Origin of the sequence: Paenochrobactrum sp. BZR 201-1, assembly GCF_044987585.2 — a bacterium.
Taxonomy (GTDB): domain Bacteria; phylum Pseudomonadota; class Alphaproteobacteria; order Rhizobiales; family Rhizobiaceae; genus Paenochrobactrum; species Paenochrobactrum pullorum.
This window is the reverse complement of sequence record NZ_JBJDRZ020000010.1, coordinates 1-115,343: the sequence shown is the minus strand read 5'-3', so window position 1 is coordinate 115,343 and position 115,343 is coordinate 1. Positions and strand designations below refer to the sequence as shown.

Genomic DNA, 115,343 nt, shown 5'->3' with positions numbered 1-115,343 from the left:
TGAAGCAGCCATAATATCGGCAGCGCGTTCCACATCCGCATCAGGGAAAATCAGCACCGGCGCATGGCCGCCAAGTTCCATCGTCGAGCGTTTCATATGGAGAGATGCTAATGAGGCCAGTTGCTTGCCAACCGGCACCGAACCGGTGAAACTGACTTTTGCGGTGATTGGCGAGGCAATCAGATAGCTGGAAATTTCGGATGGCACACCCCAGACCAGATTGAGACAGCCATCCGGCAGGCCTGCATCTTGCATGGCGCGCGCCAGTGCCACAACCGCACTTGGCGTTTCTTCAGGGCCTTTGAGAATAAGCGTACAGCCGGAACCAATCGCTGCCGCAATTTTGCGGATCGCCTGATTAGCCGGAAAGTTCCACGGGGTGAAGGCGACACAAACGCCGATCGGCTCACGCACAACAAGCTGACGCACATTTTCAGTTCTTGCCGGAATAACACGGCCATAAATGCGGCGGCCTTCTTCGGCATGCCAATCAAGCAAATCGGCACAAGCCATGATCTCGCCGCGCGCTTCCACAAACGGCTTGCCCTGATCGAGCGTCATGTTGCGGGCAATTTCATCCGCGCGTTCGCGGATCAGATCACCGGCACGGCGCATGATTTTGGAGCGTTCCATCGGCGAGCTTTTCTTCCAGCTACGAAATGCTTTTTGTGCAGCCTCCAAGGCCGCATCCAGATCATCGCGGGTGGCATGCGGCAAACGGGCCAGCACCTGCTCATCGGCAGGGTTGAAAACATCTTCACCCTTGCGGCCTCCTTCTTCACCAATCCATCGGCCATTGATCAGAAGTTGCAGTTTTTCAGAATACATTTTCATCTCCACTCAATTTCAAGAGCATTTCCATGCAAAAAATCAGATAAAGGCTTCGATCAAGAACGGGCCTTTGCGCGAGCAAGCATAAGAAAACAGATCGGCAAATTCTTCAGCTGTGGTCGCACGTGCACCTTCCACTCCCATGCCTTTGCCAAGGCTCACCCAATCCAGTGTCGGGTTGACCAAATCCAGCATATGGGTGGCATTGCGTCCGGCAACCCCTGCTCCGACATTTTTCAATTCATGATGCAAGATCGCATAACGCTGATTGGCAAAAATAACGGTGACAATATCCAGCTCTTCACGCGCATGCGACCACAGTGCTTGTAGCGTATACATACCGCTGCCATCAGCCTGCAAAGCCACCACTTTACGATCTGGGCAGGCAATCGCCGCACCGGTTGCCAATGGCAGGCCGATACCAATCGCTCCACCGGTCAATTGCAGAAAATCATGCGCCGCAGATGAATGGGTGAAATTGAAAAAATCACGCCCAGAACTAATGGATTCATCCACCACAATGGCATTTTCCGGCATCAACGCCCCAATCACGGTGGCGATTTTGTTGGAGTTCAAATGGCCGGTCGGCAAGATTGCGGTTTCACGTTTGTTGAGCGTCACCGGTGCATTTACCGGAATGCCTAACTCATCAGCCAGCCATTGCAGCGCATGGATCAGATCACACCCATTGCTGGCATATGGAATAACCGTTGCTTCCGGTTTCAAAAATGTGCTCGGCTTGCCCGGATAGGCAAAAAACGCCACCGGTTCTTTCGCACCGATCAAGATCATCTGCTCAACATCGGCCAGATCTGCAGTCGCATCTTCGGCTCGATATTTGACGCGGTCAATCGCCACACGCCCTGCACCGCGCTGCATACGACCGTTGGATTGTTGGGCGAGAATGCGCGCACCTGTACTTTCAGCAATGCGGCCTGCAATGGCTAACCCTTCTTCGCGCAGCGCCATGCCCGAAAGCAGCAACATTGTGCGCTTGCCGTTGCGAATTGCAGTTGCTGCTTCACGCACGGCTTCTTCGCCCACTTGTTGGGGGGAACGTTTTTGTCTTGGCGTGATCTTCGTATTTTGCACTTCATTCCAAGCCGTATCGGCTGGCAGAATAAGTGTTGCAATTTGTCCCGGCTTGCTACTCGCCGCTTCAATCGCATCGCTTGCATCATTAATCACATCATCGGCGGATTTGGTGGTGCGCAGCCATGCGGAAACAGGTTTGGCAATGCCTTCAATGTCGCTTGTCAGCGGTGCGTCATATTGCAAATGATAGGTGGCATGATCGCCGACAATATTGACCATCGGCGTAAAAGCACGCCGCGCATTGTGCAAATTCGCAATACCATTGCCAAGGCCGGAGCCTAAATGAAGCAGTGTTGCCGCCGGCTTATCGGCCATGCGGGCATAGCCGTCTGCCGCGCCGGTCACCACGCCTTCAAACAGGCCGAGAACACAGCGCATTTCCGGTTTACGGTCGAGAGCTGCCACAAAATGCATTTCCGATGTGCCCGGATTGGCAAAACAGACATCAATTTCATGCGCAAGCAATGTGTCGCAAAGGGCGTCAGCACCGTTCATTTTCATCTTATGTCCTAACTTACCAAGGCAGATATTTCTTCTGGTTTGATGACATGCCGCAATATTTTCGCGGCATGTCTGATTGTTAAAATCCGTACCAATTAAGGGATAAACATGAACACGATTTGCGGCACGAAAGTGGTGATCAATAGCGGGATCAGCATCAAGAGCACGAATGGCCAAACCCCGCGCACAATGGTCGCAAAGCTTTCTTTAAAGACACTCATCGCCACGAAAAGGTTCATACCAACCGGCGGGGTGATATAGCCGATTTCAAGGTTGACGGTGGTGATCACACCCACATGCACAGGATCAAAACCTTGTGCTTCCATCAATGGCAGCAACAATGGCGACAAGATCAGGATAGCCGAACCCACATCCATGAAACAACCTGCAATGAGCAAAATGATGTTCATGGTGATACCGGCGGAAACCGGATTGGTAATCCACTGGCTAAGCCACTCGACCAGCATTTTCGGAATGCCTTCATAGTCGAGAATGGTGTTGAAACTACCGGCAATCGCCAACAGCGGGAGCAAGGTTCCAAACAAGCGCACAGACTCGCCCAACATAGCGGAAAAGTCTTTCATAGTCAGATCACGATAGACCAGACCTTCAACCGCCAATGCGTATACGAGCGAAACAACAGCAGCTTCTGTTGCGGTGAAATAACCGGTATAAATACCGCCGAGCAACAAAATTGGCAGGAAAATTGCAGGACCGCCACGACGCAAGGCCGTCAGCAAACGTCCGAACGAGAACTTTCCGCGTGCTTTGATCGGCGCCACAATCACACAATAAACCACGAAGAAAATTGTCATCAACAGACCCGGTCCGATGCCGCCCATGAACAATTTTACAATCGAAGTATCGGTGATAATGCCATAAAGCATCATCGGAATGGATGGCGGAATGAGAATGCCCAATGTGCCGCCCGAACACAAAAGCCCCAAGGCCAGATATTTGGAATAGCCTTCACGCAGCAATGCCGGATACATGATCGAGCCGATAGCTGCGAGCGTCACGATGGACGAACCGGAAATCGCTGCAAAAACCGCACAAGCCAGAATGGTTGCAACCGCCAGACCACCACGAATATTGGCGGTCAGTTCAATCATAATATCGATGAGGCGCTGTGCAATCACACCGCGGCTCATAATATTACCGGCCAAAATAAACATCGGAATTGGCAACAACACGTCACGGTCGACGGTGAACCACAAATCCTGAATGAAGAATTCAACAGAGGAATTGCGCGCCACAAACTGGTGAACACACATCACCGCAAAGGCCAGCACCAGCACCATCGGCTGACGCAACACTACAAGTGCGAGACTGCCCGCTGTAATCAAAAATCCGGTCATATATCACCCCCACCATCTCGTGGACGCAGAGCCGGAGACACAACAAACATCAGGAATTTGATCGCTGCAAAACCAAAGGCAAAAATCAGCACGCTCTGGATAGTCCAGATATTGACGGGTAGCGTCATGTCGCGTTCGCCAATGGAATAGGTACTGTAGATGAAGAGATAACTTGCATAAGCAAGGCCGAAGCACAAAAGACAGGACAGAAAATCGGCCAAACGGGCAGTAAAAGCATCGAATTTTTCCGGCACCAATTTATCCAGCACTGTCGGGCGCAAATGGCCGCCATGCGAAACCACATAGGAAAAGCCCATGATACCGGCAACTGCCATGCAGTAAACGGCCACGCGCTGCGCACCAAAAACCCCTTGCCCCAGCACTTCGCGGCCGAAAATATCAACCACTAGCGCCACAGTGCCAAGGATAAAAAAGACGTAACAAACAATCGTCTCGATTTTGACAATCAGATTATACAAGCAACGCAATGCAGGAGAAACTGGCCTGCCCGCCTCGCTCATTGATGATAGATTTTCTGTTTTTTCCATCGCTCAATCTCAAATTTTTGCGGAAAAATATATTGACGTATATTGATCGCGGCTCACATTTTGCGTGGTTGTTGTCCGTAGTTACGGAATTTTTGCAAAACAGTAGTGATCTCTTCGTCGCTTAAAACCGGCGGTTCACCAAACGGCAGGCAAAGCAGATATTGCGTTGCCAGTTCTTCTACTGTCACTGCCAATGCCAAAGCACGGGCAATCGAAACATGCCCCGCCAGCACACCATGATGTGCCATCAAGCAGGCACGGCGGTCTTCCATCGCGATAAGAAGTTCATCTGCCAAGTCTTGCGTACCAAAAGTGGCATAGCCGGAGCAGCGGATATCTTTGCCGCCAGCTGCTGCAATCATATAATGAATGGCAGGAATAGATTTTCCCATCACCGACAAAGCGGAGGCATGGGTGGAATGGGTGTGAACCAGAGCATTGAGATCGGCGCGCGCTTGTAAAACGTCACGATGAAAACGCCATTCGCTGCTTGGCAGAATGTCTCCTTCAAAATTCCCCTCCCAGTCCAGCTGCACAATATGTTCAGGTTTTAGCTGATCATAAGGAATACCGGTGGGCGAAATCAGCAAACCATTGCCATTGCGCACACTGATATTGCCTGACGTTCCCCGATTGATGCCGAGCTTGTTCATATTGCAACAAGCATCAATCAGTTCTTGTCTGAGTGCTTTCTCCTCCGGCGAAAATGACATTTTCGCACCCCCTTTTGTGTCTGTGTTTGAAACGCGCTTAAACTCCCGTGGCACGCCTCAGCTGATGATTTCGCGTGGCAAAACAGCTGCATAGTCCTCAATATCCAGCCCTGCTTGCGCCAGCAATTCATCCGTATGTTCGGCAAATGATGGTGGTTTCATCCGGTAGCTTGCCGGTGTGCGTGACAGTTTCACCGGACTGCCCGTGCCGCGATAATCCTCAATATCAACGATCATACCGCGTGCATGCGTGTGCGGATCATTGACCACTTCATCAATGCTGCGCACCGCTCCGCATGGCACGCCTGATGTCACCAAAGTTTCGGCAATCACCGCGCATTCGTGGGAGCCAAGTGCTGCTTCCAGTTCCACTTTCAGCGCATCACGATTTTTATTACGCTCGGCATTGTTTGCAAAACGTGGGTCATCCGCCACATGCGCAATATTTAAAATTTTGCATAAGTTCACGAATTGGCGATTATTGCCGACAGCCAAAAACAAAGCGCCGGTTTTGGTGGCATAAGTGTCGTAAGGCGAAATATTGGGATGCGCATTGCCAGAAGGCTTTGCCACTTTACCATTGAGATAAAAATTCGGCAGATGCGGATGCAGCAATGAAACGCCGCAATCATAAAGAGCGGCTTCAACAAACTGCCCTTTGCCGCTTGTGTTACGCTCTTGCAGTGCCAGCAAAACGCCGATTGCAGCATTCAAGCCCGTCACCATATCCACCACCGGCAGACCAACACGCAAAGGTTCGCCGCCACGCTCGCCATTCACACTCATAATACCGCTGAGCGCCTGAATGGCCGCATCATAGCCCGGACGTCCGCCATAAGGGCCATCCGCTCCAAAGCCGGAAACACGGCAATGCACCAAACGCGGGAAGCGTTGAGTCAACATCTCCTGCCCGATGCCCCATTTTTCCAATGTGCCGGTTTTGAAATTTTCAACGAACACATCGGCGGTTTCAAGCATGTGCAGAAGCAGTTCGCGTCCCGCTTCTTGCGAAAAATCAACCGACATGCCTTTTTTGTTGCGGTTCAGCCCCAAAAAATAACTGGCTGCATCGCCCAAAAACGGAGGCCCCCAACCACGGGTTTCATCCCCCTGCGGTGGCTCGATTTTAATCACTTCCGCGCCATGATCGGCCAAAATTTGTGTGCAGTAAGGCGCACCCAAAACACGGCTGACATCAATCACACGCAAACCTGCCAACGCACCCTGCACCGGATTTTCATGTTGGCTTTGGCCTTGGCTTTGATTCTCCGAATTGGTCATTATGCCCCCTCACACTTCTTTAAAAAATCGCCGAACTGAAACTGCTACTGAAGATCAGCCGCCATCAGTTCTGCAAATTGCGGATAGGTTTCTGCCAGCTCCTCCAGCACCTCCCCGCGTAACAATTTCAAAGTCTCAGCATCCGGATCAGGCGTTGCGCCCAAATCATCGGCGATATCAAAGGTAAAACCGGTCGCGTCACGGATATCATCCAGTGTCTGCCCCGGATGAATGCTTTTCAGCACAAAGCGCGCTTTATCTTTGTCAAAATGAAACAAGGCACGGCTGGTCAACAGCGCATACGGCCCGCCATGACGCTCGACATTCGGTTCGGATGTTCCGGGCGCACTGATGAAATCCACTTTCTCTACCAGCACGCGCGGACTATGTTCCTCCCGAAACAAAATAACGCGCGGCACCTGAAAATAAAGAAAGCTGGAGCCGAAGGAACCTGGCCAGCGCACTTTGCTCTGCGGATAATCGCCCACACCCACCAGATTAATATTGCCTTGGCCGTCGATCTGTCCACCGCCTAAGAAAAACGCATCAATGCGCCCTTGTGCTGCACAATCAAACAGTTCCACACTACCATTGGTGAAGAAATTATGTTTGACAGAACCAAGGATGGAAATACGAACCGGCGCATTGCCAGCTGCCTTTTCACGCGCACGCAACAGCATTGATGCTGCCGCCGGAATTGGCGATGAAGCCCCCACCGCCACATGGCGCACGCCTTGCAGCAATCCGGCAATGGTAACAATCAGACGCTCACGTTCAGTTACAGGTTTCATGAACATGCCTCCTGCATCCAAGCCGCACTTGCTAGATATTCAGCAAAACCTTCTTGCGTTTGCGCAGCCTTGGCATATTTTGCGATTTCCTCACTGTCGGCAGGATATTCACCCCAGACACCATAAGGTGTGGCGCCACCGGCCACATGAGCAATAGCATCCACATAGAGCGACGGCAAAACGCCTGCTGCCATTACTTCATCATCGAGCAGATTATCGTCTGTGATTTTTTCAACCGTAATCAGCGTGTGTTTGGCTGCATAAGCCATCGTCGCCAATTCACGCCGCCGCCCAATCCAGACATTGCCGAATTTGTCAGCCAATGGCGCATGAAACAGCGCATATTCCGGCTGAATGGCAGGGATCAGCACAATCGGATCATCTTCGCCGAAAGGATTGTCGATTAACTTCCAATCAGCGCGATTATTGAACACATCAGAACCGATAAGGCCACGGATCGGCAAAAACGGCACGCCTTTTTGCGCGGCGATCAATCCGGCATGAATGGCCGGACATGTGGCATCCACCAGCCTGATCGAGCCCTGCTTGACCGCGCGGTTGAAACAGGGCGCACCGCCTGCTTCACCAAGGCTGACCGCACTGGTTTCCACACAAGCAACCAAACCTGCACCTACCAGCATATCCACCTGCATGCCGCCGGTCGGCACACAGATAAGATGCAAACCACCGATCTTTTGGCGGATGATCTCGGCAGTTCCCGCCATCGAAACACCGGCATAATCCACTGGCACCGCCAGCTTCGTGCCTGACGGGATACGCGCAATCAGTTCTGACAGTTCGAGACGCTCTGTCATAGTTTTATCCCTCATCCGCGCTGTAAAAATCGGCGAGATCAAAAGCTGAAAAAATACCGCGACTGGTAACAACACCCGACACTAAATGCGGCGGCGTCACGTCAAAAGCCGGATACCAGCCTTTGGCCAATGGTGAAGCGGTGCGCTGACCTAGGCAATGCAAGCTTTCCTGCGGGTCGCGATCTTCCATCGGCACATCGGCAGCCGTTTTGGCGGATTTATCCGGTGTCTGCACCATCGCAAAATAGGGCAGACCAAAATGATTGGCCGAAAGCGCATGTTGCAAAGTACCAACCTTGTTGATGACATGGCCGGACATCGAAACACGGTCGGCAGCTGTCATCAAACGGCTGATTTTGCCAAGGCTCATCGCATGAGCCCCCATATTATCGGTGATGACAGTCACCTCGATGCCCATTTCGGCCAGACTATGCGCGGTCAAACGAGCGCCTTGCAAATAGGGCCGCGTTTCCGAGCAATAGAACTGAAATTTCTTACCCATCCGCAGCGCTGCCGCAGCGGTTTCAACAATGGTGGATTCTGCCCAGCAATGGGTCAAAACTGCATCACCATCTTCAATCACTCGGCCACCATATTCGCCCAAATTGCGCGCAGTCTGACGTTTGGCCGCCCAAATTTCCTGCACCCGCGCTTCAAAAGCGCTTACGAACCGGTCGCCATCCAGCACCAATGCTTTTGCATCTTTCAAAAGCTGCGCAATGACATGGGCAATGTGATTGTTGGTGGCGCGGGTCGCAACCAAGCGCGCCCCGTCTTTTTGCATGGCGGCCAGACGCTCGTCAGCTGACTTCAATTTTGCAGCTTCACGCGCTGCCAATACCATACCAGCACTTGCTGCATAAAAAGGGCCGCCGCTCTGCGTCACCATTTCCTCAATGGCAACGGCAACATCTTCAACCGTCTTGCAGGTGACGAATGTTGTCTCAAAAGGAAAAACGCGCCGGTCAAGTATACGGACGCAATCCGGCTCAAGCAAAACGCTTTCGCGCATAATGGTAGGCATGGTGATCGTTTGCATAATTTCCTCCAAGCAGGCTCATATCTTTCCCGATATGTTATTTGCCTGCTTGAAAGATATTATCATATCAAAATTTAATAATTGCAATATCTAAATTTTTTTAAGTCGCTCATTGCTATTTGGCAGCCTCGTGACTGGAACGCCAGTCCTGCGCTTCTGCATATTTGACGCGCAAATAATCCATTAATTCAATAAACGCTTCTTCCGCAGCGCGAATATTGCGACTGTAAATTGCCATCAAAATACGCCGATGAAGCCCGCAAATAATCATACGGTCGCGGAATTTAAACATCACCATATTGGCAGGCGGAATCAGCACTTCCAGCAAACCTTGCAGGAAAAAACTATAGACACCATTGCCCGTGGCGGCCGCAATTGCCTGATGAAAACCAACATCGGCGGCGCAAAAATCCACATCGCTGATCGAGGCATCTTCTTGCTGAAGCAACAGTTTTTCCATATTGATCAGGTCTTCATCGGTGCGCCTTTGCACCGCATAAGATAAGCAGATAAGCCCTGTATCGTGGCGAAATTCGGCAATATCGACCAAGGAAAACGAGCCAAGACTGCTAAGCAGCATCATGATACCGACCATGTTTTCGCGTGCCTGCTCAAAGCTTGGACGATTGACAAAAGTGCCGCCCCCCGGCCCCCGCTTGGAGCGTACCAAATGCTGGGCAGCCAAACGTTTCAACACTTCACGGATGGTTGGCCCCGAAACACCATAATGTTCCGCCAGTTCCTCTTCCGTCAGCAAGCGTTCACCGATTTTGAGATCACCGTTCAAGATACTATCGCGGATGTCATCAGCGATCTGGCGCGTGATATTGCGCGGTGTTGTCGTATCCGCAGAATTTTCAACCGTCAGGTCGTTTTTTAAATCACTCATAGCTACCTTCTTCGTTCCCACCGGTGCAGCATGCCGTAATATATTTGATATAACAATAGATATTGACAGCGAATTTCTAAATTGTGATATGATAATTAGACGAATGCGTATATTAATTTGATCTGACGAATGGGAGACTAGTCAGATCAAACACATTTTGCTGCTGTTTGAGAAAACCATTTGGAGGAAACTCAAACACATAAGCAAAATATCTGACAGAACCTCTTCCGGAAACTGAGGCATTATGACGAACGCAGCCAATCAGCTATTGGCGAAAGCTTTTAATGAAGAGACGCTTAAAAGTTACATCGCATCGCAGCCGCATCTTCATCAAATATTTGGCAATGATTTAAGCGATGTGCGCGTTGATGAAATCGGCGACGGCAATTTGAATTTCGTTTTCTTTGTCACCAATAAAATGGCCGCTCTTGCCTTCAAACAAGCGCTGCCTTATTCGCGTATGTCAGGCGGCGCGCGCGCATTAACCTGCGAGCGGCTGGCTTTTGAAACTGCGGCTTTACGCGAATTTGCCCGCCTTGCGCCGGATTATATTCCGCATATCCATCATTTTGATACCGAACAATCTTTGATGGTAATGGAATTTTTATCGCCCCACATCATCATGCGCAAAGGCATGATTGATGGTGTTGAATATCCAAAATTTGCCGATCATATTTCCACCTATCTGGCCAAATGCCTCTATGGCACATCGGATTTTGCACTTGATCCGTCAAAAAAGCGCGAAATGGTGGCCTATTTCGCGCGTAATGTTGAACTGTGCGAAATCACAGAGCGCTTGATCTTCAACGAGCCGTTCACGGCATCCGAAAACAATCGCTGGACAAGCCCGGCTTTGGACGAAACCGTTCACGCTATCCAGAATAATCTGGCGCTGAAACTGCGTGTTGCGGATCTCAAATATAAGTTCCTCACTCGATCAGAAGCTTTGCTCCATGCCGATCTCCATTCCGGCTCCATCATGCTGACGGCTGATGAAACCAAAGTGATTGATCCGGAATTTGCCGTTTTCGGGCCAATGGGTTTTGATATCGGCATTCTGATCGGCAATTTACTGATCAATTATTATGCGCAGGAAGCGTATCAATCAACGGAAAATGACCGCGCCGCCTATCGTCTTGCAGTGCTAAAAATGATTGAAGATATCTGGACAGGATTTAGCCAAAAATTTACAGCCCTTTGGCATGAAGGCCGCACAGGTGGCGCTTATCAAGATGTCGGTTTTGCCCAACCAAATGGTGCAGCCACTGCCGCGCTCAATTCGGTGCTGCATGATTATCTCGACAATCTCTTGCAGGATAGCGTCGGCTATGCCGCAACCGAAATGATCCGCCGCACTATTGGCCGCGCCCATGTCATTGATGTTGATATGATTGAAGATGATGAAAAGCGTGCAGGCATCGAGAAGAAAATCCTGCAATTTGCCACTCAGGTTTTGCAAAGCCCGAAGAAATACGGCTCCATCACCGAATTTTTGGAACTGGCAAAACAGGGTAAATAAGCCGCTCATATCCAAAGTTTAGACGATAGCCTGCTGCATTGAAATTTTACGATCCAGCGGGCTTTTGCCATTTAAAAGCCAGTTTCATTTCACTCTCTCTTATAGATTGGTTTTTTAACCAAAGCATGTAATTGTCAGGTCAATTTATATCAGCCTTAAACCTGTAAGATTTGCACCCATGTCATCAGTTTCAGAAAATAGCTCCACGCTTTCACAGCCGGTTATTGTTGTACGCACCGGACAAGATCCGCAAAACCCGCATATCGGCACATTGTCCATTGGTGATTGGAGCGTGCAATGTGCCACCGGTCGCAATGGCTTGGCTCAGCCTGCTGATAAACGCGAGGGCGACGCCAAAACGCCAATTGGCCGCTATCCGCTGCGTTATGGTTTTTATGACCCGACAGTTTTCAGTGGTGCTTTTCGCAGCTTTGATTTCCCTTTTTTGCCTAAGCCTGAAAATTATCGCTGGAGCGAAGATCCTTCGAGCGAATTTTACAATCAGCTGGTATTTGAAACGGATGAAAGCCAGCCTTCACGCCGTGGCGAAAGGCTGTTTGATATGTTCATTCCAGTGGGCTGGAATGATGCCGTGCCGGTTAAAGGTGCAGGCTCTGCGATTTTTATCCATGCCGCACGCCCTGATTATAGCGGTACTGCCGGTTGTGTGGTTGTGGCACATGAACATCTGGAAGAACTCGCCCGCCGTTTAAAACCAGGCATGATGATCGATATTCAGCCAGCCAATTCAGCAAATAATGAGGCAGGCAACTAAATGCAAAGCAATCTCACATCTATTGAAACGGTCAGTTTTTACGGATTGCATAAAGGTCCGCGCCTGATTGTCACCGGTTCCGTGCATGGCAATGAACCCGCAGGGCCTTTGGCGATTGCACGTCTGATAGAAGAATTTCGCTCCGGCAAACGGCAATTGTTGCATGGTCAGGTGACTTTCGTGCCTGTCGTCAATGCGTTGGCGCGTCATAATAATACCCGCATCGGCGACCGTAATCTCAACCGCAACTTGGCCGAAAGCGCCATCCCGCAAGATAATGAAGACCGTGTCGCCAATGTCTTGTGCCCGCTTTTCCGTGGCGCAGATGTGCTGATTGATCTTCATTCATTCAATTCACAAGGCCATGCTTTTGCACTGATCGGCCCGCATGACAATGATGGTGAACTTGAGCCTTTCAAACATGCAAAGGCTGAAGAAAAGCTGGTCAAATCCTTCGGCCTGCCAATGGTGGCCTATGGCTGGCTTCCCGCCCATGAAAAGGCCTTGGAAATGAAACGCCAAGCAGGTGTATCCGAAGGCTTGGCCTCTTTGCATGGTGTTGGCACTACAGAATATATGCGTTTTTCCGGTGGCTATGCCATTACAGTTGAATGCGGCCAGCATCTTGATCCGCAAGGGCCGCAGGTCGGTTATGATTGTGTCGTTAATGGTATGATGACCCTTGGCATGATAGAAGACACGCAACCCAAAGTTCCCGCTCCGCGCACCTTGGAAATTTGTGATCCGATTTTAAGCCAGCATCCTGATGACCGTTTGGTGAAACATTTTACCGCCGGCGAAGCGGTGAAAGCTGGCGAGATTATCGGCAAGCGCGCCGATGGGCGCGATATTATCATGCCGTATGACGGCGCAATTATTTTCGCGTCACTTTCCGCCGATCCTCATGAGGAGCTTTGTTTCCTCTGCAAAGACAGCGATCGTTTAAAAGAATAATAATAAAAGGCAGCATCAAATGCTGCCTTTGTTGTTTTATGCGCTCAGCAATGTCAGCGTGAAAACCGCAAACAACACCAGATGCAAAAGCCCCTGAATGGCAGTGGTTTTCTGGCCCAGATAGGTGAAAGTGCTTAAAACTAGGGTCATAGCAAAAAGCACAGTTTCAGTGACTGAAATGCCGAAGGTGACGGTTTTTCCGGTCAGAAGACCAATTGCCAAAACTGCCGGAACTGTCAGACCGACTGTCGAAACAAAAGCCCCCAAACAGAGATTAACCGCGCGCTGCGTTTCATTGTTGAGCGCAGCTTTAATCGCGGTGATCGACTCCGGCGTGAAAACAATAATCGCAATCAACAAACCGCCAAGCGCAATCGGCGCCCCACTGGTTGCCACGCCATAATCAATGATGATTGCCAGATATTTGGACAGCAATACAATCGGCACCATGAAAGCCACTAGCTTGATAGCGTGGCCGATGTTTTTGCGCATATCAAGCGGCGCTTTTTCAGCCTGTTCTACTTGAGTGCTTTCAACGCGGGCTATCGACATCGCCCCTTTTGGCGGCTGTTGAAAATGCGTTTTATATTGCCCCATTTGAAAATATAAAAAGCTCGCATAAAGCAATATCGTCAAGCTCGCGATGACAACGGCCTGTATGGCAGAAAAACTGCCTGAATTTTGCGCCAATGTATTGGGCAGCAAAAACGCAATGCCAGCCAGCACAATAATCATCGAAAGATAAGACAGCGAGCCTTGGGCATTATATTCCTGCTCGCCATTGCGCAATGCGCCTGCAAGCAAACAAAGGCCGGTGACCAAATTCATGATGATCATCATCACCGCAAAAATCGAGTCACGCCCGATGGTAGGCGCCTCACCCGGCCCTAAAAGCACCGAGACAATCAAAATCACCTCGATAAAAACAATCGAAAGCGTCAAAATCAGCGTGCCGTAAGGCTCACCCAATCGTTGCGCCAATTCATCCGCTTCATGCACCACACCAAAAGATGCGGCCAAAATGGTGGCGAACAGAATTACAAAACCGATCAGCGCCGTTCCAAGGGGCATTTGTGCGCTCAGCCAATCAGTGCCAAACGCTAAAAACACGGCTACAATACACCAAATTGCGATGAGTTTGAAAGCAGTAACAAGTTGAGGAGAATGTGTTAGCCGGGACATTTTATACAACCACTTTTGGGGTCGTCCCCGCCTGAATTACACGTTTCGGGTCGTCCCGAATGCGGCTTCATAAAAAGCAGTGATCCATTATCTACCAGAGATAATGTTCAATAAACCGAGCAAGGCTCAAGCCTTTATATGCCTATATAGAAAAACGCCGCACATTTCAAACACGGTTTTCAACCATCTAGATGTCCAGCAATGAGCATTACAATTTCTCTTTTCCTTTATGATAAATCCCACTTATCAAGAACTAATAATTATAGATAATAATATTTGAGTCGCTCATTGTTTTGGCCTTGCATCCTAAGTGCTGTGTTTCTTTGAAATTAAAACCATATGAATTGGTGCTGAAATTTCATTTTTCATTTAAAATGGCATCAGCATTAATCAAACGATTACAGATACTTAAATAAATTATCTATAATATAATAAAATCTATAAAAATAATCTATATTTCTATTGCAATTTTAAATTTCACTCCATTATTATAGATAAATCGAATTACTTGGAGATTTTTAATAATGCAGGCAACAGCAAATTCACGGCTTCGGCCATCAAATATGGTCAAAAAAACGGCCCTCGTCATCTGTGGAGCGACGATTATTACAATCGGGGCAAAAATTCAGATCCCGTTTTGGCCGGTGCCTATGACTTTGCACACTTTGGCGGTTTTAACGTTGGCAGTTGCTGTTGGGCCGCGTTTGGGGCTGGCGGCAATGGCCACATATCTTGCAGCCGGCCTTGCCGGGCTGCCTGTTTTTTCCGGATCGCCGGAGAGGGGCATCGGCTTTGCCTATGCAATGGGGCCAACCGGCGGCTATCTGATTGGCTATTTATTGGCTAGCTGGCTCACGCCAACACTTGCCGCCAAAGGTAATCTCCTACGCACAAGCGCTGCCATGTTGAGCGGTCTGGCTGTGACCTATATCTGCGGCCTACTCTGGTTGACAGCATTTGTACCAGCCACCAATCTCCTTTCCATCGGCCTCACACCATTTTTGTTAGGTGATCTGCTTAAAGTGGCATTAGGTGTCGCGCTTCTTTATGGCTTTAAAAACCTCGCCAAGGTGACAAACCCATGATCCGCACCAATTGGACAATGGAAGAAGCGCGTGCCATTCATGCACTGCCCTTCCCCGATCTGATGCACCGCGCGCAAGTAACCCACCGTCAATATTTTGACCCTATCACCATTGAAACAGCAAGTCTGCTCTCGATCAAAACTGGTGGCTGTCCGGAAGATTGCGGTTATTGCTCGCAAAGTGTGCATCACGATACCGGTGTCAAAGCCACCAAGCTGATGGATGTCGATGATGTTTTAAAGGCGGCAAGACGCGCCAAAACATCCGGCGCGCAGCGTTTTTGCATGGGAGCTGCATGGCGAAGCCCCAAAAACCGAGACATGGACAAGCTTTGCGCCATGGTCAAAGGTGTGCGCGAGTTGGGCTTGGAAACCTGCATGACGCTTGGCATGTTATCGCCGGAGCAGGTTGCACAGCTTAAAAGCGCAGGGCTTGATTTCTATAACCATAATATTGATACCTCGCCCGACTATTACCGCGAAATTGCAACCACCCGAACCATGGAAGATCGCTTGCAGACCGTGGAACAGGTGCGCAAAGGCGGCATCAAAGTCTGTTGTGGCGGTATTCTGGGCATGGGTGAAAAGCTGGATGACCGCATCTCCATGCTTGTGACACTCGCCACACTGCCCGCCCATCCCGATAGTGTGCCGATCAATCTCTGGAACGAGATCGACAAAACACCGGTGCAAAAACGCGCGCAACCGGTGGAGCCATTCTCTCTGGTCAGAACCATTGCCTTGGCGCGGATTTTAATGCCGCAAAGCGTGGTGCGCCTATCGGCCGGTCGCACCGGCATGAGCGAAGAATTGCAGGTTTTATGCTTTTTAGCTGGGGCCAATTCCATCTTTGTGGGTGATGTTTTGCTTACAACCGGCAATCCCGCAGCATGGCAGGATCAATCCATGATTGACCGTTTAGGCATGCGTTTTGCACCCGCCAATGCAGCACTTTGTGCAGAAGCGGCTGAATAAACTTTTGCAATCGTGAAAGATTTGTCGCTTTCACGATTGCCCGTTTTTAGATCAAAGTTCTTGGCAATATTGCTCAATCAGCTTTCGCTTCTCAATGGCTGAAGCTTTGACCAATTCATGCAAGCTAAACGGAAAATCATCCGGAAAAACCAGCACTACATTTTCAAATGCCTGATCAAAATGGGCCATGATATAGTCAAACGCATCGCGCACAATGATTTTTGCAAGCCCTGCTTTAGCAATACTTTGCATAAAATGGCGCGGCTGGATTTCATGGCAGAGATAATGCTTATTTTGCCCCACCGACATTGCAAGTTTCATCTGTCGCCGTTCAATTTGCCTCTGCGCCAGATTGGGCAAGACTGTCAAAATATCGTAAAACGGCGTCATTTTAAAACCGCCGCCCGGCAGCATGAAAATGCTGAAATTTTTCGCATGCCCGTCGGTTGCGCCAATCATCCAGAACAGGATTTGCGCAATCATAAAACGCGTTTGATCGCGTTGCGGATTATCACTTGCTTTTAACAAATTGAGCACCTGCACAATGCCAGGCCCGCCATCGGCCTGATATTTAAGGCTCGGCGGGCAAGATAAAGCCTGACACATATCTTCTTGCGGCAAACGCAACAAGCGCTCCCCTCTTCTCACCTCCCCCGCCCTCTTGCTTGAGGCATTTTCCCGCCAAGCGCGATCAAAACGCTCAATCACCAAAGCTTTTGTGCTACCAAAGTGCTGCATTTCCACATTGGCAACCGGCAAGCCGAAAGCTTTAAACAAGCTCATGCAATAAAACTCATTCTCGACACTGTTGTTGAGATTGATGCCATTGGGCAAAGTGCCGATCTGCGTTTTGAAAATATGCGTCGTTGGCGTGGTGCCAAAGGGTTTAAGCCATTGATCCTGATAGCGCAAAAGTGCGGTTTTTTCCTGCGCACCTGCCACCGAAATGCGAAAATCACTGTCGCGCCCCAACCCCAAAGGTGCCAAAGCCAGATTTTTTAAAATCGCTTCGATTTGGCTGTCATCCACCACTTCGCCTTCAATATTGTGCTCAAGGCTGTGATCAGCATCATCATCCAGAAACTGCAAGGCTCCGACACAATCGCGGCCGATTGCTTGTAAAAGCCCATAAGCATCAGCACTGCGCGCGCCGGTTTTTTCAGCTACCAAACGGCGCAAATGCGGTGAATCCGGCAAAAGATTGTCAAAAACCGCACTCACCGCCTCGCCGCGATAAGCATCCTCGCGCAAAGGCAGCGAAAGCGATATCGGGAAACTATTTGGGCGATCAAGCCATGAAACATCATATTGAAACTCAATGGCATTGCTTGGAAATTTGCGTAAAAAACCAACCAGACGATTGTTCAAAAGCACCCGAAGCGGGCGATATTGCGCGCGCCGTGCCATTAAACGAGCCAGTCTTCCAGATCGCTAAGGCTTGTTTGGCTGCGGATGCCGATGCTCATATCGAGATCAAGTACCGCCAAAACGCTTAGCAAATTATCCAGCCGAATGGCGGGATTTCCGCTTTCAAGCAGCGAAATACTCGCCTGACGCAAACCTGTGCGCTCGCCAAGCTCTGCCTGACTGAGCCCCTGCTTTTTGCGGGCGCGGCGAATAAGGTTACCTATCTGTTCCGGACTGCGGGCTAATTGTTTCATCGGTTATTTATACGCTAAATGCGATATTCAAGCAATATACGTTTAAGCGTATAATTTCAAAATATACCAATTGCCGTATAATGTCGTTTTATACAATCTATCGTATAGAATGCTCTGGCTTCAGGCTATTTTCTGTATCCGTTTCCGGATCAAAAATCCAATTGAGCAAACCAGTTGTCACCGCAATCGCCACACCCGGCCAGATCATCAGCGTCGGATAATCAAAGATAAACATCCGGTATTCAAACAACATCGAACCCCAATCCGGCTTTGACGGATCAGCGCCAAGACCGATAAAAGCAAGCGAGGCATAAGCCACCACCGCCATACCTGCCTGACTGCCAACATAAGTAAGCATCACCGGCAGACTATTGGGCAAAATATGCCGGAATATCAGCCTTATCCGCCCTACTCCCAAGGCATGTGCTGCCTGCACAAAGGGCCGCCCCAAAATACGCCGTGTAAGTGTGTGCGCCAATAAAGCATGCGGGCCGACACCAGCAAACCCCAAGGCCAAGCTCGCACTTAATGGGGTTAGGCCAAAGATCGCCGCCGCTGTCAGCGCAATAATGAGTGTCGGGATAACAATCGACATTTCGCATAGCCGCAAAAGCGCATTGCCGCGCCAATCACCCAAAACCGCAGCGGTGGTGCCAAGCAACGCACCACCCGTAAAACCCACCAGCATGACGCAGACAATCACACTGCCGGTGCGCCAGCCACCCACCATAATGCGCGAAAACAAATCTCGCCCCAGATGATCAGTACCAAGCCAATGTGTCCATGACGATGAAGCATAACGATTGCCCAAATCCACCATATCCGGATCATAAGGCTGCCAGCAAAAGCCAAGCACAAAAAACAGGCTTAAAGCACCAAGCAGGCAGTAAGGGATAAGACGCGACACTCTCATGCGGCACGCGGATCCAAGCGGTTCAATAGAGTGAGAATAACCGCGTTGAGCACCATCATCCAAAGTGCCACCACCATCACATAGGCAACTAGCACCATATGATCGCGCGCCGAAATACTCTGCACCAAAAACTGGCTAATGCCCGGCAGGTTGAACAAAATTTCCATTGTCGCTGTGCTGCCGATCACCCAGCCCGCTTCTGAACGAACAGCGCTGAGCATCGCATAAAGGGCTGAGCGATGGCCGTGATGCCAACAGGCTTGGCGCATCGATAGCCCCTTGGCAAGCGCAGTGGTGAAATAAGCCTGTTCACGGGTATGAATCAAATCACGCCGGTAAACACGCGTCAGCACACCAAGCGAGTGCAGGCTGATAATGATAATTGGCAAAATATAGGCACTATTGTTACCAGAAAATGGACGCAGGATTTTAAAATAAACCCCGAAAAACCATAATAAAATAAGCGCAATCCAGAAGCCCGGCATTGTCTGCACGAAGATGGATAAAAAACGGCTGACGCGATCAACCGCGCCTTTTGGTTTAAGAGCAGCAAAAAAACCGAAAGGAATGGCCAATAAAATGGCTAGTGTCAGACCGCTTAGCCCCAGTGCCAATGACACGGGCAGGCGGCGCATAAACTCATCCAGAACCAGCTCACCGGTACGGAAAGAGCGGCCCCAATCACCACTGACAAAACCTTTCAGCCAAATCAGATAACGCTCAAACAGTGGCAGATCCAGCCCCCATTGGGAGCGCAATGCGGCGACTGTTTCATCAGTCGCCGTCAAGTTCCAAGCGCGAATGGCAATCATCACCGGATCGGCGGGCATAGATGCAATGATGTAAAATGCCAACAGTGAAATAACGAGCAGGCTCAAACTGCTACGCGTCACGCGGTGGATGATTGCCTTTATCATGATCCTGTTTTACTCGCCCATATCCGCGCGCAAAACATGATAATCCGAGCCCCATGGCTGGTAGTTTTCCAACCGCTTGGAAAGGCCAACCGTCCAAACCGGCGAAACGAGGAAAGAGGCCGGAACATCTTCAAAGAGTTTCTCCTGCGCCAAACGTGCTATGTCTACACGCTTTGCCATATCGGTCTCGTTGGCAAAACCATCAATGATGCTATCGAATTCGGCACTTGCGTAGCGGCTGAAATTAAGCGATGCACCAGAACGCAACATGGAATTAAGGAAAAAGGCCGGATCACCGGTTGGCGCGGTATGTTGTGCCCATAAGAAGACATCAAAATCGCCTTCAGCGCCATATTCATTGCCATTTTCAACGATTTTTGTTTCCACCTGCGCACCCATTGCCATCAGCGCTGATTTCATCACCGGTAACATGGTGACAAAATCGGCACGCTGCGAGTAGGTGGCAACCAGCAACAACAAAGGCTTGCCGTCTTTTTCACGCACACCGGACGCGGTTTTAACCCAGCTAGCGCTATCAAGAATTTTCTCGGCCTCAGCCAAATCAGTAAGGCGCGGCTCTTTCATCGCAAACGGGAAATAAGCCGCATAAGCTCCAGTGGCGATATTGCCGGCATTGATCGATTGAATAAGCTGTGTGCGGTCAAGCGCCAGATCAATGGCGCGACGCACCTGCACATCTTGCAGAGCAGGGCGACCTGTATTGAGGAAAGCAAAATACTGATAGCCGACATCAAAAGGTTTAAGGGTCAAATCCGTATTGTTTTTCAAACGCGGCACTATTTCAGACGGCAAACCAAAGGCCAAATCCAGCTCGCCGGATTCAAATGCCAGCGCCAAGCTTTGACTGTCGCCGAATTTCTGCAAGTGAACAGGTGAACGTTTTTCAGCGCCTTCAAAATGCGGATTGGCAATCAGATCAAGCGATGTGTCGGCCTTAAAATCACTAATCGCATAAGGGCCGGTATAAATCACCTCGCCTTTATCGTTGAGCTTATAAACAATCAGCGGCCATTCGGCAAATAATGCCTGAATGAGCGCCACCGGCTTTTCGGTTTTAACCATCAGGGTCAAATCATCCGGTGCTTCAAAAGCAATCAGACCACCGGTGGCATGTGCCGCTTTATTGAGTTTAAAAGTATTGTCGAAACCGGACGCAATCGCTTTCGATGTCACCGGCGTGCCATCAGAAAATAACCGGTCTTTTTTAAGCGTGATTTTCCAGTTCAGATCATCGATGCGCTCGGCTTTATCTGCCAATTCCGGCACCAATTCACCAGCCTGATTGACGGTGTACAAATTTTCACCCACACCATGACTTGCCAGCGCCCAGCCGTTGGAGCCTTTCGCCGGATCAAGACCATTGGTCATAAAGCTTTGACCAATGCGCAAAGTTTCGGCCGCGTAAGCAACAGTGCTGACCGCCGTAAGTGCCGACACCACCAATAGCGAAGACAGCCATTTTTTTAAAGTCAGACGCATATAGATCTCCATTGAGAATGCGATTGCAGGATCAAGTTGTTAAGAAAAATCAAAGTGCTTGTCATCATCCGCGCAAGCGTTGTTTTTTACCCGTAGCGCTATAGGCAAAATCATTAACCGGCAAACCTTGCAGCAAATGCTCGGATATGATGCGGTCAATCGCCTGTTCAGTGACGCCGCCATACCAAGTACCATCAGGAAAAACCTGCACCACCGGTGCCAAATTGCACGGCCCCAGACAACTGGTCTGCGCGCTCATCATGCCCTCGCCGACAATGCGCAATTTTTGCCGCTCTTGCTCATTGCGCAAATGGCACCATATCGCGTCAGCACCGGCCGCCTGACAAGCGCGTCCTTCGCAAACCAGCATACGATATTTTTGCGCCGGTATCAGCGAACCTTCATTAAATGGTTTTTCCATTGGGGGGAGGGGAACGGATTGCGCCGTCTCATGCAACAGGCCTTTCAAAAGTGCTGCCCAATACGGGCTTTTATCCAGCGTTGCTCCCAACTTGATTTCCGGCCACGGCAGGTCACTTTCCTGCTGCCAACGGCGCAGCATCTTGGTGATCCAAAGCTGAAAGCTAGGCTCCATCGGCAAGACAAGCGGCAGCACTAAAATCTGTTTGAAATTTTGGCGACTAAGTTCCAACAAAGCTTGTTTGAATGAAGGGCGGCCTTGCTCGCTAAAGGCATAGATAATGTGAGCCTGCGGATATTGCACGGCTGCAAGTTCAGCCAATCTTTGCATGTCCTGATGCGGGGCGGCGGCAAAGGCGGATTTAGCCAGCAAAATCACCGCCTCTTGCGCGACAGGCGCTGCAGGGGATTGATTGTCTTTAACACTGCACTGATCCATTTAATCTCCACCCCGAATGCAAATGAGGCGGACAGAAAATGCGCATATGGTTTGCTTGTACCCATTGGCGCATTCTTGCGGCACACCCCGACCACAGAATTCATCGCGTCAGGGCAGGTCTCCTGGCTCACGGGTCAATGCTTTCAAGCCGCCTTCCCGACAGTTTCCTGTCAGTGACATATTGGCTCTATGCTCGCCGTTCACAGTTGCGGGTCAGCTCCGGTCTCGCACCGGATTCCCTCTTAAGCTTCCGGCGTCAACCGGAAAACCATGACGGTGTGAAACTATAGAGAGACAGTTATAAGTCAAGCAAGAATGAAGTGTCTTTCAAACCATTCCCAGCTGGGAACTATCAATTGACGAAGCGCAAATTGAAGGGTGAATTTGAAAAGTTCCCAGCTGGGAACTGATCTGAAAATGGGCATTTGCACTTATGATCAGAATCGGCCATATTGAAGCTACGCTAAATTGTCGTATTTCGGAAAGTTTGCGTATTTTGAGGGTCGTTAACTGCTTGTTAACCATATCTGGTCTAGAGCAATATACGGTTTAAGGAGAAAATCGGTTGTCTCGTCATTTAAGCAGTTTGCATTTTATGAACACCTTTTCGAGCAAGCTCGACAAGGCGCTGAATAATTTATCCCTTGCACAATACCCGCCAAATGCTTTCCGCACTATGCGCAAATTCACCTCCACCGAAGTGGCGGGGCTCTTGGGTGTCACCGAAGCCTATATTCGTCAGGTCTCCTTAAAGGGGCAGGGGCCGGAACCTGAAACACTCGCCAATGGCCGCCGTCTTTATACACTGGAACAAGTGTTGGAGCTGCGGATGTATCTGGCCGAGAACGGTCGCAAAAAATGGATCAATCCGCGCCGCGTTGAAGGCGAGGAATGTCAGATCATTGCGGTCACCAATTTTAAGGGCGGATCTTCCAAAACATCAACCACCATTCATTTAGGCCATTGGCTGGCTTTGCGCGGCTATCGTGTCTTAGCCGTTGATATGGATCCGCAGGCGTCTCTGACCAGTCTGCATGGTGCTTTGCCCAATTTTGATTATCGCGATGGCGATACGCTTTATTCATCCATCCGCTTTGATGAGCCGATACCGACACAACAGATCGTGCGCAAAACCCATATTGCCGGTTTTGATGTCATCTGTGCCGGTCTGGAACTCACCGAGTTTGAAACATCAGTGGCGTTGGAAATGCGCAAAAGCGGCGGCACCGGTTTCTTGCTGCGCGTTTCGCAAGCGCTGGAACAAGTGGCGCATGATTATGATGTTATCCTGCTGGACTGTGCGCCTTCGCTCAACTTCCTCACTCTGTCATCACTGACAGCCGCAACCGGTGTTCTCATTCCAGTGCCGGCGCAAATGCTGGATGTCGATTCCACCGCCAAGTTTTTGGAGCTGGCTGCATCATACATGCAAATTCTTGATGAAGCTGGGGCAGGGGCGCAATGGGATTTTGCTAAATTCCTGATCACCAAATTTGAAGCCAATGATCATCCGCAAGCGAATATGCAGGCTTTGATGCGGCAGGTCTTTGGTGAGGATTTGCTGCTCAATGCTGTCGCCAAATCCACAGCCGTTTCAGATGCTCTGACTTGGAAGCAAAGTCTTTATGAAGTGCAGCGGTCGCGTTTCTCTGCACCTAAAACCTATGACCGCGCAATTGAATCGATCAATGCTGCCAATGCAGAAATTGAAAACCTCATTGTAACTGCATGGGGACGTGAATTATGAGCCGAAAAGATTCAAAAGGCATGTTTGCCGCCGTACTTGGCAAATTGGATGAAGAAGCAACAACCGAACAAGCTACCGCGCGTTCGGCTTCGCCACATCTGATGAAAGTGGCTGCCGGTGTACGCCATATGCAAGAACGCAGTGAACTGGCTGAACGTTTGCTGAAAAACGCCGATCAGATCGTCGAGATGGAGCCAGAACGCATTCTGCCGTCCACCATTGATGACCGCTTTGACAGCGCCTATGATGATGCCGCCATTGCAGAAATTGTGGCATCCATTGAAGAGCGCGGCCAGATTGTTCCAGGACTCGTGCGCCCGCTTGATGATCAACCAGGTAAATTTCAGATTGTTTATGGTCGCAGGCGTCTTGCCGCCGCTAAACAACTGGGCATCAAGTTTAAAACTGCCATTCGCAGTTTAAGCGATGAAGAAGCGGTGATCTTTCAGGGTGAGGAAAACACCGCCCGTGAAGATCTCTCTTTCATCGAAAAATGTTTGTTTGCGGTGGCGCAGGAAGAAGCAGGCTTTAAGCGTGAAACCATTTGCGCTTCCCTTTCCACCGGCAAATCACATATTTCCGAGATGATCCGCATTGGTCAGACGCTGCCAAAACCGGTTTTATATGCGATTGGCAAAGCACCGGGCATTGGCCGCGGCCGCTGGGAAGAATTTGCCAAATTATGGCAGCAAGTCACGCCCGATCAAACAATCGAAACTCTGCTTTCGCACAGTGATTTTAAAGCGCTTGGCTCTGATGAGCGCTTCCTGAAACTTTGGAGCAAACTCATTGCTCGCCAGAAAGCACAGGCACAGCCCACACAAAAACCAAAAAACTTATCCAACAGCACCCGGTGGAATGCTATAGATAGGGCCGTGAATGTGTCGGTGAAGAGGAGCCTGAAGAAAACGACATTATCGATTGAAGCCGCTGACAGTACAAAATTCGCTGATTTTATAACCAATCAGCTGGATGATTTATACGAAGCCTTCAAACGGCAATAGAACGGTGAGAATCGTTTAAAGATTAAGATGTAACCAGGAGCGCAACCGCAAAAGAAAAAGGCCACCAAAACGTTTCCGTCATGGAAGCCCTTCTCAAACCTTAAGCACGTTTAGAATCGCATTTCCATGAATCCCTGTCAAGTGTTGGAACGTCATTTTGGCGAACAAACTTCTTTTGCCTGAATTTAAAGGGTAAAGAACCATGGATGTGCAGTTTGCAACGACCCCTTTCGGGGGGCGAACAATGTCGTTTGACCTTTTGTCAGTGCAACATTTTGCCAGAAAAACCAATCTGAAAGAGAAAAAAGCCGATAAGTGGCAGCTTTATAAAGCGCTTTGTGAAGGTCGTTCCCATTTCAATATAAGCGATCGTTCTTTAGCGGTGCTCAGCGCGCTATTGTCTTTTTATCCCGAAACAAGTTTGAATGAAGAAAGCGGTCTCGTCGTCTTTCCTTCCAACAAGCAATTGTCACTGCGCGCGCATGGCATGCCTGACCCGACTTTGCGTCGTCATTTGGCAGCATTGGTCAATGCAGGCCTTATCATTCGACGTGACAGCCCGAACGGCAAACGCTATGCCCATAAAGATAAACAAGGTGCTGTGCAGGAAGCTTTCGGCTTTTCGCTGGCTCCTTTGCTGGTACGCTATGATGAAATCATGCAAGCAGCCGAAAGTGTTGCTGAAAGCAATCTCAAGCTCAAACGCACCAGAGAGCGCATTACCCTTCAGCGTCGTGACATCGGAAAGCTCATTGATGTAGCATTGACTGAAGCTATGTCGGGTAATTGGGAGGGGCTTTTCAACAAGTTTCGAGCAATTGTAGACGCTCTGCCACGCCGCGCCACACTCAATCAACTTGAAATCATTCTGACAGAATTGAGCGCATTACGGACGGATGTTGATAAAACACTGAAATTAAATGAAAATTCCAAAAATATGAGCGCCAATGACTGCGATATTGAGCGGCAGCATAATGAATCCAATACTGATTACTATATTGAATCTGAATCAACTTTAGAAAAGATTGAAACAGAAGTTGGATCAAATCCTCAATCTCAAACAAGACATCCGTTTTTAACACTCAATCTTGTTTTAAAAGCTTGCCCTGAAATTGCAGATTATGCCGTAGATGGCATTAAAAATTGGCGTGATTTTATCAAAACCACCGCACAAGTACGAAATTATTTGAATATTTCCACATCAGCCTATCAGGATGCTCTGGATCAAATGGGGCATGAAGACACAGCAATTGCAATTGCGTGCATTTTACAACGCTGCAACCATATCCAATCAGCCGGCGGATATCTGCGTACACTCACATCAAAAGCGCGGGCAGGGGAGTTATCCATTCAGGCAATGGTGATGGCAAATATAAACAAAAAAACTTAGTGAAACTCAATTAAAAATAAGAATGGAAACACGAAACAATTTTCATATCTTAGATATGAACACCCCTCCAGCGAAATTCTGGAAATTGCCATGATGGAGCCAGTTGTGCTGGCAAACTGTGGCAAAAAATTGTGAACCTCACCTCCGAAGCAATCCGCACGTTCACATAATGTCGATATTGCGCCCTCTTGCCGAACATAGCAATGGGACTAAAAATATCCATTCGCTGGATGCTGAAGGCAATCCGAAATTCTCCAAGAACGGGCATGTGCTCTATCGGCAATTCGGGCGTTGACAAAGAGCTTATTCCAGCTCTTCGGAAGTCTTGGGCGGAAACACAAAATCAACACCTTGCGCAGCATGGTTTTGATTTCCGCGTTGATCATCGTTTCTATTCGGAACGTGGCATATCTATCAAACCCGCGATGCACCGCGGCCCGGCTGCTGATGGTATCGATCGAAAGGGAGAGCAATCGGATCGTATCAAGGGTAATGCCGATATTGAGGTGCAGCGCCGTCAACAGATTATGGCTATGCGGCGACCATCCATAAAAGTCAGGGTGCAACCGTCCATACCGTTTATGTGCTGGCAAGCCGATTGTGTCGCATTTTTTTCACATCTGATGAGTTATCATATGAATTTATGTAGGAATTGAGTGAGGCAGGAGCTGTGATGATTCCGATTATTTTGATAAAAAAATCCCGCTATTAAATTTGAGTTTTTTGGTCTAGTATTATTCGGTCAACCTGAATCGAACAACAGACCACATGATGAGCATTCAATCCGCCGAAAATTCTGAAGATCTGATGTCCGTTTATTTTCAACAGCTGAAATATATTCGGGACATGTTGAAAAAACGAACCAATTCTCATGAATTGGCGGAAGATGCTATTCAGGAAATATGGGTCAGGTTGTCAAATATAGAAAGTCGCCCTTACGAGGTTCGCGATAATCGCGCGTTTATTCTGCGCGTTGCAAATAATATTGCCATTGATTTGTTACGCCGCGAGCAGCGCCACACCAAAGCCTGTCTGAGCGATGAAGAAATTCTTGTAACAGTCGCGGATACCGCGCCGAGCCCTGAAAAACATGCAATAGACCGCGATCAATTGCGTCAGTTGGTCTATGCTTTATTGCAACTGCCACCCAAACCGCGTAGCGCATTATTGATGGCGCGATGTGATTTGCTGACCCATTATGAAATTGCGCGGCGCTTGGATGTATCTGAAAGAATGGTCACCCGTTATTTGACGCAAGCTTTGCGTCATTGCCGCGATCATTTCCGCCAAATCAACAGCGCATTATGATTAAAAATAATCAATCTTCAGCGGATATTGGCTTAAGCGATGAAGCAATCGACTGGATTGTTTATTTAAGTTCCGGGCGTGCAACCGAACAAGACTATCAAAAATTTAACAATTGGCGTCGCCAAAGCCCGCAGCATGAAATGGTGGCAAAAGAAGCTGAAAGCTTGTGGTACGGCATTGGCTCGGCCGGTAAACGCATCAACAAAACCGCCAAACAGCGCCATTTGACAAGACGCTCCTTGCTTGGGCTTTCAATGGCATTTGTGAGCGGTGCGGCTCTTTATCAAACCGGTCTTATCGGGCCACGCCTTTTTGCCGATTATACCACCGGCACAGGCGAGCAACGTGCTGTAACGCTTGTGGACGGCTCAGTTGTTACACTGAATGCCAATTCAGCATTATCTGTCAAAATTACTGAGCAAGAGCGACGCCTGACCTTGTATGAGGGGCAGGCTTTGTTCAGCGTTGCCAAGGATCGCACACGTCCATTTATTGTGGATGCACTATACGGGCAGACCCGCGCATTGGGCACTATATTTGATATCGATATTCGTCCACGTCAGGTTTCGGTAACTGTTATTGAAGGGACAGTCGGTGTCACAACCAATGTCGATCATCATTTCAAAGACCGTGATATGATGGTCGTGCAGGCCAATTCCCGTATTTTCTATCAGGAAGATGGTGCTGTATCTTTACAGGATCATGTGGATGTCGAAATGAAAACGGCTTGGCGCAGAGGCAAACTTATTTTTAATGCCAAGCCACTTGGTGATGTTATTACCGAATTGGAACGTTACCGCTCTGGAAAAATCATTCTCGCCAGTGACCAATTATATGCATTACAAATTACGGGTATCTTCGATTTGACACAGCCTGAAGAAATTTTTCAGGCAATTGAAAACACGCTTCCTGTCTACGTTACACGTCTGCCATATGTAACAATTATACGCCCGAATTCAGCTTTCAGAAAAATATGATTAAAAAGATCAAATTTTTTATTTTTAAGGTTCCATCTTCTGCATCTCCTTTCGTCTTTAAATTATGAGGCCGGAAAATCTGCTTGTGCGGAGACCGGAAATAATAATGAAAAGGCGGTAAGTTTTATGCATGGCATGATAAAAGAGAGGCAGTTTTCTCTATCCCAAAAGACTAAAAAAATTGGTCTTATGACCTCTGTTGCATTTATCGCAATTCTTCAATTTGGTTCGGGAAGCATTGCAAATGCTCAAACATCCGCACCGCAAACGATAAGTTTCAATATCCGCTCACAAGATATGGGGTCAGCGCTGATTGCTTTCGCAGATCGTGCCGGACTTAAACTTTTGATGCAGTCAAATATGATTGCCGGTAAACGCAGTCCCACGCTGCAAGGCAATCTGACCCGTGATCAGGCATTGCGCCAACTTTTATCCGGCTCCAATCTGCAGTATCGCATACAAGGATCAACACTCACCGTCAGTGACCCGTCCGATAATGCGCAAAATACCACAGCGCCTGACGGCAGCCTTTTGCTTAATACAATCACCGTGACAAATGCGGCAACAGCAGCTGTTGATGCCCCTTATCATACCGCAGCACCGACAGCCTATATTTCAGAGCAGAATATTGAACGTTTCCGTGGTTCAAGTCCTGCTGATATTTTCCGCGGCACACCCGGAGTTTCATCAGGTGAATCGCGTAATGGTGCGGGCTCAATTGACGTCAATATTCGCGGCATGCAGGGCATGGGGCGTGTTGCCACCACGATTGATGGTGCGGAAAACGCTGTCAATGTCTATCAGGGCTATCAGGGTATTTCCAACCGTACATTTGTCGATCCGGATTTTCTCGGCGGTATTGATATTCAAAAAGGCTCTGATGCTGCCTCCAGCGGTATAGCCGGAACAGTTGCTATGCGCACCCTTGAAGCGGGTGATATTGTCAAGGAAGGCAATCGCTTCGGCCTGCGTGTTAAGGGCGACTTTGGCACAAATTCCAGTAAGCCGGAAGCAGACACGAAAGCAGGATATTTAATCAACAACAGGGGCTATTCCGGCCCGCAAAATCCTGACCTTGATCCATATTATCATTCAACTGCGGAGGCATCTGACGCAACAATGAACCGTCCGGCTTTTCTCAAGCCAACCAATGGCTCAGGTAGCATTGTTGCAGCCATGCAGGATGAGCATATAGAATTATTAGCCGGTTATGCCTATCGCAAACGCGGTAATTATCATGCCGGTAAGCATGGCACTGCGGCAGAGGCTATTGATCGCGGCGGCATGGTCGCGTGTCTCTATTACTGCGATAATCCGTCTAATCACAATTGGTTTCCAAATTATATTGAGAATACAGGGATAGCTAATTACCGCGCTGGCGAGCAGGTTTTGAACACCCAGCTCGAAACCAAATCCACCCTGCTTAAAGGCAAGGTGATGTTTGGTGATGGTCATAGTATCCAGCTTGGCTATACCGGCTTTTCAAGCGAAGCCGGTGACCGGATGGCATCAAATTTCAAAGGGCTAACCCAGCAAGCTGTCCAGCAAGAACTTACAACAGATGTTGATGCCCATACGGGTACATTCAAATATCGTTGGGATCCGGCAGATAATGACCTGATCAATCTCAAGGCCAATCTTTGGGGCACCAAGCTCAAACAACGAAGCCCGACAGCTTATGGCGGCAGCAACAATCCTCCTCCAGGGTTCAAGTCAGGGCCTGATCTTTGGACATGGGGCGGTGATGTCAGCAATCGCTCGCAATTTGAAACAGATCTAGGTGATTTTGATCTTACTTTTGGCGGTTCATATAAGATGGAATCCACCAAGCCATCTGCGGATACAAAAAAATATGACAGCTGGCTGGATTTGCGTGATGGCAAACGCGAGGAAGCAGCAGCCTATATCAAAACAGCCTATAAGCCGATTGACTGGCTGACCATCAATGGCGGTTTACGTTATTCATCAATGTGGTCACGTGATCGAAGCTCGATGCATATGGATCATCCTGATATGGTCTATGGTAAAGCACGTCTCAAACAGGATGGCTGGAGCCCGTCATTGGGTGTGACTGTAGAGCCATTTAAAGGCACTCAGCTTTATGCCAATTATTCAAGCACCTTGCGTGCACCAAGTATTATGGAAGCAGTTTCTGCTTTCAATATGACGGTGAATGAAGACACCAAAGCGGAACGTTCCAGCAATTGGGAAATCGGAGCGAATTTCATCCACGATGATATATTCGCCGATGATGACCGCACAATGGTGAAAATTGGCTATTTCAACTGGGACGTCAAAGATTATATCGCCCGCGAGTTTCGTAAATATGCCAATTCGCAAAATGTTGGTATCCGCAATATCGACAGAGCCCGTTTTGCAGGTCTTGAATTGTCGGCAAATTACACGGTCGGCGGATTTGAAGCGACATTGGCCGCCAATTATTATCTCAATGTTGAATTCTGTCGCGATGCAGGCACATGCGAAAACAAGTCTCTTTATGCAGATTATGCAACCAACCAGATCCCGCCTAAATATGGCATTGATCTGACACTGTCGCAAAAACTGCTTGAAGATGCGCTTACCGTTGGCGGTCGTATTTCATATACGTCGTCGCGTGCGGTTGGTCATGGCGATGTTACCGGACAAGGCATGTCTCAATTCATCACGTTGGTTGACTGGAAACCTTATACGCTTGTGGATGTATTCGCCGAATATAAAATCAACGATAATTACACCGCAAGTTTGCGTATCGAAAACCTGACAGACAGATATTATGTTGATCCGCTCAGCCTTGTATTGCAACCAGGCCCCGGCCGCACATTCTATGCGTCGTTGACTGCGAATTTCTGATTGCTGTTTCATGTACAATTTAAAAAGGCCACTCAGTTGAGTGGCCTTTTTATTTTTAAGCTTTTTTCTTAGGCATTATGAAATAAACCACTGCCAAAAGCACGAACCAAACCGGTGTAATCAGCAGAGCCTGCGCCGTATCCGCTTGCTGTGTCAAGGCCCAGAGAATGAAGGCAAAGAATGCAAACACCATTACGACAGCAGCATAACCACCCGGCATTTTGAATTTTGATTTTGCATGAAGATCAGGGCGTTTACGGCGATATTGTACGTAAGACGCCAGAATGATCGACCAGACAAAGATAAACAACAATGCTGAGATTGTGGTTACAATGGTGAAAGCTTCAATTATGCTCTGTCCCGCATAAAGCAGCACGACACCTGCGAGCAGGAAGGTGCAGGAGAAAAATAGCGCATTGACCGGCACTTTGCGATGGTTGAGCTTACCCAATGTTTTGGGCGCCAAAGCATAGCTGGCAAGACCGAAAATCATACGCGATGTTGAGTAGATGCCGGAATTCGCACTTGATGCTGCCGAGGTCAATACTACGAAATTGACCACATGAGCCGCGATGCCCAGACCTGCCAGCGAGAACATGGCAACAAACGGACTGCTGCTTGGATCAATCTGGTTCCACGGCATTACCGTCATGATAACGAAGAGCGATCCGAGATAGAACAGCACAATACGAACAGGGATCGAATTGATCGCTTTCGGCAGATTGCGTTCCGGATTTTCAGTTTCAGCTGCAGCAGTACCGACAAGTTCAATACCAACAAAGGCAAAAACGGCAATCTGGAAACCAGCTACAAAGCCAAAGAAGCCATTCGGGAAGAAACCGCCCTGATCCCACAAATGGGCAACGGAAGCTTTAGTGCCATTGGGTGATGTATAACCCGATGTCAGCATAACCACCCCGGTAATGATCAAAGCGACGATGGCGACGATCTTGATGAGTGCGAACCAAAATTCGATTTCACCGAAATTGCGCACATTAGGCAGGTTCAATGCAATAAGTGCTACAATCAGGCCTAAAGCCGGTATCCATAATGCCAGTTCCGGAAACCAGAAGGACATATAGCCAGCAACAGCAACCACATCGGCAATACCGGTTACAATCCAGCAAAGCCAATAGGTCCAGCCGGTAAAAAATTGTGCCCATGAACCAAGATAGTCACCGGCAAAGTCAGCAAAAGAGCGATAATTCAGATTTGAAAGCAGCAATTCGCCCAAAGCGCGCATCACAAAAAACAGCATGAAGCCGATAATTGCGTAAACCAGCAGGATTGACGGACCTGCAAGTGAAATTGTTTTTCCCGAGCCCATGAAAAGACCGGTACCAATTGCACCGCCGATAGCGATCAATTGCAAATGTCGGTTTTTCAGATTTCGCGCCAGATGTGGTTCTTCCTCACCGGAATGAGCACGGGAGTGTCCTGATGCAGTATCCATTCAGTATGCCTCACAATTCATCTGCCAGAATATTTCCCCTCCAAAATCTAAAGAAATATTCTGTTTTGTTTTCTGCATGCATGCCGGTGAAATATGATTCTCTCGCACAGACAAACACTCTGTGCGATTACTCCTGTGTGCCGGTGAGTTAAAGAGAATTTGCATAAGGCTAGACTAATGTAGCATAACCTTGAAATTGTTTTGTCATATTCTGGCTGTTTGCGTCAGATATCGTACACAAAGCAGACACAGCAAAATTAATCGATTTCACTGTGCAGAAATCTAAGACGTGCAAATATGCATTTCAATTGGATTACACCAAATAAAAAGAAATTTCATAAGAAATAATAAGTTAAACTGGTAACAAATAAAATTACCCGCAATTTATTAGGATTTTTATTTTCATTTTAAATGCATAAAAGAAACTGAAATATTTTTATTAATGATAATGATACCAATTAGCATTTCAGTTTATTACTTGAGCTTATTGAAGTATAAAATAAAAATACAACCTATATTGCTAAGAGGTGTCATCAAACCCGGCTTTCGGGGAGGCTTGATGACAAGAGAATATATTAAAAATGAAATTTTTAAAGAAGAAGATCACGGCTATCATAAAGCGCTGAAGCCGCGACAAATCCAGATGATTGCCATGGGCGGAGCCATCGGCACGGGGCTTTTTCTGGGCGCTGGCGGGCGTTTGGCACAGGCCGGCCCCTCATTGGTTTTTGTCTATGCTTTATGCGGATTTTTCGCGTTTTTAGTTCTGCGTGCCTTGGGCGAGTTGATCATGCATCGCCCCAGTTCCGGCTCTTTTGTTTCTTATGCACGCGAGTTTTATGGTGAGAAAATGGCCTTTGTGGCAGGCTGGATGTATTGGCTCAATTGGGCCATGACATCAATCGCCGATGTGACAGCCGTGGCTCTCTATATGAATTTCTTCAAACATTATGTACCTTGGCTGCAAAGCATTGATCAATGGATGTTTGCCATGACAGCTCTTATTTTCGTGCTGTCGATGAATTTATTGTCGGTCAAAGTGTTTGGCGAACTGGAGTTCTGGCTGAGCCTGATCAAAGTGCTTTCGCTCGTCTTGTTTCTTGGCATCGGCATTTATTTTGTTGTGACGGGCACGCCTATTGACGGACATCAGCCTGGTTTCAACCTCATTCTTGAAGGTGGCGGATTTTTCCCTCACGGCATATTACCTGCTCTTGTGGTGATACAAGGGGTGGTTTTTGCCTATGCCTCGATGGAACTGATCGGCACAACAGCTGGTGAAACGGAAGATCCCCGCAAAATTATGCCGCGCGCCATTCGTACAGTGATTTATCGGTTGGTGATATTTTACGTTGGTTCCGTGCTGTTATTGACCATGCTGTTACCTTTTAGCAGTTATAGCGCCGGTGAAAGCCCGTTTGTTACTTTCTTTGGCAAGATTGGTGTTGACGGGGCTGATATTATTATGAATCTCGTGGTGCTGACGGCAGTTCTGTCATCACTCAATGCCGGTCTTTACTCGACAGGGCGGATTTTACATTCGATGGCTATTTCCGGTTCTGCACCTTCCGCTTTGGGTAAAATGAGCAAAAACGGCATTCCTTATGTCGGTATTGCCATGACGGCTTTAGTCACAGCCATCGGGGTGGTGCTCAATGCTGTTGTCCCGGCAGCGGCCTTTGAAATTGCTCTTAATATGGCATCACTTGGAATTATTACGGCATGGGGTGTGATTATTTTATGCCAACTCAAATTGTGGTTTTTGGTGCGCAAAAAAGTAATAGCCCCGACTGAATTCCGGATGTGTGGTGCGCCTTACACGGGTCTTTTGACGCTTTTGTTTTTGTTTGGCGTTGTGGTCTTGATGGCGGTCGATTACCCGCTTGGCTCATGGACGGTTGGTTCATTGATTATCATTATACCGGCACTGGTCATTGGTTGGTATTATATGCGTGATCGTATTTATCGGCTGGCAAAATAAAAATCTTGTAAAATCCAATAATCAAGAATTGAAACAACAAAGCTTTGGAAAGTGGAAATATAATCGCCATTGTCAATCAAATGTGATGCAATCTTTCAATGTTTGTATCACACTTGATTGTAATCATTCTCCTTTAGTAAAATGCTCGTTAAACTATAATTTGAATATCCGGCTTTATGAGTTGGTTATCTATCAAACACTGATGAGAAGGATCAGATTATGACAACGCTTGAGAATAAAGTTGCCCTGGTTACCGGAGCTGCCCAAGGTATCGGACGTGGTATTGCTTTGCGTTTGGCTAAGGATGGATTCAATCTCGCTCTGGTCGATTTGAAAGCAGAGAAACTTGAAAGTGTTAAAAAAGAAGTCGAGCAACTTGGCCGTAAAGTAACGACCATTTCTGCTGATATCAGTAATCGTGATGATATTTATGCCGCAATTGATAAGGCAGAAAAAGATCTCGGCAGTTTTGACGTGATTGTCAATAATGCCGGCATCGCACAGGTACAGCCTATTTCGGAGGTGAAGCCTGAGGAAGTTGAACGTATCTTCAAAGTCAATATTGAAGGTGTGTTGTGGGGTATTCAGGCTGCTGCCGCAAAATTTATCGCGCGCAAACAGAAGGGCAAGATTATCAATGCTTCTTCGATCGCCGGGCATGATGGTTTTGCAATGTTGGGTGTATATTCTGCGACCAAGTTCGCTGTACGTGCACTGACACAAGCAGCCGCTAAGGAATATGCCAGTGCCGGTATTACCGTCAATGCTTATTGCCCTGGCATTGTCGGTACAGATATGTGGGTTGAAATTGATGAACGTTTTGCCCAATTGACCGGAGCACCGATAGGTGAAACCTATAAAAAATATGTTGAAGGCATTGCACTGGGCCGTGCACAAACCCCTGATGATGTCGCCTCGTTGGTTTCCTTCCTTGCAGGTCCGGATTCCGATTACATCACAGGTCAGGCTATTTTGACCGATGGTGGTATTGTCTACCGTTAAATTCTGTATTGGGAGTAATGGTTTTTTTCATTTCTTCCTTACAAGATCAGTTAATGCTAAAGGCTGTGCTTTTTGCAATAAATATTGACTGACAGCCCCGCTATGGATGTGGGGCTGTCATAATGGGTAAAATTGACTAGAGGCAAATCGGAATTAAAATTTGGAAACCTTGGGTGCACTTGTCCAGACAATCTTTATTCGTTCCGCATGTCAAAGCGTAAGCTGAACCAGAACTCATGACAGCCATTACGATAATTGTAGAGGCTACGAACTTTTTCATAAAATGATCCTTTCTTAAAAAAATCAACTATATGGCTTGATTATATTAGATTTTTATTCGTGACCAATTCCAATTATGAGGGGGCAGATATTAGTTGCGATTGAAAGAAGATAAGGGTGAGCATAGCTTGGCTGAGTTTATCGCTTTTTAAATCAATGATTTCTTTTACTTGTTAACCACTCAATATCAAAATGCGGTGGGGCATGTGATCTGAGTGACACAAATTGACCTTTGACACGGAAGGTTTTTTCAATCAGTCCACTTTGCGCCAAAATATCTGCTGTGCCGTTAAAAATCTGCTTGCCTCTGTCAAGCAACACAATGCGGTCACAGATTGCCATCGCTTGATTGATATCGTGGATAGATATTAAAATTGTGGTGCCGTATTCACGGCTTAATTGATAAACCAGATCAAGCACTTCGGCCTGATAACCGATATCCAGAAAACTCGTCGGTTCATCCAGCAGCAGAATTTCGGCTTCCTGTGCTATGGCAGCGGCAATCCATGCCCTTTGCCGTTCACCACCTGAAAGCTCGTTTAAAAAGCGTTCGCCATAGCCGCTCAATCCTGTGCTGTGCAAGGCCCATTCAATGGCTTCTTCGTCGCTTTTTTTATAAGAGCGCAACAAGCCGACATGGGCAAAACGTCCTTGCCGCACCAATTGGCAGACGCGCATTTCATCGGGTGCGAGTGGCTGTTGAGGCAAAAAAGCAAGTTTGCGCGCAAGCAGTCGCCGCGACATGGACTGAACAGGATAATTATCTAAAAAACTTTTGCCTTGTGTGGGGGGGATTAAACCGGCGATCGCTTGGAGAGCCGTGCTTTTTCCTGAACCATTGGGGCCGATAAGTGTACATATTTCTCCCCTTTTTAGCTGCAGATTGAAAGCATTCAGGGCTTTTCGGGTTTTATAGTGAATGGACAGATGATCACAGATTAATTGCATGATATCTCACGGGATTTTGCGCAGTAAAACAATGAAAAGCGGAGCCCCGAAAAAAGCGGACATGACACCCACCGGAATATCATCAGCCTGACCGATCAGGCGCCCGGCAAGATCGCTAAGCGTCATGGTGATCATGCCGAGAAAAATGGTGAGGGGTAATATGAATTGTCCGCTTTTGCGGCTTAAAAAGCGGGCAAGATGGGGCACAACCAACCCGATAAAACTAATCGGTCCGACCGTGCCAACAGCACTGGCCGCCAGCAGACAAGCAAACGCCAACACGATTGTGAAGTGTTTTTGATAGGGAAGACCGAAGGATGCGGCACTTAGCGGATCAAATTGTAATAAGTTGAGCGGGCGGCGTATGAAAATTAAGGCACAAAGGCCGATGATTGTATAAGGCAAGAGATAGCGTACATGCTCCCAACTTCGGGCATAGAGGCTGCCGGTCAGCCACTCCAGCATGATTTCCATGCGGTTTGAGCCCCATCCGGCAATCATGCCGATAGCGAGCGCATGCAGAACGGCACCCACTGCAATGCCGCATAAAGTGAGACGCAAGTGGGATAACTCTGCATGGCTACCAAGATAATAAATGATGAGGCCGGCCAACAAGCCGCCGCCAAGACCGATTGTCGGCAAATATTCAAGCGGCAGAGCGGGTAATGCAGCGGAACCATGATACTCTTGCGACATGGCCAGCAGCAAAAACAGGCTGACAGCAAAAGTTGCACCTTGCGAAATACCCATAATGGAGGGATCGGCCAGTGGATTGCGGGTGATGTTTTGCAAAATTAATCCGGCGACAGCGAGATGGATGCCGGCTAATGCGCCTGTAATGATGCGCGGTAGTCTGATGTCCCAAATAATGGAATGCGTGTTTGCAGAACCATTGCCGGTAATTGCGCTCCATACATCAATCAAAGGAATATCGGCAACCCCTAGAAAAACAGCCAGCAGTGGTGTCAGAATTGCTGCCAGCCCCCAAAATAAAAGCAGCCATAAAGGATTATTTTGCTGTTTCACCGGCAATTTCCTTGTGATGAAACAGAGCGTTTTTGAGCCAGATAGATAAAGACGGGCCCGCCTGTCAAAGCGGTGACAATACTGACTGGCAGTTCCTGCGGGGCAGCAATTGTGCGCGCAATAATATCGGCCAGAGACACCATGTTGCCGCCGAGAAAAAAGCATAGAAGAATAGTTTGGGTTTGGTTGTTTCTGCTTAAGAGGCGGGCAATATGAGGTGCCGCCAGCCCGACAAAAGCTACAGGCCCTGCAACCGGCGCAATGCCTGCAACAGGCAATACGGCTAAAAGCAGCAGAAAAGGTTTCCAAATATTTGTTTGCAAACCCATGCCGGCAGCCACCTGCTCAGGAAGTGACAACAGGCTTAAAATTCGTTGGCAGCAACATGTGCCGCATAACGCAATGATGACCCAAGGCAGCATATAGAGTAATTGCGGCCATGAGCGCCCTTGCAAGCCACCGGTGAGCCAAAATAATAAAGAAGGCACTTGTGCCCCGCTTGCCAGGATAATGTAGGTGATGACCGCATTTAAAAAGAGTGAGACACTGATGCCGCCAAGAGCCAGATGCAAAGGATGTCCGTTGCCGCCACGAGCGATCAGCAAAGTAATGCTGGCAGCTGTCAAGCCGCCGATCATGCCGATAAACGGGTAATAAATGGATGAAATAGCGGGCAAATAGACAAAACAAAATACGATCGGCGTTATCGCGCCGGCGCTTACGCCGGTTAAACCGGGACCTGCCAGTGGATTGCGGGTAAGCGCTTGCAAGATATAACCCGAAAGCGCCAATCCCGCACCGGCGAAAAATGCCGCCAGAGAGCGCGGCAGACGCAATTTCCAGACCAGAATGGATTCCACATGACCATCCGGCCGGTTCAGAACCGGCCATAATTGCTGTAAGCTTAACGATCGCGTCCCAACCATCAAACCGGCGGTGATGATGATCAGGCTAAAGGTAGCCAGCAGCAAAAAGACTGCGCATAGTTGCATATGCGCATGTCCTGTTTTTGGGGCGAGAGCGGACATTATGATCCGTCTTTGGCCGGCATCAATTTGGCGGCTTCTTCTTTCACATCAATGGCGGGAAATGTATCCGGGTAGAGATAATGAGCTGCTTCCCGCAAAACTATTTCACGGGCAATAGGCCCGTTTGTTTCCACCCAATGATCGCCGACATAATAAACACGGTGGTTTTTGACGGCAGAAAGCTGGTTCCAGATCGGGTTGTTTTCATGCGGACGGTCAGGGCCGCTATCATAGACAAAGATCACTTCCGGATCTTTTTCCAGCATGGTTTCAAGGCTGACTTCCTCGCCAAATTTACCGCTTGTAGTCATAGGTCCCAATATATTATCACCGCCAAGAGCGGCCACAATTGAAGCGGCTGTGTTTTCAGTATGGAAGGAAAAAGGCGTATCACCCGCCCACATAATTTGAAAACGCGGATGTTTGTCTTTTGGTGCTTTCGCCACAAATTCTTGCAAATGGGCTTTAAAATTGGCGTTTAATTCTTCGCCGCGCGGCTGTTTGCCAAAGAGGGTGGCGAGATCGTTTACTTCTTTATAGCTCTCGTCGAGCAGTTCCATATTATAGGCGATGTAAGGTGCAATTTTTTCAAATTGGGCAGCATTGGCCACTGTGTAACGGCGCATGGCGACAATCACGTCCGGTTTTGCTTGCGAGAGCAATTCCAGATTGGGCTTTGCCCGTTGGCCAATTTGCGGGATATCTTTGGTTTTGCCCATCAGATATTCCGGTTCACGGCCTTTTTCCATATAAGTGGTAGCAACAGGCTGGATGCCCAAAGCAAAAGCAATATCGACGCCAAGATATGAAACGGCGGCAAGGCGTTCAGGTTGGCGCCTAAAAGTGATATTGACGCCGCGATCATCGGTGATGGTCACCGGCCTTTCAATATTGGCATGGGCGGCAGTGGCAACAACAATGCTTGTTATGGCAGCGAGAGCAAGTGGGGATAAGTTTTTAAATATCATTTGATTAAAATCCTGCTTAAATAAACGATGAAATAGTGGTTGGAAATGTTTTCATTTCTTGTAATTGTCGTGAAAATTGCCACCACAGTAACAGGCTGGTGACGCCGAAACCGAGGCATAAACCGCCCCAGATGCCATAGGCACCCCACAGGGTCAGATGGTTGCTCATAAACATGACAGGAATGCCGACCAGCCAATAACCGATCATGGTTTTGGTCAATCCCGCGCGTGTGTTGCCAAGGCCGCGCATTAGCCCGATGCAGATATTTTGCGAGCCTTTTAAAAACTGATGTGCGATGGCAAACCACAATAAAACAGCAGCATAACCAAAAACTGCAGGATTTTGATCAGGCTTTATAAATGGCTGCAAGACGGCTTGCGGGATAAAAATATAAATCAGTGCGATGAGCGTCATCGTGCTGAAACTGAGGATAAAACTGCGTTTGGCAATTGCGCTTAACGTATCAATATTACCTTGCGCGAAGGTGCGGCTGACCAGAATGGATGAACCATGAGAAAGACCGATATTGAATTGATAAACAATATAAGCAAGTTGGTTGACGATGTTGGAAGCCGCCAATGCTATTGGCCCGAATGTGCCGATCAAAACCGTGGCAATAGATGTGATTGCCGCTTCCGAACCATAAGTTAAAGAAATGGGTAGTCCCATACGGGCTATTTTGACAAGCGATGCCCATGTCGCGCGGCATGGATTAAACGCCAGTAAAGGGCATAATTGTTTATCGCAGCTGATGATGCGCCAATAAATCAGAAAATTTGTTAATTGCACCAATGTGGTGGAAAGACCGATACCGGCAAGCCCCAGTTTGGGCATGCCCAATAGTCCGAAAATAAAGATCAGATTGAGCGATGCATTGATGATAACGCTAATAAGCGTCACCATCATCAATGATCCGGCGCGGCGCATGCCTACGGCAAATTGGCGCAAAACATTAAGCCACAACATCGGGATCAGACCGGGTGCAAGCGTGAGCATGATGGGCAGGGCGAGGGCGGCAATATCTTCTTCCTGCCCCAACAGGTTCAAACACATGCCTAGTCCCACCATCAGCAGGGCGGCAATTGCGGCGGTCAGTGTTGCCAGCAGCATGGAACTGCGCAATAAGTTTTGCACGGCATCAGCCGTTGGCTCGTCGAGACTATGTGCGCCTGATTGATTTTCACCACGCCCGACAGTGGCTGCAATTATATTGCCGACACTTGTCACCATGCCGACACTCATGGTGCGCAACTGATTATATAAAAGTAGCGCCAGACCACCGGCCGCCACCTGATGGATGCCTAAAAAACCCATCATGAACAGATCGGTGCTGGTGAGCGCCACTTGTGCAAATTGGATGCCGATAATCGGTGCAGCAATGTTCAGTATGTCGGCATAGGGGCGAAATTTAGCACGCATGGAACTTTCGCTTATCTACCGGCACATTTTTTGCTGGGAGCTTGAGGGATGCCTGATAGGAATCCAAAAGCTGATGCAGCCGTTGCTCTGTTTGTTTGTCGAGAAGATTTCGCTGGCGCAGCCAGTCATCATTATAAAAACTGTCGAGATATTTTTCGCCCGCATCGCATACAAGCACTACCATTGTGCTTTCAGGTTCAATCAAATGGAGACGTTGTAAAGCGACATGAATTGCCGCTCCGGCCGTGCCGCCGACAAGGAGACCAGTGCGCCTTGCAACGACACGTGCGGCCGCAAACGCATCCAGATCGCTGACGCGCAAACCTATATCAATCAAGCTGCGATCCAGATTGCTGCCAATGGTAAAACCATGCGGTGCACCGGCACCACTTTGCCAGTATTTGTCCGGCTTACCGCCGAAAATTATCGAGCCTTTCGGTTCAACGCCGATGCTGGTGACATGCGAACCAAGATGGCGTAACTCCTTGACCGTACCGCATAAAGTGCCGCCCGTTCCTACCGCGCCCACCAGATAATCAACCTCGGTGCCGACATCACGTAATAATTCTGCCGCCAACCCTTTATAGCCCAGATTATTATCTGGATTATAGTGCTGATCCGGCCAGAATGCGCCTGTTTTCTCGGCAATTTCATATGCCTTCTGCCGTCGCTCCACGGTGCTGGGACCGCCCTTGGTGCTTTTGACAAAGACAAGTTCGGCACCCATTGCCTGCATGGCACGCAATTTATCGGGCGCGGCATGATCATCAACTATGGCGGTAAATTTATAACTGCGTTCAATGGCAATAAGGGCAAGGCCACTGCCGGTATTGCCCGAAGTGGGCTCGACAATATGGCCTCCTGCTTGCAGCTTGCCGTCGCGCTCGGCACCAATAATCATTTCGCGCGCCATGCGTATTTTGCAGGAGCCGGTCGGGTTTATTTGTTCCAATTTCAGCAGCAGACGGCTGCCTGTACCGGTGCGGGCAAGTTCCAGCATTGGAGTATTGCCGATCAACTCACTAGCCGCGCTCGCAATGGGATGTAAGATTTGCGTATTGAGCAGGTTCATTCGTCAATACTCCACTCGAGATTATTTTCATTTTGCCAGACGATAATTTTCGGCGGTAGGGCAAGCTGATGAAATGTGCTTTCATTCTTGTCCATCTGATAACCGGCCGTGTTGGGATAGATAATCAGGTCGCCATAGCGAGGACGGGCGGGAAAGCTTAATTTACGCCAGCTCAACATGTCATATTCCATGCAGCTGGAGCCGCCGATGCAAGCAAGCACCGGCTTTTGTTCGCGTTCTGCGCCGCGTTGCACCAGATATGGATCGGGCAAAAACTCGCTGCCTTTCCATTGTTCGGAAAGGCTCATGCTCAATCCGGCAACCGTGATGATACCATGTGCATCATTTTGCTTAAAACCTTGCACAGGAAAGACACTTAAGCCCGCACTATGAAGTAAAGCGCGCCCCGGCTCCATCAACAGGCTGATGCCTGCCTGGTTGAGGGCTCGTGCAAAACTTTGCTCATCCTCGCTGCTTTCTAAAATCGCATCCAGCATTGCAGCACCCGTTGGTGCTTGGTGATAGGGATAAAATTTTGCAAAGCTTTTATGCCCGTGAAATTGGCCGGGATTTAAATTGGCCTGAAAACTATCCCAATGATCTTCAGTCGTGTAAGCACAGGCAAAGCCGCCACCGATGGAAATGGAATGGGCAGCAAGCCCATGCTGGCGCGCTTCAAGACATTGCTTGATCAGCTGAAAGCCAAGTTTTGCGCGTGGGTGAACCTCATAGCCATCGAGATGGAAAGAAAAACCTTCCATGGTGACGAGATGGCGATTGTCAGCACATTTTTGCAACGCCATTTGTAAATCAGTGGGATTAAGCCCGAAGCGGCTGTCAGGAAATTCCGGTGGCAGAACACGCAATAATATCCGCATGGGTTGCGTGACTTCTGCGATTGCAATAGCGCGTTCCAACTCGTCCAAGGCGTCAATGGCAACAAGCGCACCATGCTGGTTGGCAAGGCGCAACAGATCATTGCTTTTTGCAGCCCCCGTGACGCCGATATGGTTGCCTTTAATACCGCAAGCTAAAGCGTGGGCAAATTCCGGAAGACTGGCAACATCTGCAAAACCATTAAAAAGTGCTGCAACTTTCAGCCAGATAGCAGCTTTATTGGCCTTTTTTGCGTAAAAAACGTGCCCTTTGACCTGATGTTTTTGTAAAATGTCTTCAAAGTTGTTGAGATTATGGGCAAAAGTTTCCGGCTCGACGAGATGGAAAGGCCCTTCTATTGTATCAGCAATCTGCGTGATAAAACCGCTATTTTGCAAAACTTTCTGCATCCATGGTTGTTCAATTGCCGGCAGGCTGGAAAGGGTCACGTCCATAGCTCGATCCTCGTTCCACGTCCTGCCGCAATGGCGCAGGTGGCAAGCGCATGTGCCACTGGAATATCGGTGATGATCATGCCGCTGCTGAAAGCAAAAACGCGGTCGGTGGGGGAGGTGCGGCCGGGTTTGCGACCGGTGATAATATCGTGCAGTTCCGCATCAATTTTAATAATGCCGTCCGCTCCGGCCAATCTTTTGCCGGTAACACCCATTTGCTCTTGATTGGTGGCAACGGCATAATCGGCCTCTTGCAGTGCATCACTTTCAACACCTTTGCTGGCAACGGATATCAGCAAGCCGCCCGGTTTCATCCATTGGGTTTGAATTTTGGGGTGTGCAGCGCGCCCGGATGCAGCAACCACAATATCCGATTGGGTAACCGCATCGGGTACATCTTTGACAAGCTCAATTTCGCGGTCAGGGAAATAACGGGCAAAAGTTTCAAAGGTCGCCGTAATTCCATCCGGATGTGTGCCGAAAAGACGTAGATGCTTCAAAGAGGGCAAAGCTGTCAGTAAATAGGGCAGGGTATTGATCCCTTGTGCGCCGGTGCCGACCATTAGTGCCGATTGCGGATTTTCAATCGCACAATATTTGGCTATAATAGCAGTGGTGGCCGGCGTTCTGGAACCGCCAACGCGGTGACAATCCATCAATGCAAAAGGCATACCGGTTGTGTCATCGTAGAGACTGATGGTGGTATAATATTTATCGGCATTGTCATTGCCCTGCCGATAAGAAGTTTTGAAACCCAATTGTTGCAGCACGCCATCATAGCCAATCATGGAATAAGAGACGGAATCGCGCTTGATATCGGGCAGTGGCATCATCAGCTTGGTCGGACAGCGCGATTTATCTTGCGCGTAATAAACATAGGCATTTTCGACCAGTTGAATAACATCGGCAGGTGCCAGTTCAATATCCGCCAAATCTTGACGGGATAAAATATGCAGGGCGGGTATCAATAAATATTGTTTTGACATGTACATGTCTTTCAAATTAAATTTTAAATAAAAGGCACGCGATTACTTTTGTAATTCATGTAAAGGAATGTCGCAGGCAGGCAGCGGTTCTTTAAAAATATGGCGGGTGGTTTTATAAGGGAACTTTTTGCCGTTTTGCGCCTTTTCTATAATCAGCTGCGGTGTGACGATTTCACCGTCGCGCCATGCACAGACATCGACTTTGTCATAATCCAGCAAAACCACCGGCATACGCGCTAATTTGAGCCTTTTGGCAATGCTGAGACGGTGATGGCCATCCATGACAAACATGGCATGCTTATGCACAGAGACCGGTATTTTCCAGCGACCGCAGGCTTTGATGTGCTTTTCGAGTTCCAGCGCGTGGAGTTCGTTTATTTCTTCGGTTGGTATTAATCTGTTTGGTTCAATGAGAATATAGTTTTGCTTACAAAGCCCCATACGTATCTCCGTAAGGCATTGGTATTTCAAATGAATTCTGTTTTTAATAATAAATTAAAATAAGCTAATTTTCATAAAAGTCAATAATAATATGAATATAAAACTCAAGTTATTGTTGCTCCCAATTAAATGCCAATAAAAAAGCTGGAGTATATTATACTCCAGCCTATTCTTACTCTTAATGCTGTCGGCTATTCTAGCCGTCAAACAAAGTCCCATCGGAAATGTCGATACCAAAGGCAGTGCCGGCAAAGACAAGAAGGCAGATAAGAGCTTTTTTCTTGATGGTAGCTTCCAGAAAATGTACCGAAACCTGTCGGTAAATATCACTCGCAATTTGTTTTTTATTGAGCTGGTTCAATCGTGAAAACCAGGCACGCAACGGCACGAATGTTTTGTCACCGATACCGTCGATCAAAACCATAGAGCGTGATTTTTCATCGTAGACAATATTGTCGAGATGGACATCTGTTGCCACGATTTTACTGCGGACGAACCATTTGAGAAAATCATTCAGGGCAGAATGGCATTTATTATCATATTTCCCTTGCGTGATAATTTCACGCAAGGTCATCGCCAGCTGGCCGTTTTCACGGCATACTGCCTGCACTATAATACCGTTTCCTTGCGGGGTTTGGGCAACGCTGACAAAATTCTGCAAATGCTGGTTGGTTAGATTACCCTCATCGGCCACACGTTTATATTCGCGCACTTCACGTATTAGCGGAATTGTTTGTTTATAATAGCTTCTCATCCGCACCATTAATTTCCATTTTTTGAAAAATCGGCGCGGTGAGGGGGCTTTTTTCTGAACTTTTAATAATAATGGCGGTTCATGCGGAATGGCATAAACATTACGCGAACGCCCGGCAGCGATCGGCTGTTTTGAAACATGAACATTGCTCAAAAGATAGGTTGAGTGACTGGTTTTTGAAATTGGTGATAACAACATTTGACTGCCGGATTTTTTTGGAGCTTTTTAAAGCCACATTATGGCTAGTATGAATGGATGATATCCGGCCTGAAAATAACACCGATCATCTATTTAATTATTGCATTTTAATGCTGTTTTTACAAGAAATTATATAAGTAATAACGAAGATTTGATCTTTCATCTTTATTTGCGTGGAACAAGCCAACCCGAGCGCACATCTCGTGATTGGCTTGTTATTTAATAATTAAATTGGCTGAATATCTACCAGTGTTTGAGCATTCTGCGCAAACTCTACCGCATAGGCCAGCTCGCCCGGTGCCGTTGCGTAAATTTTAAACAGACTTTGCCCTTTAGTAACCATATCGCCAAGGCGCACATCCATATAAATGCCCGCTCCTGTAGCGCGTGGCGCACCGGCAAGCTTGGCGACACGTGCCAAATTGCGATTGTCGATATTGCTGACAACGCCGTCAAAAGTTGCGGTGACCGTGTAGACATGATCGCCGGATTCAGGGATTTGTAACCCGCCTTGTGCGATGCAGATATCGCGGAATTTGGCCCATGCACGACCATCGGCAATAGTTTCAAGCGCCAGCGCTGTGCCTTGTCCTTTTTCCGCAACGCCGCCGATTTCCAATGCGAGACCGGCAAGCACCGCCGCGCGTTCACGCAAGTCCTGCGGTGCGTTTTCTTCATTGCGAAGCACTGCCAGCACATCCAGCGCTTCGAGTGCAGGACCGATGCCTCTGCCCACGGGCTGTGTGCCGTCGGTATAGACGCAGGCAATCTTCAGGCCGAATTCCTCGCCCACAGTTGTCAGAAGTCCGCCGAGCTGGTCAGCAGCTTCGATGCTTCTCACCTTTGCAGTCGGGCCGATCGGGATATCGATCACCACATGGGTGGAACCGGCAGCCACTTTTTTTGATAAGACGGAAGCTACCAGCTGTCCTTCGGTATCAATATCAAGATCACGCTCGACACGGATAAAAACATCATCGGCAGGGCTAAGCTGCACCGCGCCGCCCCATGCCATACAGCCGCCTTGTTCGCGCACAACCTTTTTCAGCTTTTCGAGTTCCAGATCCACCGGCGTCATGGTTTCCATCGTATCTGCCGTACCGGCAGGGGAGGTGATGGCACGTGATGAGGTTTTGGGCATTGTCAGCCCGTGTGCGGTGACAATTGCCACCACGAGCGGCGTAGTGCGGTTGCCGGGCAGACCGCCGACACAATGCTTGTCGAGCACAATATCTTTGTTCCAGTCCAACCGCTCACCGGCACCAATCATGGCTTTGGTCAGATAGATGGTTTCTTGCGTATCAAGCGGCGGCGTGGCGCTGGCGGTTAGAAAGGCTGCCAAATGCACATCGGTGTAGCGGCGCGCCACCACATCACTGATAATGGCGCTGATGCCTTCGTAATCAAAGCGATTACCATAGATGCGGCTGCGAATATAAGAAAGCGAAGTGAGCGCAGGCGGGTGGCTTACTTCCACTTCGTCGCCTTCCTCGACGCCTAATAAATCCCATGCCGTTTGTGACAGGCCGATTGTATCGAGTGCGAGCAAGTCGCTGTCGATTTGCAACAATTCGGCATAGACAGAGCGGTCTCCGGCATTGACCTGAATATGCGAGCGGGAAGAAAGACCAGCTGAATGACAGGCAGGACAATCGGTTCTCATGATGACAACGGCTTGATCATGGGTGAAAAGCCCTAAACGGCGGGCTTTCAATGGAGGATGATCACAATGAACAACACTCATAATTTAAATTCCTGATCCTGACGCGGCACAATGCTTTCCCAACCGAGTTTGCGCCCGATATGAATGCGCAAAGCTTCGGATGCATCAGGCTCGCCATGAACAATGAAAGTTTTCTTTGGGGGAATGCGGAAACCTGAGAGCCAGCGGATCAGCTCATTGGCATCAGCATGGCCGGAAAGCGTATCAATTTGTGCAACTTCCGCATTGACCGGCACCCACATGCCATGAATTTTCAGCTCTTTTGCACCTTCACGCAACGCACGCCCACGTGTACCGGCAGCCTGAAAACCAGCCAGCAAAATGGTGTTTTTCATATCCGGAGCATAATTTTTTAAATGGTGCAAAATGCGCCCGCCGGTTGCCATACCAGAGGCAGAAATCACCACTTTCGGGTATGGATTGTTGTTGATAGCTTTTGAATCTTCTACATCTTCCGTATAGCGGGCAATCTTATAAGCTTCACGCGCTTCATCCGGTGAGAGCTTGTGATCCTGCATATGCTTGCTCATCAATGTGGTTGCATCAATGGCCATCGGACTATCCAGAAAAATCGGAACCGTGCTCAGGCGTCCGGCTTGTTTCAGCTTCCAGAAATAATATAACAGCTCTTGTGCACGGCCAACCGCAAAGGACGGGATCACTAATGTGCCGCCGCGCTGAACCGTTTTTTCGGTGATCGCGCCTAATGCTTCTGCCGGATCGGCATGGTCGTGCAGACGATTGCCATAGGTGGATTCAACCACCACATAATCAGCCTCTTCAGGCGTGATCGGATCAGGCATCAATGGATGATTATAGCGACCAATATCACCGGAGAAAACCACGCGCTTTCCTGCCCAGTCGATTTGCACATTGGCAGCGCCCAATATGTGACCGGCATAGCGGAAACGAAAGTGCAGATCATCGAGAATTGTGATCGTCTGGTCAAATTCAACGCGCGAAAAATGGCCCAATGCATTTTCTGCATCACGTGCATCATAAAGCGGCAGGGCAGGCGTATGTTTGGTGAGTTTGTGCCGGTTGAGAAAATCGGCATCTTTTTCCTGCAAATAACCGCTGTCTTTTAGAATGAGCTCGGCAACATCGCGCGTGGCGGAAGTGGAATAAATCTTGCCGCGAAAACCTTGCTTAACCAAACGGGGCAGATAGCCGCTATGATCAAGATGGGCGTGGGTTAAAATCACCGCATCAATATCGCGCGCAGCAATGCTTAAATTTTCCCAGTTCTGCTCGCGCAGGTTTTTCAAGCCTTGGAACAAACCGCAATCAATCAGCACATTATGCTTGCCGTTGGAAAGCAGATGTTTGGAACCGGTAACCGTACCGGCAGCTCCTAATGATTTGAGTGTCAGCATCATGCGCTCTTTCCTGCTTTGGCAGTTTCAACAGCATTGGCGGCAGCAAAATAATTGATACCTTCAACCAGCAATTCAGCGACAGATATGCCGTTGCTGCTATGCGGTACGCAATCGGTCGAAACAACTTTTTCGGCAATGGCACTTAAACGCTCAAAAGCATCATCGGCAAAAAGGCCGTGCACCACCACACAAACAGGCTTGGCAAGACCTTGGGTTTGCAGTTGCTTGGCGGCTTCCACCATGGTGCGGCCGGAAGAGGCGATATCATCCACCAGCACCGGTGTGCGGTCTTTCCATTGGGAAAGGTCACCCATGTGGATTTCCACATTGCGGTCACCATAGCGGGTTTTGCGTAAAACTGTGAAAGGCGCGCCGGCGAGCTCGCCGATTTCGCTCACCCATTGTTCGCTTTCTTCATCAGGTCCAATCAGCAGTGGTTTTTCGATATTTTGGCTGATCCATTTGGCCAGTACCGGAGCGGATGCCAGATGCCGTGCCGGAATAGTGTAAATTTCCGACAAGGAATGATAGCGGTGCAGATGTGGATCAATGGTTAGTAAACTGTCGAATGAAGAAGAAACCAACCGCGCAAATGTGCGTGATGTAATGGCTTCGCCTGATTTGAAACGGATATCCTGACGCATATAGGCCAGATATGGTGTCACCAGATTGACGGAGCGCGCATTGAACTCACGCGCGGCATCGGCGGCAAAAACAACGGCCAGAAAATTATCATTGGGATGAGCGAGTGTGCAGATCAGATCAACATCGCGCCCCTCGACATTATCGAGAAAACGAACATAGCTTTCACCATCAGGAAAATGGCGGGTTTCCAGCGAGCCAAGTTGGTAATCACCGGCAGCAGCAATAGCGGCAGCCAGTTCTTCATTGCCGGGTAGCGGAATAATCAAACGTTTCTCAACCGAGTTTAAAGCCATGTTAGCTCATCCGTTTATTGTTGTTTTTAAGATATCAGGGAAATGAATTCAGGTTCGGAGCGGACAGACATGCCCGCTCCGTTGTTTGAAAAAATCACGCCTGAGCCTTGCGGGTATAAGGCCATTTCCAGTCACGCACTTCCGGCATATCTTCGCCGTTCTCGCGCACATAATCATGATGCTTTTGCAGCTTCTCATTGAGTGTGGCGATCAGCGGTTCGGCAATGTCGGCAGCAAGCGGCAGACGTTTGAGCGCTTCAATAGCCAAATGATAACGGTCAAGCTCATTCATCACCGCCATATCGAAAGGCGTTGTTGTCGTGCCTTTTTCGATAAAACCACGCACATGGAAGTTTGGATGGTTGGTGCGCTTATAAACCAGACGGTGGATCAGATAAGGATAGCCGTGATAGGCAAAAATCACCGGACGGTCAGCTGTGAAAAGCGCATCAAATTTACTGTCGTCAATGCCGTGCGGATGATGCTGTGGTGATTGCAGCGCCAACAGGTCAACAATATTGACAACGCGAATGCGTAAATTCGGCAGTGCTTCACGCAAGATCGCGGTGGCAGCCAATGTTTCCATTGTCGGCACATCACCGGCACAAGCCATCACCAGATCCGGCTCCATGCCGTCTTCACTGCCTGCCCAATCCCATTTTCCAAGACCGGCTTCACAATGTTTTTCAGCTTCATCAATGGTCAGCCATTGCGGGGAAGGCTGCTTGCCGGCCACAATCACATTGACGCGGTTCCAAGTTTTGAGACAGTGATCGCCTACGAAGAGTAGCGTATTGGCATCCGGCGGGAAATAAACGCGGACAATATCGGCGCTCTTATTGGCGACCAGATCGACAAAACCGGGATCCTGATGTGAAAAGCCGTTGTGATCCTGACGCCAGACATGGGAGGTCAGCAAATAGTTGAGCGATGCGACCGGCTTGCGCCATGGCAATTCGCGTGCCACTTGCAACCATTTGGCATGCTGATTGAACATGGAATCCACAATATGGATAAAGGCTTCATAGCAAGAGAAGAAACCGTGACGACCGGTCAGCAGATAGCCTTCCAGCCAGCCCTGACACAGATGCTCGCTCAAAACTTCCATCACGCGGCCATCGGCGGTCAGATGGTCGTCGCTGTCTAAAGTTTCAGCCATCCAGACGCGGTCGGTTGCTTCAAAAACACTGCCCAGACGATTGGAAGCGGTTTCATCAGGCCCGAAGACGCGGAAGTTTTTATCCTCATCATTAAGCCGGATGACATCGCGCAGATAATCACCGAGAATTTTGGTGGTTTGTTCTTCTACAGCGCCCGGCTCTGTGACCATAACCGCATAGTCACGCACATCCGGTGTTTTCAACTCTTTGCGCAGCAAACCACCATTGGAATGGGGGATGGCGCTCATGCGCTTTTCGCCTTCCGGTGCCAGTGCGCGCAGCTCCGGTTTCAGTTTGCCGTTTTCCTCAAACAAATCTTCCGGATCGTAGCTGCGCATCCAGTCTTCAAGAATTTTGCGATGTGCATCATCCGCACGGCAATTGGCCACTGGTACCTGATGGGAGCGCCAATAATTTTCCACCATTTTGCCGTCAACTACTTTTGGGCCGGTCCAGCCTTTCGGGCTACGCAGGATAATCATCGGCCAGCGCGGGCGCTCGGGAGAGTTAACATCAGCCTGATCTTTAATGGCTTTGATACGATCAAAAGCTTTATCAAAAGTGGCCGCCATCAGTTGGTGCATTTTTTCCGGTTCATGACCTTCCACAAAAAACGGTTCATAACCATAACCGGTAAAAAGACTGTGCAGCTCTTCATCCGACATACGTGCAAGCACGGTCGGATTAGCAATTTTATAGCCGTTGAGATGCAGGATTGGCAGTACTGCACCGTCACGCTTCGGGTTCAAAAACTTGTTGGAGTGCCATGCGGTTGCCAGCGGGCCGGTTTCGGCTTCACCATCACCGACAACGCAGGCAACCACCAGATCAGGATTGTCAAAAGCTGCGCCATAAGCATGCACCAGTGCATAGCCAAGTTCACCGCCTTCATGAATGGAGCCCGGTGTTTCGGGTGCCACGTGGCTTGGAATACCACCCGGAAAGGAGAACTGGCGGAAAAGCTTTTGCATACCGTCGACATCTTCGGTGATGTCGGGATAGGTTTCGCTATAGGTGCCTTCCAGATAGGTGTTGGCCACCATGCCCGGGCCACCATGGCCGGGGCCGCAGACATAAAGCACGTCTTTATTGCGCTCTTTGATGATGCGGTTGAGATGCACGTAGATGAAATTCAAGCCAGGCGTGGTACCCCAATGGCCAAGCAGACGCGGCTTGACATGTTCGGGCTTCAATGGCTCGCGCAACATTGGATTTTGCATCAGATAAATCTGGCCGACGGAAAGATAATTGGCGGCGCGCCAATAACGGTCGGTTAGTTTTAACTGTTCGGGTGAAAGGGGCTGGGTGCCAGTATGATCAGTCATTCCGGAATTCCTTAACCTATTGGGAGGATTGGTTTAAAATAGTGAGGGTTTCAGCGGCAATCACTTGCTCTTCATCAGTTGCGAGCATGAAAGCCGCGATTTTGCTTGCTTGTTTGCTGATGCGAAATGCGTTGTTATTATTGGCTGCATCATCCAGCTCGAGCCCAAGCCATTGTAATTTTTGGGCAATGAGGGCGCGGATTTCCGGCTGATGTTCGCCGATGCCGGCGGTAAAAATAATGGCATCCAGCCCGCCAAGACTGCTGGCATGACGACAGATTTCACCGGCAATGCGGGTGGTGAAAAGGTCAATTGCTTGGCTTGCCTCAGTAGCATCACTTGCCAGCAACTCACGGCAATCACCGCTGATACCGGAAACACCAAGCAGGCCGGAGCGGTGATAAAGCATATCTGTCAAGGCATCGGCGCTCATATTCTGCTGGCTCAACAGATGCAGCAAAACACCTGCATCAATATTGCCGCAGCGTGTGGCCATCGGAATGCCGTCAAGCGTTGAAAAGCTCATGCTGGTATCAACACTTTTTCGCTGATCGAGCGCACAAAGGCTGGCACCGCTGCCAAGATGGGCAACAACAATTTTTTGCGCACTTAAATCCGGCTCAAGCTTGCTGAAATTTTTTGCAATGGACTGATAGGAAAGTCCATGAAAACCATAGCGTTTAATGCCTTGATCATGCATGGCGCGTGGAAGTGCAAAACGGCGGATGACATCCGGCATGGTGCGGTGAAAGGCTGTGTCGAATGATGCTGATTGCAAAATATCAGGAAAAAGTTTGGCGATCGCTTTGATCAGCGCCAGACTTTTGGGCTGATGCAAAGGTGCATAGGCGGAGAGTTCATCAATGGCCTGAATTGAGTGCTCGTCAATCAGCACAGGCCCCTCAAAAATATCGCCACCATGCACAACACGATGTCCGATTGCTTTGATACGGGTCAGGTCAATATGAGCTGAAAGCTTATCAAACACCTCGCCGAGGACATCGACAATATCGGCCGATACTTGCGATTGCAGTTGCAAATCCAGCCGTTCCTTGCCGCGCTCCATGTGAAAATTCAACGGAGACGCGGCAAAATCAATGCCTGCTTTCGCGGATTTTTGTAAAGACGAGCCGTCACGTTCAAAACTGCCGATTTTCACGGTCGATGACCCTGTATTGAATGTGAGGATTAAATCATTCATTCCAAGTCCTTTCGTAATCGGCAGGTTTGCAGTTGTGACAGGCAAGTCAGTTACGCGCAATCACCTCAAGAAGTTGCGGAACCGCTTTAGTGCAAAGAAGAACAGCACCGAACCAATTGCCATAAGGGCCAGAAATTGTGGCCAGACTACGCTTAAACCCGCACCCCGAAACAGGATCGATTGCGCAAGAATGACAAAGTGGGTGTTTGGTGCGGCGAGCATGATGTTTTGGATGATTTCCGGCATACTTTCACGCGGTGTCATCGCACCCGATAAAACCTGCAAAGGCAACAGAACCAGCACAATCAGCAGCCCGAATTGCGGCATTGAACCGGCAATGGTTGCCAGATAAATGCCAAGGCTTGTGGTTGCGAAAAGTTGCAGGGCAACGCCGAACAAGAACAACACAAGCGAGCCATTGACCGGCACAGCCAATATGCCTTCAACGACAAAAACCAGTGACAATGCGGTTGCAACGAGCACGACGAGCCCCATTGACCACACCTTGCTGATCATGATCTCAACGGGCGTGACAGGCATGACCAGAAGATGCTCGATCGTGCCGTGTTCGCGCTCACGAATGAGGGCAGCACCTGTCAAAATAATCGACAGCATGGTAACGGATGCGATTACGTTGGTGACGGCACCAAACCAGCCTTTGTTCAGTTCTTCATTGAAACGTGAGCGCATATTTTGCTCGACCGGCATTTTGGTGCCGCCGCGATAACGATCCAGAAATTCGCTCACTTCATTGGTGACAATGGTTTGGACATAACGTCCGCCACTGAAAGCCTGACTCATGCGTGTTGCGTCAATATTGAGCTGGATAGTCGGATTGCGGCCAGCCAGCAAATCCCGTTGGAAGCTTGGCGGAATATTGAGCGCAAATGTATCAAGTCCTGAATCCATGCGCTTGTCCATCTCATAGGTCGAGATGAGTTTGGGCGGCACAAAATATGGCGGATAAAATGCCGTGGTAATGCGTCCCGATATCGGCGATTGGTCTTCGTCAACAATTGCGATGGCAGCATTGTTGAGATTTTCCGGCATCGCCTTGGAAGCCGTGTAAATGGCGAGCGAAAACGCGTAGACAATCAGAATAATCAGCATCGGATCGCGGGCAAGCCCGCGCAGTTCCTTGATGCCGAGACGGAATATATTGGAAATCCTCATCTCACCGCGCCTGTTTCTTGAGCAGAATAATACCCAATACCATCAATACCGGAATGGTTATCAGCAACATCATGAACGGTAGCCCCAGATCGGAGAAGCTAAGCGCTTTCGAGAATGTACCACGGGAAATGATGGTGAAATAGGTGGTTGGATAAAGCTGGCCGATAATGGCACCGGCACCTTGCAGCGACGACACCGGATCAATGATGCCGGAATATTGGACAGCAGGAATGAGCGTCATCAAAGCTGTGCCAAAAATGGCTGCGATCTGGCTGTTCATAAAGGTGGAAATCACCAGCCCCATACCTGTTGTGATAATCACATAAAGAAGAGCTGCCGTTGCATAGGTGAGGAAACTACCGGTGAAACGCACCTGAAAAATGAAAATTGCAAATGCCGTCAGCATCAGGAAGTTGAAGAAAGCCAGCCCGATATAAGGCAATTGCTTGCCGACCAGAAACTCGAATTTCGTCACCGGTGTGACATAGAAATTGATGATGGAACCAAGTTCTTTTTCACGCACCACACTCAACACCGAAAGCATCGACGGAATAACCAGCAGCAACAGCGGAATGACCGCTGGCACCATCGCCACCAGACTTTGCACATCCGGATTATAGCGATAGCGGATTTCCATATTGAAGCTGGTGAGCGCTGTGGTGTTACCGTAAAGCTCGCGGGCTTTTTGCGACAGCCAATTCAAATGTGTGCCTTGCACATAGCCTTGAATGGTTTCCGCACGCACCGGCATTGCTCCATCAATCCATGCGCCCACTTCGACAGGGCGTCCATGCTCAATGTTGCGGCCGAAATTTGGCGGAATTTCAATTGCCAGACTGATCTCGCCATTGCGCATCCGTTTGTCCAGATCGTCATAATCAAGGATCGGCGCTTTTTCGATGAAATAACGTGAACCAGAGAATTGGCGCACATAATCGCGGCTGATAGTGGTGTCGTCACGGTCGATCACTGCGAAACTGAGATTATTCACGTCCAGATTGATGCCGTAGCCAATCACAAACATCAAAATCACGCTGCCGAGCATTGCCAGTGTGGCGCGGATCGGGTCACGACGCAGTTCCAGTGTTTCGCGACGCGTATAAGCAAGCATACGCCGCAAGTCCGGCATCCAGCTGGATGAAGGTGTCGGCAGTTCTCTTACCGGTTTCACCGGCTCGCGGCTCACTGTTTCATCTGCCTTATGCACGGGTTGGGGCGCAGGCGCTGTTTCGCCGATCGCATCTTCCAGATAGCCGATGAAGGCTTCCTCCAATGTTTCGGCAGAACGGCTGGCGGTAATGGCGGCAGGTGTGTCGCTGATCAGCACTTTACCGGCATGCATCAGCGATATGCGATCGCACAATTCAGCTTCATTCATGAAGTGGGTAGAGACGAAAATTGTTACATTATCTTTGCGCGACAGATCGGCCAGTATTTGCCAGAATGCATCGCGTGCTACCGGATCAACACCGGAGGTTGGTTCGTCAAGGATCAAAATATCCGGCTGATGAATAAGCGCTACTGCCAATGACAGACGTTGGCGGATACCAAGCGGCATATCGTCAGGATAAATATCCATCATATCGCTCAAATCGAAACGATCTGCCAATTCAGCAATACGTTCTTTAGTGCGCGCTTCCTCCATCCCGAATAATTTGGCATGAAGCTCCAGATTTTGATGGACAGTTAATTCCGAATAGAGAGAAAAAGCTTGCGACATATAGCCGACGCGGCGGCGTATATCGATATTCTTGGTATCGACTTCACGGCCAAAGAGACGTGCAATACCTTCACTTGCAGGCAGCAAGCCGGTCAGCACTTTCATGGTGGTGGATTTACCGCAACCATTGGAGCCAAGAAATCCGAAAATTTCGCCACGGGGAATACGGAAACTGACATCACTAACCGCGGTGAATTTACCAAAGCGTACGGTGACATGCTCGGCTTCAATGGCAATGTCGGTGATGGATTCATCACGCGGCGGGATAACCACTTTATGGTGGTCGCAGCGTAATTCTTCCGGCAACAGCGCAATAAAGGCTTCATCCACATTTGCGGTGCCTGTCTGCTGCATCAACTCCTTCGGGGTGCCGCTGGCAAGAATTTGTCCGTCATTCATTGCAACCAGCCAGTCGAAACGCTCGGCTTCTTCCATATAGGCGGTTGCAACGATCACGCTCATACCGGGGCGGTCTTTGCGGATATCGTCGATCAGTTCCCAGAACTGGCGGCGCGAAAGAGGGTCAACACCGGTGGTCGGTTCATCAAGGATCAACAGATCAGGATCATGGATCAGTGAGCAGCAAAGGCTCGTCTTTTGCTTCATTCCGCCGGAAAGTTTGCCGGCCGGACGATCAGCAAAAGGCGACATGCCGGTACGCGCCAAAAGATCGGCGATGCGGCGTTCACGCTCATGCTTGTTATGGCCGAAAAGTCTGCCGAAAAATTCGATATTTTCAAAAACCGAGAGGGTTGGGTAAAGGTTCTTACCTAAGCCCTGTGGCATATAAGCAATGCGCGGAAAAGCCTGCTGGCGATGGCGTTTATCGGCAATATCGCCATCCAGCACATTAATGTGGCCTTCCTGCATGATGCGCGCGCCTGCAATCAGCGACAGCAGACTGGATTTTCCCACACCGTCAGGTCCGATGAGGCCGATCATGCGACCGGCAGGAATATCGAGTGTCAGGTCACGCAAAGCCTGCTTGTCGCCATAAGACAAGCTGACATTTTGAATGCGGACGACCGGTTTGTCATCCGCCACATTACCGCTCGCCAATGCGCTGTTCATTTTACTGTTTCCGCAAGGTGGTCTGGCCATTTGGCATCAGGATTCAGCTGGACATAAACGGTACCGGGTAGACCTGTTTTAACCATTTGAATATGCTTTTGCAGTAAGTCTTGCGGGATTTTAGCCTTAACACGGAACACGAGTTTCTGGCGTTCCTCTTCGGTTTCCACTGATTTTGGCGTGAATTGTGCCACATCGGCAACAAAGCTGATTTTGGCCGGAATGACATATTGCGGTGCTGCATCAAGCACGATACGCGCATCTGCACCGATTGCCACCTGACCGGCCTGTGCAGTCGGCAGGAAAAATGTCATGTAAACATCACTTAAATCGACCAGATTAAGCACGCGACCACCGGCAGAAATTACTTCGCCTGGCTGTGCTACCCGATATTGAACACGACCCGGTTTTGGCGCTTTCAGTGTTGCATCATCAATTTCGACGCTGATGCTGGTGATAGCGGCTTTTGCCGCATCAACGGCGGCTTCAGCATCAATCACTTGCGCTTTGGCAGCATTAATGCCTGCATCTGTTGCTGCAAGCTGTGCTTTGGCAGCACTAACCGCGGCTTCAGCACCACGCGTATTGGCGCGGTCATCATCGAGGATTTGCTGCGATACGGTGCGGCTTTCGCTTAGCTGCTGCGAACGGGTTAAGCGGCGTTGGGCTGCATCCAGTTGCGCTTCACGCTGAGCAATAATGGCTGCCGCCGCTTTTTGCTCGGCTTCGCGCTGCGCTACGAGGCTGCGGGCAGTTTCGATACCGATTTCAGCACGACGCAACTGCGCTTCAGCCTGACGGCGCTGACTTTCGGCCTGATCCGTATCCATACGGGCGAGAATGTCGCCTTCATTTACGAAATCGCCTTCATCAGCCATGATTTCGCGGATACGCCCGGGGCTTTTGGTGGAAATGTCGATTTCAACGGCTTCAATGCGACCATTACCGGAAGCAATACCTGCTGGCAAACCGCCATTGTTTAGTTTTTGCCATGCGTAATAACCACCGACTGCGACGAGGGCTAAGATTACAACAAGAGTATATTTATTATACTTGCCTGATTCTTTTTTTGACATTGACTGCGCCTGATTATTGCGAAACTTTCTTAGCTGAGTGTGACATTAATCAAGCTCGGTCATTGATTTTAGTCAATGCTAAATATTTCTTTTGGTAAACTAGGAAATATTCATACCATTCGAATATTTGTTTTATTTCAGCGTTTTCACGAAGATTTGATTTGAATGGCAGTGATAAAACTTACAATTCATCTTAGTTTTAAAATAGTATAATACTATAGTATCAGTAATGTTTAATAAAATGAGAGTTTGACATTGCTGCCGTAGCTTGTGAATAAGCAAATTCCATAAAGCTTTAAAATATTTTGATAAAATTAATGAATAAGATTTTTGTGATTAATAGGAAGAGCTGATCTCATTTCAGGATCAGCCCTCAATTTACGATGTCATCAATGCATGCCGAGTTGTCTATAAACACGTTGCACATAATTTCCGAAAGGTTCGGTCAATTTGACTTCCAATGTGCGCGGGGATGGCAGATCAATCTTAAAGTAATCCGCCATACGGGCAGGGCCGGCAGTTAAAACCGCACAATGCGAGCCTAAGAAAATAGCCTCCTGAATACCATGCGTTACAAAGACAAAAGTTTTCTTGCTCTCTTGCCAGATGCGCAGCATTTCAAGGTTCATCTTTTCGCGGGTGATTGCGTCCAGTGCACCAAAAGGCTCATCCATTAAAACAAGCTTTGGATCATGGATAAGTGAACGGGCAATGGCGGCGCGCTGCTGCATCCCGCCCGACAATTCATAAGGATATTTATCCAGTGCATGGCTAAGGCCAACCATGTGTAAAAGGTCTTTGGCACGCTCTTTGGCAGCTTTTTTTGGCAAGCCTAAAATCTGTGCTGGCAAAATGACATTTTCAGAAATAGTGCGCCATTTCAGCAGCAAAGGCTGTTGAAAGACCATGCCGATATCTGTGCCGTCAAAATCGGTTTTGCTGCCGTCGCCGATGATAACGCTGCCGCCGCTGGCTTTATGAAGGCCTGCCAGAATTTTGAGCACCGTGGTTTTGCCGCAACCGGAAGGCCCGACCACCGACAACAGATCGCCTTCATTGATTTCAAGCGTTACATCCGAGACAGCAACGGATTCTTTATTGCCGGTATGATAGGTTTTGCGTACATTTTGCAGGCGGATCAAAGGCTGAGCGGGATTGATATTGTGTTGTATTGCCAGATTTGTCATGCGAGCCACCTTTCACGATTTTGCGCTACAAATTCATCATCATGCAAATCCGGATGCGCCTGATAAACGCGTGATATTTCTTCAGCCTGCCCTTGGGAAAGCCCTTCATTCTCATCAAGGCACCAGATGCCTTCAAGCAAACCTTGGCGGCGTAAAACCTCGTGGCATCCGGCTATGCAGCCATGAAAATTATTGGCGACATCAAAAAAGGCTGCATTACAATCGGTAACTTTTGCATCAAGTGCAAGCAGGGATTGCGAAACCGGTTTATTATCGGCAATTTCCTGATGAATGCGATCCAGCAATTCAACGGCGCGTTTTGTCCAGACCGACCAGTGACCGAGCAGACCGCCTTTGAAACGAAGCGTCACCGCTTCATCACCGCGCGCAAAGGTGAAAGGCAATGTGAGGTCGGCAACAATATGGTCATCATTGCCGGTATATAAAGTGATCTTGTTTTCGGCCTTGGCTTTGACAATACCGCGCAAAACATCCAGTGTGCGATAACGATGGAAGGGTGCTACTTTAATCGCAATCGCATTGTCGATTCGCGCAAATTCGCACCAGAAATCTTCGTCCAGAATAATGCCGCCAACGGAGGTTTGCATATAAAACCCAATGACAGGAATTTCTTCTGCAATGGTTTTGCAATGCTGGATCAGCTCTGCACTTGTTTGACCTTTTAATGCGCCCATACTGATGAGAACGGCGTGATAGCCAAGCTCTTTGGCGTTTTTTGCTTCATTGAGTGCTTGTGCGGTTTGGCCGGCAACGCCTGCAATCATAGCAAGCGGACGATCTGTCCATGCGCGACTGTCTTCAATGGCAGCTTTGAGCACCGGCTCGTATAAACCGTTGTCGCGAATGGCAAATTGGGTGGTATGTACGCCTACCGCCAGACCACCGACACCGGCATCAACATAATAGCGTGTCAAAGCGCGCTGACGTTTGCGGTCAAAATTGCGTTTCTCATCCAATGCCAGCGGATGCGCCGGAATAACCGCGCCACGGCGAATGATATCGAGAACATTTTCAGGCAGTTGTGTGTAATGTAATCCCATTTTCCTGAACTCCTTGCGCCCCTTTAATCTGGTTATAATCGGACGCTCTATCCAAATTCCGGCCCTGCAATGGCTAGTGTCTGGTATTGTGTTTGTTGAAATTGATGCAAGCCTTTTTGCATCCGCAAAAATGGCCTCTGTTTGGTAAATCCGAGCTGCACCAGACGTTGGGCAAGATTTGCAAAATCATCCAGCAGATCAATGAAGACAGCGCCTGGTAATTGTTCGATCAGGATTTCGATGCTCTGCAAGGCTTTGGCTTCATTGCAACCAATAACCGGCCCTATCTGCCACGCTAGGCGACCATCTCTGACAAAACATACTGTTGATGCATCCGAAGATATTGCCACCGGATAGCGCTTGTTGAAATTGTCCAGCAGGAAATGTCTGTTCGCGCCAAAAGCACTGTTCGCTTTGTCAATAGCCGCATCGGCATAGCCTTTTGCTGGTGTTGCGAACGCCAGAGTTTTGCCAGAACCCTGCCAGCGTGTGATTTTGCAACAAGGCACAAATCCGAGTGCGCGGTAGATCGGTTCACCTGCCGGTGTCGCATCCAAAAAGGCTGTGCGGTTTTGAGCTTCTATCCATTGCAAACAATGTTTGAGCAAACTTGTGCCAAAACCTTGTCCGCGCCATTCAGCTTTCGTGAGAACCATGCTAATCCATGCAATATCATCGCCATAAGGCATGATCGCTGCACTGGCTGCCAGTTGTTCCGGCGTTGCAAATACGCCAAAAACCAATCCGTGCCTGAAAAACAGTTCCCAATCTTGTTCGGTTTGGTTCCAGCCTGCTTGACTGGAAAGCAAACAGGCTTGAGCCATGTCTTTTTCAGACAGTTGAACAATATTGAAAGCCTCAGTAGGTGCCATCGCGTGCCTCAAAATGCGTCGGCTTGTTATGCGAGGGCATCTGCGCCATCACCCAATCGGATGTCCACTGCATCATTTGGCCGAGCGAAATGATGGGATAGCCAAACAGACGATTGGAAAGTGTCGCATTGGAGAGCCACACTTTATCGGCTTCTTCACCCGTGATAATGGCTTCTTTGCCCATCATGCGGGCAAATTCATTGGCAAGCCAGCGCACAGAAATTGTTTCAGGGCCGGTCACATTAATCGGGGATGTCGGCACGGTTGCCTGTAACAGGCAGCGCAATGCAATAGCGTTGGCATCGCCCTGCCAGATCACATTGGCATGTCCCATGGTGACATCGACCGGCAGGCCATCGCGGACTTTAACTGCGACGTCATGCAGAACACCATAACGCAGATCAATTGCATAGTTGAGGCGATAGAGAATGCCGGGTGTTTGATGGGTTTGCGAAAAATGTTCCAGCAAACGCTCACGACCGATGCAGGATTGTGCATATTCGCCCGGAGGGTTTAGCGGTGAATTTTCATTGCTGCCCATGCTGTCGGTGGCCACAAATTCATAAACACAACCGGTCGAAAAGGCGACAATGCGCGACTGGTGGAAGATTTCCGCGACCAAAGCCGGCATCAGCGTGTTGGTTGCCCAAGTGGCAGCCTGCTCACCGCTGGAACCAAACTTGCGACCTGCCATAAAGATGATGTTTTTAATCTTCGGCAGTTTAGCCAAAGCTTCGCGATCCAGCATATCGCAGGCAATGGTTTCAATGCCGTGCATTTCCAATTGTTCACGCGCAGCAGGGTCACTATAGCGTGCAACTGCCACAATGCGTTTTTCAGGTGCTGCATTTTTGGCAAGACGCGCAAGTGATGGCCCCATTTTACCGGATGCACCGAGGATCATGATATCGCCGTCCAGTTTACGCATATCATCAATCAAAGCTTGGGACGGCAGCGACAAGAAAGCTTCAAGTTCGTCTGTGGAGGTAAAACCAGCAGGATGATTGCTGAGATCCAGCACTTTGATGCCGTTTTGTGATGAAGTCTGTGTCATGATTTTCTCGCATCTTGTGGAACGATCATATGCTCAAGAAGCAGCACTGCGAGATAAAGCAGCATGCCGATAAGCGTGATAAGGGTGACGGCCATGAACATTGCCGGCGTATCAAGGGAGGCTTGTACCTGTATCATCAGATAGGCCAGACCGCGGTCGGAAGCGATGAATTCACCCACCACAGCGCCCGCAACAGCAAGAATGGTTGCAACTTTCATGCCGGAGAAAATGAAAGGCATGGCACCCGGCAATTGAATGTAGATAAATTGCTGCCATTTGGTGCCGCGCAATGAATTGACCAGATCAAGCAGATCGGGTTCGATCTCGCGCAAACCCCTGATTGTGGTCAGCAAAATCGGAAAATAGCAAAGCGAGAATGTGATCAGAATATTGGTGCTGATACCATAGCTGAACCAGACAATCACCAAAGGCCCAAGTGCCACTTTCGGGATCATGTTGAGCGTAATCAGCAATGGAAAAGCAAGTGTTGTCAGCCATTTTGACCATGAAAACAGCAAGGCTGTTACAATGCCTAAAACAATAGCCAGCAGATAGCCGCCCAGAATTTCGCTTGCCGTAACCCAGCTATTGTTGAACCAGTCATATTTTGCAGATGTAATGGTTGCGATCACGTCGCTTGGGGCGGGCAGAATATAGCGCGCAACCTCAAACCAACGAACGCCAAACTCCCATAACAATAGCGCCGCCACATGAACTGCAATCGCAATCGCGCGATTTTTATTCACCTCTCGGCGCTTTAAACGGAGCAATTCTTTTTGCTCACTGCCGGAATCGATCGCTTCGGCCATTTATCACTCCCCTGAACTCCTGATTTGAAGTAAACCGCGCTTTCAGGAAAATGTCAACCAACCAGTTGGTTGATTATTTGTGAGGTTTACTTTTACGGCCGCAGCGCATTCAGGATCAGGTCAATAACATGCTGACGTCTGGCATCAATGCTTTCTTTCGAGGTCATATCGCGTTTGAAAATAATCGAGAGCGTTTTGTGATTGGAGAAGTAAAAAAACGAGAGACCAGCAATCGAAAGATAGAGATTAACCGGCTCGAATTTCTGATTGAACAATCCGGCCTCAATGCCTCTGGCCAATGTTTGGTCAATCATTTTCACAAGCGGCGAGTGCATTTCAGCAATATTGTCAGAGGTTTTGAGATGGGATGCGCCCATGCGGTTTTCATCATTGAGAAGCGCAATGAATTCCGGATGCTCGGCCAGATAGTCAAAAGAAAAGCCCACCAGACGTGCCATTGCTTCTTCGGGTGGTAAATCTTCCAGATGAAGCTGCATCTCGCTTTCACGAATTTCGCGATAAACCTCTTCCAACGTCAGTTTATAGAGATCAGCCTTGCTGCCGAAATAGTGATAAACAAGCTGCTTGTTGCAACCTGCCATTTGGGCAATACGATCAACACGGCCACCCTCAAAGCCATATTGGGTAAATTCTGTCATGGCTGCCTGAAGCAATGCTTTTGATGTCGCAACAGGATCACGCTTCTGTACGGTTTCTTGTTTTTTTGGCGCTGTCAAAAATATATCCTTTAATCAACCAACCAGTTGTTTGGTTATTGCGTTCTTTTAACATCTGTGCAAATATTTTACCAGATATGAACGCGGCGTCACGATAGATCAAGCATGCTTTTCATTTCTGACAAGGCTTCAAAATAAGTGATGACTTGAACAAATATAACGGAACATGTTGGGAGGCATATCCATGAAAACGTTCAATAAATTGATTGCAGGATTTTTGGCCTCATGTGTCATGGTGCCAGCCGTTGCTTCAGCTGAAAACATCAATATTGTTTTAAACTGGGTGCCGACCGCAGATCATATGCCCTATTTTTATGCCAAACAGGCGGGTTTATATGAAAAAGAAGGACTGACCGTCAATATCGAGAGCGGTCGCGGTTCTGGTGCGGCTGCACAAAAAGTCGGTGCCGGTTTCTCACAATTCGGCATTGCCGATATGCCGACAGTGCTGCTGGCCAAAGGGCAGGGGGCAGATAGTGTGGCCTTGATGACGGTTTACACCAACTCGCCGCAAGGTTTTTATTGGCTGAAAAGCAAAGGCATCAAAGGGCCTGAAGATTTTCCTGGCCATTCAATTGGTAATCCGCCAGCGGATGCTTCTCGTGTGATGTGGCCGATGTTTGCAGAAGCGGTAAAAATTGATCCGGCTTCGGTGAAATTCGTCAATATTTCTCCGCAGGCAAAAGTTGCGTCACTCAAAAGCGGTGCCATTGATATCACCAGTGATTTTTATAACGAACACGACATGAAAGTGCGTGAATTTGGTGATGATCTGGGCTTTTTGGCCTGGCGTGATATCGGTATCAACCCTTATGGCAATTCCATTATTGTCAATGCGGATTATCTGAACAAAAACCCTGAAACTGTCCGTAAGTTCATGCAAGTGACCCAAAAAGCTTTTGAAACTTGCGTGAAGGATAAAGACCCTTGCATTGAGGCTTTGCTTAGTCAGGTTTCCGGCTTGGATAAGAGCAATCAGGAAGATCAATGGAACCGCATTCAGGAGCTGATGCGTGATAAAACCACGACGGAAGTTGGTCTTGGCGTTTTTGATGACGAGCGGATGAAAAGCGACTATGAAATGGTCGAGAAATATTTCGATCTGGAAAAGCCGTTTGATATCAAAACGGCTTACAGCAATGATTATCTCGATATGTCGATCAAAATGCCGAAAGAATAAATGCGCAAACGACGCAGGCTCTTTTTATAAAATATAAGATAATTTACTTATATGCCTCGAAATGAATTCAGCATTCCGAGGCATATTTTATTCCAAATTATGCCTGCTGGTTTTTGATATAGCGGCTGGCAAGCCATGCCGCTTTAGCCGGAATAGACAATACAGTATTGGCCAGTTTCACACGTTCTTCCGTGTGGTGGTTTTCACCGTTCAGAATGTTGACGGTACCAACAAGTGTGTCATTTAACACAATCGGCAGATTGATGACCGACGCACAGCCGAGCTTGCCGATCAGCACTGCATCAGGAAAAACCTCGTCGATATCGACGAGGTTGTTGGCGACAAATGTACGACGCTCTTTATGCACGACATCAAACCAAGCATTATAGGTAATCGGTTTGCTGCCGGAGACCGGATACTCTTCCGGATGCGAGGTGAAAATACGCCCCGAACGCTCGATTTTCATATCGGCTTCCATCAGCGTAAACAGTTTTGCACCAATGACTGCATCGGTCAAACGCCAAAGTGCCTCAAATGGCTGTTCCGGCTGGGTGGCTTTTGCCAATGCTTTATCAAATGCAGTCAATTCTGCTTGAAAACGGGTCATGTCTTTCTCTTCCCTATTGGTTGCCGCCACTGGTGACATATAATTCTTGCGCGTAGTCATTGTTGAAACGTCCTTGTTTCAGCTGGGTGACATCGGCAATTTCCAGCACACGACCGTGGCGCATGATGGCCATCCGGTCGCACAAAAATGAAACAACCGGCAAATTGTGGGTGACCATCAAATATGTGAGGTTGCGCTCTTTGCGTAAGCGTTTCAAAAGGTTCAAAATTTCTGCCTGAACGGAAACATCCAAGGCAGAAGTTGGCTCATCCAACAGCAGCACTTTAGGCTCCAGCATCAAAGCACGGGCAATCGCAACACGCTGACGCTGACCACCGGATAATTGGTGCGGATAACGGAAGCGGAAGCGTTGATCGAGCCCCACTGCATCAAGCATGTCTTTAACCTTTTGGTCGCGCCCGCTTAAACCATGAATGGACATGCCTTCGGCCAAGCAATCATCAATGGTTTTGCGCGGGTGCAGCGATGCATAAGGGTCTTGAAACACCATTTGGCATTGCAGTGCTGCCTGCTTGTCGGCGCCATGGAGGCGTGATTTGCCCAGAATGGAGATTTCACCGCTCCAATCAGGCGCCAGACCCATGATGGCTTTCAAAATGGTCGATTTGCCGGAGCCACTTTCACCCACAAGGGCAAAGCTTTCGCCATGAGCCACCGATACATTTACATCATGCACAACCTGCGTTCTGCCGTAAGAAATACACAGGTCTTTCAGTTCAATGGCCGCACCACTCATGTACGTGCTCCTGCGCTCCAGAGGCTGCGGTCAAGCACGGGTAGCTCGTCGCGATCCTCATCAATTTTCGGCATGGCGGCAAGAAGACCCTGCGTATATGGATGTTTGGCCTGATGCAGATCTTTCGCCAGACATTCCTCAACAATTTCACCGCTATTCATCACGATAATACGGTCGCAATAACGCGCAACCAGATTAAGATCATGGCTGATAAGCAAAAGCCCCATGCCATTGTCTGAAACGAGTGCATCCATAATATCAAGCACTTGCGCCTGCACGGAAACGTCGAGTGCTGAGGTCGGCTCATCCGCAATCAACAAATCCGGCTTCGGGATCAGCATCATCGCAATCATCACGCGTTGCCCCATGCCACCGGATACTTCATGCGGATAAAGCTTGGCGACATGCGCCGGATTGTTGATCCGCACAGCTTCCAGCATCGCAATGACGCGGGCATTTAACTCTTTGCGCGAGATTTTCTCATGCGTTTGCAAAGCTTCCGCAATCTGGTCACCAATGGTCATCACCGGATTGAGCGAAAATTTCGGATCCTGCATCACCATCGAAATACGGCTGCCGCGTAAGGCACGCATTTGCCGCTCGGAGGTGTTCAGCAAGTCAATGCCGTCAAAGTTCATCTTGTCGGCAGTAATCTTGCCCGGGCTTCGAATGAGTTTGAGAATGGCACGACCGGTCATGGATTTGCCGGAGCCACTTTCGCCCACAATGCCGAGCTTTTCACGACCAAGGTGAAAGGAAATGCCTTTGACAACATTGACCGGATCGCGTGCGGTCGGGAATGTCACGGTGAGGTTTTTGATGTCCAATAAAGGTTGGCTTGTTTCAGCAGCACTCATTGTTTGCCTCCCTGTTTTGGATCAAGCACATCGCGCAAGCCATCACCCAGCAAACAAAAGCCAAGGCTGACAAGAATAATCGCAAAGCCCGGCATGGTTGCCACCCACCATTGGTCGAGAATGAAATTACGACCGCTGGCAATCATCGCGCCCCATTCAGGCAGTGGTGGTTGCGCGCCAAGGCCAAGAAAACCAAGACCGGCAGCAGTCAAAATAATGCCTGCCATATCGAGCGTCACACGTACGATTGTGGATGAGGCACAAAGCGGCAGCACATGGCGCAAGATAATGCGGGTGTGACCTGCACCTTGAATGCGAACGGCGGCGATAAATTCCGCATCTCTGAACGTGATGGTTTCAGCGCGCGCAATACGGGCATAAACCGGCCATGCGGTGAGCGCGATAGCGATAATGGCATTTTCAATGCCGGGCCCGAGAGCTGCCACAAAGGCAAGCGCCATGATAAGCTTCGGCATGGAAAGAAAAATATCGGTGATCGCCATCATGGCGCGATCAACCCATCCGCCGAAATAGCCGGCAACCGCACCGATAATCAAGCCAAGGGGTGCTGCAATGATGCCAACCATAGTGACAATCAACAAAGTGATGCGTGCACCATAAACCACGCGTGACCAGATATCACGGCCAAGCTCGTCTGTGCCCATCCAATGTTCACTGCTTGGAGCCATCAAGCGGGCGGTGAGGTTTTGGCTGATAGGTGAATAAGGGGCAATCATCGGTGCAAAAGCTGCAATCAGCAGCAATGCCAAAATGATAATCAGGCCGATAACGGTCAGCGGATTACGCAAAAGAGCGGTGAAAACGCGCCAGAAACGGCCGATCCGTGCCTGAAAACGCGAAGAAGGCGAGTCGTCTAAAAGCCAGTTGTGCAATGTGCTCATCGGCGCGCCCTCGGATCCAGAAACTGATAGAGAAGATCAGACAATTTGTTGATCAGAATGAAGACGGTACCGATCACCAATGTGGCACCCAAAACGGCATTCATGTCTGCATTGAACAAGGCAGTCGTCAGATAATTACCGATGCCCGGCCATGAAAAGACGGTTTCAATCATAACCGAGCCTTCAAGCAATGCCGCATAAGACAAGCCGATGACGGTAACGAGCTGAATGCGGATCGGATAAAACGCATGGCGCCAGATCACCCGCCATTCCGCCACACCTTTCACGCGCGCTGTGGTGACAAATTCTTGCCCCAACTGCTCCAGCATGAAGGAGCGCGTCATACGTGAAATATAGGCAAGGCTGAAAAAGCCCAAGATGAATGATGGTAAAATCAGATGCGCAAAAGCATTGGCAAAAATTTCCCAATCCCGCGCGATGATGGCATCAATCAGATAAAGACCGGTGATTTGATCGATCATACCGTCATAAAAAACATCGAGACGACCAGGACCCGCAACCCAGCCAAGATGGGCATAGAAAAATGCCAGGCCGACAAGGCCGAGCCAGAAGGCCGGAACAGCATAGCCGAGCAGACCGAAAACGCGGATCAGCTGATCCAGCCAGCCGCTTTGATGGGTGGCTGCATAAACGCCCATCGGTACGCCAAACACCACACCAATGATTATGCCGATGGTGGCCATTTCTAAAGTGGCGGGGAAAACGCGTGCCAAATCCTGTGCAACTGAACGTCCGGTGGAAATGGAATTGCCGAGATTACCGCTGAAAACATCGCCGACATAAGAGAAAAACTGCATGATCAGCGGGCGGTCGAGACCCATGGCTTGGCGTGCAGCTTCATACACTTCTTTGCTGGCGCGGTCACCGACAACTGAGAGCACCGGATCAATCGGCACAATACGGCCGATGAAGAAAGTGATCGCCAGAAGGCCGATAAAGGTACCCAGAATGACGATTAAAAAATAGCTCATATCTTTGAAAGTCTGGCCAAGCCTGCCTGTGACTTTTTCCAGAGAATTCAGACTATTTGAGGCTGAGGGATCAGCAGACATTGCTAATCCTCCCGCCAGAATCAGCCGCATGCGGCATGAAGAAAAAGATCATTGAGCCTCCCACAGGCATGTCATTTGATTTTGCTCAAACAATTGATTTCCGGCGCGTTTCCTATGGTTTTTCAATGAAAAAACCGGATAAAAGCGCTTTACTTCACTATGCTCTTTGCAAAATTTCACTTGGATAATAACGAAAAATCTGATTAAATCAAAAAAATTTTTATGAGGGAAAAATTTGAGTAAAAAACTTGGCCGCCCATCATCAGAGCTTGAAACGCAGATCGGACACCTGATCCGTATGCGCAGAAAGCAGCTTGGCATGACATTGCAGCAATTGGGCGATGGCGCCAATTTGTCGGTTGGTTATCTCAGTCAGGTCGAGCGGGATTTCGCAACGCCCACCTTGGCAGCGCTTGCCGGTATTGCCCGCGCGCTGGAAGTGAACCTGGATTATTTTATCTCTGAGCCGACATTGGAGCAGGGCTTTACCCAAGCGGCCACCCGCCCGCGCTTTTCGATTGCCGGTTCGCCTTTGCTTTATGAAAAGCTTGGCAGTCAATTACCGGGCAACCAGCTTTCTTCATTCATTTTGAATGCACCGGCCGGTTATGAGGCCGAGGCTGTCAGCCATGAAGGCGACGAGCTGATTTACATTCTGGAAGGCTCAATCATTCTGTGTCTCGACGGGCAGGAATTTACCATGGTTGAAGGTGACAGCCTGCATTATCGCGGTATCACGCCTCATTCATGGGGCAATCGCAGCGATAAACCAGCCCGCCTATTATGGGTTGGCTCACTGGCCGTTTTCAATAATTCCGGTTTGAACAATGTGGTGGTGCCGGAGGTGCCGACCAAAATTTTGTGATGCATATCAACAACTGACACGCTGACAACAGCACTTAAACTGAAGTGGAGGAAATTTTTATGAAATTTTATAAAGCAGCCTTGATGGCGGCCGCTTTGACACTGCCGTTCATGCAGCCTGCATGGGCGGCAACGCCGGATCATTCCTTGGTGGTGGCACAAAATATCAATGATATTGTAGCACTCGATCCGGCACAGGCTTACGAGTTTTCATCAGGTGAACTGGTCAGCAATCTTTATGACCGTCTGGTGCAATATGATGCAGAAGATACAAGCGTTTTGGCAGCAGGTCTGGCATCCGAATGGGTTGCCGATGAAGCGGCAAAAACCATCCGCTTCACCATGCGCGAAAATGCCAAGTTCAACTCCGGCAATCCGGTGCGTGCGGAAGATGTGGTCTTTTCGCTTGCCCGCGTCATCAAGCTGAATCTGACACCGGCTTTCATCCTCACCCAGCTTGGCTGGACACCTGAAAATGTCGATGAGATGATTACAGTCGATAACGGTCAGGTTGTGCTCAAATATGATGGCGATTTCTCATCCGCTTTTGTGCTGAACGTACTGGCTGCCCGTCCGGCTTCCATTGTTGATGAAAAAACAGTGATGGCCAATGAAAAAGACGGCGATATGGGCAATGGTTGGTTGAACACCAACAGTGCAGGTTCAGGCCCTTTCACACTTGCTGCTTATAAGCCGGGTGAAATGGTACGCTTGAACGCCAATCCTGATTATTTCAAAGGCGCACCTGCGATGCGTGCCATTGTCATTCGTCATGTGGCGGAATCTGCGACGCAGCAATTGTTGCTGACATCAGGTGATGTTGATATGGCGCGCAATATGACCGCCGACCAGATTGCCGGTATCAAAAGCGATGATATCAAAGTAGAAAGCTTCCCGCAGGCAGCCGTTCACTTCCTCGCTTTCAACCAAAAATCAGAAGCTTTGCAGCCGAAAGCTGTTTGGGAAGCCGCTCGTTATCTGGTTGATTATGAAGGCATGTCCAATACCTTCCTTAAAGGTCAGATGGTGCCGCATCAGGCATTCTGGCCAAAGGGTTTCCCTGGTTCATATGACGAAACGCCATATAGCTACAACCCTGAAAAAGCCAAACAGATCCTGAAAGATGCCGGCATTAAAACACCGATCAATGTGAAGCTTGATGTGATCAATTCGGCACCTTTTGCCGATATGGCTCAATCCTTGCAGGCAAGCTTTGCTGAAGGCGGCATCAATTTCGACATTCTGCCGGGCACCGGTTCTCAGGTCATTACCAAATATCGTGAACGCAGCCATGATGGCGTGTTGCTCTATTGGGGGCCGGACTTCATGGATCCGCATTCCAATGCCAAAGCATTTGCTTATAACCGTGATAATTCCGACGAGAATTATCAGGCAACCACAGCATGGCGCAATGCTTGGGCGGTTCCAAACGACATCAATGACATGACCGACAAAGCCTTATCCGAGCCAGATGCAGAAAAGCGTAAAGAGCTTTATACTGAACTGCAAAAACGCGTTCAGGCAGAGTCGCCGATTGTCGTTATGTTTCAGGCTGCCTATCAGGTTCCGATGAACAACAAAGTAAACGGCTATGTGAATGGCGCGATTGCTGATTTTGTTTATTATCGTCTTGTGACCAAAAACTAAAAATCAAAGGTTTCGAGGGCTGTATTGCAGCCCTCGAACTTTTGAGATCAGGAATTTGAACATGTCTTTTTCAAACGAAAAGCGTATTGCGGCATTGCGTGAGCAAATGCTTGCAACCGGCACCGATCTGGTGGTGATCGGGCCTTCGACGCATATGATTTATATGAGCGGCGTTGATCCGCATGGCGATGAACGCGCTGTAATGCTGCTCGTTTCGCAAAAACATGCGGGCTTTTTGATGCCTGTTTTGAATGCGGATAGCGCACGCAATAAAACCGATCTGCCATTTGTCACTTGGGCGGATGCCGATGGACCGATTGCCGCTTTTAACGAACTGGTTAGCGCTTGCGAACTGCCAGCCAATCCGGTGATAGCATTGGATGAAACCATGCGTGCGGATTTCGCCTTGCTGGTTTTGGACAATGTTCCGCACACAGCGCGCAAATTTACCAATGACACCGTTGGCCATCTGCGTGCGCATAAAGACGAGCATGAATATGCTCTGCTCAAAGCCAGCGCCTTGTTGAATGATGCTGCCATGCAGGCAGGCTATGATGCATTGAAACTCGGCATTACAGAGCTGGAAGTAGCAACTGTTATTCGTGATCATTTCAAGGCTAATAGCGCACGGCCTATTTTCGTCAGCGTTTGCTTTGGTGAAAATGGTGCTTATCCACACCATCATACCGGCGCAACCAAGTTACAAAGCGGCGATGCTGTGATGATCGATATTGGTGCGCGATTGAACGGCTATCCGTCCGACATGACCCGCAGCGGTTTCTTTGGTGAACCAACAGAGAAATTCACGCAAGTGTTTGATATTGTGAATGAAGCAGTAGCAAAAGCAATCGCCGCCGCCAAGCCGGGTGTCAAAGCTTGTGAAGTGGATCGTGCAGCGCGTGATCACATTACACAGGCAGGTTTTGGCGACTATTTCCTGCACCGTACCGGCCATGGTTTGGGGTTGGATGTGCATGAAACGCCTTACATCACCGGCACGTCCGATGTGATTTTGGAAGAAGGCATGGTGTTCTCGATCGAGCCAGGTATTTATCTGGCGAAAGAGTTTGGCGTACGTCAGGAAGAGATCGTGATCATGCGCTCGACAGGCGCTGAAGTCCTCTCCGACATGCCGCGTGATATGATTGTCAAACAAGCTTGATAATTGATTGATGAAAAAAGCCGCCCGACTGGAGCAGGGCGGCTTCTATTACTGCTGGTTTGAAATTAGAATTTATAATTCAGCCCAACACGTACAGTATGGAAACTGACATCATTTTTCAGTTTGAAATGCGTGCCCCAATCATCCGAGAAATTGGCTAAAGTGGTCTTGCCAAGATCGGTGTAGAGATATTCGCTTTTCAGTGTCCAATTGTTGGTGAAGGCATATTCTGCACCGGCACCAACTGTCCAACCTGCTTTGGTTTTGGATTTTGAAAGGCTTTCTGATTCATAGCCATTCGAAGCATCAGCATAGGATTTGACCTTGCCGTAAGCCAGACCACCTGTTGCATAAACCATGAAACGCTCAACAGGTGTGTAGCCGAGACGGGCGCGTACTGTACCAAACCAGTTGACTTTGGTGCCGGCTTTTACCTGCATATCATCTTGATGAAGTTTGATTTCACCCTTCATGTTTGAGCCTTGGAAGTCGGCTTCAATACCGACAATAAAATTATTGTCGAATTGCCAGTTGTAACCTGCTTGCACGCCACCAGCAAAACCACTTGCCGTAATGTCCGCAGAACCAGAGTTTACAATACTACCGCCCGCTGCTCTGAGCGCCATGACTTGAGATTCTGGTGCATTCACTTGTGGTACTGATGTTGATGTGAATGGGTGTTTGAATTTATCGCCGGCATATCCGGCATTTAAACCAATATATCCCCCAGTCCACGAAAATGTATCAACAACAGCTACGGGTACAGGTTCTGTATAAACAACCGCATCGGCAGCATAAACAGCTGGAATAGCTACGGCTGAAAATACAGTGGATAATAGGGTAGATTTAAATTTCATAATGACCTCCAAATGAAACAAAGTTTGCAATATTATTCGTTTTATTAAATAAATATTGCTTTGGGACGAGTTGAATTGCTTAAATTTTCTACTGTTAGATTTAAGCAATTCTGAACATATTCAGTAAGTTTAAACGCTTATCAGCCGCCGGAATTAAGTCGTGCTGGTGGCAGTGATCTTGAATATGATGTGAAAGATAACTGAGATGACGCGCGGGATGATGCCAGTGACATCCATAACAACGCTGGCGCCACATAGCTTGCGGTGATCAATGAACTATGCAGACGTTCTGACGAAAAAGAATGCCTGTGAGATTGATCTTTGTCCACACATTGGCATGGTACAGTCTTGCCCTGACAAAACACGTCTCTGGTGCCATCTGGACAGCCGCAATCCGGCCAGCGGGCACAACTGAAGAGTCGTTTTGCATCAAGGCATTGCGGACATATCGGTAATTCTACATTTTCACTGTAACAGTTTTTATTTGCTGCTTCATCAAATTGTAAATGGTCCTTACCAGCAGGTAAGCGGGTTTTTATTTGAACCAGAAAGTCATGCCAGACAGCAGACAGAATTTTTTTGACAAAAGACCTTTTATGCTTTTTCCGATGGAATTTGACATGTTTCAGATGTTCCTCATTGCCGGCAATGAGACAGGCTTGGACAGGTGCCAGCCTTGGACATGAGTAAAACCAATTTTCTCGGCGCGTATCAGGTCAGATTCAGTTTCAATACCTTCGGCAACCACTATGGGTGCGAAAGACGTCGCAAATTGTACAAAATGGTGGATGCTGTTCAGCCAGCTATCATCTTGACGTGTGGCCCAAATGAAACCGGCATCGATTTTGATAATATCCGGGTTAAGTGAATAGAGCTGGATAGGGGGTAGATAACCGGCACCAAAATCATCAATTGCGATGCGGCAACCTAAGCTTTGTGCCTCCTCTAACCGATCTGCCAGAGTACTCAAAATCCCAAGTGGGCGGGTTTCGATAATCTCAAGAACCAAGCGTTGCGTTAGATGCTTACGATCTTGGATTTGATCAAGAATAAGAGGCCATTCTTTTTCGCCGGAAACAGTATCTGCACTGATGTTACAACCCAAAACGGCTGTTTGATCTGCTTCGAGCCGATTGAGCACCTCTCCGATCATGTGGAGATCAAGCAAAGAAGTTTTCTGCAAAACTTCCAAGGCAGGGACAAATTCGCTGGCGTTATATAGCTCGCCATTTGGTGCAGCCATGCGGACAAGACACTCGTGATAAAGAATATCATGGCGATTTTGCGCACAATGGATGCCTTGAATATGGAATGACATGCGAGCTGAATCGATGGCAGAAGCCACTTCCAGCACATATTGATGGTCAAAAGTATCAAATTCATCGAACATTCAGACCCCCAAAGACAAAAATGCCGGGGGCGTGAGGATGCTTATGAAGTTAGTAATTATTTTTAGAACTAATTGATCTAAAAGGATTATTTTAGTTTTATGAAATTCTTTTTTACCCACAAGAGCTGTGGTCAAAAACCATCCTTTTTGTCATTCCTAAGATAATTCAAAAATGCGTCGAATATATGCCGGATTCACGGCATTTTCGCAAGTTGATCAGGGGGATACAGTCGTGCGGCGTAAAGGATCATTTATGTCAACACTATTTTGCTACCAATGGTTGCCTTCCTTGGCTTTGCGTTCATTAGTAGCAATCTTGTGCACGTTGATGTTTTCACCGGATTGTGCAGAACACGAATAAAGTCGAGGTCAATACAGAAAAACATGGGAATGAGAATAGGTTACGCACGGGTTTCAACCGGCGAACAACGCGTGGATATGCAAATTGAGGCGCTTAAAAAAGCCAATTGTGATCACATTTTTACCGATGAGGGCATTTCTGGAGCCACCTTCTCGCGTGAAGGATTAGATAAGGTTGTTGCATATTTGCAACGTGGGGATGTTCTGGTTGTCTGGCGTTTGGATAGAATCGGCAGAACACTGATCGGATTGGTTGAGTTTCTGGCAGAACTTGGATTACGTGGCGTTGAACTTTGCTCATTGAATGAGAATATTGATACAAGTTCTTCCAGTGGGCGCTTAGTTTTTCATATGATGGCAGCCTTGGCTGAGTTTGAGCGCTCGCTTATCAGTGAACGCACCCGCGCAGGCCTCGAGACAGCGCGCAATAAAGGTATACAGCTTGGCCGTCCGCCGCGTATATCGGCCCTTCAGGCACAGGAAATTCACCATGCAGTTCACACAAAACAGGAAAAAATCCAAACCTTAGCTTCAAAATATAATGTGTCTTACCGGACTATCATGCGCATCATTGCAAAAGAAAATGAAGCGGTTGTTTCCGATTGAATCATAGCTTTAGCAGCTTTGTGAAGTTTTCGAAAAAGGCAGTATTATGGCTTGTCATGCTCTTTGTTTTTGTGGCAAGCTTTAACTTAAGTTATTAATTTAATGAACTTATTTATACATTAGGCTGGCCTATACGGCTTTCCTTAACTGGAACTCTTTTGTGTTACCCCATTCAGCTAGGCTTTGTGCGGCGCGGTGGATTTGTCTGATCACAGACACCACCTGCCAGTTTGGTTGTGATGCACAAGGAAGTGATAGCCATGAAGGGTCAGTCCGCTCCGGAACTCATTGTTGCACAATGGTTCAACACCGCAACGCCGTTGAGTTTGAAATCATTGCGCGGAAAAGTGGTGGTGCTCCATGCTTTTCAAATGCTTTGTCCCGGATGTGTTCAGCATGGTCTGCCGCAGGCGCAAAAGATCAGCCAGTTATTTGCAAAACAGGATGTTGAAGTAATCGGTGTCCATACGGTTTTTGAACATCATGCTGCCATGAGCCCTGTATCTCTTGAAGCGTTCATTCATGAATATGGTTTGCGTTTTCCCATTGCCGTCGATCGCCCATGCGCTGATAGCGCCATTCCGCAGACGATGGCAGCTTATAAATTACGTGGCACACCCAGTTTGGTACTGATCGATCGTCAAGGCATCATTCGCTACCACGCGATTGGTGCTGTTGATGACATGCAGATTGGTGCAGAAATCGCTCTGTTGCTTGCTGAAGCTGACGGCTTGCAGGAGTAGCACTTATGATAGCGAATATTACTGTGTTCCAGCGCAAATGGGCGGTGGCTATACTGCTTATTTTTGCTTTGGCCGGCCTTGCACTTGCTGTCGCCGGAAGACATGACCCGCTGGCCGTGCATGGTTTTATCATTCTGGCCTTTTGTGTCGGGTTGATTTTTAAAGTTTTATCGGGCCTTTACGAGCCGGAGCCATCACCGGAAAGTTTCACGCAATATTATGACGATCCGACACGTGCGGGGATTGTGATTTCTGTTGCCTGGGCGCTGCTTGGTATGTTTGTCGGCGTTTGGGTGGCTGCCCTTCTGGCATGGCCGGAGCTCACCTTTGTCGACGAAGCATGGGCAAGTTTTGGCCGTCTGCGGCCGATACATACAACAGGGGTGATTTTTGGCTTTGGCGGCAATGGTCTGATTGCAACATCTTTTCATGTCTTGCAAAGAACCACCCGTGCACGTCTGCCGGATCAGATCAGCCCTTGGTTCGTGCTGCTTGGCTATAACCTGTTTTGTATTCTTGCAGTGACCGGTTATTCGCTCGGTATTACTCAATCCAAAGAATATGCCGAGCCTGAATGGTATGCGGATATTCTGCTGGTGATCGTCTGGGTTGTGTATTTCAGCATTTACTTAAGAACGTTGCGCCGCCGGCAGGAGCCGCATATTTATGTCGCCAACTGGTATTATATGGCGTTCATTCTGGCGGTCGCCTTGCTGCATATTGTCAATAATCTTGCTGTGCCTATTTCATGGGGGCAAGCCAAGAGTTATTCGCTGTTTTCCGGTGTTCAGGATGCGATGACGCAGTGGTGGTACGGGCACAATGCGGTGGCCTTCTTCCTCACGGCCGGTTTTTTGGGCATGATGTATTATTATTTGCCAAAGCGGGCAGAGCGACCGGTTTATTCCTATCGGCTGTCGATTATCGGTTTCTGGGGCATCACCTTTCTTTATATGTGGGCCGGTTCGCATCACCTCCACTACACGGCCTTGCCGCATTGGGTGCAAACACTCGGCATGACATTTTCCATCGTATTGCTGGTTCCCTCATGGGCATCTGCGGGCAATGCGCTGGCGACACTAAACGGCGCATGGGGCAAGGTTCGGGATGACGCAACATTGCGCTTCATGATGGTGTCGGCGGTCTTCTACGGACTGACCACATTTGAAGGTTCGTTCATGGCAATCCGTCCCGTCAATTCACTGTCGCATTATACTGATTGGACGGTTGGGCATGTGCATGTGGGAGCGCTTGGCTGGGTTGCAATGATTACATTCGGCTCATTCTATGCGCTTGTGCCTTGGATGTGGAAAGTCAAAACCATGTATTCGCCAAAGCTTGTCGAAGTACATTTCTGGCTCGCGCTCACAGGCACATTTATCTACATTTTTGCAATGTGGAATTCGGGCATCATTCAAGGCCTGATGTGGCGCACCTATAATGAAAGCGGCACGCTCAGCTATTCCTTTATCCAAAGTATGGAGGCGATGCATCCTTACTATATCGCGCGGGCGGTAGGTGGTTTGTTCTTCCTAAGCGGAGCTGTGGTTTGTGCCTATAACATCTGGATGACTATCCGCATGGCGCGCCAAATCGCGGCTGACACCACTTTGTCTGCTGATGTACCGGCCAATGCTGTTTGGGCGCAGGCGGGAGAGTAATAATGTCTAAACTTCACGGGAAGCTGGAAAGAAGTGCCATCGGCTTTGTGGTGGCTATCATAGTGGTGGCATCGATCGGCGGCTTTGTCGAAATTGCTCCGCTCTTTACCATCAATGAAACGGTTGAAGACGCGCCGGACATGCGTGTCTATACGCCGCTGGAACTGGCAGGACGCAATATTTACATTCGTGAAGGCTGCTATGCCTGCCATTCGCAGATGATACGCACTTTGCGTGATGAAGTGGAGCGCTATGGCCCTTATTCATTGGCGGTGGAATCTTCTTATGATCATCCCATGCTTTGGGGTTCCAAACGCACCGGCCCTGATCTGGCGCGGCTGGGAGACAAATACAGTGATGCATGGCACGTGGCACATTTGATCAATCCGCGCGATGTGGTGCCGCAATCAGTCATGCCGCGTTATGGGTGGCTGATGAAAAATACGCTGCGGATTGATGACATGTCCAATCATTTGGCTGCGCAACGTGCAGTGGGTGTGCCTTACACCGACGAGATGATCATCAATGCTGAAGCGGATACTTATGGGCAGGCACATCCTGACAGCTCACGCGCTGAAGGGGTGGTTGAGCGTTACGGTGAAAACACCAATATCCGCGTTTTTGACGGCGATGCAGAGCGCTTGACCGAGATGGATGCGCTTGTCGCCTATTTACAAATTTTGGGCAAGTTGACGGATGCAGCCTATCTGGAAACAGCAGAACGAACGGAGTTAGGCGATGGAAATTAATCATGAATTTTTAGTCGCCCTTTCCAAGAGCTGGGGGCTGTTTTATCTGATTGCAATGGCCATAGGTGTGCTGATTTACGCCTTGCGACCCGCCAATCAAAAGCAGTTCAAGCGGGCAAAATACGCCATTCTAGATCAAGACGATCGTCCAAAGGCTTAGTCGGGGCATTGTTATGGCTATTAAAAAACTTGATCCGGTGACCGGCCAGCAAACAACCGGCCATGAGTGGAATGGTATTGAAGAGCTGGATAATCCGGTTCCGCGCGTTGTAAAATTCTTTCTTATTGTGACGACGCTTTTCGGCATTGTTTATTGGGTGCTGATGCCTGCATGGCCATTGGGCGTGACCTATACCAAAGGACTGCTCGGCATTGATCAGCGAGATACAGTCGCAAAGAAAGTTCAGGCGGCAGCTGTTTCACGCGCTGTATGGATGGATCAGATTGCAGAAAAAGAAATTGGCGATATCTCGGGCGATCCTGAATTGATGGCACATGTGAAAGCTACTGGAAGCACGCTTTTTGCGGATAACTGTTCGGTCTGCCACGGTACTGGCGGAACCGGGGGCGCCGGCTTTCCTGCCCTTACAACTTCCAGCTGGTTGTGGGGCGGGGAGCCGGATGAAATTGCTGAAACAATCCGTGTCGGCATCAATTCAGCCCACCCAGACACACGGATGTCGCAAATGATGGGTTTTGGACAAGAAGAGGTTTTGCTGCGCAGTGAAATTCTGGAAGTCGTTGCCTATGTGCGTTCGCTATCCGGCCTTGAAATGAATGCGCAAGAGGCTGCAAAAATCAATGCGGGGCAGAAAATCTTCGCTGATAATTGCAGTGCCTGTCACGGTGATGAGGGGCAAGGCAGCACAGATGTCGGTGCACCGGATTTAAGCGATAAACACTGGATTTACGGGGGCGATCTTCAGTCGGTTTATACATCTGTGTATTATGGTCGCCAAGGGCAGATGCCCTCATGGGAAGGCCGTTTCAGTCCTGCCGAAATCAAGCTTTTGACGGCCTATGTGTTGTCGCTGGGTTCGCAAACACCATGACAACGACAATTGTGAAAACACGCAATCATTGGCGCATAACCGCAATTTTAATCGCGCTTTTTGTGGTGGTTTTATTTGTGGTTGCCAATGCTCATTTGATCTTTGTTGCGATTCAATCGCAACCGGATTGTGTACCTCATGCCAAGTCAGGCAGCGACGGCGCGCATCGTGCCGCGCGCTCTTCTTGTTAAAGGCGGAACCATCATGATGATTGAACAAGCGCAAATGACAGAGCCACCATTGGTGGGGCGTAATAACCGGCATTTACCCCTAACGGCGGCCTTTGACTGGTTGGTCGCGGGCTGGCGGAACTTATGGCGAAAACCGCTGGGCAGTTTGACCTACGGCATGTTGATGTTTGCGGTTTCTCTGGGCGTTGTCTGGGGGCTGTTGCGGTTTCATCTTGATTATATTTTGTTTCCGGCCATTGCGGGTTTTATGGTGACCGGGCCATTATTTGCATTGGGGCTTTATCAAAAAAGCCGTGATCTGGAAGAGGGGCAACCGGTCAGTTTTATGCGCATGATCATGGTGCGCGCCGCTTCCGGTTCACAGCTATGGTTCACAGGTGTAATCTTGTGTGGCCTGATGCTTTTATGGATGCGTTCTGCGGTTATTATTTATGCGCTTTTTTTTGGGCTCAATCCTTTTCCGGGGGTCGAAGGTGTTGTGATCATGCTTTTCACAACATTGGAGGGCTGGGCTTTGTTGGTTACCGGTATTTGTGTTGGCGGGCTGTTTGCCTCTTTTGGTTTTGCCATCAGTATGTTTGCGGTTCCGATGTTGCTGGCAGAAGAAACAGATTGTTTTACTGCCATGGGCACCAGCATGTCGCTTGTGTGGAATAACCTGCCGGTCATGTTGGTTTGGGGCGCGATTGTCGTCGGGCTTTTTATACTATGTTTTGCCACAGGCTTTCTCGGCATGATTGTCATCTTTCCGCTATTGGGGCATGCCAGCTGGCATTGCTATAAGGCCATCAGATGACATGTTGTTCGGCCCGTGCTCAGCCCCTCATGGCCATGATTAAAAATCCGCGTGTCGAAGAGCAATTGATCGCCAGCCGTGAAATCAGTGGCGGCATTTTTGAAAGCGAATTGTCCGTCGGCGCTATCCACTGTGCCAATTGTATCCGTGCTATTGAAACCGGTATGCGAAAGCTTGAAGGTGTGGAGCGTGTTCGGGTTAATCTATCCACCAAACGGGTCAATGTGCATTGGCATGCAGATCAAGCCCCTGATCTTGTAGCTGCATTGGAAGAGATCGGTTTTGCTGCTAATTTCACCGAAGCAGAACGAAAAAATCGTGATCCGGAACTCAGACGTCTGGTACTGGCTTTAGCGGTTGCCGGTTTCTGCTCAATGAATGTGATGATGTTTTCCGTTGGCGTCTGGGCTGGCGCCGATCCGGCAACCCGTCATGCATTTCATTGGATTTCAGCATTTATTGCCCTGCCATGTCTGCTTTATTCCGGCCGGATTTATTTCCAATCGGCATGGGCGGCATTGCGGCACGGGCGTACAAATATGGATGTGCCGATTTCTATCGGTGTCATTCTTGCCTATCTGTTGAGTTTATACGATACGGTTCATAACGGCACGCATGCTTATTTTGATGCTGCCACATCATTGATTTTCTTTCTGCTTATCGGCCGTACTTTGGATTATATGATGCGGGAAAAAGCCCGCAGTGCCGTGGAAGGGCTTATACGTCTCGTGCCAAATGGCGCAACAATTGAAAATGAGGATGGCGGCCGTTCTTATTTGCCGGTTGATGCAATCAAAACCGGGATGCGTATGGTGCTGGCAGCCGGCGATCGTGTGCCGGTTGACGGCGAAATTGCTGAAGGTATTTCCGAACTTGATTGTGCGATTGCAACTGGCGAAACTGCACCGCGACGTGTTGAGCCTGGCATGGCGGTGCAAGCAGGCATGCTTAATTTAACTGCGCCATTGATCATAAGGGCAACGGCCACAGCCAAAACATCATTTCTTGCACAAATGCTGCGTTTGATGGAGGCGGCAGAAGACGGCCGCGCCCATTATCGGCGCATTGCCGATCGTGCGGCGGAACTTTATTCACCTGTTGTCCATTCTATGGCGTTACTCACTTTTATCGGTTGGCTTATTGCAACTGGTGATTGGCATCAAGCTATTACCATTGCCATTGCGGTGCTGATTATTACCTGTCCTTGCGCGCTTGGTCTTGCTGTACCGATTGTGCAGGTTGTGGCTGCCAAACGTTTGTTTGAAAATGGAATTTTGGTTAAAGACGGTTCGGCGATTGAACGTATGAATGCCGTGAATGCAGTTGTTTTCGACAAAACAGGAACGCTGACATTGGGCTCACCGGTCGCGCAAGTTATACCGATAACTGCTGATAAGCTCACTATCGCTGCCGCAATGGCCCGCCAATCCAATCATCCTTATTCCAAAGCGATAGCGCGCAAACTTGACGATTTACAAGACAAAATCCTGTTCTTGTCTATTCAGGAATATGCAGGTTTCGGATTGCAGGCGCGAATTGGTGAAGATACCTACCGGCTTGGCCGAGCCGATTGGGCACTTTCAGATATTGAAGGGGATAAAATGAGCGGCACTGTTTTTTCATGTAACGGAAAATGTGCGGCATCATTTGCATTTCTAGATGAGTTGCGGCCCTTTGCTGATGAGGCGATCCGGCAACTTCACCAAGCAGGAATAAAAGTTCTTTTATTATCCGGTGATCAGGAAAAAGCTGTTTTGCAGGTTAGTAACCAATTACATATTGATAATTATGCTGCGGGTCTGTTGCCCGCCGATAAAGTCTCCCGCTTGAACGGGCTCAAAGTCGAGGGCTATCATACATTGATGGTTGGGGACGGGTTGAATGATGCACCTGCATTGGCCGCAGCCCATGTATCTATGGCACCTGCCAGCGCGGCAGATATCGGACGCAATGCTGCTGATTTTGTTTTTCTGCACAAGAGTCTTGCTGCAGTTCCCGCTGCATTGTCGATTGCTCAAGCTTCGGCAAAATTGGTGCGGGAGAATTTTGTGCTGGCGATTATTTATAATGCTATCGCTATACCCGTTGCGGTGGCAGGCTATGTCACACCACTTATTGCCGCCTTGGCAATGTCTGTTTCGTCAATCATGGTTGTAGCCAATGCGTTGCGATTGAAAGCCGGTTCATTAAAACCGGTTGCCAAAAGCTGACATTTTTGGATTTTTATGGAGGTTGTTGATGAGCAGCCTGATTTTTTTGATACCAATCGCGCTGATTTTAGGCGGCATTGCACTGGCTGCTTTTTTCTGGACACTGAAAAATGGTCAATATGAAGATCTTGAAGGTGCAGGGCACCGGATTTTTATTGATGACAATGATGAAGTTTCAATCCATCCACCTGAAAAATTGAAATCAAATAATTAAAAATGCCGGACAAGCTGTGAACATGTCCGGCATTTTTATCATTAAAATTTGGCAGTCAAGCCTGCTCTGATCGTGCGCCCCGGTGCAGGTGCCCGTGTGAATGAAAGCGGATCCAGATAATACTGGTTTGTCAGGTTTTCGACATTGAAATTCAAAGAGACGGTCTCGTTGAATTTATAATTACCAAACAGGTCGACAATTGTTCGCTTAGGCCAAAGCGTCGGGGTTACATAGCCCAATCCCATTGACTCGCTCAAAGCGCGTTCACCTATAAATGTTGCACGCGCGCCCACAGTCAGTTTTTGTTCAAACATATGAACACCGCCACTCAGTGTCAGCAAATATTTTGGCGGAATATAATTACTGCCATAATCAATGCCGATAGCTTTTGAATCACAACCTGTCAGCTGGTGGCAAAACTCGACCTTGGAATATCTGGTCAGTCCGGTTTCAATGAATATGCGTTGCGTATCATATTTGACGGAGAGCTCCAGCCCTTCAAATGTAGCGCTTGGGATATTGGCCCAATGGCGTGGCTCGGACCAGTTTTGAGCGATGGAGTCGCGGATGATATAATCTTTGTATTTATTATGGAAATAGCTGGCTTTCACACGCAAATTATCGCCGTCGGTAAAGATATCCGTGCGCATTACATTGATGCCGGCTTCATAATTCTCGGCCTTTTCAGGCTTCAGATCGGGATTGGGATAAAGAATGGTTCCGAGCTGGAAGCTTGTTTCACGCAGAGCCGGCGGGCGCCAGCCTTGCGCATAATGACCATAAAACTGGATGCCTTCCCAAGGGGTGACAGTCACTGACAAAGACGGGTTCAAACGGGAGCCGTTTTTATCGCCATAATGTGCCAAAGCACCGCCGCCTTGTTCGATTTTATAAGTATCATAACGAAGCCCCGCGCCAAAACTAAGCCAGTCTGTCACATCATAATTGGCACGGCTGAAAACACTGGCAAGACGCCTTTTTCCTGTCGGCCCGGCACTGATCAAATATGTTTGCGATGGATCCCATGAATATGAATCATAGAGTTCATCTCCGTCTGAATCTTCCAAAGAAATCTGCGCGCCATAGGTCAGTGCCAAATGGCCAAGCGCAGTTTCGATACTGGAGTTATTGTAAATTTCCACGCCATAAGTTTTGACATCAGCACTTCCTTCGAGGCTGATAGGTGCCTCCCGTTTGACATTGGTCAGCCATGAGGAAACATGCAGATCAATATAAGGATTATCGGAAGGATTATGCGCCAGCTTGGCGGTCAAAGTATCCACTTTGCGGCGGTTCAGGTCTTTCTGACTTGGCGGGATGAAACCGTAAACATAAGGAAAATCATCCAATTCCCCATGTTTATTTTCATAACGCATATAGCTTAATTCCAATGATGTATCTTCATTGAAATGCGCTTTGCCTTTTAAAAGCACCGAGAAGGAATCTTCCGACGTGTTGAAAACTTCACCGCCCGGTGGAACCGGTGATAATGCGCCAGTATCATCAGCAAGCAGTTTTCCGCCTTTTTTACCGGCAAAATAGTTGCCGGTTTTACGGCGGGTAACAGCTGCCAGAAATTCATAATTATCCTGAACGGTAGCAGCAGCAATTGAGCCGTTGAAACTGTCGCCATTTAAAAATGAAGGCGCATCTTTGAGCTGTTCGTAGGTATTAACCGCCGGTGGTGTTTTGGTATTGCTGCCCATTGTGGCTTTGATTTGGGCACCATATTCTTTGCCTTCCGCCACAACATCACGCGCATTGAGAGTGCGCATATTCACAACCCCACCCATTGCACCATTACCAAGCGGGCCATCACTTGGACCTTTGGTGATATCTATACCGGCAATCAGATCGGGATCAACAAACACACTGCTGGTTTGCCCGCGATAACCGGTATAGCTGGAGGTGGATTGTTGCGTGCCGTCAATCAAGGTTGCAACGCGGTTCATGCCCTGAAGGCCGCGAATGTTGATATTCAAACCCTGACCGGAGCGGCTGCCTGCGGAAACGACACCCGGTGTTGATTTGAAAAGATCACCCTGACTGCTGGAGGGAAGGCGGCTTAAATCTTCTGCTGACACATAAGCCGTTGAACCGGCAGTCATGTAGGGTGCATTTTCCGGTTGAACCTGACCGTGTACAGTGATCGTGTCCAGTAAAATCGAGCCGTCATTGACACGTGCGGCGGTGTCATGACTGTTGGAAACACGGTCACTGATGGTGACGGAATTGGCATTGGTAAAATGATAGCGAAGACCGGTGCCAGCAAGCAACCGCGCCAGTCCTGCTTGTGCCGTATATCTGCCGTTGAGACCGCTTGTTGTGCGGGTGCCGATATCGTTCTGATCAAAGAAAATATCGACACCACTTGCATTGGAAAATGCCAGCAATGCAGTAGAGAGTGATTGGGCGGGAATAGTGAAATGGCGCTCATTATTTGTTGACTGGGCAACAGCAATGGCAGGTTTCATCACAACTGAAAGACTGGTTGTCATCATCAGTGCTGCCATCAGGCAGGCAAGTTTTCTGCTTGTTGGCTGCGTTAAACATGTGTGTTGTGCGGTTAAAACCTTACCGGTCAACTGCGTGTATTCCATCATTATAGCCCCTCACATTTCCGCCATTGGCGAATGTCATCGGTAAGAGTGCCGTTTATTGGCTCTCATATGTATGACACGCGGGTAGCTACAAGTTACCAAGCAGATTTGTTATTTATTTTTAAAATTTAACGACCGGAGATAATGACGAGATTACCTGCCCTTGAAACATTTATGGGTAAGGTCTGCGCAATTGAATCAAGGGCTGCATCGGCTGAAGCGGTACTGAATGCAGCACTGACCAGCATTTGCCCTAACCTCTTGTCCGTGAGGATGATAAAACCACCGCGATATCGCTCGATATCATTGAGAACACTGCTTAAAGCTTCGTTGTGATAGATCAGCCGTCCCCGGCGCCATGCATCGACATTGTTGATGTCGACAGCTTGTGCTGCCAAAATTTCATCGCCATTATAGGCCAGTTGCCAACCACTGTTTAAGCGTTTTGCCGGCAGATTGGGCAAAGCTATCTCAACCTGATGTTGGGTTACGGCAACGGTGACAAGCTGGTGGTCGGCTTTGATATTGAAGGAAGTGCCAAGCGCGGTTGTTTGCCCGTCATTGGCATTGACGATGAAGGGGCGGCGTTCAGGCACCACGTTGAAATAGGCTTCACCCCAATGCAGTGTCAGGTGGCGACCGGCATCCGAATAATTAACCGATAATGCCGAGCGGCTGCCCAGATCAACCACTGAACCGTCGGTTAAAGTCAATGTTCTCAATTCACCTGCATTGGTAGCATAATCAGCAAACATGCCGTTGCGGTAAAATAAATAACCGCCCCCGGCAGCGCCAAACAGGCCAAGACTTGAACTGATGAAAGCGCGCCTGCTGAGTTTGGTTCTGCGTGTCTGGCGCAATTCTGCTTCAACCGGTGCAAAGGCAGACCAGAGCGTACTGGCACGCATCCATGCAGCCTCATGTTCAGCGCTTTGGCTTTTCCATTGTTCAAACGCCTGATAATCTTTTTCGGTGGCACCATCATCCCTGAGCACTGCAAACCAATGCAGGGCTTCACGTATGAGCGGGGATCGGTGATCATCAACCATAAAGGTGCATCCGGTTTAATAATTCGCCAAATTTATTGCAATAAACCACCAGTAGGTGGCAATGTCTTATGAATAAAGACACTCGAGCAGTAATAACTTACTAAGGAAACTGTAAAAAATCAGGCCCTAATGCCAGATCAAGATCATTAAGGGCATTAAAAATATGATTGATGACAGTACGGCGCGATAGCTGAAACCTCTCGGCAATCTCGCTATAAGTTGCACCTTCGAAACGGTGAATAATAAAAATTTCGCGTCTGCGTGGCGGCAAATTTGAAAGTGCCGTCAACAAACGGCGTAGCTCCTGCCGGTAAAGCACTTCCATTTCCGGTGATGGTTTACGATCTGCAATGGCGAGATATATCTGATCGTCAATTGTGACCTCAATACCTTGTTGCAAATGGCGCAGATGATTGAGGGCGAGATTGCGGGCGGCACGGGTCAGATAGGCGGCAGGCTCATGAATTTTTTGTTTGTCGGATGCATCGATCAACTTTGAGAAGGCATCCTGCACCAAATCGTCAGCTGTTGCATTATTACCGACAATACGTGCGATAAATCGTTTGAGACGACCTTTTTCCGATCCGTAAAGATGAGTGAAACTATGGCTGAGAAGTGCCATTGCGAGGTTCCTGCGATCAGACCAGATTGACAAACATGCACGTTTATTGAGCCGGACACTGTTTATCTGATATAATCTTTGCCCTACCGTCTTTTCTCCCATATCTGTTTCAGGATTTTTTATCAAGTTAATATGATAAAAAAGATCATGTTTAAAATTAAACATGGTTTATGAAAGAGGATATCCCCAAGGCAAGAATGGTTCTGCCTTGGGGATTTTATAAAAAGATCAGAATCGCGCTGTCGCACTCAAGCGGAAAGTACGACCCGGCGAAGGGGTCAATGCTTCGCTCATCGCATCAAGATAATAGAGATCAAAGATGTTTTCGATACTGGCATTGAAGGAGAAATTCTCATTCAGCTTATAGGAAGCGAAAGTGTCGTAAACCTGATAGGAGCGCCACTCGCTCTCAACCATACCGACGCCGCTGCGTTTCAAGGCGCGATCACCGACAAAGTTAACACGGCCACCAATTGTCAGGCTTTCATCAAGAAAACGTGCGCCCAATGTCAGCGAGCCGCTATAAACAGGCGGCACATAGATGCTTTGATAATCATCGGGTGGTGTGCTGTCATTACAGGCAGAATCTTCACCCGCTTTCGTTGCATAGCAATATTTCACATTGGTGTAGCGGTTGAAATTGGCATCGGCAAAAAACATACCTGCATCATAAGAGGCAGAAATTTCAAAACCTTTGAATTTTGCCCCGTCAATATTGGCATAGACCCGATAAGGATAAGGCAGACCGGCACGGTTACCATAGGTTCTGACAATATAATCATCATAGCTATTATCAAAATAAGACAGTTTGAGACGTAATTTATCATCATCAAGCAACAGATTGTCATTGAGATAATTGACACCGATTTCGTAGTTTTTAGAGCGCTCCGGCTTCAAAAGCGGGTTTGGTTCAATCAGACCAGGCATATTGAAAAGCGTTTCGCGGATGCTTGGCGGGCGCCAGCCTTGTGCATAATTTCCAAAGATCTGGAAGCCGTCAAGCGGCTCAACCATCACGCCCAGCCTTGGTGACAAACGTGACCCATCAAGACCGTCAATCGTGGAATTTTCGCTTTTATCGCGTGTTTGATAGCTTTGGTAGCGTAGACCCGCGCTCAGTGTCAGCCAATCAACCGGTTTATAATCAGCATTGGCAAAAATCGCGCCAACTTCACGGCTTCCCTCCATCCCGATATTGGTATCCGGATTTTGTATTGTCTTTTCACGCGAGTAAGTAGCACCATAATTGAGATCAAAAAGGCCAAAGCCTGTATCAATATGTGAGGCATTGGTGACTTCAACACCGGTTGTGTCGGTTTTAGTGTCACCTGGTACACCGGTCAGAATTTCGAGCGCCGCCCAGTCATCCGATAGTCTGGTATGCCAGACATTGGTCTGAAAATTGATCAGATCGTTGTCTTCCGGAGTCCACGTATATTTTGCCGTATACATGTCGGATTTGGTGCGGCTCAAATTGGCCTGATAAGGCGGCCAGCCACCAATGGCGACGGGATTGTTCATGTCGCCGTATTCCTCGCCATATTTGCTGTCATAACGAATATAGCCAAGCTCGACCGTTTGGTCGTGCTCGAAATTAAACTTGCCTTTCAGCAAAAGCGATTTGGTGTCTTGTGATGTGTTGAAAATTTCGCTGCCCGGTCGATAGGCCGACATTGGCCCCCAAGTGTATTTTCCACCAAAACTAAAGCGTTTGACTTGGCGTTCGCCATGCTTACCGGCAAAATAATTGCCGTTGCGACGATAGGCAAAAGCACCGACCAGTTCATAATTATCCTGCTTGGTGGCCAATGCAACACTGGCTATATTGCTGTTGCCATTCAGCCAGTCATTGCCGCCAAAACGTGGTGCTTCAGTATCAGGCGGAGAAAAATACTCACGCGGCTTGACGCTGTTGCCGGCAAAACCGCCTTTGATTTTTACCCCATATGACTTGCCGTCCATGATGATGTCATCAGCATTAAGCGTACGCATATTGACAACGCCACCCATTGAGCCGCTGCCCAATGCGCCTGACGGAGGACCTTTTTGAATGTCGATGCCACCAATAAATTCGGGATCGACAAAGGTGCGGCTGCTCATGCCTTTATAGCCACGATAAGCGGATGAGCTTTGCTGGGCGCCATCAACAAGCGTGGCGATACGGTTCATGCCTTGAAGCCCACGGATATTGACGTCCAGAGCCTGACCGGTACGGTTGCCGGATGAAAAGACACCCGGTGCATTACGCAAAATATCGCCGGTGGATGAAGGCGGCACAATCTGGATTTGCTCGGCGCTGATATAAGATGAGGAGCCTGATGTCTGGAAGGGTTTATCGGCATTGTTGAGGGCACCGCTCACCGTGATCGTTTCCAGCAGAATAGAGCCGTCGTCATTGGTGGCAGCACTTGTGGCGGAAGCGACGCGATCCGTGATTGTCACGGTGTTGGCATTGGTGAAGTTATAGCCCAAGCCCGTACCCGCCAGCAGGCGAGACAAGGCTTCCTGTTTGCTCATGCTGCCGTGCAAACCTGCTGATTGTTTGCCGCGTACCAGATCCGCCTGATAAAGAACCTGCAGATTGGATTGATCGCCGAAGCTGGAAATCACCGAGCCCAATGATCCGGCCGAAATAAAATAATTGATATTGGCCTGCTGGGCATGAGCGGTTGGCACAAAAGACGGGCTCATCTGAATTGCTGTCGAGGCAAGCAGTGCCAGCAACAGTTTTCCTGTTTTCATCCCCATGGATAAATTGCCTGAAAATTCCATATGCATGGTTTCTTATTATACTCCGTCCTGATCGTGCTTGCCGGCATAACAATGCCCTTCACTGACAAAGACGAGTCCTGCATGCGACTCCCTCACCCTTAAAGTTGAAAATAATTATCATATTATATTTTCAACTGTATGCTTAGGATTTAAAGGGAATTATGCCGGGCTTAAAAAAACCAGATAGGGTGTAAGCTCTCTGCTGCGGATTGGCAAAGTGTTGCGGATGACGTCCAATACGCCGTCCGGATGATTGATATCAAAAATTCCGCTGACACGCATATCAAGCAGCTTACTGTCGGTTGCGCGGATGATGCCGCGCCGGTAACGATTGACATCTGCCAAAACTTGCCGGAGAGGGCGGTCTTCAAAAATGAGCTTGCCTCTTTTCCAGGCGGCTTCAATATTGGCATCAACAGTATCGAAAAGCCCAAAACCGGCAGAATTAAAAATTGTCAGCTGCGATGCTTGTACAATTCTTTTGCTTTGATCGGGTGCAATAACCGAAACCGCACTTTCCTCGACCCAGACTGTGACTTCATTTGCCCATTCATGTACGACAAAACGTGTGCCCAACGCGGTGACGCTGCCGCCGGCTGCCTGCACTGTGAAGGGACGATTTGTATCTTTTGCCACATCAAAGAAAGCGCGCCCGCGCAAGAGTTTGATCAAGCGGGTGTTATTGCTGTAATCAACCGCAATGGCGCTATCGGCATCAAGATCCACATGGCTGCCATCCGCCAAGATGATGCTGCGCATTTCACCGGTTCCGGTCGCATAATCACTGGTTAAAAAATCCGGTTGAATGACAAAAATAGCAGCGCTACTTGCAGCCAGTGCAGCACCACCTGCCAAAAAAGCCCGCCTTGAGGCCGTTTTTTTAAGCGCCGGACGATAGGTTACTTGTTTTTGGCGCGGATCGCCCATCGCATCCAAATCTGTCCAGATGGAACCAAGTGACTGATATTCTGATGCATTTTCAGGGCTTTGGGCCAGCCATGTCGCATGCTCTGCGCGCTCGGCTTCGGATACATTGCCGGAATTGATGGTAACGAACCATGCCAAGGCCTCATCGCGTGAGGTTAAAGCTTTGTCGTTATTGCTATTTACCATCGTGACCGCCGACTATTTTCCTACACATGTGTGAAACCGTAACCATGCCAGCTGTGCAAGGCTTATTATTAAGACGTTTCACACCGCCTGATACCTCACTTTTTTTATAGGCGAAAGCAAGCATTGTCATTCCAGATGCTCGCCAAGTTGTTCACGGCAATGCGCGAGCGCCTTCATAATCAGTTTTTCAACCGCACTGCGGGTGATACCTAATTCTTGTGCAATTTTGACATGACTGAGGCCGTCAAATTTATGCATCAGAAATACTTGTTTTTGCCTTGGCGGCAAAGATGCAACGGCTTTTTCCAGCAGTGCAAGGCGCTGGCGATAATCAGCCACGCGTTCTTGATCCGGGCTCTCATCTGCTGCATCAAATGTTTCTGACGCAGTGACATAGCGGTTACGCGACTTTGCCGCGCGGAAATAATCGGTCGCTAGATTATCGGCAATACGGAATAAATAAGATCGTATATTGCTGATATTTTTATGCTTTTCCGTATCATGAATGCGCATGAAAGTATCTTGAGTGATATCTTTCACCGTTTCGGGATCGTGACCCTTTTGGCGCAGAAAACGGGCAATATCCGTTGCATGTCTTCTGAACAGATCTTGCAGGTCCCAATTCATGACATTTTTCGCTAATAGTGCCGCCTGAGTTAAAGCCGCATGCTGTAATTATTCATTATCAATGGCACATAATTCTTAATATGATTTTAGTAGTCATATTATTTCTTTATGCAAGTGCTTGTTGATGCCACACAATAAAGACATCAACTATAGATAGTTTAAAAGGCAATTTTTAAAACATGCCCATCAGTTTCCACCATAGCAGATCAAGTGGCAGAATGAAGATGATCGTTGCCATGAACAATATGAAGCAAAGTTTTATCACGCTGCGTAAGGGTAAGCCCGCAATTTGTGCTGCGGCAATCAAGGGCGGTGCCTGATAAGGCAAAACGACACTGGAAAAGGCTAAAACCTGTGTCATCAACACGGTTTCAATCGGCAGTCCGGAGAGGATTGATAATTGTTCGGCACCGGGCGTCATAACGGCTGGAATACCGGGCAGATTGGTGATGGTGGCAACAATCATCGCCATGATGGTCATGGACACAATATTGCCCAAGCTTTCACCCTGTTCGAAACCGGCAAAGTTGCTCAGCGTCGCCACCACTATCGTGCCAAGTCCGCTATGAGCAATCAGTGCACCAAGCCCCATTATACCGGCGACAAAAAACAAAGTGCCGTAATTGATCTCTTCATTCAGGCATTTAGGAGAGACCAGCCCGCTGCCCGGCCACAAACATAAAACACCGCCTGCCAGCGCGATCCAGCCCGGCGAAACCTGGTGAAATCCATCGGTAAACCAAAGCAGCAGTGACAGAACAATGATTAGGGTCAGCCATTTTTCCTGTACCGACATCGACGCCGATTTTGTTCGTTCTTCATATATCTGAGGCGGTGTTGATTCCGCAAAAAGCTTGATAATCAAAGCGATCAGCACGCAGGCTTTGATAAATCCCAACACCGGAAAATGTAAGAGCAAATAGTTCCAATAGCCGATTTTAATTCCGTAAATATTTTCGGCAGCACCGGCAAGGATCATATTGGGAAGATTGGCCGGCAAAATCGTATAAGCAGGTATATTGGTACCAAAAGCGGCAGCCATCAGCATACCCAGCATTCCATTCGAGGTTTTGCTGTATCCGGCATGTTCGGCCAGCGAAATAACGATTGGTACCAGCAGAACAATCCGTCCCATGGAGGAGGGAATGAAAAATGAAAGCGCCATGCTGAACATCACCGTTGTGGTAATGACGCTTGTGTAAGTCGTGCCGATACAGGCGGAGAGTAAAATCGCGACACGCTTTCCTAGGCCGGTATAGCGAATGGCGCTGCCGACAATCATCCCGCCGAATAAAAGCCAGATGGTTGATGAAACAAAGGCGCCCATCACAATATCCGGCGGCGCTGCATGAAAAATGATCGCAATGACAAAGAAAACAAAAGCAGGCAAATATTCAGGGACGGCGGAGGTTGCCCACATGCCGATACAAAAGACACTCAGCATAACTGCGACTGTCTGTTCCCATGATAAATGGCTGTAAAAAACTATACCCGACAACAGGCTTAAAAACGTAATCAATAAGGTCAAGCGACCGGCGCGATCAAAGGGGAAACATTTTTTATCTGCCTGAGCCACGGATGCTTCAATTTTAAAAAGGGGCATAAAATGATCTTTCAATTGGGAGAATTTCCCCCAAGCCTTGCGCTTCCAGCTAACATATCAAAAATGTTTTTCTTGACCAGACATAATATGATAAAAAAGGTAAAGTTTATGTTGGTTAAACTTTTTTGGATCAGATTTTGGCCGTAAATGCAGTCTCATTTCTATGGTGCATAGATTTTAAATGATGAGCCGATTTTTGCTTATGGCGCGGCCATGATTCTTTTTTCAAATTTAGATAATGCTTTGTTTCATAAGATTAAAGTTTCGGATTTTTTCATATCTCTGACAATTAAGAAAAATATAATTTCTATCTTGTAGGACGAATGAAGATAAATGAAACTTATCAATATATATTTTTTGCTTGATTTCTTCACTGTAGAATATTCTTATAGGCATGTTTTGAAGATGCGCCGTATGATCGCATATGCCGTCAGGAGGAGGCGGCAGAATGAAAGATCCAGCTATCCAGCACGGCAATAAAAGCAACTGTGCAGAGTTTTATCAGCGATATTTTGCCATCACGATTTTTGGAAGGAAGTTTTAAACAAAATATCAGCTGAAAATAACAAGAACACGATATTGGAGGATATCATGAAACCTGAACCGGGAGGAAATATCAGTGCGGAAAACAGAACCTTTACCTATGCCGATGCCTCGACTTTTGCCAGCGTAAGCGCGCCGCAGCAAAATAAGCTGCACCGTGTTTTGGGCCTGCCATCGCTTGTCTTTTTTGGCCTTGCCTATATGGTGCCACTCGCTGTTTTTGATACTTATGGTATTGTAACGCAAGTTACTTTAGGACATTTGCCAGCCGCCTATGTGCTGACTTTGGCGGCGATGTTTTTTACGGCCTACAGTTATGGACGTATGGTGGAAGTGCTGCCGGCTGCAGGATCTGCCTATAGTTACTCACGTTATGCCTTTGGCGGTTATGCCGGCTTTATGGTCGGTTGGACCTTAATGCTGGATTACATCTTTCTGCCGATGCTGAACTATATTCTGATCGGCATTTATATGTCGGAATATTTCCCGTCAGTGCCTGCGTCGTGGTGGATAATGGGTGCAATTCTACTCGTAACGGTCTTGAATATCCTTGGTATTAAAGTTGTTGCCCGTATGAATTTTGTCATTATTGCCTTTCAATTTATCTTCTTGGCTTTCTTTTTCACATTATTTTTCACCTCGATCGGAGGTGATGGTGCGCCGTCGCTACTCGCTCCTTTCTACAGTGAAAATATGAGAATAGGTGCCATTGTTTCAGGCGCAGCAATTCTTTGCTTGTCGTTTCTTGGTTTTGATGCGGTTTCCACATTGTCGGAAGAAACAAAAAATCCAAAACGTGACATTCCGCGTGCGATCATGCTTTGCACTGTTTGCGGGGGCTTGATTTTCATTCTGTCTGCTTGGGCAGGACATATTGTATTTCCTGACTGGCAGGCTTTTGCCGATCCGGATGCGGCGGCTGTCGAAGTTATGGGCAAAGCGGGCGGCGCATTTATGGTCAGCTTCTTCACTGCTGCCTATATGACGGGTACTTTTGCTTCGACCATGGCAGCACAAGCCAGTGTTTCACGCATTCTTTATGCAATGGGTCGTGATCGGGTTCTGCCTTATACCTTATTTGGAACCGTACATAAAACTCTTGGAACACCGGTGCGGGCGACTGTTTTTGTGGGTGTTATCTCGCTGATTGCTTTGGAAATCGACCTTGAACTGGCTGCCAGTATGATCAGCTTTGGTGCCCTGGCCGCGTTCTCTTTCGTTAATCTGTCGGTGATCAAAACCTATCTTTTTGATCAGGGGAAAAGACAGGGCATTGACTGGTTCCGCTACGGATTTTTGCCAGGATTTGGTTTCTTGCTCACCGTTTGGCTGTGGACTGGTCTTTCGGCCACAACCTTTACTGTCGGTATTACCTGGGTTGCAGTTGGTTTTTCCTATCTGCTTTATCTGACGCGAATGTTCAAACGAACGGTTCCGAAGCTGGATCTGGCCGATTAATTGATGGCTAAATCAATATTTTGATTAATGTTCATTCACTCGCCGGGTTCTTGTCAGAATCCGGCGAGCCTTCTATAGTCAGCCCATGAGCGATAAAGACAATGCCCTTCCATCATCTGCTGCAGGTGCTAGGCTGAAAAACAGCAAAGGTGCGCGTGGCCTTTCGCGTGAAGCAATTGCCGAAGAGGCACTCGCACTCATGGAAGAATCCGGTGATTCCGGTTTTACTATCCGCAAACTTGCCGCACGTATGGGCTATGATCCAATGTCGATACTCTATCATTTCAAATCGAAAGACGGGGTATTGCGGGCGATGGCCGACCGGATGGAAGAGCAAATTCGCCCTGCACCGCCTGACAGGCCGTGGCGTGGCAGAATGCGGCATTTGGCAGATCAGTATCGCAGTTTAGCACTGCGATATCCCAATAGTTTTTGGCTGATGCAAAAATTTCTGCATACCGGTCACGCCGACTTTTTACATATGGAAATGGTTCATGGCGCATTGACCGAAGCAGGGATAGCGGAACGCGAAATTCCGGCACTATGCCTTGGTTGGTATGGGTGTATAACCGGTTTGGCGGTGGGCGAAACGGGTGGATTGATCCGTCCTGCTGAAGCGGTTGATATGGCCGAAGTCGCAGATCTTCCCGAAAAATCTTATCCCTTGCTCAAAAAAGCCATGCCGCTTTATAATGATCTCGCGCCGAGCACGGTTTTTTCGCTTTCTGTCGAGGTTTTTCTCGATGGCATCCGCGAGAGAAGCAAAATGCAATCCTTGTGATACATGTATAAATGCTGGCCATGCAAAACGGTATTTGATGGATTGATTGATATATCGGGCTTTCAATTTGAACGCCCTCTTAATGCATCAGTTTTATGTTCTGAATTCCATGAGATGAGCCAAGCATGATGGCTTATATGTGTTTTTAAAAAAAGCTTTTAAAGCCCTTCTAAGCGGCACGATTGTCGCGATTTAACAAAATGCCAGCGTTGGATTGATCGTGGATGACATTCCTTAATTATCTGACAAGCTGTTGCTTGACGTTATTATTTCTACACTGTAGGATTTAACCAAGAAGACTGCACTGGAGGAACGGAATGACTATTTTGGCAGCAGCAAAGCCAGCCACCAAAACCCAAGCACAGGAGACTGAAATTCCGCGTTCTTTCTATGCAGCCATTTGCGATATGAACGGCATATTTCGCGGCAAGCGTTTGCCCGGTGCAAAATTGGCAAGTGCTTTGCATGGCGGCACACGTATGCCGATGTCATCCATTGGGGTTGATATTTGGGGAACGGACGTTGCCGGAACCTGCCTGACGATGGAGAGAGGCGATCTGGATGGTATTTGCCATCCGACAGGCCGTGCTTTGTCCGATCTGGGTTGGAGCAAAGAAGCTGATCAGCCGTTTTTACATTTATGGATGAGCAAGGAAGACGGCAGCCCATATTATGCGGATGCACGCCACTTGCTCGCCGAAGTTTTAAACCGCTTTGCCCGCCATGATTTGCGCCCAGTTGTTGCAACAGAGGTGGAGTTTTATCTTCTTGATCCGTCGGCAGATCCTGCAAGCCCGACCACAGCCAATGCGGCCAATCGTTTAAGCAATTTTGATGATATTTATTCAATATCGGAATTGGCTGAAACATCCGCCTTTCTTGATGAAATTTATGAAACTGCTGCGGCTTGCGGCATTGAAGTGGAAGCGGCAACGGCCGAAGGGGCGCCGCGTCAATTCGAGTTCAATCTTTTGCATCAGGCGGATGCATTAAAAGCCGCTGATGATACGGTTTTTTTCAAGCAGATCATTCGCAATGCCGCACAGCGTCACGGCTATCACGCTTGTTTTATGGCAAAACCTTTTCAGTTTCATGCCGGCAGCGGCATGCATGTCCATTTTTCGATCATTGATAAGAATGATCAGAATATTTTTGATGATGGCAGCGAAACTGGCTCCGAAGCCTTGAAATATGCGGTTGGCGGCTTGCTGGACAGTATGGCTGATATGACGCTGGCTTTTGCGCCGCATTTAAATTCTTACCGCCGCTTGTGTCCGGGAGGTCTTGCGCCGACAACTGTCGCATGGGGCTATGAAAACCGCACCAGTGCTTTGCGCATTCCTGCAGGCCCTTGTGTTGGCCGACGCATTGAACATCGTGTCGCGGGTGCCGATGCCAATCCATATATCGTGCTTGCTGCAATGTTGGGTGGTGCGCTTTATGGCTTGGAAAACAAGATGCAACCGGCGGTACCGGTCAGCACCAACTCGCATGAACTTGATCTTCCATGTTTGGCGCGCGACTGGAATGAAGCGCTGCGGCAGTTTGAAAATTCTGCCAAAGTAAAAACTATTCTCCATCCCGAATTTGTAGAGGCTTTTGCCGCCTGCAAACAGCAGGAGCAGGATATTTTTGCGGCGCGTCTCACTGAATTTGAACTGCAAACCTATCGCCAGTCCGTATAAGCGCGACGAGCATAAGGGAACAACAATGACCGAATCTTATCCGCGCTCTTATTATGCTGCGACTGCCAATAAGGTTGCGCCTTTCCCAAGACTGGACGGCGATATTGATGTGGATGTGGCTATTATTGGCGGTGGTTTCACAGGGCTTGCCAGTGCGGTGGAGCTGGCTGAACGTGGTCAGCGCGTTGCTGTGCTGGAAGCCAACCACATCGGATGGGGTGCATCAGGGCGCAATGGCGGCCAGATCACTGGCTCACTTTCGGGCGACAAGGCAATGGAGCGCGAATTTGCCCGCACATTAGGTAAAGATGCGCCTGAATTTGTCTGGAATTTACGCTGGCACGGTCACGATATTATTCGTAACCGCATCGAGAAATATAATATCCAATGTGATTTGAAATTCGGACATGTTTTTGCGGCATGGAAACCATCGCATATTCCGGAATTGGAAGAGATGGAACGCAACGCCCGATTGCATGGCATGGGCGATGATGTTGCGCTTTTGCGTGGGGCTGATCTGGCTGAATATGTGGGAAGCGAGATTTATCACGCAGGACTGATCAACCGGCGCAATATGCACATTCACTCGCTTAATTTATGTTTTGGCGAGGCGGATGCAGCGCGTAGCCTTGGTGCGCAGATTTTTGAAGCAACGCCGGTTGAAAAAATCATTTATGGCAAACGACCGGTATTGCATACAGCCTATGGGCAGGTAACCGCCGATAAGGTTTTGATCGCCGGTAACAGCTATCATAAGCTGGCGCGCCGCAAACTTTCGGGCATGTTGTTTCCCGCTTCGCTTGGCATTATTGCCACGGCACCTTTAAGCGAAGAAATGGCACGTAAAGTCAGCCCGAAAGATTTTTCGATTTATGATACCCGCTTTGTGCTTGATTATTACCGTTTGACAGCCGACCGGCGGATGATCTTCGGCAGCGGCACGAATTATAGTGGTCGTGACACTGCCGGTCTTGCTCAATCCATGCGTCCGACCATAGAAAAGACCCTGCCGCATTTACGTGGTGTTGATATTGAATTTGCATGGCATGGTATGGACGGCATTTCGGTCAACCGTATACCGCAACTGGGTAATGTCACCGACAATGTCTATTATGCCCAAGGCTATTCCGGTCACGGCATTGCCACATCGCATATTGTCGGTGAAATCATGGCGAATGCCATGTGCGGTTATGGCAAAGATCTGGAAGTATTTGCCAATGTCAAACATTGGCGTTTTCCGGTGGGGCGCACTTTGGGCAATATCGGTATGGCTGTCGGCATGTGGTATTTTCAAATGCTTGAAGCCTGGAAAGACCGCGGCAACTAAAGCGCATTCTTATCTGGACGATAGACCTGACAATAATTTGAAAATTGACTGACGATAGCATCGCTACCGGCCAGGAAAGGGGAGTAAATGAGCGCGTTAACATGTGTTTCACCGGTCGATAACACCATATTTGCAAGCCGAGAAACTGTTACAGCGCAAGAGGCGCGTAACATGATCGCGCATGCCAAATCAGCCGGAAAAACATGGTCGCAACGCCCGTTGAATGAGCGCGTTGAGATTGTGATGGCCGCAATTAAGCGCCTCGCGCTTGAGAAAGAAGAGGCAGGCATCGAGATAGCGCATATGATGGGGCGTCCGGTGCATCAGTTTTTTGAGTTCAATGGTTGTCTGGAGCGGGCAAGCTATATGGCTTTAATTGCCGAAGAGGCTTTGGCACCTATCATCATTGAAGACAGCGCACAATTTGAACGCCGGATCGAGAAAGAGCCGTGCGGGCTCGTTTTTATTGTAGCGCCGTGGAATTATCCTTATCTGACGACGATTAACTCCCTTGTTCCGGCACTGATTGCGGGCAATAGCGTGTTGATGAAACATGCATCTCAAACATTACTTGTCGGTGAACGTTTGGAACGTGTTTTCAAAGAAGCGGGACTGCCGGAAGGAGTGTTGCAAAATATCCATCTGGATCATGAAACAAGTTCGGCGCTGATCGGTGAGGGGCATTTCGGTTTTGTCAATTTTACCGGTTCGGTTGGTGGCGGCAAAGCTATGGAGCAGGCCTCTGCCGGCACTTTTACGCCGGTTGGCACAGAGCTGGGCGGCAAAGATCCGGCCTATGTTATGGAAGATGCCGATCTGGATGTGGCCGTTGCTTCATTGATGGATGGCGCCTTTTTCAATGCCGGTCAATGCTGCTGCGGCATTGAGCGTATTTATGTTCACGAAGCGCTTTTTGAGGCTTTTGTCGAAAAGTCGGTTACAGAAATTCTGCGTTTGAAACTTGGCAACCCTTTTGATGCTTCCACCACAATAGGTCCGATGGCGCATCGTCGATTTGCGGATGAAATCCGCGGCCAGACTTCCGAAGCTGTTGAGGCGGGAGCACAGCTTCTTATACCCGCATCTGCCTTTCCTGAAGATGATGGCGGTGCCTATCTTGCGCCACAGCTTTTAACCGATGTGACCCATGCAATGCGTATTATGCGTGATGAGAGTTTTGGGCCCGTGGTAGCGGTGATGAAAGTTTCATCAGATGAAGAAGCCGTTGCACTGATGAATGACAGTCATTTCGGGCTTACCGCCAGCCTGTGGGGACAAGATGCACAGCGGGTCGCCCGATTGGGCAAATTGTTGGAAACCGGCACTGTTTTTATGAACCGTTGTGATTATCTTGATCCTGCAATCTGCTGGACAGGCTGCAAGGATACGGGACATGGTGTTACGCTTTCAATCTTGGGTTATAATGCTTTGACCCGTCCAAAATCCTATCACTTGCGTAAAGGCTGACGAGTTAAAGGAACGAATATGCGCATTGGCATTATTGAAACCGGTCTGCCACCTGAAGAATGTCAGGCTGAATTCGGCACTTATCCGGTGATGATTGAAAACTGGCTCAAGCCGGTATTGGCGCAAGCGGACTTTGAGACAATATCAATTGTTTCCGGCGAGAAACTACCGGAAAACCCTGCACAATTTGATGCATATGTGATTTCCGGCTCCAGACATGGTGTTTATGATCCGATTGAGTGGATCAAATCATTGGAAGATTTTTTGATTTGTCTGCGGGATAAAAAAATCCCTGTATGCGGCATTTGCTTTGGTCATCAGATCATGGCGCAGGCCTATGGCGGCGTGGTTGAAAAATCAACAAAAGGCTGGGGTTTCGGAACGCAGACATATCAGCTCGATCAGGAAAGCGATCCCGTGCTTGTTTTGCATCAGGATCAGGTCGTTAAAGCACCGCTGCAAGCAAAGCCTGCCGGTGGGAATGATTTTTGTCCGCTCGGTGTTTTGCGTTATGATTTTCCGGCTATCTCGGTGCAGTTTCATCCCGAGTTTTCAACCGGCTATATTGCTGATATGGCCAAGCGTTTTCGCGGCAGCCGCTTCCCGGAAGATATTGCCGATGTTGCATTGGCAAGCCTGCAATCGCAAGCAGCAATGTCGGCAAAAATGGCTAAAACTGTAGCGGAACTTTTCCGTGCAGATAGCACGTCATAAAAAGCTAAAAATGCGATGCCTTTTGTGCTAGGATAAAGCGCAGCGGGGTTGAGATTTGCCATCTTCATTGACGGCATGTCTTTTTATTCTCTATTTAATGTATGTCAAATGATAGCAGAATGAAGAGATGCAGAATTAATGCCGGATAAAAATAGCATATGGGGTGGGGTTATATCCATCGGCTTGCATGTTTTTGTCTTGGCATTTTTGTTTGTCACATTGCCCGTACCGACACATAATGACGAGCCGGAACATGTAGACGTGGAATTGGTTGAGCCAGCTCAACCACCTGAAGAGGAACATTATGCTGACCCGTCAGATGAGGCAGCGCCACCCCAAGCTTTTGAATCTGCAGTTGAGAACAAAGATGATAACGCAGAAATCGAACCACTGAGCGGCCAAGAAAATCCGTCTGAAGCGCCTGAACTGGTTGAACCGGTTGAAGAAACCCCAGAGCAAAAGAAGGATGAAGCATCAGGCGATGATACTGTTCTCAGTGCTGAAAAATCAAATATTTCCGTGAATTTGCCTGAAAAAAATACGATTAAAATGGTGGCCGCGAAACAGATTTATTCTGATGCAGCCCTTTCCGATCCACGGGTAAAGCAGGCATTGGGAACACTTTCTGCAAAACAGCGTGTCAGCCAGATTTGCAGTATCGAGGCTTTGGAGCAAATTCGTCATGCACGCCCTGATACGCCACCGGACATGATGGCGCGCAAAGCAAGCGAACTGACTGAAACCAGTTTGAAAATGCGAGGTGGTGCCTTTCGCAGTCATGCAAAATGGTATGACGTTGATTTCACATGTGAAATTAATTTGAATGATATGAAGGTCTCATCATTTAACTATACACTCGGCAATTTAATTCCTGAAAATGACTGGCAGCGCAGAGGTTTGCTGGCTGATTAATGTAAGGCATGGTCGTCATTTATAATCCGTTCAAAGTCACTTTAACGTGTGTTTGAGGGAACCTTCTATGGTTCCTGCCGTTTTAAATATAGTATGCTTTACATAAGTCCGCACTGGACATTGAAAAAAGTTATCGTCGTTTTTGACAGATAACAGTTGGAGGAAATCATGTTAAAAATTAGTTTGGCCTTGGCTGCCGTGCTTGCATTGTCAGCCTGTACATCGACAGAAAAAGATTTGAGCATCGGAACTGCAGCAGGTGCTGCGATCGGCGGCATTGCCGGCGGTGGTAAAGGTGCACTGATTGGTGCTGCTGCGGGTGCAGGGACCGGTTATTTGGTGCGCACTCTGCGCAATGGCCAATGTCAATATCGTGACAGAAACGGCCGGATTTATACCGCTTCCTGTAAACGATAATTTTTAAAGATACACCCCGTAAATTTTACGGGGTGTATCATAACCTTATAATCAGGCTGCCAAAAAACGGGCAATAACTGTTTGGCTGCCTTCTGACCAAATATCGTTCAGCGCTTTGGTAAAGCCTTCTACGACAGTGGTATTTTCGTTTAAATCGCCGTAGATTTCGCGCATGGAAAGCCATATTGCCGGATTATCGCGTGCTTCAATGGCGCATGCCTTCAATCGCTCCCAATTGGGGTCATTGGGAGCGATTTCATTACCGTTTTCGCTGACACCATAACAATAACGACACCATAAAGCCGAGAGCAGAATCAAGCCTGATGCATCGCCACCCTGTGCAATCACATCCTGAATGGATGGGATGATAAATTTCGGCTGCCGATTGGAGCCGTCAAGACAGAGACGGCGGATCGTGTCGCCAATGTCAGGGTTGGAAAAGCGCTCAATAATCAACTTTTTATAAGCATCAAGCTCTGTATCGGGCACAGGAGGAACTATCGGCAAAATTTCATTGCTCTCGATATGATCAAGAAAAGTCCGGATTTGCTCATCTTCCATCGCTTCATGCACAAATTCTATGTCTCGTAAGCCTGCCGGATAAGCAATAATGGCATGACCACCGTTGAGAATACGAATTTTCATCGTTTCAAAGCGATGCACTTCGTTGGTAAAAGTCACCTTAACCTTTTCAAGAGCTGGCCGGCCGGCCGGAAAATTATCTTCCATCACCCATTGCCGGAATGGTTCGCAGGTTACAGGCGCTTTGTCATCAAGCCCCAAAGATTGGGCTAATTCAAGCTCGCGTTTGCCGGTCGCAGGGGTGATCCGGTCTACCATGCTGTTTGGAAAAGCGACTTGATCGCTTATCCAACGGGCAAAATCCGGATCAGATAATTGAGCCAGACCAACGACAGCATCGCGGGTGACATTGCCATTATGCGGAACATTATCACAGCACATCACTGTGAAAGGCGCATCACCATTCTGGCGGCGAATTTTCAGTGCCGCAATGATGGCGCCAAAAGCCGTTTCGGGCTTGTCCGGATGGGCACCGTCATAAACGATATCGGGATGATCCGGGCTGAAGCTGCCGGTTTTGGGGTCGATATAATAGCCGCCTTCCGTAACCGTTAATGAAACGATGCGGATGGAAGGATTGCTCATGGCTGTAATCAGTGCGTGATTGCCTTTTTCAACCGGCAGAAAATCGATCATCGCACCGACAATACGGGCACTTTTGCCAGCGGGATCAAGTTCGATCACCGATGACAAAAAGTCCTGTTTGCTCAAAACTTCACGCATTTGCGCGTCATTGGCACGCACACCCGCGCCGATGATTGCCCATTCATGGCTTTCGCCCAAATTAAACAAATCATCAAGATAAACAGCCATATGGGCGCGGTGGAAATTACCGCAACCAATGTGGACGATACCGGCTTTGAGTTTTGCGCGGTCATAGACAGGACGGCGAATGCCTTCCGGCAGGTGATTAAGCGTTTTATCAGAAAGTGTCATATCAGCTCATCCAGTTGCCGCCGTCGACATTATATGTCTGGGAAACAATATAATCAGCGTCTTTTGAGGCTAAGAAAACGGCCATGCCGGTGAGGTCTTCAGCTTGTGCCATACGGCCCAATGGCACTTCGGCACCGACAATCTTTTTCTTTTCGCCTAAAGGCCGGTTTTCATATTTTGCAAATAATGCATCGACACCGTCCCAATGCTCACCATCCACGACACCTGGTGCAATCGCGTTCACGTTGATGCCATGCTGAATGAGGTTCAAACCGGCGGATTGGGTCAAAGAAATGACGGCGGCTTTGGTCGCGCAATAAACGGCGACAAGCGGCTCTCCGCGTCGTCCAGCCTGACTGGCCATATTGATGATCTTGCCCCCCTTATCACGCGCAATCATCGAGCGGGCAACCGATTGCATCATGAAAAGCGTACCGGATACGTTGATGGCAAACAGGCGGTCATAGCTTTCACGGGTAATTTCAACGATGGGTGCGAGATCGAATAATGCTGCGTTATTGACCAAAATATCAATGCCGCCACGCTTTTCTTCGACAGTTTTCACCGCCTGATCTATGCTGTCTTGTTTGGTGACATCAAGATGAACGGCAAAAGCCTGCGGGCCTATTTCCTTCGCGGTGGCTTCCGCGGCGGCCAGATTAATATCGGCAATGGCGACATGGGCACCTTCGGCAACATAACGGGTGGCAAAAGCTTTTCCGATACCGCGTGCTGCACCGGTGATGATTGCGGTTTTATCTTTCAGTCTCATGCCAGTGCCAGTCCTTCGCTGTCGAAGTGATGAAGTTGAGTTTGATCGGGGGTTAGAAATACCTGGTCGCCATTGCGTGCGGTGAACGAGCCGTCAACACGCACATTGATAACACCATGTTTGGTTTGCACATGCAGATAGGTGTCCGAGCCCATATGCTCGGCAACGGTGACAGTGCCAGCCCACAGGCCATCATCATTGCTGACCTTAATATGTTCGGGACGGATGCCGATCGCATGCGCACCTTTGGCCTGCGCTTCTTCGCCTTCAATGAAATTCATTTTCGGGCTGCCAATAAAGCCTGCAACAAATCGGTTTTTGGGCTTGTGATAAAGCTCCAGCGGTGTGCCTATTTGTTCGATCCGGCCTGCTTGTAAAACCACAATTTTGTCGGCCAAAGTCATGGCTTCCACCTGATCATGGGTGACATAGATCATGGTTGTTTTAAGTTTTTGGTGCAGTTCGGCAATTTCAAGCCGCATATTCACCCGCAATGCCGCATCCAGATTGGACAATGGTTCGTCAAACAAAAAAGCTGACGGTTCGCGCACAATGGCACGCCCGATGGCAACACGCTGGCGCTGGCCGCCTGAAAGCTGGCCGGGGCGTCGATCAAGATAGGCCGTAAGGTTTAATGTTTGTGCAGCGGTTTCAACCCGTTGGTTGATCTCATTTTGTGCCATACCGGCCATTTTCAACGGGAATGCAATGTTTTTACGCACACTCATATGCGGATAAAGCGCATAAGATTGGAAAACCATAGCCAGTCCGCGTTTTGCCGGTGCAAGATTGCTTGCGTCTTTGCTATCAATAGAGATTGTGCCGGATGTAATGTCTTCAAGCCCTGCAATCAGGCGCAAAAGCGTGGATTTACCGCAACCGGACGGCCCGACAAATACTACGAATTCACCCTTATTGATGCTTAAATCCAAGGGTTGGATAACTTGCGTTGAGCCAAAACTTTTGGTGACGCTTTTGAGTTCGATCTGTCCCATATTGTATTCCTTTAATCCGCTTATTTGACAGCGCCGAAAGTCAGGCCGCGTACCAGTTGCTTCTGACTGAACCAGCCAAGAATGAGAATGGGGGCGATGGCGAGTGTCGAAGCCGCGGAAAGTTTGGCGTAGAACAGCCCTTCTGGGCTGGAATAACTGGCAATGAATGTGGTGAGGGGGCCCGCATTGGCCGTGGTCAGATTAAGCGTCCAGAAGCTTTCATTCCACGCCAGAATGATATTGAGCAATAATGTGGATGCAATGCCGGGAACCGCCATCGGCGTTAAAACATGGATGATTTCGGCGCGCAAAGTTGCGCCGTCCATGCGGGCAGCTTCCAGAATTTCCACCGGAATCTCTTTGAAATAAGTATAAAGCATCCACACCACGATGGGCAGATTGATAAGAGTTAAAATGAAGGTAATACCCAGCAGACTGTCGAGCAAACCTGCATCCCGAAACAGCATATAAATCGGGATCAGCACGCCGACAGCCGGCATCATTTTGGTGGAAAGCATCCACATCAGCACATCTTTGGTGCGTTTGCCCGGCACAAATGCCATCGACCATGCAGCGGGGATGGCAATCAGCAAAGCCAGTACGGTCGAGCCCAATGAAATGATGACCGAATTGCGGAAATGCAGGAAATAATTCGAGCGCTCCTGCACCGCACGGTAACTGTCAAGCGTCCAGTCGAAATTCAGGAACTTGGGCGGGCTGGCAATCGCATCTGCTTCCGTTTTGAAGGATGTCAAAATCGTCCACAAAATCGGAAAGAAGATGATCAGAGCCACAACCCATGCCAGAATTGTGAAAGCCAGAACACGCTTTGAGCTATGATTTCGTTTGCTCATATCACGTCTCCAGATTACGCCCGATCATCCGCATCAGGAAGATCGCGACAATATTAGCTAAAATGACCGCAACAATGCCGCCGGCAGAACCAAGGCCGACATCGAATTGCAGCAATGACTGAGCATAAACGAGATAGGTTAGATTGGTTGATGATGTGCCGGGGCCGCCATTGGTGGTCACAAGAATTTCGGCAAAAATGGACAGCAAGAAAATAGTCTGGATCAAAATGACAACGGTTGTTGCGCGAGCCAGATGCGGCAGCATGATATGGTAAAAGCGGGAGAACGCTCCGGCGCCATCCATTTCGGCTGCTTCCAATTGTTCACGGTCGAGCGATTGCAGCGCTGTTAAAAGGATCAGGGTGGCAAAAGGCAGCCATTGCCATGCAACAATGATGATGATCGACAGCAAGGAATATTGGGCTAGAAAATCAATCGGCGCAAAACCGAGGCTGCGCGCGGCCCAGCCGAACAATCCGTTAACCGGATTGAAAAACATGTTTTTCCAAACCAGAGCCGAAACCGTCGGCATGATGAAAAAAGGCGCAATCACTAAAACACGGACAAGACCTTGCCCCAATATCGGCTGATCAAGCAACAATGCCAGCAAGGTGCCGCCGATGGTGGTGATCGCCAGCACGCCCAGAACCAAAATTAATGTATTCAATAAAGCTGGCCAGAAGGCAGGATCGGTGAAAAAATAGTGATAGTTTTCGAAGCCTGAAAAACTAATCGCGTCCGGCATCAAAAGATTATAGCGCAGAAACGAAAACCAGATGGTCATGCCCAGCGGTACAATCATCCATAATAATAACAGGATAACTGCGGGCGAAATCATCAGGCGACTTGCCGAGCGCGATGCTTGTGTGGCCATGTCTTTGTGCCTTGTCTGATTAATCCTGTTCAGCAAAATAACACGGATGAGCAGGATTATTTTAATGCGAAACAATCAATGGAAATATTGATCATGCCAGTTAGAGCTTGATAACAAGAAAGCTACGCCCCCATCCCGTTGGATGGGGGCGTAGCAATAAAGCGCCGGTTTATTTGATATAACCGCCGCGGGTCATCTCGCGGGTTGCCAGCTGCTGCGCAGTGGCTCTGGCTGCATCACCGGTGACACTACCTGCAAGAGCTGCAGAAAACTGTTGCCCGACTGCCGTGCCGATAGCCTGATATTCAGGAATGGCTACGAACTGACCACCTGTATAAGGCACCTCCTGAACTGAAGGATGTTGTGTATTTGCAGCCATGATTGCTTCAAGTGTTACCTTGGCAAATGGTGCTTCCTTCAGATATTCTGGATTTTCATAAAGCGATGTGCGTGTGCCCGGAGGCACATTGGCAATGCCTTCTTTTTTGGCGACCAGATCCAGATAGGCTTTGGAAGTTGCCCAAGCGACGAAAGTCTGGGCGGCATCAGCTTTTTTAGATGTTTTCGGAATAGCCAGATTCCATGACCAAAGCCAGTTGCCATGATTGTCGATGCCTTCTCCACTTGGAGATTTGGCAAAACCAACCTTGTCGGCAACGGTTGAGTCTTTTGGATTTGAGATGAAGGATGAAGCAACAGTTGCATCAATCCACATGCCGCATTTACCTGTTTGGAACAGTGCCAATGTTTCATTGAAACCATTGGAAGATGCACCCGGAGGGCCAAAATTGGTCATCAGATCCAGATAGGTATCGATGGTTTTTTTCCATTCCGGACTGTCAAATTGCGGCTTCCAGTCCATATCGAACATACGCGCGCCCATCGAGTTGGACATGGCAGGCAGAAGCGCCATGTTTTCACCCCAACCGGCTTTCCCGCGCAAACAAATGCCGAAGACACCGGCATTTTTATCCGTCATTTTCTCAGCAGCTTCACGCACAAATTCCCATGTCGGATTTTCCGGCATGGTCAGGCCCGCTTTTTCAAGCAAGTCTGTGCGATACATCAGCATCGAACTTTCCGCATAAAACGGGACGGCATAAAGCTTGTCGTCTAGACTGACCGATGCGGCAACAGCTGGTAAAAGATCGGCTGCGTCATAATCATCGCCGAGATTGTCAAGCGGCAGCAACCAGCCCTGTTTGGCCCAGATCGGCACTTCATAATTGCCGATGGTCAACACATCATACTGGCCGCCTTGCGTGGCGATGTCGGTGGTGACGCGCTGGCGCAGCACGTTTTCTTCCAAAGTGACCCATTCAACATCAATATCAGGATGAAGGGCTTTAAACTCCGGCATCAGACCCTGCATGCGGATCATATCGCCATTGTTGACCGTTGCAACCGTAATCGTTTCCGCACTTGCCGCCATCGACAATGCAGCCATAAAACCGGCTCCAACCAATCCACGTATCGTTAATGACATTTTACCCCTCCCAAGGTATTTCTTGAGCAATTATTCGAACGTTGGTCAAATATTCGACAACGGCACAATTCTGTCAAGTTCTATTTCCGGCAAAACATGTGTTCGTCAGCTATCTAAGACAAAAGCATGATAAGAAATATCCGGCGAGGTCTTCAACCTTGCCGGATAAAGATGTTTAAAATGATGATATGGACGCTATGGAAAGCCTTTTGAAGGCGAGTGATAAAAATACGTTAAACCATTGAAACTAATCAAAGTAATGCAATAGCGGTTGCTTCATCGGTGACCAGGCCATTGATAATTCGCCCTTTCAGAGCGCCGCGAATAGCATCAATTTTGCTGGCACCTGCTGCAATGCCAACCGCCAGCCGTTCAAGGCCGGCTTCAACGCGTATCCCTGCCATACGATCGTGGATTTCACTTTCAATGTAATGGCCTTCATGGTCGTAAATATGCCCCGCAACTTCTCCGATTCCACCAAGGGCATGCACTTCATCGAGCTCTTTTTCGCTGACAAAACCATCAAGGAAAAGCGGCGCTTGATGGTTCATCTGGCCGACACCGACAAAAATCACGTCGGCTTTACGCCCCAATCTGTGAACTGCTTGTACAGGCTTCAAAGTTAGAAACGCATCACGTTCTTCACGATTGCTGCTGATAACAGGAACGGGCATCGGGTAATGCGGAGCATTCAAACGGGAGGCAATATAAAGGATCACTTCAAACATTGTGGCAGAGCCATCAGTGGAAATGTTACCGATCAATGATACCAAACGATGGCGGTCACATGTCCCTTTTTGTAATTCATCCGCCATTGCACGCAATGCGCGACCAGTGCCAACACCAATGACCTGAGGTTCTGTTCGTGCCAATATTTTTTCAAACAAAGCGGCAGCAGCAGGTGCGATGACATGGGCCGGGTCAGCACCGGCACCCAGCATTGGTACAACGCGGCATTCGATCAGGCCGTAGCGCTCACGCAATCGGGCTTCTAATTCCAGACAGGCCGCAATAGGGTGCTCGAGACGCACTTTAATGATGCCGTTTGCCACTGCGCGACTGACGAGCCGTTGGGCACGCTGGCGCGAAATGCCCATTTCGGCTGCAACCTGATCCTGCGTCATCCCGCCTGCATAATAAAGCCAGCCTGCACGCGCGACTGCATCATCGGATTTAAGGTCGGTATCGGCTCGGTTCATCGGGGTTAGGCTCATAATAAATTTTGCTCAATCAATGTTGAAAAAACGGAAAAATCATCAAATTGTAAATCAGACTTTATATCATCAGCTTCATCAATATGCTGGCCTTTCATATGGCTTCCACCGGTAAATCGCCAAACCTTCATACCGGCAGCGCGCGCCGCCCGAATGCCATTTAAACTATCTTCAATCACAAGGCAGCGCTCCGGCGTAGCATTCATTTGTTTGGCGGCATGAAAGAAAAGATCAGGAGCGGGCTTGCCACGCTCGACCATGCTGGCGGTAAAAAGTCTGTCTCCGACCAATCCACGAAGCCCCGTCAGTTCCAGTGATTTTTCAGCACGAGGCAAACTGGACGATGTTGCCACACACCACGGTTTTTTCACCTCGCGCAATATTTGTTCAACCCCTGTTATGACTTCAAGCCCCTCATCAAATGCTTTTAATAGCTGATCACGATATTGGTCTTCAAACGAAGCTGGCAATTCAACGCCGAAATCAGAGCGTATGGTTGAGAAAACAGTTGGATAACTGCGTCCTAAAAAATGCCTGGCGACATAGCTGCGGTCAATATTGATACCGATCTTTTCCAGTTCATGGATCAGCATATTGGCGCTGATAATTTCACTGTCGATCAATACGCCGTCGCAGTCAAAAATGATAAGATCGATAATTTCATCCACCCCAATGTTGTCGCCACGGCGATACACTATGTTTTTTTAAATCTGCACGTCAATTCATTTGGGAAAGTCAAGCTGCGCTCTTGGCTTTAAACCCCAACTGGAGAGGTGATTTTAACTGGCCTATGCCCCTCAAATTTTTATCAAAGATGCAAATTTTACTCTTTGGTGTTGATAAGTAAAACCTATCAATGAAAGAATTTTAATTGATTTGGAAAATTATGAAATAACCCCTATATGCACCTTAGACACCATTCTGACAGGAGTGCATCAATGGCAACCGTAAATACACAGATCAAACCTTTCATCGCGCAGGCTTACCGTCAGGGCAAATTTATTTCCGTGACCGAAGAAGATGTTTTGGGCAAATGGGCCGTCTTTTTCTTCTATCCTGCCGACTTCACTTTTGTCTGCCCGACCGAGCTGGGCGACATTGCAGACCATTATGAAGAATTGCAGAAAATGGGTGTTGAGGTTTATTCTGTTTCCACCGATACGCATTTCACCCATAAAGCATGGCATGATTCATCCGACACAATCGGTAAAATCAATTACACCATGCTTGGAGATCCAAGTGGTGTTGTAACCAATAATTTTGGTGTTATGCGTGAAGGTCAGGGTCTTGCAGACCGTGCAACTTTCATCGTTGATCCGGATGGTATCATTCAGGCCATGGAAATCACAGCTGAAGGTATTGGCCGTGATGCATCTGATCTCGTACGCAAGATCAAAGCTGCGCAATATGTCCGCGCACATCCAGGTGAAGTTTGCCCTGCAAAATGGCAGGAAGGCGAAGCAACTCTTGCTCCTTCACTCGATCTGGTCGGCAAAATCTAATTATTCTTAAAACATGAAACTCAGGCGGCTGCTCCCAAGGCCGCCTGATGACCGCTATCGTTTTTTTCAGAGGAATTATTATGCTCGATACGAACTTGAAAACCCAATTGAAGGGCTATCTGGAACGTCTGGTCCGGCCGGTAGAAATTACGGCTTTTGCAGGTGATGATGCCAAATCACGCGAGCTGATGCAGCTTCTCGAACAAATCCGTGAACAGTCAGATAAAATCACCATTAAACGCGGCGTGATTGAAGGGGCGCGTGTTCCGTCTTTCGCGCTTAATGCACCAGGCGAAGACATTCATCTGACCTTTGCAGGTCTGCCGCTTGGTCATGAATTTACCTCGCTCGTTTTGGCACTGTTGCAGGTTGGCGGTTATCCGCCAAAGGTCGAGCAGGCGCTTATTGATCAAATTCGCAATCTCCAAGGTCATTTCCGCTTTGAGACTTATTATTCCTTGTCCTGCCAAAACTGTCCTGATGTCGTGCAGGCACTGAATATGATGTCGGTGCTCAATCCCGGAATTGAGCATGTAGCCATTGACGGCGCTTTATTTCAGGATGAGGTTTCCGAGCGTCAGGTCATGTCTGTTCCCTCAATTTTCCTGAATGGCGAAGTGTTCGGTTCGGGGCGAATGGGTGCAGAAGAAATTTTGGCCAAAATCGATACTGGTGCCGGTGAACGTGCTGTGGAAGCAATCAACGAACAGGCACCTTTTGATGTGCTGATTGTTGGTGGCGGCCCGGCCGGTGCTGCTGCTGCTGTTTATGCAGCGCGTAAAGGTATCCGTACCGGCATTGTGGCAGATCGTTTTGGTGGTCAGGTTCTCGATACTATGTCGATCGAAAACCTGATTTCGGTACCCCATACAGAAGGCCCTAAGCTTGCGCGTGCTTTGGAAGAGCATGTTCGCCAATATGATGCAGAGATCATCAGCGGTCAGCAGGCCGTTAAGCTTGATCAGACGGCTGAGGGTTTCAAAGTATCACTTGCTTCCGGTGCAAGCCTGACAGGTACGTCGGTTATTTTGTCAACCGGTGCCAGATGGCGCAAAATGAATGTTGCGGGTGAAGAACAATATATCAATAAAGGTGTGGCTTTCTGCCCGCATTGCGATGGCCCTTTGTTTAAAGGCAAAAAGATTGCTGTTATCGGCGGCGGTAATTCCGGCGTTGAAGCAGCAATTGATCTTGCCGGTCTCGTTCGCCATGTCACATTGATTGAATATGATAAGGTCTTGCGTGCAGATGATGTCTTGCAGCGGAAACTCAGAAGTCTGCCGAATGTGACGATTATAACATCTGCCAAAACCACTGAAGTGACAGGTGACGGCAAGCGCGTTAACGGCTTGATTTATGAAGATCGTATCAGTGGTGATGTTCATACTGTGCCGCTCGAAGGTATTTTCGTGCAGATCGGCCTTGTTCCAAACACTGAATGGCTGAAAGATACGTTGAAGCTGAATGAACGCGGTGAAATCATCACCGACATTTATGGTGCAACCTCGATGTCCGGTGTGTTTGCCGCAGGCGATTGTACAATTGCACCTTACAAGCAAATCGTGATTGCGATGGGCGAAGGTTCAAGAGCTTCGCTTTCTGCTTTTGATTATCTGATCCGGTTGCCAGCGGAAGTAAAAGCGGCGTAACGCCGGTCTTTCTTCAGCTCCCACTTCGAAAAAGTAAAAGCTGCACTGTTGCAACAGTGCAG

At 48.5% G+C, this 115,343-nt stretch carries 102 protein-coding genes and 1 riboswitch (1 of these 103 running past the window's edge); of the genes, 38 read left to right on the top strand and 64 right to left on the bottom strand.

Features of this window, described 5'->3' with window-relative positions; genetic code table 11:
- From ACI0FR_RS08305 to ACI0FR_RS08260, 10 genes are all read right to left on the bottom strand, one after another.
- A protein-coding gene (locus ACI0FR_RS08305; RefSeq protein ID WP_374831407.1) for an NAD-dependent succinate-semialdehyde dehydrogenase crosses the window boundary here: on the bottom strand, positions 1-828 show its 5' portion. It extends 609 nt beyond the left edge of the window; the window shows 828 of its 1,437 coding nt (coding positions 1-828); its start codon is at positions 826-828; its stop codon lies beyond the left edge, outside the window.
- Between the two features lie 42 nt (positions 829-870).
- A complete protein-coding gene (locus tag ACI0FR_RS08300) occupies positions 871-2,421 on the bottom strand; it encodes an acetolactate synthase large subunit (protein ID WP_404908665.1) in 1,551 nt (516 codons plus the stop codon).
- A gap of 101 nt (positions 2,422-2,522) precedes the next feature.
- A complete protein-coding gene (locus tag ACI0FR_RS08295) occupies positions 2,523-3,785 on the bottom strand; it encodes a TRAP transporter large permease (protein WP_404908624.1) in 1,263 nt (420 codons plus the stop codon).
- Positions 3,782-4,333 (bottom strand): TRAP transporter small permease, encoded by a 552-nt coding sequence (locus ACI0FR_RS08290; protein WP_374831403.1) that lies wholly within the window; start codon positions 4,331-4,333, stop codon positions 3,782-3,784. Before ACI0FR_RS08290 ends, ACI0FR_RS08295 begins: the two co-directional genes overlap by 4 nt.
- Positions 4,334-4,386: 53 nt before the next feature.
- Positions 4,387-5,046 (bottom strand): class II aldolase/adducin family protein, encoded by a 660-nt coding sequence (locus ACI0FR_RS08285; RefSeq protein ID WP_404908627.1) that lies wholly within the window; start codon positions 5,044-5,046, stop codon positions 4,387-4,389.
- A 57-nt stretch (positions 5,047-5,103) separates the two neighbouring features.
- Positions 5,104-6,327 carry a CaiB/BaiF CoA transferase family protein gene (locus tag ACI0FR_RS08280; protein WP_404908629.1) on the bottom strand — a complete coding sequence of 408 codons (1,224 nt, stop codon included), beginning with the start codon at positions 6,325-6,327 and terminating at the stop codon, positions 5,104-5,106.
- Positions 6,328-6,371: 44 nt separating this feature from the next.
- Positions 6,372-7,118 carry a CoA-transferase gene (locus ACI0FR_RS08275; protein WP_404908632.1) on the bottom strand — a complete coding sequence of 249 codons (747 nt, stop codon included), beginning with the start codon at positions 7,116-7,118 and terminating at the stop codon, positions 6,372-6,374.
- The gene (locus ACI0FR_RS08270; RefSeq protein ID WP_404908634.1) at positions 7,115-7,933 is read right to left on the bottom strand and encodes a CoA transferase subunit A; all 819 of its coding nucleotides are present in this window, start codon (positions 7,931-7,933) and stop codon (positions 7,115-7,117) included. The genes ACI0FR_RS08275 and ACI0FR_RS08270 overlap by 4 nt, the downstream gene beginning before the upstream one ends.
- A gap of 4 nt (positions 7,934-7,937) precedes the next feature.
- Positions 7,938-8,972, bottom strand: coding sequence for a s-methyl-5-thioribose-1-phosphate isomerase (locus tag ACI0FR_RS08265; RefSeq protein WP_374831393.1), 1,035 nt, complete (start codon positions 8,970-8,972; stop codon positions 7,938-7,940).
- A gap of 115 nt (positions 8,973-9,087) precedes the next feature.
- On the bottom strand, positions 9,088-9,861 hold the full coding sequence (locus tag ACI0FR_RS08260; protein ID WP_374831391.1) for a FadR/GntR family transcriptional regulator: 774 nt from the start codon (positions 9,859-9,861) through the stop codon (positions 9,088-9,090).
- A 244-nt stretch (positions 9,862-10,105) separates the two neighbouring features.
- On the opposite strand from ACI0FR_RS08260, the gene mtnK reads away from it, so the two are divergent.
- The 3 genes from mtnK to ACI0FR_RS08245 all read left to right on the top strand — a co-directional run bounded on the left by mtnK (position 10,106) and on the right by ACI0FR_RS08245 (position 13,109).
- Positions 10,106-11,380 carry an S-methyl-5-thioribose kinase gene (mtnK, locus tag ACI0FR_RS08255; protein WP_404908639.1) on the top strand — a complete coding sequence of 425 codons (1,275 nt, stop codon included), beginning with the start codon at positions 10,106-10,108 and terminating at the stop codon, positions 11,378-11,380.
- Between the two features lie 178 nt (positions 11,381-11,558).
- Complete coding sequence (locus ACI0FR_RS08250) at positions 11,559-12,155, top strand: L,D-transpeptidase family protein (RefSeq protein WP_374831387.1); 597 nt, start codon at positions 11,559-11,561, stop codon at positions 12,153-12,155.
- A complete protein-coding gene (locus tag ACI0FR_RS08245; protein ID WP_374831385.1) occupies positions 12,156-13,109 on the top strand; it encodes a succinylglutamate desuccinylase/aspartoacylase family protein in 954 nt (317 codons plus the stop codon).
- 36 nt (positions 13,110-13,145) lie between these two features.
- Here the strand turns inward: ACI0FR_RS08245 and ACI0FR_RS08240 are convergent, their stop codons facing one another.
- The gene (locus tag ACI0FR_RS08240; protein ID WP_404908643.1) at positions 13,146-14,291 is read right to left on the bottom strand and encodes a calcium:cation antiporter; all 1,146 of its coding nucleotides are present in this window, start codon (positions 14,289-14,291) and stop codon (positions 13,146-13,148) included.
- Between the two features lie 563 nt (positions 14,292-14,854).
- On the opposite strand from ACI0FR_RS08240, the gene ACI0FR_RS08235 reads away from it, so the two are divergent.
- Together ACI0FR_RS08235 and bioB are read left to right on the top strand one after the other, a co-directional pair.
- A complete protein-coding gene (locus ACI0FR_RS08235; protein WP_374831381.1) occupies positions 14,855-15,376 on the top strand; it encodes a biotin transporter BioY in 522 nt (173 codons plus the stop codon).
- Positions 15,373-16,350, top strand: a complete 978-nt coding sequence (bioB, locus tag ACI0FR_RS08230; protein WP_374831379.1) for a biotin synthase BioB — start codon at positions 15,373-15,375, stop codon at positions 16,348-16,350. The genes ACI0FR_RS08235 and bioB overlap by 4 nt, the downstream gene beginning before the upstream one ends.
- A gap of 51 nt (positions 16,351-16,401) precedes the next feature.
- On the opposite strand, the gene ACI0FR_RS08225 is transcribed toward bioB, so the two are convergent.
- The 6 genes from ACI0FR_RS08225 to ACI0FR_RS08200 form a co-directional block, all read right to left on the bottom strand.
- On the bottom strand, positions 16,402-17,757 hold the full coding sequence (locus ACI0FR_RS08225; RefSeq protein WP_404908647.1) for a type II toxin-antitoxin system HipA family toxin: 1,356 nt from the start codon (positions 17,755-17,757) through the stop codon (positions 16,402-16,404).
- A complete protein-coding gene (locus ACI0FR_RS08220; protein WP_374831375.1) occupies positions 17,757-18,011 on the bottom strand; it encodes a helix-turn-helix domain-containing protein in 255 nt (84 codons plus the stop codon). The genes ACI0FR_RS08225 and ACI0FR_RS08220 overlap by 1 nt, the downstream gene beginning before the upstream one ends.
- A gap of 97 nt (positions 18,012-18,108) precedes the next feature.
- Positions 18,109-18,918 (bottom strand): ABC transporter permease, encoded by an 810-nt coding sequence (locus ACI0FR_RS08215; protein WP_404908651.1) that lies wholly within the window; start codon positions 18,916-18,918, stop codon positions 18,109-18,111.
- Positions 18,919-18,920: 2 nt separating this feature from the next.
- The gene (locus tag ACI0FR_RS08210) at positions 18,921-19,841 is read right to left on the bottom strand and encodes an ABC transporter permease (RefSeq protein ID WP_374831371.1); all 921 of its coding nucleotides are present in this window, start codon (positions 19,839-19,841) and stop codon (positions 18,921-18,923) included.
- A 9-nt stretch (positions 19,842-19,850) separates the two neighbouring features.
- Entirely contained in the window at positions 19,851-21,341 is a 1,491-nt protein-coding gene (locus ACI0FR_RS08205; RefSeq protein WP_404908654.1) for an ABC transporter substrate-binding protein, read from the bottom strand.
- A gap of 64 nt (positions 21,342-21,405) precedes the next feature.
- On the bottom strand, positions 21,406-22,200 hold the full coding sequence (locus tag ACI0FR_RS08200) for a (2Fe-2S) ferredoxin domain-containing protein (protein WP_374831367.1): 795 nt from the start codon (positions 22,198-22,200) through the stop codon (positions 21,406-21,408).
- Between the two features lie 95 nt (positions 22,201-22,295).
- Positions 22,296-22,488, bottom strand: a riboswitch (cobalamin riboswitch).
- 277 nt (positions 22,489-22,765) lie between these two features.
- Between ACI0FR_RS08200 and repA the strand changes: the two genes are divergently transcribed.
- From repA to ACI0FR_RS08165, 7 genes are all read left to right on the top strand, one after another.
- Positions 22,766-23,947, top strand: a complete 1,182-nt coding sequence (repA, locus tag ACI0FR_RS08195; RefSeq protein WP_374831365.1) for a plasmid partitioning protein RepA — start codon at positions 22,766-22,768, stop codon at positions 23,945-23,947.
- The gene (repB, locus tag ACI0FR_RS08190; protein ID WP_404908659.1) at positions 23,944-24,951 is read left to right on the top strand and encodes a plasmid partitioning protein RepB; all 1,008 of its coding nucleotides are present in this window, start codon (positions 23,944-23,946) and stop codon (positions 24,949-24,951) included. Before repA ends, repB begins: the two co-directional genes overlap by 4 nt.
- A 202-nt stretch (positions 24,952-25,153) precedes the next feature.
- Positions 25,154-26,341: a plasmid replication protein RepC gene (gene repC, locus ACI0FR_RS08185; protein ID WP_461667932.1), complete on the top strand. Its 1,188-nt coding sequence runs from the start codon at positions 25,154-25,156 to the stop codon at positions 26,339-26,341.
- A gap of 203 nt (positions 26,342-26,544) precedes the next feature.
- On the top strand, positions 26,545-26,997 hold the full coding sequence (locus tag ACI0FR_RS08180; protein WP_404908671.1) for a MobA/MobL family protein: 453 nt from the start codon (positions 26,545-26,547) through the stop codon (positions 26,995-26,997).
- Positions 26,998-27,109: 112 nt separating this feature from the next.
- On the top strand, positions 27,110-27,649 hold the full coding sequence (locus ACI0FR_RS08175; RefSeq protein ID WP_461667931.1) for an RNA polymerase sigma factor: 540 nt from the start codon (positions 27,110-27,112) through the stop codon (positions 27,647-27,649).
- Positions 27,646-28,626 (top strand): FecR family protein, encoded by a 981-nt coding sequence (locus tag ACI0FR_RS08170; protein WP_404908677.1) that lies wholly within the window; start codon positions 27,646-27,648, stop codon positions 28,624-28,626. The genes ACI0FR_RS08175 and ACI0FR_RS08170 overlap by 4 nt, the downstream gene beginning before the upstream one ends.
- Positions 28,627-28,815: 189 nt before the next feature.
- Entirely contained in the window at positions 28,816-31,476 is a 2,661-nt protein-coding gene (locus ACI0FR_RS08165) for a TonB-dependent receptor domain-containing protein (protein ID WP_404908680.1), read from the top strand.
- Between the two features lie 55 nt (positions 31,477-31,531).
- Here ACI0FR_RS08165 and ACI0FR_RS08160 read toward each other — a convergent pair whose 3' ends face one another.
- Positions 31,532-32,929 carry an amino acid permease gene (locus tag ACI0FR_RS08160; protein WP_404908683.1) on the bottom strand — a complete coding sequence of 466 codons (1,398 nt, stop codon included), beginning with the start codon at positions 32,927-32,929 and terminating at the stop codon, positions 31,532-31,534.
- Positions 32,930-33,488: 559 nt separating this feature from the next.
- Between ACI0FR_RS08160 and ACI0FR_RS08155 the strand changes: the two genes are divergently transcribed.
- Positions 33,489-34,910: an amino acid permease gene (locus ACI0FR_RS08155; RefSeq protein ID WP_374831350.1), complete on the top strand. Its 1,422-nt coding sequence runs from the start codon at positions 33,489-33,491 to the stop codon at positions 34,908-34,910.
- A gap of 219 nt (positions 34,911-35,129) precedes the next feature.
- Positions 35,130-35,912: an acetoin reductase gene (locus ACI0FR_RS08150; protein WP_374831348.1), complete on the top strand. Its 783-nt coding sequence runs from the start codon at positions 35,130-35,132 to the stop codon at positions 35,910-35,912.
- Between the two features lie 432 nt (positions 35,913-36,344).
- Here ACI0FR_RS08150 and ACI0FR_RS08145 read toward each other — a convergent pair whose 3' ends face one another.
- The 24 genes from ACI0FR_RS08145 to ACI0FR_RS08030 all read right to left on the bottom strand — a co-directional run bounded on the left by ACI0FR_RS08145 (position 36,345) and on the right by ACI0FR_RS08030 (position 64,849).
- Positions 36,345-37,139 carry an ABC transporter ATP-binding protein gene (locus ACI0FR_RS08145; RefSeq protein ID WP_404908687.1) on the bottom strand — a complete coding sequence of 265 codons (795 nt, stop codon included), beginning with the start codon at positions 37,137-37,139 and terminating at the stop codon, positions 36,345-36,347.
- 6 nt (positions 37,140-37,145) lie between these two features.
- The gene (locus tag ACI0FR_RS08140; RefSeq protein ID WP_404908690.1) at positions 37,146-38,165 is read right to left on the bottom strand and encodes a FecCD family ABC transporter permease; all 1,020 of its coding nucleotides are present in this window, start codon (positions 38,163-38,165) and stop codon (positions 37,146-37,148) included.
- Positions 38,162-39,193 (bottom strand): FecCD family ABC transporter permease, encoded by a 1,032-nt coding sequence (locus ACI0FR_RS08135; protein WP_404908693.1) that lies wholly within the window; start codon positions 39,191-39,193, stop codon positions 38,162-38,164. Before ACI0FR_RS08135 ends, ACI0FR_RS08140 begins: the two co-directional genes overlap by 4 nt.
- Positions 39,193-40,161, bottom strand: coding sequence for an ABC transporter substrate-binding protein (locus ACI0FR_RS08130; protein ID WP_374831340.1), 969 nt, complete (start codon positions 40,159-40,161; stop codon positions 39,193-39,195). Before ACI0FR_RS08130 ends, ACI0FR_RS08135 begins: the two co-directional genes overlap by 1 nt.
- A 16-nt stretch (positions 40,162-40,177) precedes the next feature.
- A complete protein-coding gene (locus ACI0FR_RS08125; RefSeq protein ID WP_404908696.1) occupies positions 40,178-41,581 on the bottom strand; it encodes an MATE family efflux transporter in 1,404 nt (467 codons plus the stop codon).
- On the bottom strand, positions 41,571-42,653 hold the full coding sequence (locus ACI0FR_RS08120; protein ID WP_374831336.1) for a PLP-dependent cysteine synthase family protein: 1,083 nt from the start codon (positions 42,651-42,653) through the stop codon (positions 41,571-41,573). Before ACI0FR_RS08120 ends, ACI0FR_RS08125 begins: the two co-directional genes overlap by 11 nt.
- On the bottom strand, positions 42,650-43,984 hold the full coding sequence (locus ACI0FR_RS08115; RefSeq protein ID WP_404908700.1) for a type III PLP-dependent enzyme domain-containing protein: 1,335 nt from the start codon (positions 43,982-43,984) through the stop codon (positions 42,650-42,652). Before ACI0FR_RS08115 ends, ACI0FR_RS08120 begins: the two co-directional genes overlap by 4 nt.
- Positions 43,975-44,970 carry an ornithine cyclodeaminase gene (locus tag ACI0FR_RS08110; RefSeq protein WP_404908703.1) on the bottom strand — a complete coding sequence of 332 codons (996 nt, stop codon included), beginning with the start codon at positions 44,968-44,970 and terminating at the stop codon, positions 43,975-43,977. The genes ACI0FR_RS08115 and ACI0FR_RS08110 overlap by 10 nt, the downstream gene beginning before the upstream one ends.
- A gap of 42 nt (positions 44,971-45,012) precedes the next feature.
- The gene (locus ACI0FR_RS08105) at positions 45,013-45,411 is read right to left on the bottom strand and encodes a ParB N-terminal domain-containing protein (protein WP_374831328.1); all 399 of its coding nucleotides are present in this window, start codon (positions 45,409-45,411) and stop codon (positions 45,013-45,015) included.
- Positions 45,412-45,607: 196 nt separating this feature from the next.
- Positions 45,608-46,363: a YrbL family protein gene (locus ACI0FR_RS08100; protein WP_404908706.1), complete on the bottom strand. Its 756-nt coding sequence runs from the start codon at positions 46,361-46,363 to the stop codon at positions 45,608-45,610.
- Positions 46,364-46,589: 226 nt separating this feature from the next.
- Positions 46,590-48,107 (bottom strand): thymidine phosphorylase family protein, encoded by a 1,518-nt coding sequence (locus tag ACI0FR_RS08095; protein WP_404908709.1) that lies wholly within the window; start codon positions 48,105-48,107, stop codon positions 46,590-46,592.
- Complete coding sequence (locus ACI0FR_RS08090; protein WP_461667930.1) at positions 48,104-49,465, bottom strand: MBL fold metallo-hydrolase RNA specificity domain-containing protein; 1,362 nt, start codon at positions 49,463-49,465, stop codon at positions 48,104-48,106. Before ACI0FR_RS08090 ends, ACI0FR_RS08095 begins: the two co-directional genes overlap by 4 nt.
- Positions 49,462-50,403 (bottom strand): ribose-phosphate pyrophosphokinase, encoded by a 942-nt coding sequence (locus ACI0FR_RS08085; protein ID WP_404908712.1) that lies wholly within the window; start codon positions 50,401-50,403, stop codon positions 49,462-49,464. Before ACI0FR_RS08085 ends, ACI0FR_RS08090 begins: the two co-directional genes overlap by 4 nt.
- Before the next feature lie 94 nt (positions 50,404-50,497).
- The gene (locus tag ACI0FR_RS08080) at positions 50,498-52,888 is read right to left on the bottom strand and encodes a phosphoketolase family protein (protein WP_404908715.1); all 2,391 of its coding nucleotides are present in this window, start codon (positions 52,886-52,888) and stop codon (positions 50,498-50,500) included.
- 16 nt (positions 52,889-52,904) lie between these two features.
- The gene (locus ACI0FR_RS08075) at positions 52,905-54,089 is read right to left on the bottom strand and encodes an acetate/propionate family kinase (protein ID WP_374831318.1); all 1,185 of its coding nucleotides are present in this window, start codon (positions 54,087-54,089) and stop codon (positions 52,905-52,907) included.
- Between the two features lie 60 nt (positions 54,090-54,149).
- Positions 54,150-55,262 carry an ABC transporter permease gene (locus ACI0FR_RS08070; protein ID WP_374831316.1) on the bottom strand — a complete coding sequence of 371 codons (1,113 nt, stop codon included), beginning with the start codon at positions 55,260-55,262 and terminating at the stop codon, positions 54,150-54,152.
- Between the two features lies 1 nt (position 55,263).
- Complete coding sequence (gene rbbA / locus ACI0FR_RS08065) at positions 55,264-58,053, bottom strand: ribosome-associated ATPase/putative transporter RbbA (protein WP_404908719.1); 2,790 nt, start codon at positions 58,051-58,053, stop codon at positions 55,264-55,266.
- Positions 58,050-59,129, bottom strand: coding sequence for an HlyD family secretion protein (locus ACI0FR_RS08060; protein WP_374831312.1), 1,080 nt, complete (start codon positions 59,127-59,129; stop codon positions 58,050-58,052). The genes rbbA and ACI0FR_RS08060 overlap by 4 nt, the downstream gene beginning before the upstream one ends.
- Positions 59,130-59,518: 389 nt before the next feature.
- Positions 59,519-60,316, bottom strand: coding sequence for an ABC transporter ATP-binding protein (locus ACI0FR_RS08055; RefSeq protein WP_404908723.1), 798 nt, complete (start codon positions 60,314-60,316; stop codon positions 59,519-59,521).
- Positions 60,313-61,377 carry a dihydrodipicolinate synthase family protein gene (locus ACI0FR_RS08050; protein WP_404908726.1) on the bottom strand — a complete coding sequence of 355 codons (1,065 nt, stop codon included), beginning with the start codon at positions 61,375-61,377 and terminating at the stop codon, positions 60,313-60,315. Before ACI0FR_RS08050 ends, ACI0FR_RS08055 begins: the two co-directional genes overlap by 4 nt.
- 47 nt (positions 61,378-61,424) lie before the next feature.
- Positions 61,425-62,249, bottom strand: a complete 825-nt coding sequence (locus tag ACI0FR_RS08045) for a GNAT family N-acetyltransferase (RefSeq protein WP_404908729.1) — start codon at positions 62,247-62,249, stop codon at positions 61,425-61,427.
- On the bottom strand, positions 62,236-63,303 hold the full coding sequence (locus ACI0FR_RS08040) for an NAD-dependent epimerase/dehydratase family protein (protein WP_404908732.1): 1,068 nt from the start codon (positions 63,301-63,303) through the stop codon (positions 62,236-62,238). Before ACI0FR_RS08040 ends, ACI0FR_RS08045 begins: the two co-directional genes overlap by 14 nt.
- Complete coding sequence (locus ACI0FR_RS08035; protein ID WP_374831301.1) at positions 63,300-64,112, bottom strand: ABC transporter permease; 813 nt, start codon at positions 64,110-64,112, stop codon at positions 63,300-63,302. The genes ACI0FR_RS08040 and ACI0FR_RS08035 overlap by 4 nt, the downstream gene beginning before the upstream one ends.
- 92 nt (positions 64,113-64,204) lie before the next feature.
- A complete protein-coding gene (locus tag ACI0FR_RS08030) occupies positions 64,205-64,849 on the bottom strand; it encodes a TetR/AcrR family transcriptional regulator (protein WP_404908736.1) in 645 nt (214 codons plus the stop codon).
- Positions 64,850-65,033: 184 nt separating this feature from the next.
- On the opposite strand from ACI0FR_RS08030, the gene ACI0FR_RS08025 reads away from it, so the two are divergent.
- Positions 65,034-66,029 (top strand): ABC transporter substrate-binding protein, encoded by a 996-nt coding sequence (locus ACI0FR_RS08025; RefSeq protein WP_404908739.1) that lies wholly within the window; start codon positions 65,034-65,036, stop codon positions 66,027-66,029.
- A 97-nt stretch (positions 66,030-66,126) separates the two neighbouring features.
- Here ACI0FR_RS08025 and ACI0FR_RS08020 read toward each other — a convergent pair whose 3' ends face one another.
- Genes ACI0FR_RS08020 through ACI0FR_RS08000 form a run of 5 tightly spaced genes read right to left on the bottom strand, consistent with a single transcriptional unit; the run spans position 66,127 to position 70,144 of the window.
- Complete coding sequence (locus tag ACI0FR_RS08020; protein ID WP_461667929.1) at positions 66,127-66,636, bottom strand: GAF domain-containing protein; 510 nt, start codon at positions 66,634-66,636, stop codon at positions 66,127-66,129.
- 13 nt (positions 66,637-66,649) lie between these two features.
- A complete protein-coding gene (locus ACI0FR_RS08015) occupies positions 66,650-67,393 on the bottom strand; it encodes an ABC transporter ATP-binding protein (RefSeq protein WP_404908745.1) in 744 nt (247 codons plus the stop codon).
- Positions 67,390-68,250 (bottom strand): ABC transporter ATP-binding protein, encoded by an 861-nt coding sequence (locus ACI0FR_RS08010; protein ID WP_404908748.1) that lies wholly within the window; start codon positions 68,248-68,250, stop codon positions 67,390-67,392. The genes ACI0FR_RS08015 and ACI0FR_RS08010 overlap by 4 nt, the downstream gene beginning before the upstream one ends.
- Positions 68,247-69,152 carry an ABC transporter permease gene (locus ACI0FR_RS08005; protein WP_404908751.1) on the bottom strand — a complete coding sequence of 302 codons (906 nt, stop codon included), beginning with the start codon at positions 69,150-69,152 and terminating at the stop codon, positions 68,247-68,249. Before ACI0FR_RS08005 ends, ACI0FR_RS08010 begins: the two co-directional genes overlap by 4 nt.
- Positions 69,149-70,144: an ABC transporter permease gene (locus ACI0FR_RS08000; RefSeq protein ID WP_404908866.1), complete on the bottom strand. Its 996-nt coding sequence runs from the start codon at positions 70,142-70,144 to the stop codon at positions 69,149-69,151. Before ACI0FR_RS08000 ends, ACI0FR_RS08005 begins: the two co-directional genes overlap by 4 nt.
- Before the next feature lie 116 nt (positions 70,145-70,260).
- Between ACI0FR_RS08000 and ACI0FR_RS07995 the strand changes: the two genes are divergently transcribed.
- The 4 genes from ACI0FR_RS07995 to ACI0FR_RS07980 all read left to right on the top strand — a co-directional run bounded on the left by ACI0FR_RS07995 (position 70,261) and on the right by ACI0FR_RS07980 (position 73,898).
- On the top strand, positions 70,261-70,413 hold the full coding sequence (locus tag ACI0FR_RS07995) for a hypothetical protein (protein WP_374831287.1): 153 nt from the start codon (positions 70,261-70,263) through the stop codon (positions 70,411-70,413).
- Between the two features lie 47 nt (positions 70,414-70,460).
- A complete protein-coding gene (locus tag ACI0FR_RS07990) occupies positions 70,461-71,090 on the top strand; it encodes a helix-turn-helix domain-containing protein (protein ID WP_404908754.1) in 630 nt (209 codons plus the stop codon).
- Positions 71,091-71,149: 59 nt separating this feature from the next.
- Positions 71,150-72,736, top strand: a complete 1,587-nt coding sequence (locus ACI0FR_RS07985) for an ABC transporter substrate-binding protein (RefSeq protein WP_404908757.1) — start codon at positions 71,150-71,152, stop codon at positions 72,734-72,736.
- Positions 72,737-72,797: 61 nt separating this feature from the next.
- Positions 72,798-73,898, top strand: coding sequence for a M24 family metallopeptidase (locus tag ACI0FR_RS07980; protein ID WP_404908760.1), 1,101 nt, complete (start codon positions 72,798-72,800; stop codon positions 73,896-73,898).
- Between the two features lie 65 nt (positions 73,899-73,963).
- On the opposite strand, the gene ACI0FR_RS07975 is transcribed toward ACI0FR_RS07980, so the two are convergent.
- On the bottom strand, positions 73,964-74,755 hold the full coding sequence (locus ACI0FR_RS07975) for an outer membrane protein (protein ID WP_404908763.1): 792 nt from the start codon (positions 74,753-74,755) through the stop codon (positions 73,964-73,966).
- A gap of 625 nt (positions 74,756-75,380) precedes the next feature.
- On the bottom strand, positions 75,381-76,145 hold the full coding sequence (locus ACI0FR_RS07970; RefSeq protein WP_404908766.1) for an EAL domain-containing protein: 765 nt from the start codon (positions 76,143-76,145) through the stop codon (positions 75,381-75,383).
- A gap of 390 nt (positions 76,146-76,535) precedes the next feature.
- On the opposite strand from ACI0FR_RS07970, the gene ACI0FR_RS07965 reads away from it, so the two are divergent.
- From ACI0FR_RS07965 to ccoS, 9 genes are all read left to right on the top strand, one after another.
- Positions 76,536-77,111 (top strand): recombinase family protein, encoded by a 576-nt coding sequence (locus ACI0FR_RS07965; RefSeq protein WP_374831273.1) that lies wholly within the window; start codon positions 76,536-76,538, stop codon positions 77,109-77,111.
- Between the two features lie 260 nt (positions 77,112-77,371).
- Positions 77,372-77,854: a peroxiredoxin family protein gene (locus ACI0FR_RS07960; RefSeq protein WP_404908769.1), complete on the top strand. Its 483-nt coding sequence runs from the start codon at positions 77,372-77,374 to the stop codon at positions 77,852-77,854.
- A 5-nt stretch (positions 77,855-77,859) separates the two neighbouring features.
- The gene (gene ccoN, locus ACI0FR_RS07955) at positions 77,860-79,515 is read left to right on the top strand and encodes a cytochrome-c oxidase, cbb3-type subunit I (protein ID WP_404908772.1); all 1,656 of its coding nucleotides are present in this window, start codon (positions 77,860-77,862) and stop codon (positions 79,513-79,515) included.
- Positions 79,516-79,517: 2 nt separating this feature from the next.
- Entirely contained in the window at positions 79,518-80,264 is a 747-nt protein-coding gene (gene ccoO / locus ACI0FR_RS07950) for a cytochrome-c oxidase, cbb3-type subunit II (RefSeq protein WP_404908775.1), read from the top strand.
- A complete protein-coding gene (locus ACI0FR_RS07945) occupies positions 80,254-80,424 on the top strand; it encodes a cbb3-type cytochrome c oxidase subunit 3 (protein ID WP_374831265.1) in 171 nt (56 codons plus the stop codon). Before ccoO ends, ACI0FR_RS07945 begins: the two co-directional genes overlap by 11 nt.
- A 13-nt stretch (positions 80,425-80,437) precedes the next feature.
- Entirely contained in the window at positions 80,438-81,316 is an 879-nt protein-coding gene (gene ccoP / locus ACI0FR_RS07940; RefSeq protein ID WP_404908778.1) for a cytochrome-c oxidase, cbb3-type subunit III, read from the top strand.
- A 204-nt stretch (positions 81,317-81,520) separates the two neighbouring features.
- Positions 81,521-82,303: a DUF2189 domain-containing protein gene (locus tag ACI0FR_RS07935; RefSeq protein ID WP_404908868.1), complete on the top strand. Its 783-nt coding sequence runs from the start codon at positions 81,521-81,523 to the stop codon at positions 82,301-82,303.
- A 29-nt stretch (positions 82,304-82,332) separates the two neighbouring features.
- Entirely contained in the window at positions 82,333-84,513 is a 2,181-nt protein-coding gene (locus ACI0FR_RS07930) for a cation-translocating P-type ATPase (protein ID WP_404908784.1), read from the top strand.
- Between the two features lie 28 nt (positions 84,514-84,541).
- Positions 84,542-84,727 (top strand): cbb3-type cytochrome oxidase assembly protein CcoS, encoded by a 186-nt coding sequence (gene ccoS, locus ACI0FR_RS07925; RefSeq protein ID WP_374831259.1) that lies wholly within the window; start codon positions 84,542-84,544, stop codon positions 84,725-84,727.
- 41 nt (positions 84,728-84,768) lie between these two features.
- Here ccoS and ACI0FR_RS07920 read toward each other — a convergent pair whose 3' ends face one another.
- From ACI0FR_RS07920 to ACI0FR_RS07890, 7 genes are all read right to left on the bottom strand, one after another.
- Complete coding sequence (locus ACI0FR_RS07920) at positions 84,769-87,330, bottom strand: TonB-dependent receptor (RefSeq protein WP_404908787.1); 2,562 nt, start codon at positions 87,328-87,330, stop codon at positions 84,769-84,771.
- Positions 87,331-87,455: 125 nt separating this feature from the next.
- On the bottom strand, positions 87,456-88,376 hold the full coding sequence (locus ACI0FR_RS07915) for a FecR family protein (protein WP_404908790.1): 921 nt from the start codon (positions 88,374-88,376) through the stop codon (positions 87,456-87,458).
- 100 nt (positions 88,377-88,476) lie between these two features.
- Positions 88,477-88,998, bottom strand: coding sequence for a sigma-70 family RNA polymerase sigma factor (locus ACI0FR_RS07910; protein ID WP_404908793.1), 522 nt, complete (start codon positions 88,996-88,998; stop codon positions 88,477-88,479).
- A gap of 228 nt (positions 88,999-89,226) precedes the next feature.
- Positions 89,227-91,746, bottom strand: a complete 2,520-nt coding sequence (locus ACI0FR_RS07905; RefSeq protein WP_404908796.1) for a TonB-dependent receptor — start codon at positions 91,744-91,746, stop codon at positions 89,227-89,229.
- Between the two features lie 183 nt (positions 91,747-91,929).
- Positions 91,930-92,883: a FecR family protein gene (locus ACI0FR_RS07900; RefSeq protein WP_404908799.1), complete on the bottom strand. Its 954-nt coding sequence runs from the start codon at positions 92,881-92,883 to the stop codon at positions 91,930-91,932.
- Positions 92,884-93,009: 126 nt separating this feature from the next.
- Entirely contained in the window at positions 93,010-93,510 is a 501-nt protein-coding gene (locus ACI0FR_RS07895; protein ID WP_404908802.1) for an RNA polymerase sigma factor, read from the bottom strand.
- Between the two features lie 172 nt (positions 93,511-93,682).
- Positions 93,683-95,113, bottom strand: a complete 1,431-nt coding sequence (locus tag ACI0FR_RS07890) for an SLC13 family permease (RefSeq protein WP_404908805.1) — start codon at positions 95,111-95,113, stop codon at positions 93,683-93,685.
- A 591-nt stretch (positions 95,114-95,704) separates the two neighbouring features.
- Between ACI0FR_RS07890 and ACI0FR_RS07885 the strand changes: the two genes are divergently transcribed.
- The 8 genes from ACI0FR_RS07885 (at position 95,705) to ACI0FR_RS07850 (ending at position 104,417) form a co-directional block, all read left to right on the top strand.
- Entirely contained in the window at positions 95,705-97,114 is a 1,410-nt protein-coding gene (locus ACI0FR_RS07885) for an APC family permease (RefSeq protein ID WP_404908808.1), read from the top strand.
- Positions 97,115-97,199: 85 nt separating this feature from the next.
- Positions 97,200-97,895 (top strand): TetR/AcrR family transcriptional regulator, encoded by a 696-nt coding sequence (locus ACI0FR_RS07880; protein WP_404908811.1) that lies wholly within the window; start codon positions 97,200-97,202, stop codon positions 97,893-97,895.
- A 317-nt stretch (positions 97,896-98,212) separates the two neighbouring features.
- Entirely contained in the window at positions 98,213-99,580 is a 1,368-nt protein-coding gene (locus tag ACI0FR_RS07875; RefSeq protein ID WP_404908814.1) for a glutamine synthetase family protein, read from the top strand.
- Positions 99,581-99,605: 25 nt separating this feature from the next.
- Positions 99,606-100,907, top strand: coding sequence for an NAD(P)/FAD-dependent oxidoreductase (locus ACI0FR_RS07870; protein ID WP_404908816.1), 1,302 nt, complete (start codon positions 99,606-99,608; stop codon positions 100,905-100,907).
- 87 nt (positions 100,908-100,994) lie between these two features.
- Positions 100,995-102,374, top strand: a complete 1,380-nt coding sequence (locus ACI0FR_RS07865) for an aldehyde dehydrogenase family protein (RefSeq protein WP_404908819.1) — start codon at positions 100,995-100,997, stop codon at positions 102,372-102,374.
- 18 nt (positions 102,375-102,392) lie between these two features.
- A complete protein-coding gene (locus tag ACI0FR_RS07860) occupies positions 102,393-103,088 on the top strand; it encodes a type 1 glutamine amidotransferase (protein WP_404908822.1) in 696 nt (231 codons plus the stop codon).
- A 138-nt stretch (positions 103,089-103,226) separates the two neighbouring features.
- On the top strand, positions 103,227-104,000 hold the full coding sequence (locus tag ACI0FR_RS07855) for a DUF930 domain-containing protein (RefSeq protein WP_404908825.1): 774 nt from the start codon (positions 103,227-103,229) through the stop codon (positions 103,998-104,000).
- Positions 104,001-104,168: 168 nt separating this feature from the next.
- Positions 104,169-104,417 (top strand): YMGG-like glycine zipper-containing protein, encoded by a 249-nt coding sequence (locus ACI0FR_RS07850; RefSeq protein ID WP_374831229.1) that lies wholly within the window; start codon positions 104,169-104,171, stop codon positions 104,415-104,417.
- Between the two features lie 51 nt (positions 104,418-104,468).
- On the opposite strand, the gene ACI0FR_RS07845 is transcribed toward ACI0FR_RS07850, so the two are convergent.
- The 8 genes from ACI0FR_RS07845 to ACI0FR_RS07810 all read right to left on the bottom strand — a co-directional run bounded on the left by ACI0FR_RS07845 (position 104,469) and on the right by ACI0FR_RS07810 (position 112,798).
- Complete coding sequence (locus ACI0FR_RS07845; protein WP_404908828.1) at positions 104,469-105,935, bottom strand: mannitol dehydrogenase family protein; 1,467 nt, start codon at positions 105,933-105,935, stop codon at positions 104,469-104,471.
- A 1-nt stretch (position 105,936) separates the two neighbouring features.
- Positions 105,937-106,707, bottom strand: a complete 771-nt coding sequence (locus ACI0FR_RS07840) for an L-iditol 2-dehydrogenase (RefSeq protein WP_404908831.1) — start codon at positions 106,705-106,707, stop codon at positions 105,937-105,939.
- Complete coding sequence (locus tag ACI0FR_RS07835) at positions 106,704-107,702, bottom strand: ABC transporter ATP-binding protein (RefSeq protein WP_404908834.1); 999 nt, start codon at positions 107,700-107,702, stop codon at positions 106,704-106,706. The genes ACI0FR_RS07840 and ACI0FR_RS07835 overlap by 4 nt, the downstream gene beginning before the upstream one ends.
- A gap of 20 nt (positions 107,703-107,722) precedes the next feature.
- Positions 107,723-108,556 (bottom strand): carbohydrate ABC transporter permease, encoded by an 834-nt coding sequence (locus tag ACI0FR_RS07830; protein ID WP_404908837.1) that lies wholly within the window; start codon positions 108,554-108,556, stop codon positions 107,723-107,725.
- Position 108,557: 1 nt separating this feature from the next.
- Positions 108,558-109,430, bottom strand: a complete 873-nt coding sequence (locus ACI0FR_RS07825) for a carbohydrate ABC transporter permease (protein WP_374831219.1) — start codon at positions 109,428-109,430, stop codon at positions 108,558-108,560.
- A 169-nt stretch (positions 109,431-109,599) separates the two neighbouring features.
- Entirely contained in the window at positions 109,600-110,916 is a 1,317-nt protein-coding gene (locus ACI0FR_RS07820) for an ABC transporter substrate-binding protein (protein ID WP_404908840.1), read from the bottom strand.
- Between the two features lie 251 nt (positions 110,917-111,167).
- Positions 111,168-112,130 (bottom strand): sugar-binding transcriptional regulator, encoded by a 963-nt coding sequence (locus ACI0FR_RS07815; RefSeq protein ID WP_404908842.1) that lies wholly within the window; start codon positions 112,128-112,130, stop codon positions 111,168-111,170.
- Entirely contained in the window at positions 112,127-112,798 is a 672-nt protein-coding gene (locus ACI0FR_RS07810) for an HAD family hydrolase (RefSeq protein ID WP_404908845.1), read from the bottom strand. Before ACI0FR_RS07810 ends, ACI0FR_RS07815 begins: the two co-directional genes overlap by 4 nt.
- A gap of 270 nt (positions 112,799-113,068) precedes the next feature.
- Here ACI0FR_RS07810 and ahpC point away from each other — a divergent pair, with 270 nt between their 5' ends.
- On the top strand, positions 113,069-113,632 hold the full coding sequence (gene ahpC, locus ACI0FR_RS07805; RefSeq protein ID WP_404908847.1) for an alkyl hydroperoxide reductase subunit C: 564 nt from the start codon (positions 113,069-113,071) through the stop codon (positions 113,630-113,632).
- Positions 113,633-113,712: 80 nt separating this feature from the next.
- Complete coding sequence (ahpF, locus tag ACI0FR_RS07800) at positions 113,713-115,281, top strand: alkyl hydroperoxide reductase subunit F (RefSeq protein WP_404908850.1); 1,569 nt, start codon at positions 113,713-113,715, stop codon at positions 115,279-115,281.
- Positions 115,282-115,343 lie beyond the last annotated feature (62 nt).

Bases quoted from the DNA above. Each gene is read 5' to 3' on its own strand.
- ACI0FR_RS08040 (WP_404908732.1), bottom strand. From the start codon at position 63,303: ATGACACAGACTTCATCACAAAACGGCATCAAAGTGCTGGATCTCAGC.
- ACI0FR_RS08020 (WP_461667929.1), bottom strand. From the start codon at position 66,636: ATGACCCGTTTTCAAGCAGAATTGACTGCATTTGATAAAGCATTGGCA.
- ACI0FR_RS08045 (WP_404908729.1), bottom strand. From the start codon at position 62,249: ATGGCACCTACTGAGGCTTTCAATATTGTTCAACTGTCTGAAAAAGAC.
- ahpF (WP_404908850.1), top strand. From the start codon at position 113,713: ATGCTCGATACGAACTTGAAAACCCAATTGAAGGGCTATCTGGAACGT.
- ACI0FR_RS07910 (WP_404908793.1), bottom strand. From the start codon at position 88,998: ATGGCACTTCTCAGCCATAGTTTCACTCATCTTTACGGATCGGAAAAA.
- ACI0FR_RS08205 (WP_404908654.1), bottom strand. From the start codon at position 21,341: ATGCGTCTGACTTTAAAAAAATGGCTGTCTTCGCTATTGGTGGTGTCG.
- ACI0FR_RS08070 (WP_374831316.1), bottom strand. From the start codon at position 55,262: ATGAGGATTTCCAATATATTCCGTCTCGGCATCAAGGAACTGCGCGGG.
- ACI0FR_RS08090 (WP_461667930.1), bottom strand. From the start codon at position 49,465: ATGATGCTGACACTCAAATCATTAGGAGCTGCCGGTACGGTTACCGGT.
- ACI0FR_RS07995 (WP_374831287.1), top strand. From the start codon at position 70,261: ATGAAGAAAAAGATCATTGAGCCTCCCACAGGCATGTCATTTGATTTT.
- ACI0FR_RS08200 (WP_374831367.1), bottom strand. From the start codon at position 22,200: ATGGATCAGTGCAGTGTTAAAGACAATCAATCCCCTGCAGCGCCTGTC.
- ccoO (WP_404908775.1), top strand. From the start codon at position 79,518: ATGTCTAAACTTCACGGGAAGCTGGAAAGAAGTGCCATCGGCTTTGTG.
- ACI0FR_RS07930 (WP_404908784.1), top strand. From the start codon at position 82,333: ATGGCCATGATTAAAAATCCGCGTGTCGAAGAGCAATTGATCGCCAGC.
- ACI0FR_RS07900 (WP_404908799.1), bottom strand. From the start codon at position 92,883: ATGGTAAATAGCAATAACGACAAAGCTTTAACCTCACGCGATGAGGCC.
- ACI0FR_RS08025 (WP_404908739.1), top strand. From the start codon at position 65,034: ATGAAAACGTTCAATAAATTGATTGCAGGATTTTTGGCCTCATGTGTC.
- ACI0FR_RS07905 (WP_404908796.1), bottom strand. From the start codon at position 91,746: ATGGGGATGAAAACAGGAAAACTGTTGCTGGCACTGCTTGCCTCGACA.
- ACI0FR_RS07865 (WP_404908819.1), top strand. From the start codon at position 100,995: ATGAGCGCGTTAACATGTGTTTCACCGGTCGATAACACCATATTTGCA.
- ACI0FR_RS08010 (WP_404908748.1), bottom strand. From the start codon at position 68,250: ATGAGTGCTGCTGAAACAAGCCAACCTTTATTGGACATCAAAAACCTC.
- ACI0FR_RS08055 (WP_404908723.1), bottom strand. From the start codon at position 60,316: ATGACAAATCTGGCAATACAACACAATATCAATCCCGCTCAGCCTTTG.
- ACI0FR_RS07980 (WP_404908760.1), top strand. From the start codon at position 72,798: ATGTCTTTTTCAAACGAAAAGCGTATTGCGGCATTGCGTGAGCAAATG.
- ACI0FR_RS08060 (WP_374831312.1), bottom strand. From the start codon at position 59,129: ATGTCAAAAAAAGAATCAGGCAAGTATAATAAATATACTCTTGTTGTA.
- ACI0FR_RS08135 (WP_404908693.1), bottom strand. From the start codon at position 39,193: ATGTCCGCTCTCGCCCCAAAAACAGGACATGCGCATATGCAACTATGC.
- ACI0FR_RS08095 (WP_404908709.1), bottom strand. From the start codon at position 48,107: ATGAGTGTTGTTCATTGTGATCATCCTCCATTGAAAGCCCGCCGTTTA.
- ACI0FR_RS08005 (WP_404908751.1), bottom strand. From the start codon at position 69,152: ATGAGCACATTGCACAACTGGCTTTTAGACGACTCGCCTTCTTCGCGT.
- ACI0FR_RS08295 (WP_404908624.1), bottom strand. From the start codon at position 3,785: ATGACCGGATTTTTGATTACAGCGGGCAGTCTCGCACTTGTAGTGTTG.
- ACI0FR_RS08280 (WP_404908629.1), bottom strand. From the start codon at position 6,327: ATGACCAATTCGGAGAATCAAAGCCAAGGCCAAAGCCAACATGAAAAT.
- ACI0FR_RS07875 (WP_404908814.1), top strand. From the start codon at position 98,213: ATGACTATTTTGGCAGCAGCAAAGCCAGCCACCAAAACCCAAGCACAG.
- ACI0FR_RS08240 (WP_404908643.1), bottom strand. From the start codon at position 14,291: ATGTCCCGGCTAACACATTCTCCTCAACTTGTTACTGCTTTCAAACTC.
- ACI0FR_RS08160 (WP_404908683.1), bottom strand. From the start codon at position 32,929: ATGGATACTGCATCAGGACACTCCCGTGCTCATTCCGGTGAGGAAGAA.
- ACI0FR_RS08000 (WP_404908866.1), bottom strand. From the start codon at position 70,144: ATGAGCTATTTTTTAATCGTCATTCTGGGTACCTTTATCGGCCTTCTG.
- ACI0FR_RS08150 (WP_374831348.1), top strand. From the start codon at position 35,130: ATGACAACGCTTGAGAATAAAGTTGCCCTGGTTACCGGAGCTGCCCAA.
- ACI0FR_RS08245 (WP_374831385.1), top strand. From the start codon at position 12,156: ATGCAAAGCAATCTCACATCTATTGAAACGGTCAGTTTTTACGGATTG.
- ahpC (WP_404908847.1), top strand. From the start codon at position 113,069: ATGGCAACCGTAAATACACAGATCAAACCTTTCATCGCGCAGGCTTAC.
- ccoS (WP_374831259.1), top strand. From the start codon at position 84,542: ATGAGCAGCCTGATTTTTTTGATACCAATCGCGCTGATTTTAGGCGGC.
- ACI0FR_RS08115 (WP_404908700.1), bottom strand. From the start codon at position 43,984: ATGGACGTGACCCTTTCCAGCCTGCCGGCAATTGAACAACCATGGATG.
- ACI0FR_RS08080 (WP_404908715.1), bottom strand. From the start codon at position 52,888: ATGACTGATCATACTGGCACCCAGCCCCTTTCACCCGAACAGTTAAAA.
- repC (WP_461667932.1), top strand. From the start codon at position 25,154: ATGGATGTGCAGTTTGCAACGACCCCTTTCGGGGGGCGAACAATGTCG.
- ACI0FR_RS08250 (WP_374831387.1), top strand. From the start codon at position 11,559: ATGTCATCAGTTTCAGAAAATAGCTCCACGCTTTCACAGCCGGTTATT.
- ACI0FR_RS08130 (WP_374831340.1), bottom strand. From the start codon at position 40,161: ATGATATTTAAAAACTTATCCCCACTTGCTCTCGCTGCCATAACAAGC.
- ACI0FR_RS07845 (WP_404908828.1), bottom strand. From the start codon at position 105,935: ATGACACTTTCTGATAAAACGCTTAATCACCTGCCGGAAGGCATTCGC.
- ccoP (WP_404908778.1), top strand. From the start codon at position 80,438: ATGGCTATTAAAAAACTTGATCCGGTGACCGGCCAGCAAACAACCGGC.
- mtnK (WP_404908639.1), top strand. From the start codon at position 10,106: ATGACGAACGCAGCCAATCAGCTATTGGCGAAAGCTTTTAATGAAGAG.
- ACI0FR_RS07880 (WP_404908811.1), top strand. From the start codon at position 97,200: ATGAGCGATAAAGACAATGCCCTTCCATCATCTGCTGCAGGTGCTAGG.
- ACI0FR_RS08105 (WP_374831328.1), bottom strand. From the start codon at position 45,411: ATGGGGCTTTGTAAGCAAAACTATATTCTCATTGAACCAAACAGATTA.
- ACI0FR_RS08285 (WP_404908627.1), bottom strand. From the start codon at position 5,046: ATGTCATTTTCGCCGGAGGAGAAAGCACTCAGACAAGAACTGATTGAT.
- ACI0FR_RS08220 (WP_374831375.1), bottom strand. From the start codon at position 18,011: ATGAAACAATTAGCCCGCAGTCCGGAACAGATAGGTAACCTTATTCGC.
- ACI0FR_RS07895 (WP_404908802.1), bottom strand. From the start codon at position 93,510: ATGAATTGGGACCTGCAAGATCTGTTCAGAAGACATGCAACGGATATT.
- ACI0FR_RS08270 (WP_404908634.1), bottom strand. From the start codon at position 7,933: ATGACAGAGCGTCTCGAACTGTCAGAACTGATTGCGCGTATCCCGTCA.
- ACI0FR_RS07850 (WP_374831229.1), top strand. From the start codon at position 104,169: ATGTTAAAAATTAGTTTGGCCTTGGCTGCCGTGCTTGCATTGTCAGCC.
- ACI0FR_RS07815 (WP_404908842.1), bottom strand. From the start codon at position 112,130: ATGAGCCTAACCCCGATGAACCGAGCCGATACCGACCTTAAATCCGAT.
- ACI0FR_RS08155 (WP_374831350.1), top strand. From the start codon at position 33,489: ATGACAAGAGAATATATTAAAAATGAAATTTTTAAAGAAGAAGATCAC.
- ACI0FR_RS07890 (WP_404908805.1), bottom strand. From the start codon at position 95,113: ATGCCCCTTTTTAAAATTGAAGCATCCGTGGCTCAGGCAGATAAAAAA.
- ACI0FR_RS07820 (WP_404908840.1), bottom strand. From the start codon at position 110,916: ATGTCATTAACGATACGTGGATTGGTTGGAGCCGGTTTTATGGCTGCA.
- ACI0FR_RS08050 (WP_404908726.1), bottom strand. From the start codon at position 61,377: ATGGGATTACATTACACACAACTGCCTGAAAATGTTCTCGATATCATT.
- ACI0FR_RS08260 (WP_374831391.1), bottom strand. From the start codon at position 9,861: ATGAGTGATTTAAAAAACGACCTGACGGTTGAAAATTCTGCGGATACG.
- ACI0FR_RS08035 (WP_374831301.1), bottom strand. From the start codon at position 64,112: ATGGCCGAAGCGATCGATTCCGGCAGTGAGCAAAAAGAATTGCTCCGT.
- ACI0FR_RS08235 (WP_374831381.1), top strand. From the start codon at position 14,855: ATGGTCAAAAAAACGGCCCTCGTCATCTGTGGAGCGACGATTATTACA.
- ACI0FR_RS08300 (WP_404908665.1), bottom strand. From the start codon at position 2,421: ATGAACGGTGCTGACGCCCTTTGCGACACATTGCTTGCGCATGAAATT.
- ACI0FR_RS07975 (WP_404908763.1), bottom strand. From the start codon at position 74,755: ATGAAATTTAAATCTACCCTATTATCCACTGTATTTTCAGCCGTAGCT.
- ACI0FR_RS07920 (WP_404908787.1), bottom strand. From the start codon at position 87,330: ATGATGGAATACACGCAGTTGACCGGTAAGGTTTTAACCGCACAACAC.
- ACI0FR_RS08085 (WP_404908712.1), bottom strand. From the start codon at position 50,403: ATGGCTTTAAACTCGGTTGAGAAACGTTTGATTATTCCGCTACCCGGC.
- ACI0FR_RS08180 (WP_404908671.1), top strand. From the start codon at position 26,545: ATGGGACTAAAAATATCCATTCGCTGGATGCTGAAGGCAATCCGAAAT.
- ACI0FR_RS08015 (WP_404908745.1), bottom strand. From the start codon at position 67,393: ATGAGTGGTGCGGCCATTGAACTGAAAGACCTGTGTATTTCTTACGGC.
- ACI0FR_RS07935 (WP_404908868.1), top strand. From the start codon at position 81,521: ATGATGATTGAACAAGCGCAAATGACAGAGCCACCATTGGTGGGGCGT.
- ACI0FR_RS08265 (WP_374831393.1), bottom strand. From the start codon at position 8,972: ATGCAAACGATCACCATGCCTACCATTATGCGCGAAAGCGTTTTGCTT.
- ACI0FR_RS07970 (WP_404908766.1), bottom strand. From the start codon at position 76,145: ATGTTCGATGAATTTGATACTTTTGACCATCAATATGTGCTGGAAGTG.
- ACI0FR_RS07965 (WP_374831273.1), top strand. From the start codon at position 76,536: ATGAGAATAGGTTACGCACGGGTTTCAACCGGCGAACAACGCGTGGAT.
- ACI0FR_RS08290 (WP_374831403.1), bottom strand. From the start codon at position 4,333: ATGGAAAAAACAGAAAATCTATCATCAATGAGCGAGGCGGGCAGGCCA.
- ACI0FR_RS08075 (WP_374831318.1), bottom strand. From the start codon at position 54,089: ATGAATGATTTAATCCTCACATTCAATACAGGGTCATCGACCGTGAAA.
- ACI0FR_RS07825 (WP_374831219.1), bottom strand. From the start codon at position 109,430: ATGGCCACACAAGCATCGCGCTCGGCAAGTCGCCTGATGATTTCGCCC.
- ACI0FR_RS08125 (WP_404908696.1), bottom strand. From the start codon at position 41,581: ATGCGTGCTAAATTTCGCCCCTATGCCGACATACTGAACATTGCTGCA.
- ACI0FR_RS08120 (WP_374831336.1), bottom strand. From the start codon at position 42,653: ATGAACCTGCTCAATACGCAAATCTTACATCCCATTGCGAGCGCGGCT.
- ACI0FR_RS07840 (WP_404908831.1), bottom strand. From the start codon at position 106,707: ATGAGACTGAAAGATAAAACCGCAATCATCACCGGTGCAGCACGCGGT.
- ACI0FR_RS08110 (WP_404908703.1), bottom strand. From the start codon at position 44,970: ATGTCAAAACAATATTTATTGATACCCGCCCTGCATATTTTATCCCGT.
- ACI0FR_RS07835 (WP_404908834.1), bottom strand. From the start codon at position 107,702: ATGGGACAGATCGAACTCAAAAGCGTCACCAAAAGTTTTGGCTCAACG.
- ACI0FR_RS08175 (WP_461667931.1), top strand. From the start codon at position 27,110: ATGATGAGCATTCAATCCGCCGAAAATTCTGAAGATCTGATGTCCGTT.
- ACI0FR_RS08145 (WP_404908687.1), bottom strand. From the start codon at position 37,139: ATGCAATTAATCTGTGATCATCTGTCCATTCACTATAAAACCCGAAAA.
- ACI0FR_RS07945 (WP_374831265.1), top strand. From the start codon at position 80,254: ATGGAAATTAATCATGAATTTTTAGTCGCCCTTTCCAAGAGCTGGGGG.
- repB (WP_404908659.1), top strand. From the start codon at position 23,944: ATGAGCCGAAAAGATTCAAAAGGCATGTTTGCCGCCGTACTTGGCAAA.
- ACI0FR_RS07960 (WP_404908769.1), top strand. From the start codon at position 77,372: ATGAAGGGTCAGTCCGCTCCGGAACTCATTGTTGCACAATGGTTCAAC.
- ccoN (WP_404908772.1), top strand. From the start codon at position 77,860: ATGATAGCGAATATTACTGTGTTCCAGCGCAAATGGGCGGTGGCTATA.
- ACI0FR_RS07830 (WP_404908837.1), bottom strand. From the start codon at position 108,556: ATGAGCAAACGAAATCATAGCTCAAAGCGTGTTCTGGCTTTCACAATT.
- ACI0FR_RS08210 (WP_374831371.1), bottom strand. From the start codon at position 19,841: ATGATAAAGGCAATCATCCACCGCGTGACGCGTAGCAGTTTGAGCCTG.
- ACI0FR_RS08100 (WP_404908706.1), bottom strand. From the start codon at position 46,363: ATGTTGTTATCACCAATTTCAAAAACCAGTCACTCAACCTATCTTTTG.
- ACI0FR_RS08225 (WP_404908647.1), bottom strand. From the start codon at position 17,757: ATGGCACGGCGCGCGCAATATCGCCCGCTTCGGGTGCTTTTGAACAAT.
- ACI0FR_RS07885 (WP_404908808.1), top strand. From the start codon at position 95,705: ATGAAACCTGAACCGGGAGGAAATATCAGTGCGGAAAACAGAACCTTT.
- ACI0FR_RS08170 (WP_404908677.1), top strand. From the start codon at position 27,646: ATGATTAAAAATAATCAATCTTCAGCGGATATTGGCTTAAGCGATGAA.
- ACI0FR_RS07915 (WP_404908790.1), bottom strand. From the start codon at position 88,376: ATGGTTGATGATCACCGATCCCCGCTCATACGTGAAGCCCTGCATTGG.
- ACI0FR_RS08275 (WP_404908632.1), bottom strand. From the start codon at position 7,118: ATGAAACCTGTAACTGAACGTGAGCGTCTGATTGTTACCATTGCCGGA.
- ACI0FR_RS07870 (WP_404908816.1), top strand. From the start codon at position 99,606: ATGACCGAATCTTATCCGCGCTCTTATTATGCTGCGACTGCCAATAAG.
- rbbA (WP_404908719.1), bottom strand. From the start codon at position 58,053: ATGAACAGCGCATTGGCGAGCGGTAATGTGGCGGATGACAAACCGGTC.
- ACI0FR_RS07860 (WP_404908822.1), top strand. From the start codon at position 102,393: ATGCGCATTGGCATTATTGAAACCGGTCTGCCACCTGAAGAATGTCAG.
- bioB (WP_374831379.1), top strand. From the start codon at position 15,373: ATGATCCGCACCAATTGGACAATGGAAGAAGCGCGTGCCATTCATGCA.
- ACI0FR_RS08165 (WP_404908680.1), top strand. From the start codon at position 28,816: ATGACCTCTGTTGCATTTATCGCAATTCTTCAATTTGGTTCGGGAAGC.
- ACI0FR_RS07855 (WP_404908825.1), top strand. From the start codon at position 103,227: ATGCCGGATAAAAATAGCATATGGGGTGGGGTTATATCCATCGGCTTG.
- ACI0FR_RS07985 (WP_404908757.1), top strand. From the start codon at position 71,150: ATGAAATTTTATAAAGCAGCCTTGATGGCGGCCGCTTTGACACTGCCG.